This is a genomic window from Pseudomonas sp. HS6, from assembly GCF_023375815.1.
Lineage (GTDB): Bacteria > Pseudomonadota > Gammaproteobacteria > Pseudomonadales > Pseudomonadaceae > Aquipseudomonas.
This window is the reverse complement of the sequence record NZ_CP067412.1, coordinates 6,398,356-6,513,698: the sequence shown is the minus strand read 5'-3', so window position 1 is coordinate 6,513,698 and position 115,343 is coordinate 6,398,356. Positions and strand designations below refer to the sequence as shown.

The 115,343-nt window shown below is 59.5% G+C and carries 81 protein-coding genes, 1 tRNA gene and 3 pseudogenes (1 of these 85 running past the window's edge); 28 read left to right on the top strand and 57 right to left on the bottom strand.

What is annotated here, in order from left to right; genetic code table 11:
* The 17 genes and pseudogenes from fusA to JJN09_RS29330 form a co-directional block, all read right to left on the bottom strand.
* Positions 1–1,703, bottom strand: the 5' portion of a protein-coding gene (fusA, locus tag JJN09_RS29410; RefSeq protein ID WP_249484902.1) for an elongation factor G. 403 nt of this gene lie to the left of the window's left edge; 1,703 of the gene's 2,106 nt are visible here — the first part of the coding sequence; it begins with the start codon at positions 1,701–1,703; the stop codon falls past the left edge of the window.
* A 30-nt stretch (positions 1,704–1,733) separates the two neighbouring features.
* Positions 1,734–2,207: a 30S ribosomal protein S7 gene (gene rpsG, locus JJN09_RS29405; RefSeq protein ID WP_249484901.1), complete on the bottom strand. Its 474-nt coding sequence runs from the start codon at positions 2,205–2,207 to the stop codon at positions 1,734–1,736.
* Between the two features lie 108 nt (positions 2,208–2,315).
* A complete protein-coding gene (gene rpsL / locus JJN09_RS29400) occupies positions 2,316–2,687 on the bottom strand; it encodes a 30S ribosomal protein S12 (protein ID WP_003186084.1) in 372 nt (123 codons plus the stop codon).
* Between the two features lie 215 nt (positions 2,688–2,902).
* On the bottom strand, positions 2,903–7,102 hold the full coding sequence (rpoC, locus tag JJN09_RS29395) for a DNA-directed RNA polymerase subunit beta' (RefSeq protein ID WP_249484900.1): 4,200 nt from the start codon (positions 7,100–7,102) through the stop codon (positions 2,903–2,905).
* A 63-nt stretch (positions 7,103–7,165) separates the two neighbouring features.
* Positions 7,166–11,239, bottom strand: a complete 4,074-nt coding sequence (gene rpoB / locus JJN09_RS29390) for a DNA-directed RNA polymerase subunit beta (RefSeq protein ID WP_096823077.1) — start codon at positions 11,237–11,239, stop codon at positions 7,166–7,168.
* A 220-nt stretch (positions 11,240–11,459) separates the two neighbouring features.
* Complete coding sequence (rplL, locus tag JJN09_RS29385) at positions 11,460–11,825, bottom strand: 50S ribosomal protein L7/L12 (RefSeq protein WP_003228750.1); 366 nt, start codon at positions 11,823–11,825, stop codon at positions 11,460–11,462.
* Between the two features lie 74 nt (positions 11,826–11,899).
* Positions 11,900–12,400: a 50S ribosomal protein L10 gene (rplJ, locus tag JJN09_RS29380; RefSeq protein ID WP_249484899.1), complete on the bottom strand. Its 501-nt coding sequence runs from the start codon at positions 12,398–12,400 to the stop codon at positions 11,900–11,902.
* Positions 12,401–12,597: 197 nt separating this feature from the next.
* Complete coding sequence (rplA, locus tag JJN09_RS29375) at positions 12,598–13,293, bottom strand: 50S ribosomal protein L1 (RefSeq protein WP_003186095.1); 696 nt, start codon at positions 13,291–13,293, stop codon at positions 12,598–12,600.
* The gene (gene rplK, locus JJN09_RS29370; RefSeq protein ID WP_003228756.1) at positions 13,293–13,724 is read right to left on the bottom strand and encodes a 50S ribosomal protein L11; all 432 of its coding nucleotides are present in this window, start codon (positions 13,722–13,724) and stop codon (positions 13,293–13,295) included. The genes rplA and rplK overlap by 1 nt, the downstream gene beginning before the upstream one ends.
* Before the next feature lie 117 nt (positions 13,725–13,841).
* On the bottom strand, positions 13,842–14,375 hold the full coding sequence (gene nusG, locus JJN09_RS29365) for a transcription termination/antitermination protein NusG (RefSeq protein WP_007957598.1): 534 nt from the start codon (positions 14,373–14,375) through the stop codon (positions 13,842–13,844).
* Positions 14,376–14,384: 9 nt separating this feature from the next.
* On the bottom strand, positions 14,385–14,753 hold the full coding sequence (gene secE, locus JJN09_RS29360; RefSeq protein WP_007916493.1) for a preprotein translocase subunit SecE: 369 nt from the start codon (positions 14,751–14,753) through the stop codon (positions 14,385–14,387).
* A 45-nt stretch (positions 14,754–14,798) separates the two neighbouring features.
* Positions 14,799–14,874, bottom strand: a tRNA-Trp gene (locus tag JJN09_RS29355).
* A gap of 53 nt (positions 14,875–14,927) precedes the next feature.
* Positions 14,928–15,362 (bottom strand): annotated as a pseudogene (locus JJN09_RS29350) (EF-Tu/IF-2/RF-3 family GTPase); the annotation flags it as partial.
* A gap of 57 nt (positions 15,363–15,419) precedes the next feature.
* Positions 15,420–16,598: a PepSY domain-containing protein gene (locus JJN09_RS29345; protein WP_249484898.1), complete on the bottom strand. Its 1,179-nt coding sequence runs from the start codon at positions 16,596–16,598 to the stop codon at positions 15,420–15,422.
* Between the two features lie 76 nt (positions 16,599–16,674).
* The gene (locus tag JJN09_RS29340) at positions 16,675–19,176 is read right to left on the bottom strand and encodes a TonB-dependent siderophore receptor (RefSeq protein WP_249484897.1); all 2,502 of its coding nucleotides are present in this window, start codon (positions 19,174–19,176) and stop codon (positions 16,675–16,677) included.
* Between the two features lie 86 nt (positions 19,177–19,262).
* On the bottom strand, positions 19,263–20,276 hold the full coding sequence (locus JJN09_RS29335; RefSeq protein ID WP_249484896.1) for a FecR domain-containing protein: 1,014 nt from the start codon (positions 20,274–20,276) through the stop codon (positions 19,263–19,265).
* The gene (locus tag JJN09_RS29330; protein WP_249484895.1) at positions 20,276–20,776 is read right to left on the bottom strand and encodes a sigma-70 family RNA polymerase sigma factor; all 501 of its coding nucleotides are present in this window, start codon (positions 20,774–20,776) and stop codon (positions 20,276–20,278) included. The genes JJN09_RS29335 and JJN09_RS29330 overlap by 1 nt, the downstream gene beginning before the upstream one ends.
* A gap of 311 nt (positions 20,777–21,087) precedes the next feature.
* On the opposite strand from JJN09_RS29330, the gene JJN09_RS29325 reads away from it, so the two are divergent.
* Positions 21,088–22,968, top strand: coding sequence for a methyl-accepting chemotaxis protein (locus JJN09_RS29325; protein WP_249484894.1), 1,881 nt, complete (start codon positions 21,088–21,090; stop codon positions 22,966–22,968).
* Between the two features lie 59 nt (positions 22,969–23,027).
* Here the strand turns inward: JJN09_RS29325 and JJN09_RS29320 are convergent, their stop codons facing one another.
* The 5 genes from JJN09_RS29320 to JJN09_RS29300 form a co-directional block, all read right to left on the bottom strand.
* Entirely contained in the window at positions 23,028–23,495 is a 468-nt protein-coding gene (locus JJN09_RS29320; RefSeq protein ID WP_085748542.1) for an SRPBCC family protein, read from the bottom strand.
* 23 nt (positions 23,496–23,518) lie between these two features.
* Positions 23,519–26,908, bottom strand: coding sequence for an amino acid adenylation domain-containing protein (locus JJN09_RS29315; RefSeq protein WP_249484893.1), 3,390 nt, complete (start codon positions 26,906–26,908; stop codon positions 23,519–23,521).
* Positions 26,909–26,921: 13 nt separating this feature from the next.
* The gene (locus tag JJN09_RS29310; RefSeq protein ID WP_249484892.1) at positions 26,922–27,851 is read right to left on the bottom strand and encodes a diiron oxygenase; all 930 of its coding nucleotides are present in this window, start codon (positions 27,849–27,851) and stop codon (positions 26,922–26,924) included.
* Entirely contained in the window at positions 27,848–28,624 is a 777-nt protein-coding gene (locus JJN09_RS29305; protein ID WP_173861334.1) for a DUF3050 domain-containing protein, read from the bottom strand. Before JJN09_RS29305 ends, JJN09_RS29310 begins: the two co-directional genes overlap by 4 nt.
* 750 nt (positions 28,625–29,374) lie before the next feature.
* Positions 29,375–30,085, bottom strand: coding sequence for a GntR family transcriptional regulator (locus JJN09_RS29300; RefSeq protein WP_249484891.1), 711 nt, complete (start codon positions 30,083–30,085; stop codon positions 29,375–29,377).
* A gap of 196 nt (positions 30,086–30,281) precedes the next feature.
* On the opposite strand from JJN09_RS29300, the gene lapG reads away from it, so the two are divergent.
* Together lapG and lapD are read left to right on the top strand one after the other, a co-directional pair.
* Entirely contained in the window at positions 30,282–30,974 is a 693-nt protein-coding gene (gene lapG / locus JJN09_RS29295; protein ID WP_096823042.1) for a cysteine protease LapG, read from the top strand.
* Positions 30,975–30,988: 14 nt separating this feature from the next.
* Complete coding sequence (gene lapD, locus JJN09_RS29290; RefSeq protein ID WP_249484890.1) at positions 30,989–32,935, top strand: cyclic di-GMP receptor LapD; 1,947 nt, start codon at positions 30,989–30,991, stop codon at positions 32,933–32,935.
* A 272-nt stretch (positions 32,936–33,207) separates the two neighbouring features.
* Here lapD and JJN09_RS29285 read toward each other — a convergent pair whose 3' ends face one another.
* From JJN09_RS29285 to JJN09_RS29235, 12 genes and pseudogenes are all read right to left on the bottom strand, one after another.
* Entirely contained in the window at positions 33,208–33,546 is a 339-nt protein-coding gene (locus tag JJN09_RS29285; RefSeq protein ID WP_249484889.1) for a tryptophan synthase subunit beta, read from the bottom strand.
* 148 nt (positions 33,547–33,694) lie between these two features.
* The gene (locus tag JJN09_RS29280; protein WP_302852071.1) at positions 33,695–44,617 is read right to left on the bottom strand and encodes an immunoglobulin-like domain-containing protein; all 10,923 of its coding nucleotides are present in this window, start codon (positions 44,615–44,617) and stop codon (positions 33,695–33,697) included.
* A gap of 186 nt (positions 44,618–44,803) precedes the next feature.
* Positions 44,804–45,376, bottom strand: a pseudogene (locus JJN09_RS29700) (calcium-binding protein); the annotation flags it as partial.
* Between the two features lie 229 nt (positions 45,377–45,605).
* The gene (locus tag JJN09_RS29275; protein ID WP_249484888.1) at positions 45,606–49,208 is read right to left on the bottom strand and encodes a glycosyltransferase; all 3,603 of its coding nucleotides are present in this window, start codon (positions 49,206–49,208) and stop codon (positions 45,606–45,608) included.
* A 116-nt stretch (positions 49,209–49,324) separates the two neighbouring features.
* On the bottom strand, positions 49,325–50,893 hold the full coding sequence (locus JJN09_RS29270) for a flagellar hook-associated protein 3 (protein WP_249484887.1): 1,569 nt from the start codon (positions 50,891–50,893) through the stop codon (positions 49,325–49,327).
* A gap of 13 nt (positions 50,894–50,906) precedes the next feature.
* Positions 50,907–52,952 (bottom strand): flagellar hook-associated protein FlgK, encoded by a 2,046-nt coding sequence (gene flgK / locus JJN09_RS29265; protein WP_249484886.1) that lies wholly within the window; start codon positions 52,950–52,952, stop codon positions 50,907–50,909.
* 21 nt (positions 52,953–52,973) lie between these two features.
* Complete coding sequence (flgJ, locus tag JJN09_RS29260) at positions 52,974–54,266, bottom strand: flagellar assembly peptidoglycan hydrolase FlgJ (RefSeq protein WP_249484885.1); 1,293 nt, start codon at positions 54,264–54,266, stop codon at positions 52,974–52,976.
* 11 nt (positions 54,267–54,277) lie between these two features.
* Entirely contained in the window at positions 54,278–55,366 is a 1,089-nt protein-coding gene (locus JJN09_RS29255; RefSeq protein ID WP_249490872.1) for a flagellar basal body P-ring protein FlgI, read from the bottom strand.
* A 27-nt stretch (positions 55,367–55,393) separates the two neighbouring features.
* A complete protein-coding gene (gene flgH, locus JJN09_RS29250) occupies positions 55,394–56,089 on the bottom strand; it encodes a flagellar basal body L-ring protein FlgH (RefSeq protein ID WP_027613958.1) in 696 nt (231 codons plus the stop codon).
* A gap of 53 nt (positions 56,090–56,142) precedes the next feature.
* A complete protein-coding gene (gene flgG / locus JJN09_RS29245; RefSeq protein ID WP_096822210.1) occupies positions 56,143–56,928 on the bottom strand; it encodes a flagellar basal-body rod protein FlgG in 786 nt (261 codons plus the stop codon).
* 45 nt (positions 56,929–56,973) lie between these two features.
* Positions 56,974–57,714 carry a flagellar basal body rod protein FlgF gene (locus JJN09_RS29240; RefSeq protein ID WP_096822211.1) on the bottom strand — a complete coding sequence of 247 codons (741 nt, stop codon included), beginning with the start codon at positions 57,712–57,714 and terminating at the stop codon, positions 56,974–56,976.
* Between the two features lie 319 nt (positions 57,715–58,033).
* A complete protein-coding gene (locus JJN09_RS29235) occupies positions 58,034–59,593 on the bottom strand; it encodes a sigma-54-dependent transcriptional regulator (RefSeq protein ID WP_249484884.1) in 1,560 nt (519 codons plus the stop codon).
* Between the two features lie 223 nt (positions 59,594–59,816).
* On the opposite strand from JJN09_RS29235, the gene phhA reads away from it, so the two are divergent.
* The 6 genes from phhA to JJN09_RS29210 all read left to right on the top strand — a co-directional run bounded on the left by phhA (position 59,817) and on the right by JJN09_RS29210 (position 64,192).
* Entirely contained in the window at positions 59,817–60,653 is an 837-nt protein-coding gene (gene phhA, locus JJN09_RS29230) for a phenylalanine 4-monooxygenase (protein WP_302852070.1), read from the top strand.
* 117 nt (positions 60,654–60,770) lie between these two features.
* On the top strand, positions 60,771–61,127 hold the full coding sequence (locus JJN09_RS29225) for a 4a-hydroxytetrahydrobiopterin dehydratase (protein WP_003222798.1): 357 nt from the start codon (positions 60,771–60,773) through the stop codon (positions 61,125–61,127).
* Positions 61,127–62,320 (top strand): amino acid aminotransferase, encoded by a 1,194-nt coding sequence (locus JJN09_RS29220; protein ID WP_102620324.1) that lies wholly within the window; start codon positions 61,127–61,129, stop codon positions 62,318–62,320. The genes JJN09_RS29225 and JJN09_RS29220 overlap by 1 nt, the downstream gene beginning before the upstream one ends.
* A gap of 200 nt (positions 62,321–62,520) precedes the next feature.
* Positions 62,521–62,652 (top strand): hypothetical protein, encoded by a 132-nt coding sequence (locus JJN09_RS29695; RefSeq protein ID WP_255261961.1) that lies wholly within the window; start codon positions 62,521–62,523, stop codon positions 62,650–62,652.
* Between the two features lie 38 nt (positions 62,653–62,690).
* Entirely contained in the window at positions 62,691–62,909 is a 219-nt protein-coding gene (locus tag JJN09_RS29215) for a hypothetical protein (protein WP_096822214.1), read from the top strand.
* A gap of 95 nt (positions 62,910–63,004) precedes the next feature.
* On the top strand, positions 63,005–64,192 hold the full coding sequence (locus JJN09_RS29210) for an MFS transporter (RefSeq protein ID WP_249490871.1): 1,188 nt from the start codon (positions 63,005–63,007) through the stop codon (positions 64,190–64,192).
* Here the strand turns inward: JJN09_RS29210 and arfB are convergent.
* From arfB to JJN09_RS29165, 9 genes are all read right to left on the bottom strand, one after another.
* Positions 64,189–64,602, bottom strand: coding sequence for an alternative ribosome rescue aminoacyl-tRNA hydrolase ArfB (gene arfB / locus JJN09_RS29205; RefSeq protein ID WP_249484882.1), 414 nt, complete (start codon positions 64,600–64,602; stop codon positions 64,189–64,191). The two genes, JJN09_RS29210 and arfB, sit on opposite strands and share 4 nt — an antisense overlap.
* Before the next feature lie 90 nt (positions 64,603–64,692).
* Entirely contained in the window at positions 64,693–66,111 is a 1,419-nt protein-coding gene (locus JJN09_RS29200) for an amino acid permease (protein ID WP_096822220.1), read from the bottom strand.
* 434 nt (positions 66,112–66,545) lie between these two features.
* Positions 66,546–66,923: a hypothetical protein gene (locus JJN09_RS29195; RefSeq protein ID WP_249484881.1), complete on the bottom strand. Its 378-nt coding sequence runs from the start codon at positions 66,921–66,923 to the stop codon at positions 66,546–66,548.
* A gap of 16 nt (positions 66,924–66,939) precedes the next feature.
* Positions 66,940–68,157 (bottom strand): 23S rRNA pseudouridine(2605) synthase RluB, encoded by a 1,218-nt coding sequence (gene rluB / locus JJN09_RS29190; protein ID WP_249484880.1) that lies wholly within the window; start codon positions 68,155–68,157, stop codon positions 66,940–66,942.
* A 155-nt stretch (positions 68,158–68,312) separates the two neighbouring features.
* On the bottom strand, positions 68,313–68,504 hold the full coding sequence (locus tag JJN09_RS29185; RefSeq protein WP_249484879.1) for a DUF1289 domain-containing protein: 192 nt from the start codon (positions 68,502–68,504) through the stop codon (positions 68,313–68,315).
* A 145-nt stretch (positions 68,505–68,649) separates the two neighbouring features.
* Positions 68,650–69,681 carry an SMC-Scp complex subunit ScpB gene (gene scpB, locus JJN09_RS29180; protein ID WP_249484878.1) on the bottom strand — a complete coding sequence of 344 codons (1,032 nt, stop codon included), beginning with the start codon at positions 69,679–69,681 and terminating at the stop codon, positions 68,650–68,652.
* Between the two features lie 11 nt (positions 69,682–69,692).
* Positions 69,693–70,391, bottom strand: coding sequence for a ScpA family protein (locus JJN09_RS29175; protein ID WP_249490870.1), 699 nt, complete (start codon positions 70,389–70,391; stop codon positions 69,693–69,695).
* A gap of 120 nt (positions 70,392–70,511) precedes the next feature.
* A complete protein-coding gene (locus JJN09_RS29170) occupies positions 70,512–71,141 on the bottom strand; it encodes an L-threonylcarbamoyladenylate synthase (RefSeq protein WP_249484877.1) in 630 nt (209 codons plus the stop codon).
* A 13-nt stretch (positions 71,142–71,154) separates the two neighbouring features.
* Complete coding sequence (locus JJN09_RS29165; protein ID WP_096822224.1) at positions 71,155–72,018, bottom strand: PHP domain-containing protein; 864 nt, start codon at positions 72,016–72,018, stop codon at positions 71,155–71,157.
* A gap of 87 nt (positions 72,019–72,105) precedes the next feature.
* Here JJN09_RS29165 and JJN09_RS29160 point away from each other — a divergent pair, with 87 nt between their 5' ends.
* From JJN09_RS29160 to JJN09_RS29135, 6 genes are all read left to right on the top strand, one after another.
* The gene (locus JJN09_RS29160; protein ID WP_249484876.1) at positions 72,106–72,702 is read left to right on the top strand and encodes a septation protein A; all 597 of its coding nucleotides are present in this window, start codon (positions 72,106–72,108) and stop codon (positions 72,700–72,702) included.
* A gap of 1 nt (position 72,703) precedes the next feature.
* Positions 72,704–73,003 carry a YciI family protein gene (locus JJN09_RS29155; RefSeq protein ID WP_096822226.1) on the top strand — a complete coding sequence of 100 codons (300 nt, stop codon included), beginning with the start codon at positions 72,704–72,706 and terminating at the stop codon, positions 73,001–73,003.
* A 121-nt stretch (positions 73,004–73,124) separates the two neighbouring features.
* Positions 73,125–73,535 (top strand): translation initiation factor 2, encoded by a 411-nt coding sequence (locus tag JJN09_RS29150; protein WP_096822227.1) that lies wholly within the window; start codon positions 73,125–73,127, stop codon positions 73,533–73,535.
* Between the two features lie 7 nt (positions 73,536–73,542).
* Positions 73,543–74,220, top strand: a complete 678-nt coding sequence (locus tag JJN09_RS29145; protein ID WP_096822228.1) for a response regulator transcription factor — start codon at positions 73,543–73,545, stop codon at positions 74,218–74,220.
* A 142-nt stretch (positions 74,221–74,362) separates the two neighbouring features.
* The gene (locus tag JJN09_RS29140) at positions 74,363–74,812 is read left to right on the top strand and encodes an LTXXQ domain protein (protein ID WP_249484875.1); all 450 of its coding nucleotides are present in this window, start codon (positions 74,363–74,365) and stop codon (positions 74,810–74,812) included.
* Positions 74,813–74,980: 168 nt separating this feature from the next.
* Complete coding sequence (locus JJN09_RS29135; protein ID WP_249484874.1) at positions 74,981–76,321, top strand: HAMP domain-containing sensor histidine kinase; 1,341 nt, start codon at positions 74,981–74,983, stop codon at positions 76,319–76,321.
* Positions 76,322–76,621: 300 nt separating this feature from the next.
* On the opposite strand, the gene JJN09_RS29130 is transcribed toward JJN09_RS29135, so the two are convergent.
* The gene (locus tag JJN09_RS29130; RefSeq protein ID WP_249484873.1) at positions 76,622–77,188 is read right to left on the bottom strand and encodes a nitroreductase family protein; all 567 of its coding nucleotides are present in this window, start codon (positions 77,186–77,188) and stop codon (positions 76,622–76,624) included.
* Positions 77,189–77,309: 121 nt separating this feature from the next.
* On the opposite strand from JJN09_RS29130, the gene JJN09_RS29125 reads away from it, so the two are divergent.
* On the top strand, positions 77,310–78,764 hold the full coding sequence (locus JJN09_RS29125) for a TrkH family potassium uptake protein (RefSeq protein ID WP_249484872.1): 1,455 nt from the start codon (positions 77,310–77,312) through the stop codon (positions 78,762–78,764).
* Here JJN09_RS29125 and JJN09_RS29120 read toward each other — a convergent pair.
* Positions 78,721–79,782 carry an AraC family transcriptional regulator gene (locus JJN09_RS29120; RefSeq protein WP_249484871.1) on the bottom strand — a complete coding sequence of 354 codons (1,062 nt, stop codon included), beginning with the start codon at positions 79,780–79,782 and terminating at the stop codon, positions 78,721–78,723. The two genes, JJN09_RS29125 and JJN09_RS29120, sit on opposite strands and share 44 nt — an antisense overlap.
* 167 nt (positions 79,783–79,949) lie before the next feature.
* On the opposite strand from JJN09_RS29120, the gene JJN09_RS29115 reads away from it, so the two are divergent.
* Both JJN09_RS29115 and JJN09_RS29110 read left to right on the top strand, forming a co-directional pair.
* A complete protein-coding gene (locus tag JJN09_RS29115) occupies positions 79,950–80,261 on the top strand; it encodes a DUF962 domain-containing protein (protein WP_249484870.1) in 312 nt (103 codons plus the stop codon).
* A gap of 24 nt (positions 80,262–80,285) precedes the next feature.
* Positions 80,286–80,876, top strand: a complete 591-nt coding sequence (locus JJN09_RS29110; protein WP_249484869.1) for an HD domain-containing protein — start codon at positions 80,286–80,288, stop codon at positions 80,874–80,876.
* A 144-nt stretch (positions 80,877–81,020) separates the two neighbouring features.
* Here the strand turns inward: JJN09_RS29110 and JJN09_RS29105 are convergent, their stop codons facing one another.
* Positions 81,021–81,836, bottom strand: a complete 816-nt coding sequence (locus tag JJN09_RS29105) for a UDP-2,3-diacylglucosamine diphosphatase (RefSeq protein WP_007958385.1) — start codon at positions 81,834–81,836, stop codon at positions 81,021–81,023.
* Positions 81,837–81,968: 132 nt separating this feature from the next.
* Between JJN09_RS29105 and JJN09_RS29100 the strand changes: the two genes are divergently transcribed.
* Complete coding sequence (locus JJN09_RS29100; RefSeq protein ID WP_249484868.1) at positions 81,969–82,733, top strand: AraC family transcriptional regulator; 765 nt, start codon at positions 81,969–81,971, stop codon at positions 82,731–82,733.
* Between the two features lie 72 nt (positions 82,734–82,805).
* Positions 82,806–83,699, top strand: a complete 894-nt coding sequence (locus tag JJN09_RS29095; RefSeq protein ID WP_096822236.1) for a DMT family transporter — start codon at positions 82,806–82,808, stop codon at positions 83,697–83,699.
* Here JJN09_RS29095 and JJN09_RS29090 read toward each other — a convergent pair.
* Positions 83,693–83,980: a SelT/SelW/SelH family protein gene (locus JJN09_RS29090; protein ID WP_249484867.1), complete on the bottom strand. Its 288-nt coding sequence runs from the start codon at positions 83,978–83,980 to the stop codon at positions 83,693–83,695. The genes JJN09_RS29095 and JJN09_RS29090 overlap by 7 nt on opposite strands.
* Positions 83,981–84,051: 71 nt before the next feature.
* Here JJN09_RS29090 and JJN09_RS29085 point away from each other — a divergent pair, with 71 nt between their 5' ends.
* Positions 84,052–86,241: a patatin-like phospholipase family protein gene (locus tag JJN09_RS29085; protein WP_249484866.1), complete on the top strand. Its 2,190-nt coding sequence runs from the start codon at positions 84,052–84,054 to the stop codon at positions 86,239–86,241.
* Positions 86,242–86,247: 6 nt separating this feature from the next.
* On the opposite strand, the gene JJN09_RS29080 is transcribed toward JJN09_RS29085, so the two are convergent.
* The 3 genes from JJN09_RS29080 to recQ all read right to left on the bottom strand — a co-directional run bounded on the left by JJN09_RS29080 (position 86,248) and on the right by recQ (position 91,056).
* Positions 86,248–88,050 carry a FimV/HubP family polar landmark protein gene (locus JJN09_RS29080; protein ID WP_249484865.1) on the bottom strand — a complete coding sequence of 601 codons (1,803 nt, stop codon included), beginning with the start codon at positions 88,048–88,050 and terminating at the stop codon, positions 86,248–86,250.
* Between the two features lie 127 nt (positions 88,051–88,177).
* Positions 88,178–88,612: a MarR family transcriptional regulator gene (locus JJN09_RS29075; protein ID WP_134785710.1), complete on the bottom strand. Its 435-nt coding sequence runs from the start codon at positions 88,610–88,612 to the stop codon at positions 88,178–88,180.
* A 314-nt stretch (positions 88,613–88,926) separates the two neighbouring features.
* Complete coding sequence (recQ, locus tag JJN09_RS29070) at positions 88,927–91,056, bottom strand: DNA helicase RecQ (RefSeq protein WP_249484864.1); 2,130 nt, start codon at positions 91,054–91,056, stop codon at positions 88,927–88,929.
* A 277-nt stretch (positions 91,057–91,333) separates the two neighbouring features.
* On the opposite strand from recQ, the gene JJN09_RS29065 reads away from it, so the two are divergent.
* The 3 genes from JJN09_RS29065 to JJN09_RS29055 all read left to right on the top strand — a co-directional run bounded on the left by JJN09_RS29065 (position 91,334) and on the right by JJN09_RS29055 (position 96,973).
* Entirely contained in the window at positions 91,334–91,921 is a 588-nt protein-coding gene (locus tag JJN09_RS29065; protein ID WP_085710385.1) for a YecA family protein, read from the top strand.
* A 10-nt stretch (positions 91,922–91,931) separates the two neighbouring features.
* A complete protein-coding gene (locus JJN09_RS29060) occupies positions 91,932–92,327 on the top strand; it encodes a YbaN family protein (protein ID WP_096822241.1) in 396 nt (131 codons plus the stop codon).
* Positions 92,328–92,455: 128 nt separating this feature from the next.
* Positions 92,456–96,973 carry an Ig-like domain-containing protein gene (locus JJN09_RS29055; protein ID WP_249484863.1) on the top strand — a complete coding sequence of 1,506 codons (4,518 nt, stop codon included), beginning with the start codon at positions 92,456–92,458 and terminating at the stop codon, positions 96,971–96,973.
* A gap of 69 nt (positions 96,974–97,042) precedes the next feature.
* Here the strand turns inward: JJN09_RS29055 and JJN09_RS29050 are convergent, their stop codons facing one another.
* From JJN09_RS29050 to JJN09_RS29040, 3 genes are all read right to left on the bottom strand, one after another.
* Positions 97,043–99,271, bottom strand: a complete 2,229-nt coding sequence (locus JJN09_RS29050) for an autotransporter outer membrane beta-barrel domain-containing protein (RefSeq protein WP_249484862.1) — start codon at positions 99,269–99,271, stop codon at positions 97,043–97,045.
* Between the two features lie 244 nt (positions 99,272–99,515).
* Positions 99,516–101,444, bottom strand: a complete 1,929-nt coding sequence (locus JJN09_RS29045; RefSeq protein WP_249484861.1) for a hypothetical protein — start codon at positions 101,442–101,444, stop codon at positions 99,516–99,518.
* 166 nt (positions 101,445–101,610) lie between these two features.
* Positions 101,611–103,539, bottom strand: coding sequence for a hypothetical protein (locus JJN09_RS29040; RefSeq protein WP_249484860.1), 1,929 nt, complete (start codon positions 103,537–103,539; stop codon positions 101,611–101,613).
* 394 nt (positions 103,540–103,933) lie between these two features.
* Here JJN09_RS29040 and JJN09_RS29035 point away from each other — a divergent pair, with 394 nt between their 5' ends.
* Positions 103,934–107,653, top strand: coding sequence for an Ig-like domain-containing protein (locus tag JJN09_RS29035; RefSeq protein ID WP_249484859.1), 3,720 nt, complete (start codon positions 103,934–103,936; stop codon positions 107,651–107,653).
* A gap of 444 nt (positions 107,654–108,097) precedes the next feature.
* On the top strand, positions 108,098–108,469 hold the full coding sequence (locus tag JJN09_RS29030) for a DUF6124 family protein (protein WP_249484858.1): 372 nt from the start codon (positions 108,098–108,100) through the stop codon (positions 108,467–108,469).
* Between the two features lie 181 nt (positions 108,470–108,650).
* On the opposite strand, the pseudogene JJN09_RS29025 reads toward JJN09_RS29030, so the two are convergent.
* Positions 108,651–112,808, bottom strand: a pseudogene (locus JJN09_RS29025) (beta strand repeat-containing protein); the annotation flags it as partial.
* Positions 112,809–112,846: 38 nt separating this feature from the next.
* Here JJN09_RS29025 and JJN09_RS29020 point away from each other — a divergent pair.
* A complete protein-coding gene (locus JJN09_RS29020) occupies positions 112,847–113,374 on the top strand; it encodes an RHS repeat-associated core domain-containing protein (protein WP_368388971.1) in 528 nt (175 codons plus the stop codon).
* Positions 113,371–113,799, top strand: a complete 429-nt coding sequence (locus JJN09_RS29015) for a hypothetical protein (RefSeq protein WP_249484857.1) — start codon at positions 113,371–113,373, stop codon at positions 113,797–113,799. Before JJN09_RS29020 ends, JJN09_RS29015 begins: the two co-directional genes overlap by 4 nt.
* Before the next feature lie 171 nt (positions 113,800–113,970).
* On the opposite strand, the gene JJN09_RS29010 is transcribed toward JJN09_RS29015, so the two are convergent.
* The 3 genes from JJN09_RS29010 to JJN09_RS29000 all read right to left on the bottom strand — a co-directional run bounded on the left by JJN09_RS29010 (position 113,971) and on the right by JJN09_RS29000 (position 115,189).
* Complete coding sequence (locus JJN09_RS29010; RefSeq protein ID WP_167443766.1) at positions 113,971–114,138, bottom strand: hypothetical protein; 168 nt, start codon at positions 114,136–114,138, stop codon at positions 113,971–113,973.
* A gap of 123 nt (positions 114,139–114,261) precedes the next feature.
* The gene (locus JJN09_RS29005) at positions 114,262–114,684 is read right to left on the bottom strand and encodes a hypothetical protein (protein WP_249484856.1); all 423 of its coding nucleotides are present in this window, start codon (positions 114,682–114,684) and stop codon (positions 114,262–114,264) included.
* A gap of 136 nt (positions 114,685–114,820) precedes the next feature.
* Positions 114,821–115,189, bottom strand: coding sequence for a glycine zipper domain-containing protein (locus JJN09_RS29000; protein ID WP_115077119.1), 369 nt, complete (start codon positions 115,187–115,189; stop codon positions 114,821–114,823).
* Between the last annotated feature and the right edge of the window lie 154 nt (positions 115,190–115,343).

Sequence of the window (115,343 nt, the reverse complement as noted above, 5' to 3'; positions counted from 1 at the left end):
GGATAGCCGGCAACAACGCCGTTCTTCATCTGCTCTTCGATACCCTTCTGGATAGCCGGGATGTATTCCTTAGGAACCACACCACCTACTACTTCGTTCACGAATTGCAGACCTTCCTGACCTTCGTCAGCAGGAGCAAAACGGATCCAGCAGTGACCGAACTGACCACGACCACCGGATTGACGAACGAACTTGCCTTCGATTTCGCAGTTCTTCGTGATGCGCTCACGGTACGAAACTTGAGGCTTGCCGATGTTGGCTTCGACGTTGAACTCACGGCGCATCCGGTCAACCAGGATGTCCAGGTGCAGCTCGCCCATGCCGGAGATGATCGTCTGACCAGTCTCTTCATCAGTTTTAACGCGGAAAGAAGGGTCTTCCTGAGCAAGTTTGCCCAGAGCGATACCCATTTTTTCCTGGTCATCCTTGGTCTTAGGCTCTACGGCAACCGAGATAACCGGCTCCGGGAAGTCCATGCGAACCAGGATGATTGGCTTGTCAGCGTTGCAGAGGGTTTCACCAGTGGTGACGTCCTTCATGCCGATCAGGGCCGCGATGTCGCCAGCGCGCACTTCCTTGATCTCTTCACGGGCGTTTGCGTGCATTTGCACCATACGACCCACGCGCTCTTTCTTGCCTTTAACCGAGTTGATCACGCCGTCGCCGGAGTTCAACACGCCCGAGTAAACACGGACGAAGGTCAAGGTACCCACGAATGGGTCGGTAGCGATCTTGAACGCCAGCGCCGCGAACGGCTCGTCGTCGCTTGCATGACGCTCCATTTCCTCTTCCTCGTTATCAGGGTTGGAACCCTTGATAGCAGGAATGTCGGTCGGAGCAGGCAGGAAGTCGATAACGGCGTCGAGAACCAGGGGAACACCCTTGTTCTTGAAGGAAGAACCGCAAACAGCCAGAACGATTTCGCCGGCGATAGTACGCTGACGCAAAGCAGCTTTGATCTCTTCGATCGACAGCTCTTCGCCTTCCAGGTACTTGTTCATCAGCTCTTCGTTGGCTTCGGCAGCAGCTTCAACCATGTTGTTGCGCCACTCGTCAGCCAGCTCTTGGAGCTCGGCAGGAATGTCCTTGCGAACAGGGACCATACCCTTGTCAGAGTCGTTCCAGTAAACAGCCTGCATGTTGATCAGGTCGATCTGGCCCTGGAAGTTGTCTTCCGAACCGATAGCCAGCTGGATCGGCACCGGAGTGTGACCCAGACGCTGTTTGATCTGACCGATCACGCGCAGGAAGTTGGCACCAGCACGGTCCATCTTGTTTACGTAAACAAGACGTGGAACGCCGTATTTGTTGGCCTGACGCCATACGGTTTCCGACTGAGGCTCAACACCCGAAGTACCGCAGAACACAACGACAGCGCCGTCGAGTACGCGCAGGGAACGCTCTACTTCAATGGTGAAGTCTACGTGGCCCGGGGTATCGATTACGTTGAAGCGATGCTCGTGAGCGTACTGCTTCTCGGAACCTTTCCAGAAGGCGGTAATGGCAGCAGAAGTAATGGTAATACCACGCTCCTGCTCCTGAACCATCCAGTCTGTGGTCGCGGCGCCGTCATGCACCTCGCCCATTTTGTGACTTTTGCCAGTGTAAAAAAGGACGCGCTCGGTGGTGGTGGTTTTACCAGCATCCACGTGAGCGACGATACCGATGTTACGGTAGCGACTAATCGGAGTAGTACGAGCCATAAAGCCCTCGCAAAATTAGTGAAGCTAAAATTAGAAGCGGTAGTGCGAGAAAGCTTTGTTGGCTTCGGCCATACGGTGCACGTCTTCACGCTTCTTAACAGCAGCACCTTTACCTTCAGCAGCATCCAGCAGCTCGCCAGCCAAGCGCAGAGCCATAGACTTCTCGCCACGCTTACGGGCGAAGTCTACCAACCAGCGCATTGCCAGAGCGTTACGACGGGACGGACGAACTTCGACCGGAACCTGGTAAGTAGCACCACCAACGCGGCGCGACTTCACTTCGACCAGCGGAGCGATGGCGTCGAGTGCTTTTTCGAAGAGTTCCAGGGGATCGGCGCCAGCCTTACGGGTCGCAACGGTTTCCAGGGCACCATAAACGATACGCTCGGCAACGGCTTTCTTGCCGCTTTCCATAACGTGGTTCATGAATTTGGCGAGGATTTGGCTTCCGTATTTCGGATCGTCCAGAATCTCACGCTTTGCTGCTACGCGACGTCTTGGCATTGATAAGCCCTCAAACGGTCTTCAGGTTAGCTCGGGACAGATCCAGAGGATGCGCGCCCGACCTTACTCTTATCGACTCAATAAAATGAAAATCTTCAAAACGGCCGATTACTTCGGACGCTTGGTACCGTACTTCGAACGACCCTGGTTACGGCCTTTAACGCCGGAAGTATCCAAGGAGCCGCGAACGGTGTGGTAACGAACACCTGGCAAGTCTTTTACACGACCGCCGCGGATCAGTACCACGCTGTGCTCTTGCAGGTTGTGGCCTTCACCACCGATGTACGAGGAAACCTCGAAACCGTTGGTCAGACGCACACGGCATACTTTACGCAGTGCCGAGTTAGGTTTTTTCGGCGTAGTGGTGTACACACGGGTGCACACGCCACGACGTTGCGGGCAGTTCTGCAGCGCAGGCACGTCGGATTTCTCGACGATACGCTTACGCGGCTGACGTACCAGCTGGTTGATAGTTGCCATCTACTAGCTCCACTGTTGTCTTGCGACGCTATTGTCTTGCAAGAAAAGCAAAATGGCAGGAACGAATTCCCGCCAAATTTAGGGGATCAAGAGTCTAAAGAGGATCTTGTCCCCAGTCAAGGCAAGGCCCCGACCTCCCCGCTCGTCGAACCTCGACAAATTGTCTCGATTCGATGAGCGGTTCGATCAGGGCCTTAGCTCATTTTCCGCAGAACTCAGTTACCGCTCGAGTTCAGCGCTTCGGTCAGTGCAGCTTCCACTTCACTGGCGCTTACGCGCAACGGTTTGTCTGCATCACGGCGACGTTTACGCTCGCTGTGATAAGCCAGACCGGTACCAGCCGGGATCAGACGACCCACGACCACGTTTTCTTTCAGGCCGCGCAGGTAATCGCGCTTGCCGGTTACGGCCGCTTCGGTCAGTACGCGGGTGGTTTCCTGGAAGGAAGCCGCCGAGATGAACGATTCGGTCGACAACGACGCCTTGGTGATACCCAGCAGGACGCGAGTGTACTTGGAGACGAACTTGTCTTCGCCGCCCAGACGCTCGTTCTCTACCAGTACGTGAGTCAGTTCCATCTGGTCGCCCTTGATGAAACTCGAATCGCCGGATTCAGCGATTTCAACTTTACGCAGCATCTGACGCAGGATGGTCTCGATGTGCTTGTCGTTGATCTTCACGCCTTGCAGACGGTAAACGTCCTGGATCTCGTTAACGATGTACTTGGCCAGCGCGCTCACACCCAGCAGACGCAGGATGTCGTGCGGATCGCTCGGGCCGTCGGAGATAACTTCGCCGCGGTTTACCTGTTCGCCTTCGAACACGTTCAGGTGACGCCACTTCGGAATCAGCTCTTCATACGGATCGCTACCGTCGTTCGGAGTGATGACCAGACGACGCTTGCCCTTGGTCTCTTTACCGAACGCGATGGTGCCGCTGACTTCAGCCAAAATGGACGCTTCTTTCGGACGACGAGCTTCGAACAGGTCGGCAACACGCGGCAGACCACCGGTGATGTCACGGGTTTTCGAAGTTTCTTGCGGGATACGAGCGATAACATCACCGATCGCAATCTTCGCACCGTCCGCAACACCGACCAGGGCGTTGGCTGGCAGGAAGTACTGAGCGATAACGTCAGTGCCTGGCAGCAACAGATCCTTGCCGTTGTCATCGACCATCTTCACTGCAGGACGGATGTCCTTGCCGGCAGCCGGACGGTCTTTGGCATCGAGTACTTCAATGTTGGTCATACCGGTCAATTCGTCAGTCTGACGCTTGATCGTGATGCCCTCTTCCATGCCCACGTAGGTCACGGTACCTTTCATTTCGGTAACGATCGGGTGAGTGTGCGGATCCCACTTGGCCACGATTGCGCCAGCGTCGACCTTGTCACCTTCTTTAACCGAAATCACAGCACCGTACGGCAGCTTGTAACGCTCGCGCTCACGACCGAAGTCATCAGCGATTGCCAGCTCACCGGAACGGGACACAGCAACCAGGTTGCCATCCACACGCTCAACGTGTTTCAGGTTGTGCAGACGGACGGTACCGCCATTCTTCACCTGAACGCTGTCGGCTGCGGAAGTACGGCTTGCCGCACCACCGATGTGGAACGTACGCATCGTCAGCTGGGTACCCGGCTCACCGATGGACTGAGCAGCGATAACGCCGACCGCTTCACCGATGTTCACCTGGTGACCACGAGCCAGATCACGGCCGTAGCACTTGGCGCAAATGCCATAGCGGGTTTCGCAGCTGATCGGCGAACGCACGATCACTTCGTCGATGCTGTTCAGCTCGATGAACTCGACCCACTTCTCGTCTACCAGAGTGCCAGCAGGAACGATGACGTCCTCGGTACCCGGCTTGAATACGTCACGAGCGATAACACGACCCAATACGCGCTCACCCAACGGCTCTACAACGTCACCGCCTTCAATGTGCGGTGTCATCAGCAGACCGTGTTCGGTGCCGCAATCGATCTCGGTTACAACCAGATCCTGCGCCACGTCTACCAGACGACGAGTCAGGTAACCGGAGTTCGCAGTTTTCAACGCGGTATCCGCCAGACCTTTACGAGCACCGTGAGTAGAGATGAAGTACTGAAGTACGCTCAAACCTTCACGGAAGTTCGCAGTAATCGGCGTCTCAATGATGGAACCGTCCGGCTTGGCCATCAGACCACGCATACCGGCCAGCTGACGGATCTGTGCTGCGGAACCCCGCGCACCCGAGTCAGCCATCATGTACATCGAGTTGAACGACTCTTGATCGACTTCGACGCCGTGACGGTCGATGACTTTCTCTTTCGAGAGGTTGGCCATCATCGCCTTGGAGACTTCGTCGTTCGCTTTCGACCAAAGGTCGATCACTTTGTTGTACTTCTCGCCCTGGGTTACCAGGCCGGAGGCGTACTGGCTCTCGATCTCTTTCACTTCGTCGGTGGCTGCACCGATGATGCGGGCTTTTTCATCCGGGATAACGAAGTCGTTAACACCGATGGAAACGCCGGAGATGGTCGAGTAGGCAAAACCGGTGTACATCAACTGGTCAGCGAAGATCACGGTCTCTTTCAGACCAACCACGCGGTAGCACTGGTTGATCAGCTTGGAGATCGCCTTTTTCTTCATCGGCAAGTTGACGACGTCGAACGACAGACCTTTTGGCACAACCTGGAACAGCAGCGCACGGCCGACAGTAGTGTCGACGATACGGGTACCGCTCACGCTGTTGCCGTCACGATCGTTTACGGTTTCGTTGATACGAACCTTGATCTTGGCGTGCAGCGCGGCTTCGCCGGCACGGAACACACGGTCGACTTCCTGCAGATCCGCGAACACACGACCTTCGCCCTTGGCGTTGATCGCTTCACGAGTCATGTAGTACAGACCCAATACAACGTCCTGCGACGGAACGATGATTGGCTCACCGTTGGCTGGCGACAGAATGTTGTTGGTCGACATCATCAACGCACGCGCTTCGAGCTGGGCTTCCAGCGTCAGCGGTACGTGCACGGCCATTTGGTCGCCGTCGAAGTCGGCGTTGTACGCGGCGCAGACCAGAGGGTGCAGCTGGATAGCCTTACCTTCGATCAGTACCGGTTCAAACGCCTGGATACCCAGACGGTGAAGGGTCGGTGCACGGTTGAGAAGAACCGGGTGTTCGCGAATCACTTCAGCGAGAACGTCCCAAACTTCCGGCAGCTCGCGCTCGACCATTTTCTTGGCCGCTTTGATGGTGGTAGCGAGACCACGCATTTCCAGCTTGCCGAAAATGAACGGTTTGAACAGCTCGAGAGCCATCTTCTTCGGCAGACCGCACTGATGCAGACGCAGGGTCGGGCCTACGGTAATTACCGAACGACCGGAGTAGTCAACACGCTTACCGAGCAAGTTCTGACGGAAACGACCTTGCTTACCCTTGATCATGTCAGCCAGGGATTTCAGAGGACGCTTGTTCGAACCGGTAATAGCGCGGCCACGACGACCGTTGTCGAGCAGTGCGTCGACAGCTTCCTGCAACATACGCTTTTCGTTGCGCACGATGATGTCCGGAGCGGACAGATCCAGCAGGCGCTTCAAACGGTTGTTACGGTTGATCACTCGACGATACAGATCGTTGAGGTCGGAAGTCGCGAAACGACCGCCATCCAGAGGAACCAGTGGACGCAGATCTGGCGGCAGAACCGGCAGAACGGTCAGCACCATCCACTCTGGCAGGTTGCCGGAACCCTGGAAGGCTTCCATCAACTTCAGACGCTTGGACAGCTTCTTGATCTTGGTTTCGGAGTTGGTTTGCGGAATTTCTTCACGCAGACGGCCAATCTCGTGCTCCAGGTCGATAGCGTGCAGCAGTTCACGAACAGCTTCAGCACCCATGCGGGCGTCGAAGTCATCACCGAACTCTTCCAGCGCTTCGAAGTACTGCTCGTCGTTCAGCAGCTGACCTTTTTCAAGGGTAGTCATGCCCGGGTCGATAACGACATAGCTCTCGAAGTAGAGAACACGTTCGATATCACGCAGGGTCATGTCCATCAGCAGGCCGATACGGGACGGCAGCGATTTCAGGAACCAGATGTGGGCAACCGGCGAAGCCAGTTCGATGTGCGCCATGCGCTCACGACGAACCTTGGCCAGTGCAACTTCAACGCCGCACTTCTCGCAGATCACACCACGATGCTTCAAGCGCTTGTACTTACCGCACAGGCACTCGTAATCCTTTACCGGGCCAAAGATCTTGGCGCAGAACAGACCGTCACGCTCAGGTTTGAACGTACGGTAGTTGATGGTTTCCGGCTTTTTAACTTCACCGAACGACCACGAGCGGATCATCTCAGGCGAGGCCAATCCGATACGGATGGCGTCGAACTCTTCGACTTGACCCTGGTTTTTCAGCAAATTCAGTAGGTCTTTCAAGGCCTTTCCTCCTGGCGGAGCAGAGAGCGGGCAATCCTGCCCCGCTCTCGATCGCGTCACGTGTTATTCGGTTTCCAGATCGATATCGATGCCGAGGGAACGAATTTCCTTGATCAACACGTTGAAAGACTCGGGCATGCCCGGCTCCATACGGTGATCGCCGTCCACGATGTTTTTGTACATCTTGGTCCGGCCGTTCACATCGTCCGACTTCACTGTGAGCATTTCTTGCAGAGTGTAAGCAGCACCGTATGCTTCCAGTGCCCAGACCTCCATCTCCCCGAAACGCTGACCACCGAACTGTGCCTTACCACCCAGCGGCTGCTGGGTAACCAGGCTGTACGAACCGGTAGAACGCGCGTGCATCTTGTCGTCTACCAAGTGGTTCAGCTTCAGCATGTACATGTAGCCAACGGTAACTGGACGCTCGAACTTGTTGCCGGTACGGCCGTCGGTCAGCTGCATCTGGCCGCTTTCTGGCAGGTCCGCCAGTTTCAGCATGGCCTTGATTTCGCTTTCCTTGGCACCGTCGAACACTGGAGTGGCCATTGGAACACCGCCACGCAGGTTCTTCGCCAGATCCAGGATTTCCTGATCGGAGAAGCTGTCCAGATCTTCGTTACGACCGCCGATCTGGTTGTAGATCTCGTCCAGGAAGGTACGCAGTTCAGCGACTTTACGCTGCTCTTCGACCATCCGGTTGATCTTCTCGCCCAGGCCTTTGGCCGCGAGGCCCAGGTGGGTTTCAAGGATCTGACCAACGTTCATACGCGAAGGTACGCCCAGCGGGTTGAGGACCACGTCGACCGGGGTGCCATTGGCATCGTGCGGCATGTCTTCAACCGGCATGATCACGGAGACCACACCTTTGTTACCGTGACGACCGGCCATCTTGTCGCCCGGCTGGATGCGACGACGGATTGCCAGGTAAACCTTGACGATCTTCAGCACGCCTGGAGCCAGGTCATCGCCCTGCTGCAGTTTGCGCTTCTTGTCTTCGAACTTGTCGTCCAGCAGACGGCGACGATCAACGATGTAGGCCTGAGCCTTCTCGAGCTGCTCGTTCAGAGCATCTTCAGCCATGCGCAGTTTGAACCACTGACCATGCTCAAGACCGTCGAGTACTTCGTCGGTGATGTCCTGACCTTTCTTCAGGCCCGCGCCGCCTTCAGCCTTGTGGCCTACCAGAGCGGAACGCAGACGTTCGAAGGTCGCACCTTCAACGATGCGGAACTCTTCGTTCAGATCCTTGCGGATCTCGTCCAGCTGGGTCTTCTCGATCGACAGGGCACGAGCATCACGCTCAACGCCGTCACGAGTGAAGACCTGCACGTCGATGACAGTACCTTTTGTACCGGTAGGTACACGCAGGGAAGTGTCTTTAACGTCGCTGGCTTTTTCACCGAAGATCGCACGCAGCAGTTTTTCTTCCGGAGTCAGTTGGGTCTCGCCTTTCGGAGTGACCTTACCTACCAGAATGTCGCCGGCGCCAACTTCAGCACCTACGTAAACGATACCGGCTTCGTCCAGCTTGTTCAGTGCAGCCTCACCCACGTTCGGGATGTCCGCAGTGATTTCCTCTGGGCCAAGCTTGGTGTCACGAGCCACACAGGTCAGTTCCTGAATGTGGATCGTGGTGAAGCGGTCTTCCTGAACCACACGCTCGGACAGGCAGATGGAGTCTTCGAAGTTGAAGCCGTTCCATGCCATGAACGCGATGCGCATGTTCTGACCCAGTGCCAGTTCACCCATATCGGTGGACGGGCCGTCGGCCATGATGTCGCTACGCTGAACGCGATCACCCTTGCTCACCAGCGGACGCTGGTTGATGCAGGTGTTCTGGTTCGAACGGGTGTATTTGGTCAGATTGTAGATGTCGACACCAGCTTCACCGGTTTCAACTTCGTCATCGGCAACACGAACCACGATACGGCTGGCATCAACAGAGTCGATCACGCCGCCACGACGAGCCACGACGCAAACGCCGGAGTCGCGAGCCACGTTACGCTCCATGCCGGTACCTACCAGCGGCTTGTCAGCACGCAGGGTTGGTACAGCTTGACGCTGCATGTTCGAACCCATCAACGCACGGTTGGCGTCGTCGTGCTCGAGGAACGGAATCAGCGACGCTGCAACCGAAACTACCTGCTTCGGCGAAACGTCCATCAAGGTGACTTCTTCAGGCGCCTTGACGGTGAATTCGTTCAGGTGACGTACGGCTACCAGTTCGTCGATCAGGACTTTCTGGTCGTTCATGGTCGCCGAAGCCTGCGCGATCACGTGATCGGCTTCTTCAATAGCGGACAGGAACACGATCTCGTCGGTGACCACACCCTCTTTCACCACACGATACGGGCTCTCGAGGAAGCCATACTGGTTGGTGCGAGCGTAAGCAGCCAGGGAGTTGATCAGACCGATGTTCGGACCTTCCGGCGTTTCGATCGGGCAGACACGACCGTAGTGAGTCGGGTGTACGTCACGAACTTCGAAGCCCGCGCGCTCACGAGTCAGACCGCCAGGGCCGAGTGCAGAGACACGACGCTTGTGGGTGATCTCGGACAACGGGTTGTTCTGGTCCATGAACTGCGACAGCTGGCTGGAACCGAAGAACTCTTTCACCGCCGCAGCCACAGGCTTGGCGTTGATCAGGTCTTGCGGCATCAGGCCTTCGCTTTCAGCCATCGACAGACGCTCTTTGACCGCACGCTCAACACGCACCAGGCCAACGCGGAACTGGTTCTCGGCCATTTCGCCTACGCAGCGAACACGACGGTTACCCAGGTGGTCGATGTCGTCGACGATGCCTTTACCGTTACGGATGTCGACCAGAGTCTTCAGTACCGCGACGATGTCTTCCTTGCACAGCACGCCCGAACCTTCGATCTCGGTACGACCGATACGACGGTTGAACTTCATCCGGCCGACCGCAGACAGGTCATAACGCTCAGGGCTGAAGAACAGGTTGTTGAACAGGGTTTCGGCAGCGTCTTTGGTTGGCGGCTCGCCTGGACGCATCATGCGATAGATTTCGACCAGCGCTTCCAATTGGTTGCTGGTGGAGTCGATCTTCAGAGTGTCGGAGACGAACGGACCGCAGTCGATATCGTTGGTGTACAACGTTTCGATGCGAACGACACCAGCCTTGGCGATTTTCGCCAGAACTTCAGTCGACAGCTCGGTGTTGCACTCTGCCAGGATTTCGCCGGTAGCCGGATGCACGATGACCTTGGCGGTGGTGCGACCCAGAACGTAGTCCAGAGGCACGTCCAGCTCTTTGATCCCGGCTTTTTCCAGCTGATTAATGTGACGGGCAGTGATACGACGACCCTGCTCGACAATTACCTTGCCTTTGTCGTCCTGGATATCGAGGACTGCAACTTCACCACGCAGGCGCTGAGGCACCAGTTCCAGGCTCAGGGTCTCGCCCTTAACGTGGAATACGTTGGTGGTGTAGAACGCGTCCAGCACTTCTTCGGTGGTATAGCCGAGCGCGCGCAGCAGAACCGAGGCCGGCAGCTTGCGACGACGGTCGATACGTACGAATACGCAGTCCTTCGGGTCGAACTCGAAGTCCAGCCACGAACCGCGGTAAGGAATGATGCGCGCGGAGTACAGCAGTTTACCGGAGCTGTGCGTCTTGCCACGGTCGTGGTCGAAGAACACGCCCGGGGAGCGGTGCAACTGGGAAACGATTACACGCTCGGTACCGTTGATTACGAAGGTACCGTTCTCAGTCATCAGGGGGATTTCACCCATGTAGACTTCTTGCTCTTTGATGTCCTTGATCGCTTTGTTCGACGACTCTTTGTCGAAAATGATCAGGCGCACTTTTACCCGCAAAGGTACGGCGAAAGTTACACCGCGCAATACGCATTCTTTGACATCAAATGCCGGTTCGCCCAGGCGATAACCGACGTACTCCAGCGCAGCATTGCCGGAGTAGCTGATGATCGGGAAAACGGATTTGAAGGCCGCATGCAGGCCCACGTCGCGGAACTGATCTTTAGTCGCTCCCGCTTGCAAGAATTCACGATACGAATCCAGCTGGATGGCCAGGAGGTAAGGCACATCCATGACGTCCGGCAACTTGCTAAAGTCCTTGCGGATACGTTTTTTCTCAGTATATGAGTAAGCCATCAGCGTTCCCCAGCTTGGTCACCTGCTTGTTTGGCCCCTCCCGACGGGAGCAGCCAGAAAATCGTGCAAACCCCATGGTTTGCGCCACCGCATCGGGTGGTTACAGCTCGTTATCGGCACCGACCCAGTCGGCTGCCAATAACGGAAAAAGGCCGGTGGCAAGAGCCACCAGCCATCAGCCTTTCGCTTGACGCTCGGGCTGGAGGAGCAAAGTCGATACTTATTTCAGCTCGACTTTAGCGCCTGCTTCTTCCAGCTTCTTCTTGGCGTCTTCAGCAGCTTCTTTCGAAACGCCTTCAGCTACAACCTGAGGAGCGCCGTCTACTTTCTCTTTGGCTTCTTTCAGGCCCAGACCGGTCAGTTCACGAACTGCCTTGATCACGTTAACCTTCTTCTCGCCAGCTTCCAGCAGAACAACGTTGAACTCGGTTTGCTCTTCAACAACAGCGGCAGCAGCAGCTGGACCAGCCGAAGCAGCAGCAGCGGTAACACCGAAGGTTTCTTCCATCGCTTTGATCAGCTCAACGATTTCCACTACGGATTTCTGGCCGATTGCTTCGATGATTTGTTCGTTAGTCAGAGACATGACTCAATTCCTGAATTGGGGGACGGCCTACGCGACCATCGAAATAAACAAAAAACGCGAGAAGCTGACGAGCCTTAGGCTGCAGCAGCTTCTTTCTGGTCGCGAATTGCCGCCAGAGTACGAGCCAATTTGCTGGTAGCGCCTTGAATCACGCTCATCAGCTGAGAAATTGCTTCGTCACGGGTCGGCAGAGTTGCCAGAACGTCGATCTGATTAGCTGCGAGGAACTTGCCCTCGAACGCAGCTGCCTTGATCTCGAACTTGTCCTGACCCTTCGAAAACTCTTTGAAAATACGAGCAGCAGCGCCCGGATGTTCGTTCGAGAATGCGATCAGGGTCGGGCCGGTGAACGCGTCGTTGAGCACTTCGTACGAAGTACCAGCAACAGCGCGCTTGAGCAGGGTGTTACGTACAACACGTACGTAAACGCCAGCTTCACGAGCCTCTTTACGGAGTCCGGTCATTGCGCCTACTGTTACGCCACGGGCATCAACCACGACAGCGGACAGAGCGACTTTGGCAGCCTCGTTGACTTCAGCGACGATGGCCTTCTTGTCTTCGAGATTAATTGCCACGGGTTTAACTCCTGCTTGTTACCGTTTCATTCGATCGGAACCGAATGTCGTTTTGGTGTCTGATTCGGTAAGGAACCGGGAGCACCATCTGCGTAGGCTTGAGGTTTAAGACTTGCGTCGCCTACGGTCTTGGATAGCCCCCGCCAGGCAGGGACCCCAATCTTTCGATTGGCACGATAACTCGTGCCAATTTTGTCTTACGCGTCCAGCGAGCTCTGGTCGATAACCAGACCTGGGCCCATAGTGGTGCTCAGGGTAACGCGCTTGACGTAGATACCTTTCGAGGAAGCTGGCTTGATACGCTTCAGATCAGCGATCAGTGCTTCAACGTTTTCCTTCAGCTTGACGGCATCGAAGCCGATCTTGCCAACGGAAGTGTGGATGATGCCATTTTTGTCGGTGCGGTAACGAACCTGACCAGCCTTGGCGTTTTTAACCGCGGTGGCTACGTCTGGAGTTACGGTGCCGACTTTAGGGTTAGGCATCAGGCCACGTGGACCGAGGATCTGACCCAGTTGACCTACAACGCGCATTGCATCCGGGGATGCAATCACTACGTCATAGTTCAGGTCGCCGCCTTTCATTTCGGCAGCCAGGTCGTCCATACCTACACGGTCAGCGCCGGCAGCCAGAGCGGCCTCAGCAGCTGGACCCTGGGTGAACACAGCAACGCGAACGGTCTTGCCAGTGCCGTGTGGCAGCACAGTAGCGCTACGAACAACCTGGTCGGATTTACGCGGGTCTACGCCCAGGTTTACAGCAACGTCAAACGACTCGCTGAACTTGACAGTCGACAGCTCGGCCAGCAGTGCGGCGGCGTCTACAAAGTTGTAGGCCTTGCCTGCTTCGATTTTGCCGGCGATAGCCTTTTGACGCTTGGTCAGCTTAGCCATTACACACCCTCCACGTTAAGGCCCATGCTACGAGCAGAACCGGCGATAGTACGCACGGCTGCATCCATATCAGCTGCAGTCAGATCCGCGTTTTTGGTTTTCGCGATCTCTTCCAGCTGAGCACGGGTAACAGTGCCAACCTTAACGGTGTTCGGACGAGCGGAACCGCTGGTCAGACCGGCCGCTTTCTTCAGCAGAACCGAAGCAGGGGTGGATTTGGTTTCGAAAGTGAAGCTACGGTCGCTGTAGACAGTGATGATCACTGGAGTCGGCAGACCAGCTTCCAGACCCTGGGTACGGGCGTTGAAAGCTTTGCAGAATTCCATGATGTTCACGCCGTGCTGACCCAGAGCAGGACCAACAGGTGGACTTGGGTTAGCCTGAGCGGCCTTCACTTGCAGCTTGATGTAAGCGGTAATCTTCTTGGCCATGAGGCACTCCAATTACGGGTTCGATCGCCTCGAAAGGCTCCCCGGTTACTTGCGCGTTTATCCCAGTGACGACAAAACCCCACAGCCTACGGCTGCGGGGTTGGGATGCTTGTCCAGTTAGACCTTTTCGACCTGACTGAACTCCAACTCTACCGGAGTAGAGCGACCGAAAATGAGCACCGCCACTTGGATCCGGCTCTTTTCGTAGTTAACTTCTTCAACAACACCGTTAAAGTCAGCGAAAGGACCGTCATTGACACGAACGGTTTCACCTGGCTCGAACAACGTCTTCGGCTTCGGCTTGTCGCTACCGTCAGCAACGCGACGCAGGATCGCCTCTGCTTCTTTATCAGTGATTGGTGCAGGCTTATCAGCAGTACCGCCGATAAAACCCATCACCCGAGGAGTATCCTTGACCAAGTGCCAAGTACCCTCGTTCATATCCATCTGGACCAGCACATAGCCAGGGAAGAACTTACGTTCGCTTTTGCGCTTCTGGCCATTACGCATTTCAACCACTTCTTCAGTGGGAACCAGAATTTCGCCGAAGCCATCTTCCATGCCAGCCAGCTTTACACGCTCGATCAGCGAGCGCATTACATGCTTCTCGTAACCCGAGTAAGCATGCACAACGTACCAACGCTTAGCCACGGGACACCCTTAGCCGACAATCAAGGAAACAAGCCAGCCGAGCAGGGAATCAAGCCCCCACAACAGCAACGCCATAACCAGAACAACAGCCACAACAATCAACGTGGTCTGCGTGGTTTCTTGGCGAGTTGGCCATACGACTTTACGAATCTCGGTGCGAGCTTCCTTAACCAGTACAAAGAAAGACTTGCCCTTGGCAGTCTGCAGGCCTACAAAGGCAGCTACAGCAGCAATGACAAGCAATGCGAGTACGCGGTACAGGATCGGCGAAGCAGAGTAATACTGATTGCCTACAACGCCAACAACCACCAAAGCGACCACTACAAGCCACTTAAGCAGATCGAAGCGAGAGCCTTGAGCTTCAGCCTTAGGAGTCATCTATGAAGATCCTGTGAAAAGAAAGCCAGACACACCGAGTGAATCTGGCAGGTCAGGAGGGAATCGAACCCCCAACCTACGGTTTTGGAGACCGTCGCTCTGCCAATTGAGCTACTGACCTAAAACAAAATCAGGCCGACCATTATGCCGGCCCGAAAAATACATTACAACTACTTACTCGATGATTTTGGCTACGACACCAGCGCCGACGGTACGACCGCCCTCACGGATAGCGAAACGCAGACCATCTTCCATCGCGATGGTTTTGATCAGGGTAACAGTCATCTGAATGTTGTCACCTGGCATTACCATTTCAACGCCTTCTGGCAGCTCGCAGTTACCGGTCACGTCAGTAGTACGGAAGTAGAACTGTGGACGATAGCCTTTGAAGAACGGAGTATGACGGCCGCCTTCTTCCTTGCTCAGAACGTAAACTTCTGCGGTGAACTTGGTGTGCGGCTTAACGGTACCTGGCTTAACCAGAACCTGACCACGCTCAACGTCGTCACGCTTGGTGCCGCGCAGCAGAACGCCGCAGTTCTCGCCAGCACGACCTTCGTCGAGCAGTTTGCGGAACATTTCAACACCGGTGCAGGTGGTGACGGTAGTATGTCTGCTAATGCAGACAGGGGTTTTGTCGTTTCAGAGCCTGCAAAAGCCCGATTTTCAAACCGCTCTGCGGACCTTGCTGCTTCGACGAGCCTGCCATTTGCGCCACCAGATGTAGACGCCTGTCCCGGACAACCCCGCAATCAGAACACCCAATACCGCGATCATCACTTGCCCGGTAAAGCCTATGATCCTTCCACCGTGTATAGGCAACTGCAACCGATAAAACCGCTCTCCTAACGTCCCTTCTCCTGCGATCTCCTGCCCCAGTAACCGCCCGTCCGTACCGTGGAAGAACAACCAGGATTTACCATGGGCCTCGGTGTCATGCTGTCCAAACCCTGCACCGTAGAAGTTGTACTCAAAGCTGTAATACAACTCACCGATCGCAGCAGTCAGCCCTAGCCTTTTTCCCTCCTGCTGCGCTCTTTCGTATACCTGTTGATAACTCAATCGGGTGATCCCCAGCTCTTTGGCAGGCATCCGCCCTCGGGACTCATACACACTCGGCTCAATCGGAGAAAACAGCGATACCACTGGTTTGAAGGCCTGACTCGGCAGGTTCATGGCCACACTGCTGACGGCTATAGGCAGTAATAACAACCACAGCCACAGCCCCCCCGCACGATGCAGATCGAAGTTGAGCCGATAAGCATGCCCGCCTTTGATCTTCCACGCGGTCGACCACTTCTTCCAGAAGGGTTTACCCCGCGGCAAAGTCAGCCAGAGAGCGATGAAGCAATCAATCACCCAGGCGATGGCCACCAACCCCATCAACAGCAAACCCCAGTTACCGGGCAGTGTCAGGTTGTAGTGGAACTCGAGAATGAACGGAACGAAGTTCTCACGCTGAAAACAGCATTCGCCCCAATAGCGCTGGCCTTTTTGCTCACCACTGACCGGGTCGAGGTAGAACACCTGATTAGGCTCATCGAAAGGTTTGCCCGTTGCTGGATCATTACGTGGAACCGCCGCCAGCAAGGCTGTGTGGCCTGCCTCATTCGGATACTCCATGTACCAGACCTGCAACTTCGGATGTACAGATTGCACCGCATCGACCAGCTCACCAGGTGGTAGACGCTCCCCCTCGGCCGAAGCCGCGTAAAACTCCGGATTCAGCCACTCATCCAGTTCATGGTTGAACGCCAGAATGCTGCCCGTGATTCCCGCCAGCAGCAGAAACACAGCCGTGGCCAACCCGATATACCGGTGCAGTAAAACCAAAAAAGAACGCATGAAATTTTCCCCACGAATACGACAAAGCCAGTCCCTGAATCTCAGGGACTGGCTTTTTTATGCACAAGACAAAGGCTTAGAACTGGTAGCTGACCGTGGCGGCGACGTTGCGCTCCTCGCCCATGTAGCAGAAGTTCAGACTGGCGCAGGAGGCCACGTAGGATTCGTTGGTCAGGTTGTTGGCATTCAGGCGTACGTCGACACCCTTCAAGCCAACCTTGCCAAGGTCATAACCGATCGACGCGTCGAACAACGTGTAGGACGGCACCTTCATAGTGTTCTCTGCATCCGCCCAGCTATAGCCGACATAACGCACACCGCCGCCCACTCGCACGCCATCCAGTGCTGCGCTGTCGAACTTGTAGTCCGCCCACAACGACGCCATGTGTCGCGGCGCCTGAGTCGGAGAGTTGCCTTTGTTCTCGATCACGTTGGTCGGGGTGCTCAGGGTGCTGACCATCGATTTCGAGTACTCGATGTCAGTGAAGGTGTAGCTACCGAGCACTTTCAGGTTGTCGGTGAGCTGCATGTGCGCCTCCAGTTCCAGACCCTGAGAGCGGACAGCGCCTACAGCACGGTAGAAGTTTTCCTGCGGGAGTTTGGTTGCCAGGTTTTCCTGATCGATGCGGAACAGCGAGGCCGTGAACAGATTGTCGGTGCCGGGTGGCTGGTACTTCAGACCTGCTTCCCACTGCGTGCCATCCGTTGGAGCCAGCGGATTGCCGGCGCTGTCGGCATAGGAGTTGGGATTGAACGACTCCGAGTAGCTGATGTACGGCGCCAGGCCGTTGTCGAACAGGTACAGCGCGCCGACACGGCCCGTCAGTTTGGTGCGTTTGTCGCTGATCTCGGTGCCGAGCGGACGGCTCGCCTCGGCATTCCGGTTCTCCTCGGACGTCTCTACCCAGTCCTGACGCAAACCAAGGGAGAAGCGCCATTTGTCCATTTCAATCAGGTCTTGCAGGTAAACCCCGGTCTGCTCCAGGCGACGCAGGTAACTGGTCTCACCGTACGGCGTAATAGCGGAATTGCCGTACTCCGGATTGAACGCATTGATTGGCGCCAGACCACCGCTGGTCCAGTCGACCACCGTTTTGCGCCGCTGGTAATCCGCTCCCATCAGCACCGTGTGCTTGGTCGCGCCGGTGAAGAATTCGGCCTGGAGCATGTTGTCGACGATGAACGCGTGCAGTCGCTCGTCACCGCCGGTGTAGTAGCGATTGAGCTCGTTGCTGGTCGGCGACGTCCAGCCATAGGCGTACACCTGATCCATGTTCACTTTGGAGTCGAGGTAACGGAAATTCTGCCGCGCGGTGAAGACGTCGTTGAAGCGATGTTCGAATTGATAACCGAACGACTGTTGATCGCGGGAATAGCCATCAACACCTGGCTCGCCTTCAAAGAAGTGCGGTGAGATGCGGTTGCCGTTGCGCTGATGAATCGTGCCGTCGGCCGGTACGCCACCGTGATAGCCGCCATCCGGGTCATGCTGCAGATACGCCTGCAGGGTCAGCGAAGTGTCTTCGTTGAAATCGATGCTGACCGTCGGCGCGAGGGCGAAGCGTTTTTCCTTGTTGTGGTCGAATTGCGTGTCGGACTGATCCGTCAAACTGATCAGACGATAGGCGATTCGCTTGTCGTCATCGACCGGACCGCTGAAGTCAAAACCGACACCGCGCTGGCCCTGAGTGCCAACGGTGGCCTGAACCTGGTGGTAAGCCTCGTACAACGGTTTTTTGCTGGTCAACGCCACCAGCCCTCCCGGCGAGCTGCGGCCGTACAACACCGACGACGGGCCTTTGAGAATGTCCACACGCTCGAGGAAATAAGGATCGACCTGCATGGTGCTGTAGGTACCGCTGTCGCCCATGGACTTGAGGCCGTCGAGGTAGATGTTGTCCACCGAGCCATCGTTGAAGCCGCGCATCGCCACGTAATCGTAACGGTGCGTGGCGCCATAGGGGTTGGTCAGCACGCCCGGGGTGTAGCGCATGGCCTGGGAAACGGTTTGCGAGCCCTGATCGTCCATTTGCTCGCGGGTGACCACGGACACGCTTTGCGAAGTTTCCAGCAGCGCGGTGCTGGTTTTGGTGGCTATCTGGCTGTGCGTCGCGTTGTAGCCGTCCATGCTGCCCAGCGCGTTGCCGAGGGCGAAACCTTTGATGTCGGTAGTCGGCAGGGCCAGCGCTTCGGTTTCTGCGACGGAGCGCAAGACGTAGCTGCTGCCGTCCTGGCTGACCGCCTCCAGACCCGAGCCACCGAGCAGATGACTCAACGCCTGATCTACCGAATATTCGCCCTGCACGGCAGGTGATTGTCGGCCTTGAGTCTGTTGCGGGGTCATCGACAAGGTGATGCCGGCCTGGCGCGCGAACTGATTCAGCGCTTCGCCCAATGGCCCGGCGGCGATGTTGTAGCGGTGGCTGCTGACCTCACTGCCGCTCGCCGCAACACTCAGGTTCGGCAGCAGGCCGACGCCCAGTGCCGTGGAGAACAACGCAGCCCGAACGGCGTGACGCAGAAGGCCCGATTCGGCAGTGAAATTCAGAGGGTTCTTACAGGTAACGCGCGCAGTCATTGTAGGTTTCCGTTGCAAGTCGCGAAGGCTGAATTGAAGTGCTTACTGACTAAGCCGGCCTTGCCACGAAAACCCGCCAAAAAAATTCAGACTGCTCGTTCCAGCGTTACCCACCAGCGGGTGCGATAGCGCAATTGCACCGGCAGGGTTTGCGGCAAAATCGCGAGCAATTTGTCGGTGTCATCGAGGCGGAACACGCCGGACAAGCGCAGATCCGCCACCTGCGGGGAGCAATTCAGGAAGCCCTGACGATAGCGGCCAACCTCATTGAGGAAATCGCCCAGGCGCATGTTGCGCGTCACGATAAGCCCGTCGACCCAGGCGCCGGCATCCATGTCCAGCGGCGGAGCGGGACGCGCCTGTTGGTGGTCGATCAGATAACTCTGGCCGGCAAGCACCTCGGTGGAAGTGCCATCGCTCGCCCGTGGCGAATGAATTGCGACCCGGCCATTGGTGACGCTCAGACGTGTGCAATCGCCTTCCTGACGCAGGATGAACCGCGCGTTGAACGGCTCATAGGTGCCATGACGACTTTGCACTCGAAGCGGTCTGTCATTTGACGAACTTTCATCTGCAACACCGCAGGTCACGATGATCTCGCCCCGCGTCAGTTTGATCAGCCGCTGTTGCGCCGTGTAATCGAGGTCCACGGCGCTGGCTGTGTTCAGTTCGATCCGCGTGCCATCGGGTAACTGGAATCCGCGGCGCTCGCCGGTGGCGGTCGCGTAATCGGCGCTCCACTGCTGCCAGGCAGACGTGTCTCTGGCCAGCCACGCGGCGGAGCCCATCAACAACGCGCCGGACAGCAGCTTCAACGCCTGACGGCGACCCAGGCCCTGCGCACTGTTTTCCAGTGTGTTGAATGCCACTTGCGCACCCGGAACGGCGCGCAGATTTCGGGTCAGCTCACTTTGCAACGACTGCACCCGTTGCCAGGCCAGTTCGTGATCGTGGTGTTCGGCGCGCCACTGCTCGCATTGGTGGTTCAGGCGCGGATTGCCGTGGTTATTGCGCAGGCGCAGCAGCCAGTGGATCGCCTGTTTGACCACTTGTTGCGGTGGCTCGGCGCTACGGGCGAGTGACACGTTATCCACCGGCATCAGCTTTCGTACCGCAGCACGTAACAGTGATACAGCGCATCGGCGACGTAGCGTTCCACCGAGCGCAACGACAGGCCCATCTGTTCGGCAATCTGCTGGTGGGTCAAACCTTCGCACTGTGCCAGCAGAAACGCCTGACGTACTTTTGGCTTCAGTCCTTCAAGCATGCGGGCAATGCTTTCCAGCAGCTCGATCACCAGTGCGCGGGATTCGGCACTGGGTGTCTCGGCTTCGGGCAAGTGGGCGATGGTTTCCAGGTAGGCGCGTTCGATTTCCTCGCGTCGCCAATGGTCGATGACCAGGCCGCGAGCGATGGTGCGCAGAAACGCGCGAGGTGCCTTGAGTTCCAGACGCTCGGTGCGTTGCAGCAGGCGAACGAAAGTGTCCTGGGCCAGATCCGCCGCATCGGCCGCATTGCCCAGCCGCGCGCGCAACCAGCCGTTGAGCCAGCCGTGATGACGACTGTAAAGCGCCTGTACTGCAAACTCAGGTGATGACATGAACGCGACAGCCCGAACGTCACAAATGATAATTAGTCGCATTGTCATCAAGGGTTACAGAATTTGCAACCGGCGCAACGAAACAGACATCAAAAAATCACAGGTAAACGCTCTGGCACGCCGTTCGGCGGGAATCTGGCAGAAATGCCGTCCATTTCCTACAAAGCGCTAAGTTTTCTCCGAAACGTGCCGACAGACTGGTGAGACATGCGTGCACCAAAGTAGAGCGGCCATCAGAACGCTGCCTGCGCTGTACATGGAATGTTGCATCCGGAACGCATCCCCACTTTTGGCATAAGAAGTCCCATGAAATGAATCTCAAGTTCAGCCATAAAATCCTGTTGGCCGCCTCGGGCGTCGTGGTCCTGGCGTTCGCGCTGTTCACTTTGTACAACGACTATCTGCAGCGAAACACCATTCGCCAGAACCTACAGTCCTCCGTCCAGCAGGCCGGCGACCTGACCGCCAGCAGTGTGCAGAACTGGATGAGCGGGCGGATCCTGGTGCTGGAAAACCTCGCGCAGAACGTCGCTCATCAGGGCAAGAACGCCGATTTCCCGGGGCTGGTCGATCAACCGGCCTTCACCTCGAACTTCCAGTTCACCTACGTCGGCCAAGCCAACGGTGTGTTCACCCAGCGTCCGGACGCGAAGATGCCGGATGGCTACGACCCGCGTCAGCGCCCTTGGTACAAGCAGGCCGTGGCCGCTGACCAGACCATGCTGACCCCGCCATATATGGCCGCTGTCGGCGGTCTGGTAGTGACCATCGCCATGCCGGTGAAAAAGAACGGCGAGCTGCTCGGTGTAGTGGGCGGTGACCTGAGCCTGGAAACCCTGGTGAAGATCATCAACTCGGTGGACTTCGGTGGCCTGGGTCACGCGTTCCTGGTCAGCGGTGACGGTCAGGTGATCGTCAGCCCGGACAAAGACCAGGTGATGAAGAACCTCAAGGACATCTACCCGAACGCCGATGTGCGTATCCAGAAGGGCAACCAGAACGTGGTGCTCAACGGTCAGGAACGCATCCTGTCGTTCACCCCGGTCAGCGGTCTGCCGAATGCCGAGTGGTACATCGGTCTGTCGATCGATCGCGACAAGGCTTACGCCGCACTCAGCCAGTTCCGTACCTCGGCACTGATCGCAATGTTCGTCGCAGTGGGTGCGATTGCGGTGTTCCTGAGCCTGTTGATCACCGTGCTGATGCGTCCTCTGATCACCATGGGCCGCGCGATGCAGGACATCGCTCAGGGTGAAGGTGACCTGACTCGCCGTCTGGTAGTGGAAAGCAAAGACGAGTTCGGCGAGCTGGGCAGTTCGTTCAACCAGTTCGTCGAGCGGATTCACGCATCCATTTCCGAAGTGTCCTCCGCGACTCGACACGTACACGACCTATCGCAACGGGTCATGGCATCGTCCAACGCCTCGATCATCGGTTCCGACGAGCAAAGTGCGCGCACCAATAGCGTCGCTGCCGCGATCAACGAGTTGGGCGCCGCCACCCAGGAAATCGCCCGCAACGCCGCCGATGCTTCGCAACACGCCAGCGGCGCGAGCGAGCAGGCCGATGACGGTCGTCAGGTGGTCGAGCAGACGATTCAGGCGATGACCGAGCTGTCGCAGAAGATCAGCCTGTCGTGCACCCAGATCGAAACCCTGAATGCGAGCACCGACAACATCGGCCACATTCTCGACGTGATCAAAGGCATCTCCCAGCAGACGAACCTGCTGGCGCTCAACGCGGCCATCGAGGCGGCCCGTGCCGGTGAAGCCGGACGCGGTTTTGCGGTGGTGGCGGACGAGGTGCGCAACCTCGCTCACCGCACCCAGGAATCGGCGGAAGAGATCCACAAGATGATCACCTCGCTGCAGGTCGGCTCCCGCGAAGCGGTGACCACCATGAACGCCAGTCAGGCGTCCAGCGAAGAGAGCGTTGAAGTGGCGAACCAGGCCGGTCTGCGTCTGGTCAGCGTGACCCAGCGTATCGGCGAAATCGACGGCATGAACCAGTCGGTGGCAGCCGCTACCGAAGAGCAGACTGCGGTGGTGGAAACCCTCAACGTCGACGTCAACCAGATCAACCTGCTGAACCAGCAAAGCGTGGCCAACCTCAATGAAACGCTGAAGGATTGCGATGCGTTGTCGCAGCAGGCCAACCGTTTGAAACAACTGGTCGACAGCTTCAAGATCTGATCGCTTGCGGTCAAAAAACAGCCCGCTGCGGAGTGATCCGCAGCGGGCTTTTTCATGCCTTACACAAACAGCTTCAGCACATTGCCCATCGCATCATCGGCAAACCCCTGCACGAAATCCTTGAACCCCGGCAGCGCCTCGGGGCCGCCGCTGGCCGGCTCGGCGATGATCGTCCAGGTTGCCCGCGACTTGCCCGCGCCCAGCGATTCCACATTCATCGCCGCCCAAAGGTTGGCCACGCCCAGGGTGTTATAGATCGTGGTCCAGGTCATGCTCAGCGCCTGGTCGTCCCGGGAGTTGAGTTGCTCGACCACCACGTTGCCATCCTTGAAGAATTTCTTGCGCAGCGAAGACACGCCTTCACCGGTCATCTCGATGTGCGACAACGCCGGAATGAAACGGTCGAAACCGTCGAATTTGCCGACCACCGCCCACACTTGTTTGGCATCCACCGGCACTTCCACCGAAGACACGACGTGGCAGCCGTGAGGGTTTTTGATCAGGGTGTCGGGTTGAAGATTGCTCATGGTGTTGCTCCTTGGTTGATGAGTCAGATGAAGTTGATTTCTTTCAGGTAGTCGCAGCCGCGACGCAGTAGCGCCGGGGATTTTTCCGGATAGTGCGCGCCCATCTGCTGCACACCGGCCTGGGCGTTGGAGTGGCCGATCAGGGAGATGTCGCCGATGTCTTCCTCGAAGCCGTTGAGGTAGAAACCGAGCACGCCGAACAGCGCGTTGTCGGCATCGACCCGGCCCAGTTGCTGCTGCCAGTCGGCGACGCTAACCAGCGAAAATTCGCTGCCGGTTTCGCGAAACGACGCGACGTAGGCATCCCAGCTCAAGGGCTCCGGGTTATGCAGGTTGAACACCGCCCGTTCGGGCGAATAACGGCTGGCGTGGAAGGCGATGAAACGGGCGAGGAAATCCACCGGCATCAGGTCGAAATTCAGCGCGAAGGCCGGGACCTGGCCGAGCTGGATCGAGCCCTTGAGCATCAGCATCAAACGGTTCTTGTGCGGCTGGCAGACGCCGCTGAGGCTGTTGAAACTGATGTTGCCGGGCCGATACAGATTGACCCGTACTCGACGTTCCCGGGCCCGTTCGAGGATGCGTTCGCCAACCCATTTCGACAGGTTGTAGCCGTTGCGGATGTAGATCGGCGGCGTCGGTGCGGCGGGCAATTCCAGCACCCGGCCTGCGTCGTCGACGGTGCTGGAGGCCGACAGCGTCGAGACGAAATTGAACACCTTTTTGCTGCGCCCTTCGCACAGCCGCAGCAGTTCGAAAATCGGCTCGACGTTGTCCGCCGCCAGCGACTCGTAGTCGAGGACGTGATTGACGTTGGCGGCGTTGTGCACCAGCGCGCCGAACTCGCGATCCAGTCGCTCGAAATCGTCATCGGCCAGGCCCAGTTGCGGCTGGGTGATGTCCGCCGAATAGACTCGCACCCGACTCAGGTCCAGATGCTCCAGCCGGTTCTCTCGCAACGATTGGGCAAAGCGCTGCGCCGCCGTTTGCCCGCCGCCATCGCGCACCAGGCACGCCACCTCGCTGGCGCCCCAACCCAGCAACGCCTCGACGATGTGCACGCCGACAAAACTGTTGGCGCCGGTGACGATCACCTTGTGCACATCGCCCATGCGGCTGATCGGTAACGGCTCGATGTCCAGCGGTCGCTCGGCGTCGGCCATTGCCTGGGCGCTGAGCACCGCGCTGTCATCGGTGCCGCGAACCAGCGTGGCGAGCTTGATGATGGTTGGCAGTTCGATGAAGCGGTTGATCGAAATGCTGCGGCCGAACTCCTCCCGCAGTCGCAGGAGCATGCGCGACAGCAGAATCGAGTGACCGCCGAGATTGAAGAAGCTTTCGTCGGTGGAAATGTCGCTGGTCGGCAGCTCCAGCAACTCGCCCCAGATCTCCAGCAGCAGCGCTTCATCGGCGTTGGCCGGCAGGCATTTGGGGCCGCTGTCTTGCACGCTCACCGGCAATTCCAGCAAGGCCTTGCGGTCGACTTTGCCGTTGGCGGCGAACGGCATGTTCGGCAGTTCCGTCCACGCCACCGGTTGCATGTAGTCGGGCAGGAACTGTTGCGCGTGAGCTCTCAAAAACTCGCGCGCGGCGTCTGATTGCGGCTGGGCGAGGAACGCCAGAATCCGCCGCTGACTGTCGATCACCACGGCGATCTGCCGATACAACTGGCTCTCGCGCAGGCACCGCTCGATCTCTTCCGGCTCGACCCGGAAACCCCGGATCTTCACCTGATTATCGCGACGCCCGCACAGCTCGATGCCGTCTTCGCCCCACTTGGCCATGTCGCCGCTGCGGTAGGCGCGCAGACGCTGGCCGTCCGGCAACTCCAGGTTCAGATAGCGTTCGGCGGTCTGCTGCGGATTGTTCAGGTAACCCAGGCATACGCCCGGGCCGACGATGAACAGTTCGCCCACCGTTTGCTCCGCCACCGGTTGCAGGTCGTCATCGAGGATCAGCACCTGACTGTTGGCAATCGGCCCGCCGAGGCTGCGGTTGCTGTCGCCCGGCTGCAATTGCCGCGCAGTGATCAACACCGTGGCTTCGGTAGGGCCGTAAAGGTTGTGCAGCTTGCCATGGCGCGTCAGTTGCTCGATCACGAACGGCTCGCACACATCGCCGCCGGTCATGATTTGCCCGACGCTTTGAAGTTGCTCCAACGGCAGGATGCTCAACAGCGCCGGTGGCAGGAACGCGTGGGTCAGTTGCCGGCGGCGGATCAGCGCCACCAATTGCAGCGGATCGCGCCGCTGGTTGTCGTCGGGCACTACCAGTTCCGCGCCTTCGAGCAGGGTCGGGAAAATGTCGATCAGCGACGAGTCAAAACTCAGCGACGAGAACTGCAACACCCGACTCTCGGCGTGCAACTGCACGTAATCGGCGTACCACGCGGTGAAGTGCGCAAGGTTAGCCTGACTGAGCAGCACACCTTTCGGATGCCCGGTGGTGCCGGAGGTGTAGAGCGCCATGCACGGAGAGTCGAGCGACGGTCGCTGGCGCATCAGCGGTTGCGAAAGATCTGCGTCAGCAGCGTTCATGCGACTGACGTCCAGCCCCGGCATCGAATCGCTCAGTGGATGTTCGCCGTCATGCAGCAGCAACACCGCCCCTGCGTTTTCCAGAATGTATTGCTGGCGCTGAAGCGGATGGCTCGGTTCCAGCGGCAGGTACACCGCGCCACTGCCGAGAATTGCCAGGATCGAGGCAAACAGCGCGTCGCATTTCGGCAGGCAAATCCCCACCACCCAAGGTTGCGGTTGTGTCTCCAGCATCGCCAGTAACCTTTGCTGGATCGCCCGACTGTGATCATGCAACTGCCGATAGCTGATCGACTGCTCGGCGAGGTGCAGCGCCGGGCGTCCGGCATGCTTGATCAGGCTCTGTTGCAGCCGCTCTATCACCGGGATCTGTGCCTGTTGCAGCAACAGCGGATTAGCCGTGGCATTGAAGCGATGGACGTAGGCCAGATGATCGAGAAACAGCAGATTTTCCACCTGCTCGAAGTCCGGCGCACGGGCGGTCTCTGCATGCTGGAAATACTCCGCATCGCGAGAGAAACGGCTGACCAGCAGCGCCACTTCATCCACCACCTGCGCGAGTGTTCGCTGGCGCAAGGCTTGACCGTTGCCGGAGGGTTCATCGGCGATGGGCACGCGACTCAGCAGTGTCGAGTTGCAGAGGCACAGCAGATCGAGCACCGGCAGCCCGCCGACGCCCGTCGGGCTGATGCCCAGACGCAAGATCATGTGCGGTGTCGCGCCGTAACGCTGCGGCGCAAGACTGCCGTCGTCGATCACCAGATCCATCGACGGAGCAGCCTCTGTCAGCAATGAATGACCGTGTTGTTCGAGCTCCTGCGCCAGGTCGGTCAAGGCCTGGCTGCGGCCCATCAGCAAAATGTCGAGACGTCTCATGTCAGCCTCCTTGTCAAACCAGGTAGTCGCGCAGGGCGTGCTGTACGCACGGTGTGTCGAGCAGTGAGCTGTTGTGGAAAAACCGCACGATGTTGCCCACCAGCGGGTGGTGGCGATTGATCGGGAAGGCCAGCCCGGCCATCTCGTCCTTCAGCGCGTGGCGGGTTGCCTCGTTGACCGGCAAGGCATCGATCAGGCGCAGGTCGAAGGCTTTCTGGATGTCGTTGGTCAGGTAGTGGCCGATGAACACCGGCAGGATCTGCGCGATGCATTCGCGATCCGCGTCGCTCGCGGTGTGCCAGTAGATGCGCACCATCCGCGCCCAGAAACTCGAGTGCCGGCCCTCGTCGAGCAAGTGGTCGGCCATCAGGCCCTTGATCGACGGCTTGACTGTGTCGTCCCGGGCAAACGCCGCGACATCGCCAGTCACGGTGTTCTCGGCGATGGCCACGCAGATCAGCTCCACGGCGCTGCGCAGATGTTCCGGAGCCAATTCGACGGCGGCAGGAATCGCCCGGCTCAGTTCGATTTCATTCGGCAACTCGATGGGCTCGATGCCGGTCATGGCCACGGTCTGCTGCATGAAATCCATCGCCACGAGCGCGTGGTAATCCTCGTCCACGACGACGGTCATGGCGTCGTAGCGACAGGCGAACGGGAAGGCCACGGCGAAGCGGTTCTTGGCGATGCTGCGGGCGGTCTTGTCGACGATCTCAGTCTCGAAAATCACCACGTCGTTGATAAATTTGTACAGCGTCTGCACCAGCGCGAAATCCCGTTGTTCCGGGCATTCGCGCAGGAAGGTTTCACTGAGCACCAGCGGTTGGCGACTGAGCGGGTAGATCAGCCGTGCGTCGTCCTCCAGCACGCGGCGCGGTCGGGTGCGGATGGTGGCGCGGCTTTCCCAGGCGTCGGCGAAGGATTGGTAGTCGGCGGCGTTCATTCGGCCACCTCCGCCAACGGCTCACGCATGCTCAGGCGCAGACCGTCCCACAGGGCGATGCGGCTTTCCACGGCGGCGACGGCGCTGGCGTAGACCTCGGCTTCACGCTGCGGATCGCCATCGACCAGGCGTTCCAGCAATTGCTCGGCGGCCGGGCCGTGATCTTCGGAGTCGACTTCAATGTGTCGCTCCAGGTAGTAACGGAAGGTCGGCGCCTGTTCGACACCGATGCCCCAGGCATCGAGCATGCGCTGAAACATGGTCGGGATCACACTCTCGCGGCCATGCAGGAAAGCGGCGGCGACGCTGTGCCCTGGCGCATGCAGCGCAGTGTGCAAGGTGTCGCGGACGAACTGTGCGGCGGCCGGGTCGACGTCGACGCTTTGCAATGCGACGTCATAGCTCACGCCTTCCTGTTGCAGCGCGACGAAACGCTCCACCGCCGAGGTGCTCGCACCGACTTCGCGCATCGCATCCAGGTACAACTCGAAGTGACTGTAATGCCCGTGTGACAGCCGATCGTCCGACTCTTCGCCGAGCACGATTTCATTGATCAGCCGCGCGGCGTGTGGATCGCGCGGCGGCAGCCACGGCAGGCGGGTACAGGTCAGTTCCTGTTGCAGGCGTTTGGTCAGCGACATGAAGTCCCACACGGCAAATACGTGGGACTCCATGAAGCGTCGCAACACCGACAGCGAATCGATTTCGGAGAAAATCGGGTGAACGCTGAGTTCGGCTTTCTTTTGGGCGAGTTGTTCTTTAGTTGGCATGATGCGAGCCTCTGGCTTATAGGGGTATAGGGACTTCTCAATCAATGGCTAACAACGTTGGATATAGTTTCCAGGCGAGCGGTAGCCTCATTCGTTTCGATGAAAGTTAAAGTTTCATTGAAAGCCCACGTACAACGGCATACCGCTGAAGGCGGCTGCGAACTGGGCCATATTACTGGGTCTCGCCGGTCTGTCGGTTCAGTACAAAACCCGGCGTAGAAAAACTAATACATCGCAAAACAACTTAACAAGTATATTTTTAATTAATTTAAGTTTGCCGTTTTTCAAGTACGAGCGAGGCTTATAAAACTTTTAAGTTGAGTTTTATTGGGGCGTAGTTGCTCCTTTCGGCGTTTAAAGGCCAAAATTGAATAACAAGAGTGAATGCCTCACTCGAAGCAACTTTCTAATGAAGTAGTTGAAATGATCTGAGGGGATGAAGTTGGCCTGATACGGCGGCGTGTCTTCCTTTTCCCGTGACAAGGCTCCTTCCGTAGGTTCCTGGTGCGAGGACTGCTGCCGGGGCGGCGCGTCCCCGTTCTATTTGGGTTGGCGATTCAAGGGTGCGCGTAAATCGGCTCCGCGGCTATCGTCGAAAATGACTTCCTTGCGGTGCAAATTCCGGGCTGTCCAAAGCAGGGGGGAGGTTAGAGCGCAGGCGCCGAAGTGCCACGGCAATTGAGCGTGACCGGCGTGGGGATTTGTAAGCGGGTTATTCGCCGGGTGAGCAAGGGCTCACCCGGGCGGGAGTATTCAGCGTGCCGCTTGCCGGCCTTTGGCGGCAGAGCTGGCCAGATAACGAGTAATCACCTCGACGCCACGGTTGAGGTGCTGCTCCAGAAGCGTCACCGCGTGTTGGGTGTCACGTTCTTTAACGGCCTGCAGCAGCGCCCGGTGATCGTCCTGGGACAGCTTGCCCAGGCCCATGGCCTCGAGGTTGAAACGCAGGAAGCGTTCTTCTTCATTCAAACCGTCCTCGACCAGTCGCAGCAGTCGGCCGTTCGGTGATTTGCTGTAAAGCGCCATGTGGAACAGGCGGTTGAGCCGGCCGATTTCGGTGTAGTCGTGCTCGGTTTCCAGCTCTTCGATGTAGCCGGCGGCGCGATCGTGATCGGCCGGGGTCAGGAGCGGGATCGACTGGCGCAGTGCTTCGGACTCCAGCAGGATGCGCAGCTCATAGGTTTCGGTCGCGTCACCCTGGATCAGCGGCGCTACCACGGCACCCTTGTGGGCAGTCACACTCAGCAGGCCCTGAGCTTCCAGCTGACGCAGGGCTTCGCGCACCGGCATGCGGCTGACACCGAACAGATCCGCCAGGTCTTGCTGGCGTACGGCGGTACCGCACGGCAGGCGACCGTCGAGGATCGCCGAGCGCAGGGTTTCCTCGATGACCGAACGCGCCAAGTGCGCGGGAATAGGGCCTTCGACTTTGATGCTGTGGAGTGGCTTGGGCTTCTGGGTCACAACTGCACACCCTGTTGACTGCGGAATTTGGATCCAAAGGACACTAGTGATTGCTCTACAGGTTGTCAAACCGTGTAGAGGAACACTGTCACATCTGAAGTTTAGCGCGCCAGCGATGATCTCAGGGTGCCATTGTTTTTTGCTGGGCTAACCTTCACCATCAAACGCCTTTCTTCCCTGCCCTGGATGCCTTGCATTGGCGGTACGTTTCGCGATCCCTCGGATTGTGCGCTGGCTTGCCTGCGCGCTGCTGCTGGCCGGCGCCATGCTGGGCGGCCTGCATGCCGATTGGGATTTTTCCGCGATCAGTCGCAAGGCTACGGCGTTGTACGGCCCTCTGGGCGCCGGACAGCAACGGATCGATGCCTGGCAGAATCTGCTGGCCACGCAGAAGCAGGTCAGCGAAATGGAAAAGCTCAAAGTGGTGAACCTGTTTTTCAACAAACAGATGCGCTACGTCGAAGACATCGACCTGTGGGGTGAGGTCGATTATTGGGAAACCCCCATCGAAGCCTTGTGGAAAGGCGCCGGCGACTGCGAAGACTATGCGATCGCCAAGTATTTCAGCCTGCGCCACCTCGGTGTCGCCAGTGACAAATTGCGCATCACCTACGTCAAGGCCTTGCGCCAGAACCGCGCCCACATGGTCCTGACTTACTATTCCAGCCCCGACGCCATGCCACTGGTGCTCGACAGCCTGATCGACCCGATCAAGCCGGCGTCCGAGCGAACCGATTTGCTGCCGGTCTACTCTTTCAATGCCGAAGGTCTGTACCTGCCGGGAGCGAAGGGCAACAAGAAGGTTGGCGACACCAAACGTCTGTCACGCTGGCAGGATGTGTTGAAGAAAATGCAGGCCGAAGGATTCCCGGTCGAGACGACTAACTAGGAGCACGCGCTCAGATGTCCTTGTTCAAACAGCTGTTGATCGCTATCTGTCTGTTCCTGGTGGTCGCCTTCACCGGTAGCTTCATGGTCAGTCTGGAGAGCTCGCGCACCCAGTACGTCAACCAGTTGCGCTCCCACGCCCAGGATGCGGCCACGGCACTGGCGCTGTCGCTGACGCCGAATATTGACGACCCGGCGATGGTCGAGCTGCTGGTCAGTTCGATTTTCGACAGCGGTTATTACTCGAGCATCCGCGTGGTCGATCTGAAAACCGACCAGACCATCGTCGAGCGCAATGGCATTCCGGCGGTCACCAATGTACCGGACTGGTTCGTCAAACTGATCGGCCTGGAGCCGGCCGGTGGCGATGCACTGGTCAGCCGTGGCTGGGAGCAGGCAGCACGGGTCGAGGTGGTCAGCCACCCGATGTTCGCGTTGGCCAAACTCTGGCAGAGCGCCTTGGGCAGTCTTGGTTGGCTGCTGGTCTGCGGCGCGGTGAGTGCGGTATTGGGCGCGCTGTTGCTGCGCCGGCAATTGAAGCCGCTGGATTACATGGTCAAGCAATCCCATGCCATCGCCCGTCGCGAGTTCCTCAGCCTGCCGGACCTGCCGCGCACGCCGGAACTGCGTCGCGTAGTGCTGGCCATGAACCAGATGGTCGAGAAGCTCAAGGCGCTGTTCCAGGAACAGGCCGAACGTAGCGAAAAACTGCGCACCGAGTCCTATCAGGACAACCTCACCGGACTCGCCAACCGACGCTATTTCGAGATGCAACTGAACGCCCGGGTGAGCAACCCGGAGCAGGCCAGTTCCGGTTATCTGCTGCTGTTGCGGGTCAAGGATCTGGCTGGGCTGAACCAGCGCCTCGGCGGTCAGCGTACCGATGAGTTGTTGAAAGCGGTCGGCGAGCAGCTGTCACGCGAGTGCGCCAAATACCCGGAAACCCAGAACCTGGTGACGCGGATCCGTGGCGGTGAATTCGCCGTGCTGGCGCCGGGACTGACGCGCGAAGAAGCGCTGCAATTGGCGCAGAGCCTCGACAGTGCTCTGGGCAGCCTGCATGCGACAGGCGCCACCGACGTGGCCGCCGTGGCATCCATCGGCCTGGCGCCGTTCGCCCATGGCGATTCACCGCAGGCGGTGCTCAGCCTCGGCGATCAGGCACTGGCCCAGGCCGAAGGTCAGGGCGAGCAGAACTGGGCGTGCCTCGACCAGAGTCTGGTGGCGGACGTCGGTGACGATCACCATGCCTGGCATCGTTTGCTTGATCAGGCCCTGAATCAGCGGCGTTTTGAGCTGTTCTTCCAACCGGTGGTGGCGGCGCAGGACACGCAACTGGTGCTGCACTACAAAGTGTTGTCACGCTTGCTCGACGAGCAGGGCCAGACCATTCCCGCCGGACGCTTCTTGCCGTGGCTGGAGCGCTTTGGCTGGACCGCACGGCTGGACCGTTTGATGCTCGAGCGGGTGCTGGAACAAATGGCCGGCCATGAAGAGTCTCTGGCGCTGAACCTGTCTTCTGCGACCCTGGCCGACCCGCAGGCGCTGAACAAAGTGTTCGAGATTCTGCGGGCGCATTCCAACCTGGGCTCGCGCCTGACCCTGGAAATCGGCGAGGAGCAACTGCCGGAGCAAGCGGTGCTGGAACAGTTGACCCGGCGTCTGCGCGAACTCGGTTTCTCCCTGAGCCTGCAGCGCTTCGGCGGGCGCTTCAGCATGATCGGCAACCTGGCGCGGCTTGGGCTGGCGTACTTGAAGATCGATGGCAGCTACATTCGGTCGATCGATCAGGAGAGTGACAAGCGCCTGTTCATCGAGGCGATCCAGCGTGCGGCGCACAGCATCGATCTGCCGTTGATTGCCGAACGGGTCGAGACGGAAGGGGAGTTGTCGGTGATTCGCGAGATGGGGTTGTATGGGGTTCAGGGGCAGCTCTTCGGTGAGCCTGCACCTTGGCGGTGAGTCATTGAAATCGCTGCCCTCACCCTAACCCTCCCGAAACGTCGGACCGCCCGGAGGGAGAGGGGAGCGACCCAGGGATGCTCCACAGCCCCGCCGACGTGAAAGACCTCTGCCGAATCCGTAATCGAAGATTCACTGACGTCAGCGTATGAATCCATAATCGACTCGATTTTTCAGGTCGATGTATAGCGCCAGACACCTCGGTCGGCTCCCTCTCCCTCCGGGAGAGGGCTGGGGTGAGGGCAGGCTTTTGATCTGTACTTACAGGCAGATCAAATCAACCCAGTCTCTTCATCATCAATCAACTGACTCAACCCACCCAACGCTTCCCGAGCCTGTGTACGGTCCATCAACTTCGCCTGGGCCGCCGGCGGCAGGTCGGTGACGCGGATCACACCTTTGCTGGTCAGCACCTGAATCAGGTCGTCGAGTACCCGAATCATCTCGAAGTCGCTCTGCTTGAGCTGTTTGAGGCTGTTTTCCACGGCAGCGTTGGCAAACCAGGCCTGGATTTCATGGTGATCGGCCGGCAGCGTTTCCGTGGCCTCGGCCCAGGCGGCAGCTTCCACGCGAACCAACTGACCCTGCGCATCGCGTTGCACGTAAAACATTGAGCATCCCTCAGAAATGAACCCGCGTCATGCTGTCAGCAGCATAGCCAACTGCGCGCGAGTATGCGGTGCGCCGACGAAATCGTCACCGGGGTGATGGGCGCAAACGTGACGGCCGCCCCATTGGGGCGGCCGTTTTGTTCACGCATCAGCTGTTGTTGTGGTCGACCTTGATGGTCGGATCGCTGCCGGCAATCAGGTTGTGAATGTTGGCAGTGGACCAGTTGTTGCCTTCCAGTTTGATCGTCACGTCCGGTGTCGCTGCGGCTGCATCGGCGGAGTTGAACTTGCCCGCCGAGCTGACTTGCAGCGACGACACGCCGTCGACCGTGGAGATCTTCAGGAAGTTATCGATGGTGCTGCCGGTCTCGCCCTGCAACAGATCGCGCAGGTCGATGCGGTCACCTTCGCTGGCCTTGAAGTCCTTGATCACGTCGTTGCCGGTGTCGCCTGCTTTCCAGACGAAGGTGTCGGCACCGGAACCACCGATCAGGATGTCGTTGCCCTGGCCACCGATCAGCGTGTCGTTGCCGGTGCCGCCGAGCAGGATGTCATTGCCTTTGCCGCCATCGAGCAAGTCGTTGCCGCCCGAGCCGAAGAGGATGTCATTGCCCGCGCCACCCAGCAGCGTGTCGTTGCCGTCATGGGCACCGGACACATCGAACAACTGATAGTGCTCGGTGATGAACTGGTGCACGTTGCTGGTGGTGACTTTGCTGACATCGACGCCGGTCTGCTGCGCGACGAATGCCTGCATCGCCTGGTAACCCTCGCCGGCAATGCCGTTGAAGCTCACCAGATCGCCGAACAGGATGTCGTTGCCGTCGCCACCGCTGACCGTGTCATTGCCCGGCATCGTCGCTTCGGTGTGGCCGATGATCGAGTTGGCCAGATCCTTCGGATCGATGTTGGTCTGCGGGTTGTGATCGGTGTCGTACGGCTTCAGGTCGTTGAGGCTGACGCCGCTGTTGATACCGATGGCTTCGACGTTGGACAGGTTGCCCAGCAGCGCAAAGGCACTGTTGGCATTGTCGGTGGTGGCCGAGTTGGTGCTGTTGCCGGTACCTGCCAGGCTCGACAGCTCGTAGGTGCCGTCGCCCTGGGCGTGGATGGTGCCTACGTTGCTCCAGTTCCAGCTGCCGTTTTTAAGCGTCTGCAACACGACAGCGCCCGCCGTGCTGATGGTCAGGTAGTGAGTGCTGTCGATGTAGGTGCTGAAGCTGTCACCCAGCTTGTAGTTGCTGGTCTTCACCACGTCATCGAGCTTCACGTTGCCGTACAGCGTCGGGTTGGTCTGTTCGCCGCTCTGGTAGTAGGTCGGCTGGCCGTCGGTGATGAAGTACGTGAGGTTCTTCGCCCCGGTGTTGGCCACCGCGTCCGTGCTCTGGAAGAAGTTGGCCGTGGCTTTGAACACGTCTTCGTAGTTGGTGCCGCCGCCGGAGGTCATCGAGTCGAGCACGGCTTTGAGCTTGGTCAGCGCGTTCGGGTCGTTGAGGTTCACCGCCACTGACTTGTTGACCTGGGTATCGAAGTCCACCAGGAAGATGTTCACCGTACCCGAGTTGTTGCCCATGCTCTGCTTGAGGGTGTTGAACACCGACGTCAGCGAGTCCTTCGCGGCATTGATCGACGAGGTGCTCATGCTGCCGGAGCTGTCGACCATGAACGCGATGTTGTAGTTGGTGCCCGGCACCACGGTCAGGCCGCCGATGTCGGCGACGATGATGTCGTTGCCGTCGGTGCCGGTGACGGTGTCGTCGGCCGAGGTGGCAACAATCGAGTTGTAGACCGCCGGCACCACGCTGACCGGTATGGTCGCGGTGGTGCTGGCCGAGCCGCCCACGGCCTCGGTGGAGGTCGAGGTCACGGTCAGGTTGAACTGGCCGTTGTAGTAGGTCGGCGGGGTCACGGTCAGGGTGCCGAGATTCCAGCCGGTGACATTGGCGTCGCCGCTGGTGGCGGTCACGGTGAAGCTGTGGCCTGCGCCGTCGCTGAGGACCGAACCGACCGGTGCGCCGCTGATCTTGATGCTCAGGGTTTCCGAACCGTCGGTGTCGGTCAGCGCGGTGCTGATCGACGACAGTTTCACGGTGGTGCCTTCGGCGCCGGTGTTGAGTTTGTAGCCGTCGTAATAGCCTTCGCCGTTGGTACCGTGCAGGTCGGACACTGTCACGCCTGCGTTCACCAGGTCGGTCACGCCGGTGTAGATCGGCACGCCGGCGCTGCTCAGGTCGATCGGCGTGCTGCCGTTGACCGACAGGTTGACGTCGTAGCTGCCCGGACCGCTCTGGTTGTGGTGGTAGATGTCCAGGGTGTAGTAGCCGCTGGTGGTCGGAGTGAACGAACCGTTGAGGTTGCCGCCCGCGCCCCACGTCGTGGATGCCACGCTCTTGCCGCCGATGGTCACCAGCAGGCTGTCATCGCCAGTACCGGTGAAGGTGTAGGTCTTGCCGGCTTCCAGATAGATCAGGCCCGAAGTCTTCGATGCGGTGCCGGCGGTCACGCTGCCGTCGGACTGCACGTTGGTCACGGTGCCGCTGGAGTTCGGCGTGCCGGCGCCGTCGATCACGTTTTTCAGCGTGGTCGAGTTCGCGCCACTGCCGTCGGTGCCCAGGCCCGACAGGCCGGTCCAGACTTCTTTGATCAACCCGGTGGACTTCACGCTGTTGTCGGCAACCGACAGGGTCGGTGCATCCGCCACTGGTGTGATGTCGATCTTGATGGTGCCGGTGTTGCCCAGCAACTGGCCGTCGGTTGGCTGGAACTTGATTTGTGCGTAGTCAGCCTGGTTGTTGCCCAGACCGGTGCCGCCGTAACCGTTCACACCCGATTCGTTGGCATCCGGCAGGAAGCGCAGCTTGCCGGCGTCGATGTCAGCTTTGCTGAAAGTCTGGTTGTTGGCGACGTCTTTCCAGGTCGAACCGTCCAGATACTGCAGTTTGCCTTCGCCCGGCAGCTGGGTGATTTTCACGCCCAGGCTTGAGGCCGGACTGTCCACGTCGGTCACGCCGAAGGTCGACCAGCCGAGGATCAGCGGGGTGTCTTCGGTGCCGGTGACGTTGACCGGTGCGGCGACCGGCGCGTCGTTGACGGCCACTACGTTGACGGTGGTGGTGGCGACGTTGGAGTAGTTGCCGCCATCGGTGACGGTCACGGTGATGATCCGCGGCACGGTGCTCGGATCTTCACTGCTGTTGGTGAAACTGATGTTCTTGATCGCCTGCATGTAGTCGGCGAGCGTCGCATTACCGGACAGGGTCAGCGTGATGGTGCCATTGGTGCTGTTGGCATTGATGGTGATGCCGTTGACGCTGTTGCCCAGATTGAGCGCATCGCCGTCCTGACGGTTGGTCAGCACGATGGTGGCGCCAGTCAGCATGGTGCTGTCCGGGTCGGTGATCTTGATATCGGTGTCGGCAATCGACACACCCGCGCCCGGGGTGTTCTCGGTGAAGGTCACCTTGTAGTCGGCCCCGGTGGCGCCGCTGGAGTTGTTGGCGTCGAGGTCGATGACCGGTGGCGCATCGTTGTCGATGATCGAGGTGCTGACGCTGCCATTGGTGCTGCTGACGGCGAGGTTCTCGAAGTTGCCGCCGGTGGCCGAGTCGATCTTGACCACGAAGTTTTCGGTGCCTTCAGTGATCTTGTCGTCGATGGTCGCAACGTTGAAGGTCGCGGTGCTTGCACCGGCCGGGATCTTCACGGTGTACACGCCGGTGAAGTCCGAACCGTCGGCGGCGGTACCGCTGTAGACGATTTTCAGGGTCACATCGGTTTGCGCCGGGTGCGTCAGGCTGACGGTGTAGCTGGCGGTCTGGCCTTCGGTCACCGAGGTGCTGCCGGTGATGCTGACGGTGGTGGTGTCGATGGTATCGGTGACGCTGGTCACCGCTGGTGTGTTGCTGGTCACCAGGTTCTCGAAGTTGCCGCCGGTGGCGTTGGTGATCGAGGCCTGCACGTTGCCGGCGTCCTTGTAGACGTCATCGGCTGGCGCAGGAACGGTCACGGTGCCGGTGGTCTTGCCCGCTTCGATGGTGATCACAGAACCGTTGCTCAGGGTCACGGTCACTGGCGAGCCAGCGGCGTTGGTGAGGGTCGCGGTGTAGGTGATCGAACCACCCTCGGCCACGGTGCCGGTCGCGGAGAGCGACAGGTTGGTGGTGTCGATGGTGTCGGTGACCGTAGTCGAAACTGGCGTTTTGTCGGCCACGAGGTTTTCGTAGTTGCCGCCGGAAACGTTGGTGATCGAGTTGGTCAGCGGTGCATGGCCGGTCAACGCGTCGTTCGGCGCGGTGGTGGTCACGGTGCCGGTGGTCTTGCCGATGTCGATCGTGATCGACTGACCGTTGGACAGGGTCACGGTCACTGGCGAGCCGGTCACTGGTGCGCCGACAGTCGCAGTGTAGACAACGTTGCCACCTTCGGCCGCCGTTGTGGTCGCGGTCAATTTCACGGTGGTGGTGTCGATGGTATCGGTGACACTGGTCACCGCTGGCGTGGTGCTGGTCACCAGGTTCTCGAAGTTGCCGCCGGTGGCGTTGGTGATCGAGGCCTGCACGTTGCCGGCGTCCTTGTAGACGTCATCGGCTGGCGCGGCGACGGTCACAGTGCCAGTGGTTTTACCGGCATCGATGGTGATCACGGCGCCGTTGCTCAGGGTCACGGTCACTGGCGAGCCAGCGGCATTGGTCAGTGTTGCGGTGTAGATGATCGAGCCGCCTTCGGCCACGGTGCCGGTCGCGGTGAGCGACAGGTTGGTGGTGTCGATGGTGTCGGTGACGGTGGTCGAAACCGGTGTCTTGTCAGCCACGAGGTTCTCGTAGTTGCCGCCGGAAACATTGGTGATCGCGTTGGTCAGTGGTGCGTGGCCGGTCAACGCGTCATTAGGCGCGGTGGTGGTCACGGTGCCGGTGGTCTTGCCGACTTCGATGGTGATCGACTGGCCGTTGGACAGGGTCACGGTGACTGGCGAACCCGTTACAGGCGCGCCGACGGTGGCGGTGTAGACAACGTTGCCACCCTCGGCCGCAGTTGCGGTCGCGGTCAGCTTCACGGTCGTCGTGTCGATGGTGTCGGTGACACTGGTCACCGCTGGCGTGGTGCTGGTCACCAGGTTCTCGAAGTTGCCGCCCGTGGCATTGGTAATCGTGGCCTGCACGTTGCCGGCGTCTTTGTAGACGTCATCGGCTGGCGCAGGAACGGTCACGGTGCCAGTGGTTTTGCCGGCTTCGATGGTGATCACGGCGCCGTTCGACAGAGTCACGGTCACCGGAGTGCCCGCCGCGTTGGTCAGGGTCGCGGTGTAGGTGATCGAACCGCCCTCGGCGACCGAGTTGGTGGCGCTCAGGGACAGGTTGGTGGTGTCGACGGTGTCGGTGACCGTGGTCGAAACCGGGGTCTTGTCGGCCACCAGATTCTCGTAGTTGCCGCCGGTCACGCCGGTGATCGCGTTGGTCAGTGGCGCATGACCATTCAGCACGTCGTTCGGCGCGGTGGTGGTCACGGTGCCGGTGGTCTTGCCGACTTCGATGGTGATCGACTGGCCGTTGGACAGGGTCACGGTCACTGGCGAGCCGGTTACCGGAGCACCCACGGTGGCGGTGTAGGTGACGGTGCCACCCTCTGCTGCCGTCGTAGTCGCGGTCAGCTTCACGGTGGTGGTGTCGATGGTATCGGTGACACTGGTCACCGCTGGCGTGGTGTTGGTCACCAGGTTTTCGAAGTTGCCACCGGTAGCGGACTTGATCGTGGCCTGCACGTTGCCGGCGTCTTTGTAGACGTCATCGGCTGGCGCGGCGACGGTCACGGTGCCCGTGGTTTTGCCGGCGTCGATGGTGATCACGGCGCCATTGCTCAACGTCACGGTCACCGGAGTGCCGGCGGCGTTGGTCAGGGTTGCGGTGTAGGTGATCTGGCCACCTTCAGCCACGGTGCCGGTCGCAGTGAGCGACAGGTTGGTGGTGTCGATGGTGTCGGTGACCGTGGTCGAAACCGGGGTTTTGTCGGCGACCAGATTCTCGTAGTTGCCACCGGTCACGTTGGTGATCGCGTTGGTCAGCGGCGCGTGGCCGGTCAACACGTCGTTCGGTGCGGTGGTGGACACGGTGCCGGTGGTTTTACCCACTTCGATAGTGATCGACTGGCCGTTCGACAGCGTCACGGTGACCGGCGAGCCAGTCACCGGGGCGCCCACGGTCGCGGTGTAAGTGACAGTGCCGCCTTCAGCCACGCTGGTGGTGGCGGTCAGTTTCACGTTCGTGGTGTCGATGGTGTCAGTGACGTTGGTCACCGCTGGTGTGTTGCTGGTCACCAGGTTTTCAAAGTTGCCGCCAGTCGCGTTGCTGATCGTTGCCTGAACGGTGCCCGCATCCTTGTAAACGTCGTCAGCCGGGGCCGCGACGGTCACAGTGCCAGTGGTTTTACCGGCTTCGATGGTGATCACGGCGCCGTTGCTCAAGGTCACAGTCACCGGAGTGCCCGCAGCGTTGGTCAGCGTTGCGGTGTAAACGATCGAACCACCCTCGGCGACCGAATTGGTGGCGCTAAGCGTCAGGTTAGTGGTGTCGACAGTATCGGTCACGGTGGTGTTGACCGGCGTTTTGTCGGCCACCAGGTTTTCGTAGTTGCCCCCGGACACGTTGGTGATCGCGTTGGTCAGCGGCGCATGGCCGTTGAGCGCATCGTTCGGCGCGGTGGTGGTGACGGTGCCGGTGGTTTTGCCGACTTCGATGGTGATCGACTGGCCGTTCGACAGGGTCACGGTGACCGGCGAGCCAGTCACCGGGGCGCCCACGGTCGCGGTGTAAGTGACCGTGCCGCCTTCAGCCACGCTGGTGGTGGCGGTTAGTTTCACGTTCGTGGTGTCGATGGTGTCAGTGACGTTGGTCACCGCTGGTGTGTTGCTGGTCACCAGGTTTTCAAAGTTGCCGCCAGTCGCGTTGCTGATCGTTGCCTGAACGGTGCCGGCGTCCTTGTAGACGTCGTCGGCTGGCGCAGGAACGGTCACGGTGCCGGTGGTTTTACCGGCGTCGATGGTGATCACGGCGCCGTTGCTCAAGGTCACGGTCACCGGGGTGCCCGCAGCGTTGGTCAATGTGGCGGTGTAGATAATCGAACCGCCCTCGGCGACCGAATTGGTGGCGCTAAGCGTCAGGTTAGTGGTGTCGACAGTATCGGTCACGGTGGTGTTGACCGGCGTTTTGTCGGCCACCAGATTTTCGTAGTTGCCCCCGGACACGTTGGTGATCGCGTTGGTCAGCGGCGCATGGCCGTTGAGCGCATCGTTCGGCGCGGTGGTGGTGACGGTGCCGGTGGTTTTGCCGACTTCGATAGTGATCGACTGGCCGTTCGACAGGGTCACAGTCACTGGCGAGCCAGTCACCGGGGCGCCCACAGTGGCGGTGTAAGTGACCGTGCCGCCTTCAGCCACGCTAGTGGTGGCGGTTAGTTTGACGTTTGTGGTGTCGATGGTGTCCGTGACGTTGGTCACCGCTGGTGTGTTGCTGGTCACCAGGTTTTCGAAGTTGCCGCCGGTAGCGGTCTTGATCGTGGCCTGCACGTTGCCGGCGTCTTTGTAGACGTCATCGGCTGGCGCTGCAACGGTCACGTTGCCGGTGGTTTTACCGGCTTCGATGGTGATGACAGCGCCGTTCGACAAGGTCACGGTGACTGGTGAGCCGGCGGCGTTGGTCAGGGTTGCGGTGTAGATGATCGAACCGCCTTCGGCCACGGAGCCGGTTGCGCTCAGCGTCAGGTTGGTGGTGTCGACGGTGTCAGTCACTGTGGTGCTGACCGGCGTTTTGTCGGCAACGAGGTTTTCGTAGTTGCCGCCCGTCACGCCGGTGATCGCGTTGGTCAACGGCGCGTGGCCGGTCAGTGCATCGTTTGGCGCGGTGGTGGTCACGGTGCCGGTGGTTTTGCCCACCTCGATGGTGATCGACTGACCGTTGGACAGGGTCACAGTGACTGGTGAACCGGTTACTGGCGCCCCAACCGTCGCGGTGTAAGTGACGGTACCACCCTCGGCAGCGGTTTCGGAAGCGGTCAGCTTCACGGTCGTTGTGTCGATGGTGTCGGTAACCTGGGTCACAGCCGGAACGGTGCTTGGCACCAGGTTCTCGAAGTTGCCACCGGTGGCGGTCGAAATGGTCGCTTCGACTTTGCCCGCGTCCTTGTAGACGTCGTCAGCAGGCGCAGGAACGCTTACGGTGCCAGAGGTCTTGCCGGCTTCGATGGTGATCACCGCGCCGTTTGACAGGGTCACGGTGACCGGAGTACCGGCGGGGTTGGTCAAGGTCGCGGTGTAAACAATCGAGCCGCCCTCGGCCACGGAGCCCGTAGCGCTCAGGGTCAGATTAGTGGTGTCGACGGTGTCGGTCACGGTAGTGCTGACCGGGGTTTTGTCAGCTACGAGGTTTTCGTAATTGCCGCCGGTCACGCCAGTGATCGCGTTGGTCAGCGGCGCGTGGCCGGTCAGTGCATCGTTCGGTGCGGTGGTGGTGACGGTGCCGGTGGTTTTGCCGACTTCGATGGTGATCGACTGACCGTTTGACAGGGTCACGGTCACAGGCGAACCGGTGACCGGCGCGCCAACAGTCGCGGTGTAGGTGACGGTGCCACCTTCAGCAGCGGATTCGGTCGCGGTCAGTTTGACCGTGGTGGTGTCGATGGTATCGGTGACGCTGGTCACGGCTGGTGTGTTGCTGGTCACCAGGTTTTCGAAGTTGCCGCCGGTTGCGTTGCTGATGGTTGCCTGAACGGTGCCGGCGTCTTTGTAGACGTCATCGGCCGGCGCAGGAACGGTCACGGTGCCAGTGGTTTTACCGGCTTCGATGGTGATCACGGCGCCGTTCGACAGAGTCACGGTCACCGGAGTGCCCGCCGCGTTGGTCAGGGTCGCGGTGTAGGTGATCGAACCGCCCTCAGCGACCGAATTGGTGGCGCTCAGGGACAGGTTGGTGGTGTCGACGGTGTCAGTCACTGTGGTGCTGACCGGCGTTTTGTCGGCAACGAGGTTTTCGTAGTTGCCGCCCGTCACGCCGGTGATCGCGTTGGTCAGCGGCGCGTGGCCGGTCAGTGCATCGTTCGGCGCTGTGGTGGTCACGGTGCCGGTGGTTTTACCCACTTCGATAGTGATCGACTGACCGTTGGACAGGGTCACAGTGACTGGCGAACCGGTCACTGGGGCGCCCACGGTCGCGGTGTAAGTGACGGTGCCACCCTCGGCCGCGGTCTCGGAAGCGGTCAGCTTCACGGTCGTTGTGTCGATGGTGTCGGTAACCTGGGTCACAGCCGGAACGGTGCTTGGCACCAGGTTCTCGAAGTTGCCGCCAGTGGCCGTCGAAATGGTTGCCTCGACTTTGCCGGCGTCTTTGTAGACGTCGTCCGCCGGAGCCGCAACGGTCACGGTGCCAGTGGTTTTACCCGCTTCGATGGTGATCACTGCGCCGTTCGACAAGGTCACGGTAACTGGCGAGCCAGCCGCGTTGGTCAAGGTCGCGGTGTAGATGATCGAACCACCCTCGGCGACCGAATTGGTGGCGCTGAGGGTCAGGTTGGTGGTGTCGACGGTGTCGGTCACGGTGGTCGAAACCGGAGTCTTGTCGGCTACGAGGTTCTCGTAATTGCCACCTGTCACGCCGGTGATCGCGTTGGTCAACGGCGCGTGGCCGGTCAGCGCATCGTTTGGCGCGGTGGTGGTCACGGTGCCGGTGGTTTTGCCGACTTCGATGGTGATGGACTGACCGTTCGACAGGGTCACGGTCACTGGCGAGCCAGTCACAGGCGCGCCCACAGTCGCGGTGTAAGTGACGGTGCCACCTTCAGCCGCCGACTCGGTCGCGGTGAGTTTCACCGTGGTGGTGTCGATGGTATCGGTGACCTGAGTTACGGCCGGAACAGTGCTCGGCACCAGGTTCTCGAAGTTGCCACCGGTGGCGGTCGAAATGGTTGCCTCGACTTTGCCGGCATCCTTGTAGACGTCATCGGCTGGAGCCGGAACGCTAGTACCCGCACCGCCAAAGAACTGGTCGGCACCGTCGCCACCAAACAGGGTGTCGTTGCCGATGCCGCCGGTGATGATGTTGTCGCTGGCATTGCCGTAACCGATGAATGCGCCGGTGCCGGTGTAGGTCAGGCGCTCGACGTTGGCGTTCAGGCTGATTTGGCCATAGTTGGTGCGCACCTCGTCATTGCCGCCGCCTACCTGTTCGATGACCGTCGCGCTGCCGGTGTTGAGGATGTACACATCATCACCCGCGCCGCCTTCGAAGGTCGCCGAGATGGTATCGATGCTGAACGTATCGTTGAAGGCCGAACCAATCACTTTCTCGATGTTGAACAGGGTATCGCCTTCCGAGTCGCCACCGATGCCTGCACGGCCTGGCGCGTTGTAGCGGATGTCGACGTTGATCCCGGCAGCCGAGGTCGAGTAGTCCACGGTGTCCAGGTTGCCCACGCCGCCATCGAAGGCAATCGCCCGGCTGTCGGCGACGAAGGTATCGTTGTAGTTCGAACCCAGGATGCCTTCGATGCCGGTGAAGGTGTCACCGGTGGCGATACCGCTGTGCACGCCGGTTTTCAGGTTGACGGTGACGCCAACGGTGCTGTCGGTGTAGCCCGCAACGTCGAAACCGGCACCGCCGATAAACTGGTCAGCACCAGCGCCACCGAACAGGGTGTCGTTGCCGATGCCGCCGGTGATGACGTTGTCGCTGGCGTTGCCGTAACCGACGAATGCGCCGTTACCGGTATAGGTCAGGCGCTCGACGTTGGCATTCAGGCCCTGCACACCGTAGTTGGTGCGCACTTCGTCATTACCGCCGCCTACCTGTTCGATGACTGTGCCGCCAGCACCGTTGATGATGTAAACATCATCGCCCGCACCGCCCTCGAAAGTCGCGGTCAGGGTGTCAATGCTGAAGGTGTCGTTGAACGCAGAACCGATGACCTTTTCGATGTTGATCAGGGTATCGCCTTCCGAGTCACCACCGATGCCTGCCCGGCCTGGCGTGTTGTAGCGGATGTCGACGTTGATCCCGGCAGCCGAGGTCGAGTAGTCCACGGTGTCCATGTTCCCCACACCGCCATCGAAGGCAATCGCCCGGCTGTCGGCGACGAAGGTATCGTTGTAGTTCGAACCCAGGATGCCTTCGATGTCGGTGTAGGTGTCACCAGCGGCAATACCACTGTGCACACCTGTTTTCAGGTTGATGGTCACGCCGACAGTGCTATCGGTGTAGCCCGCGACGTCGAAACCGGCACCGCCGATAAACTGATCGGCGCCAGCGCCGCCGAACAGGGTGTCGTTGCCGATGCCGCCGGTGATGACGTTGTCGCTGGCGTTGCCGTAACCGACGAATGCGCCGGTACCGGTGTAAGTCAGGCGCTCGACGTTGGCACTCAGGCCCAGCACGCCATAGTTGGTGCGCACTTCGTCATTGCCGCCGCCCGCCTGTTCGATGACCGTCGCGTTGCCGGTGTTGAGGATGTACACATCATCGCCCGCGCCACCTTCGAAGGTCGCCCCGATGGTATCGATGCTGAACGTATCGTTGAAGGCGGTACCAATGACCTTCTCGATGTTGAACAGGGTATCGCCTTCCGAGTCGCCACCAATGCCCGGACGCCCCGGCACGGTGTAACGAATATCGATGTTGATGCCTGCGGCAGACGCCGAATAGTCCACAGTATCAATACCTGCGCCGCCGTCGATCTTGTCCGCACCAGCTCCACCCATGATCAGATCATTGCCGGCCAGGCCATTGATCTCATCATCCCCGCTTGTACCGATCAGCGTATCCGCGCCGTTTGTCCCATTTATAACTGCCATTACATCTTCCTTGCCTTGTTGTGAAATAGGTACTCGTCGCGGGCGATCAAACGACATCGCAGCGATCACTGCAGATCAACGATTGTGTTGATATCGACACAAACCCGTCACGGCTTAAGCGGCCGGCAAAAAAAATGTATCAAGATTGATGCAGTTACGAATTTCAAAGGCAAAAAAAAACAGGCGACTGCAAAGTCGCCTGTTTTTTATGAAGGCCTGCGCGAATCGATCAATCCGCCAGCCAGCCATACTCCCAGTAACGCAGGTTATCGCCACGCAGTACATAGTCACGCAGTACGACCTCACGCAACTCGTCACCCATTCGGTAGCTCGCATCCGGATCGGCCAGGTGCATGCGGATTGCCTGCAGCCATTCGTCCGTGGTGTTGGTCTTGATCCGGGTGCACGGCAGGTAGCCGCGATAGGCCTCGGTGTCGGTGCAAATCACCGGGTAACCGCAAGCACCGTATTCCAGAAGACGCAGGTTGCTCTTGCAGTCGTTGAAGATGTGGAATTCCAGCGGCGCCAGGGCCAGGTCCAGATTGAGGCTGGCCAGTTTCGCCGGGTACGCATCGAGGGGAATCACACCATGGAACTCGTGCATGTAAGGACGCAGATCATCCGGGCACATGCCGAAAAACACCCAATCGACTTCATTCGCCAGTTCGCGCACGACATCGGCGATCACCGCCAGATCACCATGGTGACTGGTGCCGCCGCCCCAGCCGACGCGCGGTTTTTTCGAGGTCCGGCGCTGGCTGCGCAGGTTGCTCCAGAATTCTTTCGCCAACATGTTCGGCACGACGCGGATGTCGTGATGCATGTCCGACAACGCGTTGGCCAACGGCTGAGTCGAGACCACAACACGGTCGCACATACCGATCGCACGGCGCACGACGCGCTCCATTTCATACTTGTCCGGCATGTTGCGGATATGCGCGTTGCGATGCGGAACATCGATGACGTAGTCATCCAGTTCGTAAATGCGCCGCGCATTGAAGTAGTTGCGTAGCACCGGCATTTCATTGACCGGTGCTTCGGTATAACGCCCTTGCAGAATGATCACATCCGGCGCCAGACGCTCGATTTCAACAATCGGCGGCAGGTTCACGCTGTAGCGAATATGCCCCTGCACCCGGCCTGCCGCTTCGAGCTCGATCAGCGGTTGAGTGACGCGATAGTGACCGATGGCGGATGCGTTGATCGGCAACCCGAGAATCTTCGGCAAGGTGCTATTTCTGAAAGGACTCCAACCCGTACGCAGGCCCGGCTCAAGCGTGAAGCTTGAGCCAGTGTGCTTGTGAAACGAAAGATTGGGGTTATAAGCAGGGTCACGGGCAATGTCCGGCAGCCAACGCTTGAAGAACGTTTCTTCCTGTTGGTCATGCGAGACCCCTTCTTCATCGTTGACCGCCTCAACCGGCTGCGCGCCCAGCGCCAACACCGCATAAGGCGTCCACACCACAAGATAACCCTGCCGGGCTACGCGCAGCGCCAGGTCCACTTCATGCAGCGTACGCGGCAGGCTCTGCTCATCCATGCCAGCAACCGCATCGAATACCGATTTGCGCACCACCAGGCAGTCGGCACCCACGGCACTCAGATCCTGAACAGCCTGCAAGCGGAACATGTACCCGGGGGACTGCATGGCCTGACCATAAAACGGCAGGCCGGCTGCCCCCTGCAAACCGAGCACCAGACCCGCATGCAAAACATAGCCATCGGGGTTGAAGAGCTTGGCGCCGACGATGCCGACTTCCGGGCGCTGGGCGTGATTGAGCAACTCGTCGAGCCAGTCACCCTGCGTAATGATCGTGTAAGGGTTGAGTAGCACCACATATTCGCCCCTTGCCTGGCCGACGGCAAAGTTGCGTAATGCGGCGAGGTTACCCTGCTGCGCGTACGTCAGCACCCGCACCCGCTCGCTGCCCAGTTGCGCCATACCGTCCAGCCAGACACGGGCCTCGGTGGTCTGGCTGCCATTGTCGACCAGCAACAGCTCGTAATCGCCGTACGCGGTTTTTTCCAGCAGGCTCTCGACACAGCGTTGCAACGCCGCAACGTGGTCGCGAGTCGAAATGATGATCGAGACCAACGGCCGATTCGCATGCCGATAATCGACTCGATTGAGCAGTTCGACGCTACCGCGACGGATGTCGTGGGAAATCCCCAGGCGATCAAGGTGCGTCGACAGCAATCGAGAGTTGTTTTGCGTCACGGCAGGCAGAGACAACCACTGGGTCAGGTCGAATCCCGACTCGATGGCAATCTCGGCCAGATGCCCGACCACCTGAGTGCCCTGATCTTCAACCATCCGCCACAGCATGTCGTGCGGCGCCAGCTCGTTGAACGTCGAATCGAAACCGCCGAGTGCCAGAAAGGTCTCGCGCTGGAACGCCAGAGCGCGGCCGACATAGGGAAAGGTGCGCATCAGGTCCAGGTTGAAGTCAGGCTTGAATGCCGGACCCACCGACTCACCTGCTCGCAAACCGCCCTCATCGCTGTACAGAATGCGCAAGGCACTGTTGAAGGCGATGCGCTCGGCCATCATCAGCAATGCAGGGACCACCAGACGATCACCGGCGCGCAGCAGATAGAACCAGTCGGCGCCTTCCAGCTGCGGCAATAGCTGATTGATCTGTTGCAGGTAATCGTCCTGCAACGGCAAATGGAACACTCGCCCAGCCAGTGCCGGTTCCGAGCAATCACTGGAAAGCACCAGTGTCAGCTCGGGCGGGTAGTCCTGCGCAGCGAGACTTTCCAGCGTGCGCTCCAGAAGCGCAGGACTGCCCTGCTCATCGATCACGACTGGCACGATTCGCGGAGTGGACGGCCAGCCGGTCAACGTGTCCGGCAGCAATCTGCGCTGGACGTCGCTGAGCGCACGGCACTCCAGCCATTGCGAATAGAGCTCGGAAAAACTCTGGCTTTTACTGCCGACCTGCCATATCTGTGCACTCTGTTTGGTGCCGAGCGTTCGGCTCAGCGGCAGCTCTTCCCAGACCCGCGGTGATTCGTCCGCCTTGTGCATCGGCACATGACGCACCCACCCCTTTGCAGGTGCCGACTCGCCACTGCGCGACTTGAGCATTTGCAGCAGCCATTGCTGCTCGACGCCCAGAGCATCCTTCATGGCTTGCTGGCCGCTCAGACGATCCGGATACAGGCGCTCGACACTCAAGACATGGTTGGAGACAACCGCATTGCCGCGACGCAGCAAACACACGAACAGTGCAAAGTCGAGGCTCGCCACAAAGCAGTGGCCCGGCTGGGTCAAGGCCGGCAGCAATTCGACCATATCGGCGCGACGGAACAAGGCGCTGCTGAAACCACCGAGGATGTTTGACGGAAATGTTTCGAAGAGCGCCAGCAGGTCAACACCCTTGAACAGACCACTGGTTGGCGACAGTGGCGTATTTTCCAGCCGCGAAGGCAACACCATGTCATCGGCGTCCCAGAACAGACGCTGGGCCAGCACCAGGTTGACCTCGTCACGCTGGGCCAGCACATCGGCCTGGTGCTCGATACAGCTGGTGAACAACTGATCGTCATCACACAAAAACTTGATGAATTCGCCCTGTGCCTGATCCAGGCAGGCTTGCAGATTGCCGACCATGCCCAAGGTATGCGGATTACGCACGTAACGTACGGCGCCCCCACTCTGCTCGATCATCTGCCCGACGATGGCCTCGATTTCATGACCACGGCTGTCATCGCACACGATGATTTCGAGATTGCCATAACCCTGACTGACGGCGCTGCGCAATGCCCGCTCGAAAAAGCGTGGATTGAAGGCGGGAATGACAAGGCTGACAAGGGGAAGTGAATTCACGGCGGACTCGCAAGCGGCGGGAACCCGCCCGGAACTGCGAGCCCTTCGAAACCGCAAAAGAAGACAATAGATACAAAACGATCAAGACAACCAGGCGCTTGCGCGCCCGGCCCACATCAGATCTTGTTGAACAGGCCCAACTGGCTGATCTTGCTGAACGCCAGTTGCGAAGCCTGCAGCATGGTCTGCTGCAAGGTCAGGCGCGTCATCACTTCCGCCGGATCCGAATCACGGATTGAACCCTGGGTCATGGTGTTGGCCTGGACCAGGCTCTGGTTCGTGGTGGTCTGGTCATCCAGCGACTGTCCGCGAGCACCGATCGAAGTCACCGCCGCGCCAATCTGGTTGGAGGCGCTGTCGATGTTGCCCAGTGCCGACTCCATGGCACCCTGGAATTTTTGCTTGGCCACCGGATCACCATCGATCTTCCCGTTCAGCGCCGTGACCATCTGGCCCAGGGTGTCGAGTACGTTCTGGGTCTGATGATTGCTGGACTGGATCGAGAACTGGTCACCGGCCGCAGGCGTGCCGCCGAGAGCGAAGGTTACACCGGCCGCCGTGGCGTTACCGCCAACCACCGTGCCCGACGACACCGGCTTGCTGTCGGCGTTTACAGGCGCTGCGTAGAGGTCGAACGCAGTAGCGCTGGTGAACTTCAGGACCGCGCCGCCGCCGGACGGGAAGGCGCCGTTGTAGGCGGCCTGGTTGGTCACGTTCGAACCGGTGATGACCGCGGTCGACGGGTTGCCCGGGCTGCGCGCCGTAGTGAACGAGTCAGGTGTAACCGACAGCTGGAAGCTGTGACCGGCAATCACCGCATCCGCGTTGTCGCCGGACTTGAGGTTGAGGTTCACCTTCAGATCAACGCCACGGAAGCTGACGGCCTGGTTGGCACCGTTGCTATTGCTGATCACACCGTTCTGGCTGGCTTCAGTCGTCACGTCGTTGCCCAGGGCATCGGTGATTTTCATCTGGGTGCTGCTAACGAAGCTGACCGTGTACGGCTGACCGCTCGCGAACTTGGCGTCATAGGTGGCACTGTTGCCGACCGTACCGCTGGACAGCACCACACGTCCGTCATCGACAGCCGGAGCGGTCATGGTGGTCTGGGTGCGGCTGGTGTTGATGGTCTGCTGGAATGCATCCCAACCGGTGGTGTTGGTGGCCACCGAAAGGCCGTCGCCAATGCCCAGATTGATCTGGGTCTGGTCACCATTGTAGGTGTAAGTACCGTCGGTATTTTGCGAGTAAGGCGCGGTATCGGTCTTGGAACCGGAAAACAGGTAGTTGCCGTTGGCGTCCTTGGAGTTCATCAGGCCCAGCACCTGCTGCTGGATCTGGCTCAACTCGTCGGCGTAGGCCTTGCGGTCTGCGTCAGTGGCGATACCGTTGTTGGCAGCCAGACCGATTTCCTTGGCACGCTGCAAGGCCGTGGTGATGGAGCTCAGTGTGGACTCCTGCACGGTCAGCGCACTCTTGGTGGTATCGATGTTGCCCTGATACTGCTCGAGCATCGAGGCCTGCTGACCCAACTTGAGCAGACGACCAGCACCGATCGGATCGTCGGCGGCGGTGTTGATGCGCTGCAGGCTGCTCGCCTCATTCGCGGTGGCAACAGCCTTGCTGTAGTTGCGCTGATATTGAGCAGCTTGTGTCGCGTAATACTGGGCGGTGGAAATGCGCATGAATTACGGCTCCTTAAAGACTGTTGATCAGCGTTGCGAAGGTTTCCTGCGCAGCCTTGATGATTTGCGAAGAGGCGGTGTAGTACTGCTGATACTTGACCAGGTTACCGGTTTCTTCGTCCAGGTTGACCTGGGACAGCGAATCGCGCGCGCCTTGCGCCTGATCCAGAATCACCGTAGTAGCTGCGCTGTCGGACTTGCTCTGAGCAGCCTTGGTACCGACATTGGTCACCAGCTTGTTATAGGCGTCAGTCAAGCTGATGCCCTTGCTCGCCGTGCCGGTATCCACGGTCTGTTTGGTCTGCAAGCCAACCAGCGCCTGCGCGTTGCGGTTGTCCGCAGAGGCCGCGCCGGTCAGGTTGATCGTGAAGGTTTCGCCTGGTTTCGGCGTTGCGCCCACGGTGGTCTGCACGGTGAAGGTTTTCTGCACGTTCGGCGTGACCGAGGTATCCATCACCGGAGCACCGGTGGAATCGACCATGCCGATCTTGAGGTTCAGGGTGTTGGCCTGCCCCGGCACGATGGTGCCGGTGCCGATGGTGAAGCCCTTGGCGTCGACCATGTTGTACGACTGGCTGCCACTGGTGACAGCACCCATGACCAGCTTGACCGGCGTCGAATACTTGAGCGCGTTCTGCAACTCGGCCTGGGAGGCCGGGTTGGTGATGTCGAGAGTGTCGACCAGCGTCGGTTGGGTGTAGGTGCCGGAGTTATTGGCACTGGCCACGCCGGTCAACGGTGCTGCCGCCGCGATTTTCTTCGGATCGGTGAGCACGGTCTGAATGTTCGTGGCCGCGTCACGGGTCGGGGTCACCTTGAAGGTGTCACCGGCGTTCATCGCGCCGCCGTTGAGGGCCAGGGTAAAGCCGTCGATCACTGGCGGTGGCGTGGTCGTGGTGCTGAACGAACCCAAGTCGGTGCCGTCGGAGCGCTTGACCGAATAGTTGGTGGCGCTGGTGAAGGTCACCTGGTAATCGCTGGTGGTCAGCTTGCCAGTGTCCTTGATGGTGACATTCAGGTTGCCCGAACCTGCACTGTTGCTTGCAGAAGCAATGCTGCGCTGGCTGATCAGTGCAGCACTGTTGATGTCGTTGAAAATGGCCGCGCCGAAGTCACCGTTCTTGTCGATGCCCTGGGCTTGCTGGCGATTCATCTGGTCGGCGATGACCAGCGCGACACGACCCAACTCGTTGAGCGATGGGTTGAGCACTTCATTGCGATACGTCAGCAGACCACCGATTTCGCCACCGCTCATCACCGAGGTGATGTCGATGGTGCTTGAACCCCGGTCCATCTGGATGCCCATACGAGTCGGGTCATCCTTGCTCGGCACGGTGCTCAGGGTGTTGGTGGTGTTGCCGACAACCAGCGGCTGGCCGGTTCCGAGATAGACGTCGAAGCTGGTGCCACGCTCGACGACTTGTGCCCCGGTCAATTCAGAGAGCTGGCGCACGGCTTCGTTACGACTGTCGAGCAGATCGTTCGGCTGGCCGCCGCTGGTGGAAACCTCGCCGATCTTCTGGTTCAGATTGGCAATCGAGGTGGCCAGCTTGTTCACCTGGGACGTCATGTCCGACAGGTTGCCGTTGATCGTGGTGTTCTGATCGTTCAGCTGTTTGGCCAGGGCGTTGAAACGGCTGGTCAGCGCCTGCGCACCGGTCAGCACCGACTGACGGGAGGTGTCGTCGGTCGCCGAGGTCGCCACACCCTGCATCGAGGTGAAGAATTTCTGCAGCACACCGGTCAGGCCCGTGTTGGTGTCGGACAGCGAGGCGTCCAGCGCGGTCGCCTGAGCACCGTACGCGGCCGCTTCGCTGTTGAGCGACGTGGCGGTGTGCAGCTGTGTTTCGAGGTAAGAGTTGTACACCCGGCGCACGTCGGCCAGGGTCGTGCCCGTGCCGATGAAGACGTTGCCGAACTGCTGCGAGGACTTGGTGCCCTGCACGGTTTGCTGGCGTGAATAACCGGCGGTGTCGACGTTGGCAATGTTGTTACCTGTCACAGCCAGAGAGGACGAACTCGCGGCCAACCCCGACATCCCGATATTGAGCAAACTCATGATTCAAACCTTACCTTGTGTTTATAAAGGCGTTGTTGAAACGCCGGCCGCAGCGTAGTTCTGATTTACGTTCATCTGCCTGGCAATCTGCGAAATCTTGCTTGCGTAGTTCGGGTCGGTTGCGTAACCGGCCTTTTGCAACTCGCGTACAAACTGTTCTGGGTTATCGGCCGACTTCAGCACATCTTGATAGCGATTATTGCTCTGCAGCAAAGTCACCAGATCGTGGAAGCTGTCCTTGTACGAGGCGTAGGAACGGAACTCGGCCGTCTCCTTGACCATCTGCCCGTTGCGGAACTCGCTGGTGATCGCCCGGGCCGAATCGCCCTGCCAGTTGCTGCTGGCCTTGATGCCGAACAGGTTGTGGCTGCTGGTGCCGTCCTGGGCGCGCATGACCGATTTGCCATAACCGGTTTCCAGTGCGGCCTGAGCCACCAGATAACGCGGATCGACGCCAATGCGCGCCGCCGCCTCTTTGGCCATCGGCAGCATGGTGTTGACGAATTCGTCGGCGTTGCTGAACGCCTTCTTTGCCGGCGCCAGCGGAATCTGTGCCATGGCGCGACCGTAAATCTGCATCTGTCCGCCAGAGGCTTTATCGGCCTCGGCACGGGCCAGCCAGTCGCCGTTGTACAGCGGGCCGGAACCGGTGGCAGCGGTAGTCGTGGCACGTTGTGGCAATTGAGTGGCGGCCGTCGGCGTGGCCGAAGGCACCAGGCCTGCAAGCAAGCGGTCAGCCAGTTTCGGCGGCAGCGCCAGACGACGCTGGTTGATCATTTCCATGTCATTGCGATGGGCCAGCTGGGTATTCGGCGCATGCACCGAACGCGAAGCCCACAACGGACGTTCGCCATTGAGGCGCGACAGCGGGCCGTTGGTGGCCACGGTGCCGGCGGCAATTGGCGTGGGCACTGCAGCAGCCTTGGCCAGAGCCTCTTGCTGCTTGGCGGCGGACGCGGCCGCAGCCTCGCCCGGCGCCATCGGCTTGTTCTTCGACATCTGCTTCATCAGCACGTCGGCCAGCCCGATACCACCGCCCTCACGGGACAGGGAAACCGCCAGTTGCTGGTCGTACATTTCCTGATACTGCTTGGCTGCCGGCGTGTTGAGCGGATTGTCCTGGCCCAGCGCTTCAGTGGCCGAACGCATCGACTTGAGCATTTCACCAAGGAACAGCGATTCGAATTCCTGCGCCACCTTGCGCATGTTCCCATCGCTGTTCTTGTCGCCGACCTTGAGCTGATTCAGACGATTGAGGTCGGAGTACGAACCCGAATCGCTGCTGCTGACGAGACCGCTTTTGCGCATATCCATGAGTGCCGTCCTCAGATCACGATCAGGTCGGCTTGCAATGCGCCAGCCTGTTTCAGTGCTTCGAGAATGGCCATCAGGTCACCCGGTGCTGCGCCGACCTGGTTCACCGCACGGACGATTTCGTCGAGGGTGGTGCCCGGGCCGAACTTGAACATCGGTTTGGCTTCCTGCTGAGCATTCACGCGCGAGCGCGGCACAACGGCCGTCTGACCATTGGACAGCGGGCCCGGCTGGCTGACGATCGGGTCTTCGGTAATGGTCACGGTCAGGCTGCCGTGGGTCACGGCGGCCGGCGAAACCTTCACGTTCTGGCCGATGACGATGGTGCCGGTACGCGAGTTGATGATGACTTTCGCCACCGCCTGACCCGGGTCGACTTCGAGGTTTTCCAGGATCGACAGGTAGTCGACACGCTGGCTCGGATCGAGCGGCGCGGTGACGCGGATCGAACCGCCGTCGATGGCCTGGGCGACGCCAGGGCCGAGCATGTCGTTGATCTTGTCGACGATGCGCTTGGCGGTGGTGAAGTCGGAACGGTTGAGGTTCAGCGTCAGGCTGTTGCCCTGGTTGAAACCGCTCGGCACCGAACGCTCCACCGACGCACCGCCCGGGATGCGACCGGCCGACGGAACGTTGACGGTGATCTTCGAACCGTCACGACCTTCGGCGTCGAAACCGCCGACCACCAGGTTGCCCTGAGCGATGGCGTAGACGTTGCCGTCGATACCCTTGAGCGGGGTCAGCAACAGGGTGCCGCCGCGCAGGCTCTTGGAGTTACCGATGGACGAAACGGTGATGTCGACCTGCTGACCCGGTTTGGCGAACGCCGGCAGATCGGCACTGATCGACACGGCCGCAACGTTTTTCAACTGCACGTTGCCCGATCCCGGCGGCACCTTGATACCGAACTGCGAGAGCATGTTATTGAAGGTCTGCAGGGTGAACGGGGTTTGCGTCGTCTGGTCGCCGGTGCCGTTAAGCCCAACCACCAGGCCATACCCGATCAACTGGTTGGAACGTACGCCAGAGATGCTGGCGATGTCCTTCAACCTTTCGGCTTGTGCATTGAAGGCCGCCGACAACAAAAACGCGGCCACCATGAGGCTTCTGAAATTCAACTTAGCCACCTAGAAAGGGAACAGCGGGCTGAGGAAGAAACGGTCGAACCAGCCTGGCTGACTCGCATCGGCGAACGAACCGGTGCCCGAGTAGGTGATGCGCGCATCGGCGACCCGGGTCGACGACACGGTGTTGTCGGTGGCGATGTCATCGGCGCGTACGAGGCCGGCGATCCGCACCAGTTCATCACCGGTGTTGAGGGTCATCCACTTCTCGCCGCGCACGGCGATGATGCCGTTGGGCAACACGTCGGCGACGGTCACGGTGATCGAGCCGGTCAGGGTGTTGCCCTGGGCCGCCTTGCTGTCACCCTTGGTCGCGCGGTCGCCGCTGTAGCCGACGTCCAGGCTCAGATCGTTACCGCCCAACGGGTTGTTGGTGGTGCCACTGCCGCCGAAAAGCGAAGTCAGGCCGATGCCGGTCTTGCTGTTCTTGGCCACTTGCGAGTTGGCGTTCTTGCTGGCCTGAGTCTTCTCGTTCAGGGTGATGGTGATAATGTCACCGACCCGGAACGCCTTGCGGTCGCTGTACAGGTTCTGCTCGAAACCGGCCTGATAGATCGAGCCGTTGTTGGCGGCCGACGGCAACGGCGTCCGCGGCAACACCGGGGCGTAGTAAGGGTCATTGGGCTTGGGCGTCGGAGCGACGCAGCCCGCGAGCGAGACCACCCCACCCAATGCCAGAACAGATACGAAGCGTTTCATGACCCTTACCTCACGGTGTTGCAGGCGGCCTCATGGCCGCCTCATAGACTTGATTACAGATTCTGCGTTACGAACGAGAGCATCTGGTCGGCGGTGGAGATCACCTTGGAGTTCATCTCGTAAGCGCGCTGAGTGGTGATCATGTTGACCATCTCTTCCACGGTGCTGACGTTGGAGGTTTCCAGAGTGTTCTGCAGGGTGGTGCCGAAACCGTTCAGGCCCGGAGTGCCGATTTGCGGCGCGCCGGAAGCGGCGGTTTCCAGGAACAGGTTGTTGCCCACGGCTTGCAGACCGGCCGGGTTGATGAAGTCGGCGGTTTGCAGGTTGCCGATCACTTGCGAGGCAGCATTGCCGGCCACGGTGATCGACACGGTGCCGTCACGGCCGACAGTGAAGGTCTGGGCATTGTTCGGAATGACAATGGCCGGTTCCAGAGCGAAGCCGCTGGCGTTGACGATCTGGCCATTGGAGTCGAGGTGGAAAGTACCGTCACGGGTGTAAGACGTGGTGCCGTCCGGTTGCAGGATCTGGAAGAAACCACGGCCGTCGAGGGCCATGTCCAGCGGCTGCTCGGTGGTTTGCAGGCTACCGGCGGTGAAGTTCTTCTGGGTGCCGACGATGCGCACACCGGTACCCACTTGCAGACCCGACGGCAGCTCGCTGTCCTGGGTCGACTGGGCGCCTGGCTGACGCTTGATCTGATACAGCAGGTCCTGAAACTCGGCGCGGTCACGTTTGAAACCCGTGGTCGACACGTTCGCCAGGTTGTTGGAAATGGTGGTCAGGTTGGTGTCCTGGGCGGACAGACCTGTTTTGGCAACCCATAGAGCCGGAAGCATTCGATTCTCCTCGTGCGCCTGTTTTACGGCGCGACGTTCTGATAATTAGCTGATCTGCAAGACCCGAGCCATGGCCTGGTCGTCGTCTTTGGCGGTATTCATCATCTTGACGTGCAACTCGAACTGCTTGGCCAGGGCCAGCACCGAGGTCATCTCTTCCACGGCATTGACGTTGCTCGACTCCAGGAAACCCGACACCAGTTTGACGTTGGCATCGGCCGGCGCAGGCTGGCCGTCCTTGGTGTAGATCGAACCGTCCAGGCCCTTGTTCATGTTCTTGATGTCCGGATTGACCAGCTTGATCCGGTCGACTTCGGCCATGACGCGCGGGCCTTCGCCCATCGCACGAATACTGATGGTGCCGTCTTCACCGACTTCCACCTGCTGCTGCGGCGGTACGGCAATCGGCCCGCCATTGCCCATGACCGGCATGCCGTTGCCGGCACGCAGCACGCCCAGGGCGTCGATATTGAGGCTGCCGGTGCGCACGTAGCTTTCGCCGCCGTTGGGGTTCTGCACGGCAATGAAACCGTTGCCGGTCACGGCGACATCGAGGTCGCGACCGGTCTCCACCAAGGAGCCTGCGGTGAAGTCGGTGGCGGGCCGTTCGCTCATGGCAAACGCACGCGCCGGAAAGCTGTCACCGAACACCGGCATCGAACGCGCCTGCTCCAGGTCGCGCTGAAAACCATTGGTGGAGATGTTCGCCAGGTTGTTGGCATGAGCCTTTTGCGCCAGTGCGTTCTGGCTGGCGCCGGTCATTGCCACATAAAGGTACTTGTCCACACTCTTTCCTCTGCATGCCGGACGTTTGCCGCCCACCGCTGTACTGCTGAGCCACAAGCAATTTGCAGACCAACTTTTTTCTGGCGGTCGAGGACCCGATAAACAAAGGACTTGAGGGGTTTGGCAGGGTTGGGGGAAATGTATCGAAGTCGAAAAACCGGCGGTGGAATGCCGCCATGTGGCAAGGCATTACCTCGTCGCTGTCTGTAGGGTCGCCTTCGCGAGCAAGCTCGCTCCCACAAGGTCAGCCGTCAAATGAAGCTTTACTGTGGGAGCGAGCCTGCTCGCGATGAGGCCATCAGAAGCGATGCAATACCGGCTAAGACTCGCTCTTGCCGACTTCGTACTCACGCAATTTGTTGGCAATCGTGGTGTGCGAGACGCCCAGCCGCTTGCCCAGTTGCCGGCTGCTCGGGTGCTCGGAATACAGGCTCTCAAGCACCGCTTTCTCGAAGCGCCCGACAATCTCGTCGAGCCCGCCCTCCAGCGAGAAATCGCCAAGCGGCTGACGCACGCCATAGTCTGGCAGACGAATATGCTCGGCCTTAACCGTCCCGCCATCACACAGCGAAACCGCCTGGAACAGCACGTTCTCCAGTTGTCGCACGTTGCCCGGCCAATGGTAATGACTGAGCCGATCCATCGCCGCCGGCGCCAGTTTCGGCAACGGACAACCGATCTGCCGACTGGCCTGATCGAGGAAGTGCTCCACCAGCGGTGTCAAACCGTCGAGGCATTCGCGCAGTGGCGGAATGTGCAACGAAAGCACGTTTAAGCGATGGTACAAGTCCTGGCGAAACTCGCCACGGGCGCACAACTCGGACAGGTCGACCTGGGTGGCACAGATCACGCGCACATCCAGGTAAACCTCTTCATCACTGCCCACACGACGGAAGCAACCGTCCTGCAGGAAGCGCAGCAATTTCACCTGCAAGCGCGGGCTCATTTCACCGACGCCATCGAGGAACAGCGTGCCCCCCGCCGTCAGCTCCAGCAGCCCGAGCTTGCCTTCGGCCCGTGCACCCTCAAAGGCACCGGGGCCGTAGCCGAACAACTCGGTCTCGGCCATCGACTCCGGCAGCCCCGCGCAGTTGAGCGCCATCAATGGTGACTGACCACGGGGGCTCGCCAGGTGACAGGCCCGAGCCAGCAACTCTTTACCGGTGCCGGTTTCGCCTTCAATCAGAAGAGGCGCATCGAGCGGCGCCATGCGCCGGGCTTCACGCACCACTGCCGCCATGACTTTTGAGCTTTGGAAGATGCTGTCGAAGCCACGCAATTCCTGCTTGCGCACGTTATAGATTCGCTCACCGACCCGATCCGCCCGGTGCAGCGTCAGCACGGCACCGGCCATGGCTTCGCTGTCATCGTGCTCCGATTGCAGCGGGGCGATGTCGGCGAGAAAGATGTCGCCCTTGACCTTGACCCGCATGCCGTTGATTCGCGACTTGTTGGCGCGCACCAGTTCCGGCAAGTCGAAATCTTCGGCGTAACGCGACAGCGGAATCCCCGGCACTTCGTCCACCCGCACCCCGAGCAACTGCGCCGCCGCTCGGTTGGCGGCAACAATCGAGCCGCCCATGTCGATCGACAGCACCGGAAACTCCAGCGCACCGAGCAACGCATTCAGCTCCATGTGCCGGCGCTCGCTAGGCATCAGCCCTACCCGCTTGACGCCGAACACCCCGGCGATGGCTTCGAATTTGGGCCGCAACGCCTGGAACTGCAGATTGATCAGGTTCGGGCAATGCAGATAGATCGCGTTGCCGTGCTCACCGCCGACCTCGCCGCGGGCGACGTTGATCCCGTACTCCACCAGCAGATTGAGGATGTCGCGCAGGATGCCGATGCGGTTCTGGCAGTGGACTTTGATACGCATATAAAGGCCCGAAACAGGTAAAGGGGCGGATTTTTCTCTGCCGCCCGCAAGATAGTCGTCAAGATTATGTGACAGACACCGGTCATTTCAAACCCGCCAATCACCGTAATCACGACTTATCGCACAAAGCGTAACGATAATTTTACGATTTAAAGAGACTTTTCCTACTCGACCGGTCATCAACCTGCTGCAACACGGCACGCTCTGGGGTATTTCTCAGTCCATAGCAGGACATAACAAGAACGAATTCCCCTCGCAGGAGAGCAGTATGAAGCAGACGCAATACGTGGCCCGCGAGCCCGATGCGCAAGGTTTTATCGACTACCCCGCCGAAGAACACGCGGTGTGGAACACGCTGATCACCCGCCAGTTGAAAGTGATCGAGGGTCGGGCGTGCCAGGAATACCTGGACGGTATCGAAAAACTCGGTCTGCCCCACGACCGCATCCCGCAACTGGGCGAGATCAACAAGGTGCTCGGCGAGACCACCGGTTGGCAGGTCGCCCGCGTCCCGGCGCTGATTCCGTTCCAGACCTTTTTCGAATTGCTCGCCAGCAAGCAGTTTCCGGTGGCCACGTTCATTCGCACCCGTGAAGAACTGGACTACCTGCAAGAGCCGGATATTTTCCACGAGATCTTTGGTCACTGCCCGCTGCTGACCAACCCGTGGTTCGCCGAATTCACCCACACCTACGGTAAGCTCGGCCTGCAAGCGACCAAGGAAGAACGCGTTTATCTGGCGCGTCTGTACTGGATGACCATCGAGTTCGGCCTGGTCGACACCCCGCAGGGCAAACGCATCTACGGCGGCGGCATTCTGTCCTCACCAAAAGAAACCGTTTACTCGCTGTCGGACGAACCTGAACATCAGGCCTTCGATCCGCTGGAAGCGATGCGCACGCCGTATCGCATCGACATCCTGCAACCGCTGTACTTTGTCCTGCCGAACCTCAAGCGTCTGTTCGACCTCGCCCACGAAGACATCATGGGCATGGTCAAGCAAGGCATGCTGCTGGGTCTGCATGCGCCAAAATTTCCGCCGAAACCAAAAGCCGCGTGAACCGTAGCTTTTACTGACAAGTGAGTCTGTCAGTCGTCGCGGCTTTGGTTTAGCGTGAAGACATTGACGACCGTAACAGCTCTTATAAAAAAGACATCCGATCTCAGGAATCAAACCATGTCCACTTTGAACCAAGCCCATTGCGAAGCGTGCCGTGCCGATGCCCCACAAGTCAGCGATGAAGAACTGCCGATCCTGATCAAGCAGATCCCTGACTGGAACATCGAAGTGCGTGACAGCATCATGCAGCTGGAAAAAGTCTTCCTGTTCAAGAATTTCAAGCACGCCCTGGCCTTCACCAACGCCGTCGGCGAGATCTCCGAGGCCGAAGGTCACCACCCGGGCCTGCTGACCGAGTGGGGCAAAGTCACCGTGACCTGGTGGAGCCACTCGATCAAAGGCCTGCACCGCAACGACTTCATCATGGCCGCGCGCACTGACGAAGTGGCCAAGACCGCAGAAGGACGCAAGTAATGCACTTCGACGCCATCGGCCGGGTGCCCGGCGACCCGATTCTCGGCCTGATGGAGGCCTACGCGCAGGATTCCAACCCGCGCAAGTTCGACCTCGGCGTGGGCGTCTACAAGGATGCCCAGGGCCTGACGCCGATTCCCGAAGCAGTGAAAATCGCCGAGGCGCGTCTGGTCGAGAGCCAGGACACCAAGACCTACATCGGCGGCCACGGCAATCCGTTGTTCGGCAAGGTCATCAATGAGCTGGTGCTTGGTGCCGATTCGGCGCTGATCGCCCAGCAGCGTGCCGGCGCCACCCAGACCCCGGGCGGCACGGGCGCCCTGCGTCTGGCGGCGGACTTTATCGCGCAGTGCCTGCCGGGCAAAGGCGTGTGGCTGAGCAACCCGACCTGGCCGATCCACGAAACGATTTTCGCGGCAGCCGGGGTCAAGATCAGTCATTACCCGTACGTCGGCAGCGACAACCGCCTCGACGTCGACGCCATGCTCGCTGTACTCAACGAAGTGCCGAAAGGTGATGTGGTGCTGCTGCACGCGTGCTGCCACAACCCGACCGGTTTCGACCTGAGCCACGATGACTGGCACCGGGTGCTGGACGTGGTGCGCAGCCGCAATCTGCTGCCGCTGATCGACTTCGCCTACCAGGGCTTCGGCGACGGCCTGGAGCAGGATGCATGGTCAACCCGGCTGTTCGCCGCCGAGTTGCCTGAGCTGCTGATCACCAGTTCCTGCTCGAAGAACTTCGGCTTGTACCGCGACCGCACCGGTGCGCTGATCGTCTGCGCGAAAACCGCTGACAAGCTCATCGACATCCGCAGCCAACTGGCCCACATCGCCCGCAACCTGTGGTCGACGCCACCGGATCACGGCGCGGCGGTGGTCGCCACGATCCTCGCCGACCCGGAGCTGAAACGCCGCTGGGCCGACGAAGTGGAAGCCATGCGCCTGCGCATCGCCCAGCTGCGCAGCGGTTTGGTCGAAGCACTGGAACCGCACGGCCTACGCGAGCGCTTTGCACACATTGGCGTGCAACGCGGGATGTTCTCCTACACCGGCCTGTCGCCGGAACAAGTGAAAAACCTGCGTGAGCATCACAGCGTGTACATGGTCAGCTCGGGCCGGGCCAACGTCGCCGGGATCGATGCGACACGCCTGGATCTGCTGGCTGAAGCGATCGCTAGCGTCTGCAAATAAACAAATGTCAGGGGCGGCGGACACACCGCCGCTCCCGCATTTGCCCTGCGGCACCCTGTCGCACTTGTCTAGACAATCCCGCCCGTCGCAACAAGCGGAATTAAAAATCTGTTTGTCATTTTTACTGCTGTATCCTTCGCTGGCTTTCTGAAAGCGCGGATCTACCAGATCTATCAACAGACTTAGCGAGGAGCGCAACCATGCACGAGATTCCCAATCTCCCCTTCCCAAGCCTGCACGTACCTGAGCAGACGACCACGCAACAAGCCGGTGCCCAACAGCCCGAGCCGAAAGAAGCCGCCGAAAGCCGTCCGGCCGACAGCAAAGAGTAAGTAAGACCCGCCGTACAGACCGTGTGGAAAGCGCTAACATGCGCTTTCCACACTGCCTGAAACCCGAGCCCGCCATGACTGACGAATCCTTCAACGAACAACAGGCTGAGATCCTCATCGGCGCCACCGAGAAGATGATCGAGATCTGGAGCCGCCTCTCGCCCGAGAAACAAGCCGCCCTGCTCGCCCGTTTCGGTAGCGAAGAAAACGCCCTCGCTGCACTGGTCACCACGCAACTGGTCGCCCCGGCCAAATAGTTTTACTTTTCCCCGCCGCAGATTCGTCCACGCCGGTATCATGAGCAGCCTATCTATTCTGCTCTTCCCGTGGATCGTTCCCCATGTCGCTCTCTATGCCAGAATCTCGGCGCCCCCTGGCGGTCACGCTGCAAGTCGTTTCCATCGTCCTGTTCACCTTCATCGGCTACCTGAATATCGGCATTCCGCTGGCGGTGCTGCCTGGCTATGTGCATAGCGACCTGGGCTTCGGCGCGGTCATCGCCGGCCTGGTGATCAGCGTGCAATACCTCGCCACCCTGCTCAGCCGTCCGTATGCCGGCAAGATCATCGATAACCAGGGCAGCAAACGTGCGGTGATGATTGGTCTGGCCGGCTGCGGCTTGAGCGGTGTGTTCATGCTGATTTCGGCGTGGACACCCAACCTGCCGATGCTCAGCCTGATCAGCCTGTTCGTCGGCCGTCTGGTGCTCGGCAGCGCGGAAAGTCTCGTCGGCTCAGGATCGATTGGTTGGGGCATTGGCCGCGTCGGCGCGGCCAATACGGCCAAAGTCATCTCATGGAACGGCATCGCCAGTTACGGCGCGCTGGCGATCGGCGCGCCGCTTGGCGTGTGGCTGGTCAGCCGTTTCGGCCTCTGGAGCATGGGCGTGAGCATTCTGTTGCTTGCAGCGCTGGGCCTGCTGCTGGCCTGGCCGAAAACCGCCGCGCCGATCGTCGCTGGCGAGCGCTTGCCGTTCATACACGTGCTGGGGCGCGTCTTTCCCCACGGCTGCGGACTGGCGCTGGGCTCGATCGGTTTCGGCACCATCGCCACCTTCATCACCCTGTATTACGCCACCCAGCATTGGGATAACGCGGTGCTGTGCCTGAGCCTGTTCGGTGCCAGCTTCATCGGCGCGCGACTGCTGTTCGGCAACCTGATCAACCGTCTCGGCGGCTTTCGCGTGGCGATTGCCTGCCTGTCGGTGGAAACACTGGGCCTGCTGTTGCTGTGGCTGGCGCCGGACGCGCACTGGGCATTGGCGGGCGCGGCGCTGAGTGGTTTCGGCTTCTCGCTGGTGTTCCCGGCGTTGGGCGTTGAAGCGGTGAACCTGGTACCAGCCTCCAGCCGTGGAGCGGCGGTCGGCGCCTATTCGTTGTTTATCGATTTGTCGCTGGGGATCACTGGCCCGCTGGCCGGGGCGATTGCGGCGGGCTTCGGTTTTGCTTCGATCTTTCTGTTCGCCGCGATCGCCGCGCTGAGCGGCCTGGCGTTGAGCGTCTATCTGTACCGCCACACCTCGAAGTACCGCGAAGACTAGAAATCCACCTTGCCGCGGCCCGCCTTGATGCTGCCACGCTTGGTCTTCGATTCCAGCCGACGCTTCTTCGAGCCCAGCGTCGGCTTGGTCGGCCGGCGTTTCTTCTCGATCTTGGTGGCGCTGAGGATCAGCTCGGTCAGACGCTCCAGTGCATCGGCGCGATTCTGCTCCTGCGTACGGTATTGCTGGGCCTTGATGATCAGCACACCGTCACTGGTGATGCGACTGTCGCGCAGCGCCAGCAGCCGCTCCTTGTAGAACTCGGGCAAGGACGAGGCCGGAATGTCGAAGCGCAGGTGCACGGCGCTGGAGACCTTGTTGACGTTCTGCCCACCGGCGCCCTGGGCGCGGATGTACGTCAGTTCGATCTCGGCATCCGGCAGATGCACGTTGTTGGAAATCACCAGCATGGAAAAGCGTCCGTATTCAGAGCATGCAGGATACCGCGAAAGAACAAAAAACCCGGCACTTGGCCGGGTTTGTTGTTTCTGCAGCGTCGCTTACTTGGAAGCGCCTGCCGCAGACAAAGCCTGCTGCGCACCACGCTTGTTCTTGATCACGTAGCAGACCCACATGAACACGACCCACACCGGAATCGCGTACACCGAGATCTGGATGCCCGGGATCAGCAGCATCACGCCCAGAATGAACGCCACGAACGCCAGGCAGATGTAGTTGCCGTACGGGTACCACAGCGCCTTGAACAGCGGCTTCTGGTTAGTCTTGTTCATGTGCTGGCGGAACTTAAAGTGCGAGAAGCTGATCATCGCCCAGTTGATCACCAGCGTTGCAACCACCAGCGACATCAGCAGTTCCAGCGCGTGTTGCGGGATCAGGTAGTTGAGCAGCACGGCCACCAGCGTGACCGCCGCCGAGGCCAGGATCGAACGCACCGGCACGCCGCGCTTGTCGATCTTCGCCAGACCTTTCGGCGCATCGCCCTGCTCAGCCATGCCCAACAACATGCGGCTGTTGCAGTAGGTGCCGCTGTTGTACACCGACAACGCAGCGGTCAACACCACGAAGTTGAGGATGTGCGCGGCAGTGCTGCTGCCTAGCATCGAGAACACCTGTACGAACGGGCTACCGCTGTAGGAATCGCCCGACGCGTTGAGGGTTTCCAGCAGGCTGTCCCATGGGGTCAGCGACAGAAGGATCACCAGTGCGCCGATGTAGAAAATCAGGATCCGGTAGATCACCTGGTTGATCGCTTTCGGGATCACGGTTTTCGGCTTGTCGGCTTCGGCTGCGGTGAAACCGAGCATTTCCAGACCGCCGAAGGAGAACATGATGATCGCCATGGCCATCACCAGACCGCTGACGCCGTTCGGGAAGAAGCCGCCGTGGGACCACAGGTTGCTGACCGACGCCTGCGGGCCGCCATGGCCGCTGACCAGCAGATAGCTGCCCAGGGCAATCATGCCGACAATCGCCACGACCTTGATGATCGCGAACCAGAACTCTGCTTCACCGAAGACTTTGACGTTGGCCAGGTTGATCGCGTTGATCAGCACGAAGAAGGCCGCCGCAGTGACCCAGCTCGGGATCTCCGGCGCCCAGTAGTGGATGTACTTGCCGACCGCAGTCAGCTCCGACATGCCCACCAGGATGTACAGAATCCAGCAGTTCCAGCCCGACAGGAAACCGGCGAAACCGCCCCAGTACTTGTGGGCAAAGTGGCTGAAGGAGCCGGCCACCGGCTCTTCGACGATCATCTCGCCGAGCTGGCGCATGATCATGAAAGCGATGAAGCCGCAAATGGCATAGCCGAGGATCATCGACGGGCCGGCGGATTTCAGCACCCCGGCCGAGCCGAGGAACAATCCGGTACCGATCGCGCCACCAAGGGCGATCAGTTGAATGTGGCGATTTTTCAGGCCGCGTTTCAGCTCGCCTGATTGCGAGTTTTGTCCACTCATGAAAAAGGTCTCACGCAAGGTTTGATGATGTTCAGTAGACGTTGCTGCAAGGTTGCGATTTCAACCAACCTTGATCAAACCCCAGCGCAGGCACCAGGAATTCAGCTTTTTTACAACGGTCATGCGTCACCTGTTTGTTTTTATCTGTGACGAAATCGAACCCGACACGCTCGTGACGCGACGGAGTGAACAAGGCGGATAGCCTTGAGGTATGCGCGATTACGCAGAGGGTCACAGTTAAAACGCGGCGCATTGTACACCGCTAACCCCCTGCTGCCAGACCCCGCTGGATCAGCGTGTCGGTTGCCGGGATTGCGTGTGTCCGCCCCGAGAGGCTCGGGCGGCTGCAAAAATTGAGTCAGGCCTTTGCAGGCCATCGGCGTGGACGATGGAAAATCCGTCCCACGTAGAGAAGTGAAAATGGATATCGGCGTTCATTGCGCCTCCTTCTTGTTATGCACCTGCACGACAGGCATGGGGCGCATCTCACCTCTCAAACGAGCCTGAAACAAGCACGCCAGAGCCCTGCGCCGGCCCATATCGGCAGGCCTTCGGCAGGTTTTCCTTACAGCCTTGCAAAGACGCACAATCCACGGGACTCCGGGGCTTTTTCCGTAAATATTTAATGACAGCGCGTAACGTAAAGTTTCCACAGCAGACGAATCGAGATGGGGTCTGCCGATGGCTGTTAGCTCGCTAACTATCTGAAAGCACTTCAGGTTTTTTGTTTTCAAATAAGAAAAAACCGCTAAAAAAAAGAAATAAAAAATCCCCAAAAAAAAACGCCAACTCGAAGGTTGGCGTTTTTTCATTCAGCGCTGAAAACGATCATTCAGGCTTCTTGCGACCGAAACCCGGACGCTGGCCGGAACCGGCCGGGGCGCCACGACGCTTGCCCGACGGTTTGTCATCGTCAGCCAGTTTGATGCCAGGACGCTTCGGCGCAGGCTTGGCCGGGCGCTTGGTGTCGACTGGACGATCCGCCACCGGCGTACCGCGACCGGCTGGAGCACCACGTTCGCTACGCTCGGTGCGGCCATTGGCCGGGCGCGGAGCGCGCTCGCCATCACGCTGCGCTGGCTTGCGACCTGGACGCTCGCCTTCGATCTGCGGCTCGCGGCCCGGACGCGCGCCAGCGGCGGCAGGTGCGCCGGTGGCCGGACGCAGGGTACGTACGCGCTCGGTACGGGCCATCGGGCGCGACGACTTGCGCTGCATGCGGTCAAGCTTGTCTTTGCTCTTGGCGTTCAGTTGCGGCATGGCCACCGGGGTCAGGCCGACTTCCGCACTCAGAATATCGACTTCGTACTGGCTCATTTCGCGCCAGCGGCCCATCGGCAGGTCGGAGTTGAGGAACACCGGACCGAAACGCACGCGCTTCAGACGGCTGACTACCAGACCCTGGGATTCCCACAGACGACGCACTTCACGGTTGCGACCTTCCATCACCACGCAGTGATACCAGTGGTTGAAGCCTTCGCCACCCGGTGCCTGTTTGATGTCGGTGAAACGCGCCGGACCGTCTTCCAGCACAACGCCGGCCTTCAGGCGCTCGATCATCTCGTCATCGACTTCACCACGAACACGCACCGCGTACTCACGGTCCATCTCGTAGGACGGGTGCATCAGGCGGTTGGCCAACTCACCGTCGGTGGTGAACATCAGCAGACCGGTAGTATTGATGTCGAGGCGACCGATGTTGATCCAGCGACCCTCTTTCGGACGCGGCAACTTGTCGAACACGGTCGGACGGCCTTCCGGGTCGTCACGGGTGCAGATCTCGCCATCGGGCTTGTTGTACATGATCACGCGGCGGACCGACTCGGCGGCCTCTTCACGCTTGATGACTTTGCCATCAATGGTGATTGCATCGTGCATGTCGACGCGCAGGCCGAGGGTGGCGTCTTTGCCATTGACCTTGATCCGGCCCTGGCTGATCCACGCTTCCACGTCACGGCGCGAGCCGACGCCGATACGGGCGAGGACTTTCTGCAGTTTTTCGCCTGCTGGGCCGATTTCCTGGTCGTCTTTCTGGTTGTCACTCATCTGGGCACCTCCCGGTGTGGTCTGTTCAGCGGCTCAGGATTGAGCCTGCCGAAGCGTTGAAATCTGGGTTTTCGGGCGAAGGGATCGCCGAAGGGTCGCGAATCATACGCGGATGTGTTGGTTCGCGCATCAGAGACTAGTCGATCAGGACAAGGTTATTTCTTTTTCCGCCGACCGGTGGCACCCAGTTTGATCAGGCGCAACGCGGCTTCGGCCAGCACCGTGCGCTTGTCGTCCTTGTCGAGCTTCTTCCAGGCCCTGATCTCGCGCTTGCTGCGACCACAGCCGAGGCAGATGTCGTCATTGAACTTGCAGAGAGTGATGCAAGGGTCTTTGGTCGCGCTCATCAAATACTCCAGAACAGCACATAAACCTGTGGGTGCGGGCTTGCCCGCGATGAGGCCGGTACATTCAACATCATCTTTGACTGCTCGGGCGCCTTCGCGGGCAAGCCCGCTCCCACAGGGTGCTTCGGTAACAGGAACATTGAGCTCAATCTTCGAATTCGCGGCGTTCGGCTTCGATGGCTTCGGCCAGTGCGCGGGCTTCGGCTTCTTCTTCGCTCAGCTCTTCCTCAGGTTCTGGTGCGGGTTGTTCGAGGCGGGCGACGGCGGCCAGCAGTTTTTCCCGGGCTTCAGCCACGCCGAGCACATCGTCTTCCTGCTCAGGTTCAGGCTCGGGCTCAAACTCAGGCTCAAATTCTGATTCAGGTTCAAAATCGTCCTCTGGCTCTGCCTCAGGCTCGACATCGACTGATGGTTCAATCAGGTCGGACTCAAACCCCGACGGCATCGGCTCGCCATCCGCAACATCACGCAGCAAATCGTCGAAGTCGGTCTTGATCCCCTCCTCCATGCTGTCCAGTTCCAGCAGCAGCGTGTGGAAACTGGTTTCCTCTTTCGGCTCTTCCGGTTCGGCACTGGCATCGGCCAGTTCCTGCAAGCCCGGCGGCACCGGGGCGTCGTCGAAGTCGAGCACCGGATCCGGCTCGATCTCGCGCAACTCGGCCAATGGTGGCAGCTCGTCGAGGCTCTTGAGGTTGAAGTGATCGAGAAACAGCTTGGTGGTGGCGAACATCGCCGGTTTGCCCGGCACGTCACGGTAGCCGACGATGCGGATCCACTCGCGTTCCATCAGCGTCTTGACGATGTTGGTGTTGACCGCCACGCCCCGCACATCCTCGATCTCGCCGCGAGTGATCGGCTGGCGATAGGCGATCAGCGCCATGGTTTCCAGCAGGGCTCGGGAATAACGCTGAGGGCGTTCTTCCCACAGACGGCCGACCCACGGTGCGAACTTCTCGCGGATTTGCAGGCGATAGCCGGAGGCAACCTCCACGAGCTCGAACGCCCGCCCCTCGCAGGACTTTCCGAGCAGGGTCAGGGCCTTCTTGAAGACCGGCGGCTCCGGCCGTTCAGCTTCCTCGAACAGCTCGTACAGGCGTTCAAGGGTCTGCGGCTTTCCCGAGGCCAACAGAAAGGCTTCAAGCAGGGGCGCCAGCTCGCGGGGTTCACTCAGGTTCATATCGGGACTCGTTATTCGGCTCGGGCTCGCACGTGGATCGCGGCGAACGGCTCATTCTGCACCAGCTCGACCAAGGATTCCTTGACCAGTTCAAGGATCGCCATGAAGGTCACCACTACACCGAGCCGGCCTTCTTCGGCGGTGAACAGCTCGACGAACGGCACAAACCCGCCGCCCTTGAGCCGTTCCAGCACATCGCTCATGCGTTCGCGGGTGGACAGTGCCTCGCGGCTGACCTGATGGCTTTCGAACATGTCGCCACGGCGCAGCACTTCAGCCATCGACATCAATATTTCTTCCAGCGCCACGTCCGGCAGCAGCTTGCGCGCCCGGGCTTCCGGGGCGTCGAGCTTGGGCACGATCACGTCGCGACCGACCCGGCTCAGGCCGTCGATGCCTTCGGCAGCCGCCTTGAAGCGTTCGTATTCCTGCAGGCGGCGGATCAGTTCGGCGCGCGGGTCGTCCTCTTCTTCTTCGACGGTTTCGGCCCGTGGCAACAGCATCCGCGACTTGATCTCGGCCAGCATCGCGGCCATCACCAGGTATTCGGCGGCCAGTTCCAGGCGCACCGACTGCATCAACTCGACATAGCCCATGTACTGGCGGGTGATTTCCGCCACCGGGATGTCGAGGATATTGATGTTCTGTTTGCGGATCAGGTACAGCAGCAGGTCGAGCGGGCCTTCGAAGGCTTCGAGGAAGACTTCCAGGGCGTCCGGCGGAATGTACAGGTCCAGCGGCATTTCCGTGACGGCCTGGCCATAGACCATGGCAAACGGCAGTTCCTGCTGGGCACCGGCCTGGGGATCAACGGTTTCCACTGCTGACATTCAGGCCTCGACCATGAACGGAGCCGGATCGCCGCAACCGACGCGGACCACTTCCGGATCATCGCCCGTCAGGTCGATAACGGTGGAGGCCTTGATGCCGCCGAAACCGCCGTCGATGATCAGGTCCACTTGATGCTCGAGCAACTGGCGCATTTCGTACGGATCGCTCAGCGGGTCTTCATCGCCAGGCATGATCAGGGTCACGCTCATCAGCGGCTCGCCCAGCTCGGCGAGCAGCGCCAAAGCAATCGGATGACTCGGCACGCGAAGGCCGATGGTGCGTTTCTTCGGATGCAGCAACAGCCGTGGCACTTCGCGGGTGGCGTTGAGAATGAAGGTGTAAGGCCCCGGCAAATGCGCTTTCAGAATCCGGAAGGTGCCGGTGTCGATCTTGGCGAACAAGCCTAACTGCGACAGGTCACTGCAAATCAGCGCGAAGTTGTGCTTATCGTCGAGCTGACGCAAGCGGCGAACGCGCTCCACAGCCGTCTTGTCGCCCATCTGGCAACCGATGGCGTAGGAAGAGTCCGTGGGATAAATCACCACCCCGCCCTTGCGGATGATCTCCACGGCCTGTTTGATCAGGCGCGCTTGCGGGTTTTCCGGATGGATCTGGAAAAATTGACTCACATTCTCTACCTGTTCAGACGGCGGCAATAACTGTGTCATGTTTGAACCGACACCACAGGGGTGGAAGGTCCTCCGGCACCGGCCGGTACTGGCCGATCTCGGACCAGCCACCAGGGCCATGGAAATCACTGCCGGCGCTGACCAGCAGACCGAATTCACGGGCAAGGATTGCGAGGCTGCCCACCTGTTCCGCAGGCTGATGACCGTTGACCACTTCGATCGCATGCCCGCCCGCTTGAATATAGTCGGCAATCAGCTTTCGGCGCTTGCTGCGCGTGAAATCGTAGTGCCAGGGATGCGCCAGACTGACCCACGCCCCGGCGGCGCGCAGCGTGCCGACGGTGTCTTCGAGGGTCGGCCAGTGTTGCTTGACGTCCCCCAGCTTGCCGGCGCCGAGCCATTTGCGGAATGCCTCGGCGCGATCCTTTACAAAACCTTCACGCACCATCCAGTCGGCGAAATGCGGACGGGCCGGCGCGTTGCCGCTGTCGCCCAGTTCCTGCTGGATCTGCCGCGCGCCGTCGAGCGCATTCGGCATGCCCTTGAGGGCGAGCTTGCGGCTTATTTCTTCAGACCGTAGCCAGCGGCCATCGTGCAGCTTGGCAATCGCCTCGACCAACGGTGCGGCATTGACGTCGAAACCGTAGCCCAGCACATGAATGGTCGCGCCGCCCCAGGTGCAGGACAGTTCGACGCCGTTGACCAGTTGCATCCCCAGTTCGGTGGCCGCGATACGCGCTTCAGCCAGGCCTTCAAGGGTATCGTGATCGGTCAGGGCCAGGACTCGCACGCCGTTCTCGAACGCACGCGCAACCAGTGCCGCAGGCGCCAGGGCGCCATCGGAGGCCGTGCTGTGGCAGTGCAAATCAACATTCACGGGGATGTGTAACCTCAAATCAGCTGGCGCTATCGCGCGCCCATATGTTTGTTATTATGCCGCCACATCCAGCTTCTGGCTCTCACTGTGAAACAATTCATCGATTTCATCCCGCTTCTGCTGTTCTTCATCGTCTACAAACTCGATCCACGCACCGTCGACGTCGCCGGTCATGAGTTGACGGTTGGCGGCATTTACAGCGCCACCGCCGTGCTGATCATCAGCTCCCTGGTGGTCTATGGCGCGCTCTTCATCAAGCAGCGCAAGCTGGAAAAGAGCCAGTGGCTGACCCTGATTGCCTGCCTCGTGTTCGGCAGCCTGACCCTGGCCTTCCACAGCGAGACCTTCCTGAAATGGAAAGCCCCGGTGGTCAACTGGATGTTCGCCCTGGCCTTCATCGGTAGCCACTTCATCGGTGACCGCCTGCTGATCAAACGCATCATGGGCCACGCGCTGACATTGCCGGACCCGGTCTGGACGCGCCTGAACATCGCCTGGATCGGCTTCTTCCTGTTCTGCGGCGCCGCCAACCTGTTCGTCGCGTTCACCTTCCAGGACTTCTGGGTGGACTTCAAGGTGTTCGGCAGCCTGGGCTTGACCGTGCTGTTCCTGGTCGCTCAGGGCATCTACCTGTCCCGTCACCTGCACGACGCCGATACCACAACACCAAAAACCGAGGACTGACATGCTCTACGCAATCATTGCCACCGACGTCGCCAACTCCCTGGACGCGCGCCTCGCCGCCCGCCCGGCCCACCTTGAACGCCTGCAAGTGCTCAAGGGCGAAGGCCGCATCGTCCTGGCCGGCCCGCACCCGGCCGTCGACAGCAATGATCCGGGCGCTGCGGGTTTCACCGGCAGCCTGATCGTCGCCGAATTCGACTCCCTGAGCGCTGCGCAAGCCTGGGCCGATGCCGATCCGTATATCGCCGCCGGCGTCTACGCCAATGTTGTCGTGAAGCCGTTCAAGCAAGTCCTGCCGTAACTTTCCCCCGCCCGTGTCCCCACGCGATGAACCTTGTCGGTTCATCGCGTTCTCAATCGCTCATTATTCTCGTTTGCCGGCCGACAACCTGCCCAATATCCATTTGGTAACAGGAGTCGCGATGCGCAAGGGTCCGTTGTGTCTGATGTTGGTCACGTTGTCGATCGTGGCGCCCGCCCATGGTGTAGAAACCACCGAAAGCGGCAACTCCACGCCGCTTTCGTTGAGCGCCGGCAGCCAGATCACCGAGTTGCAGCAGCGCCTGAAGGCCAGCGAGCAGCAGCGGGAAGAACTGAGCAAACAACTGCAAGATGCCGACAACACCCGCGAAAGCGCCCAGCTTGCCCGGTTGCGCCAAGAGAACCAGCGCCTGAAGCTGCAACTCAAGGAAGCCCAGGCCAGCCCGCTGCCGCGCCTGCTGACCGAACAGCAGCAATGGTTCGTCACCGGTGCCGGGGTAGCGCTATTGGCCCTGCTCTGCGGTATCTTTGCCAGTGGTGCAAGTCGAAAACGTCGACAATGGCTAAATTGAGTGAGTCATGAGCGAGCTGTTACTGATTGATGATGACGAGGAGCTGTGTGAGCTCCTGAGCAGTTGGCTGAGCCAGGAAGGCTTTCAGGTCCGTGCTTGCCACGACGGCCAGAGCGCCCGCAAGGCATTGGCCGAAACCGCACCCGCCGCCGTAGTGCTCGACGTGATGCTGCCTGATGGCAGCGGTCTGGAACTGCTCAAGCAACTGCGCAACGACCACCCCGACCTGCCGGTGCTGATGCTCTCTGCACGCGGCGAGCCGCTGGATCGCATCCTCGGCCTGGAACTGGGCGCCGACGATTATCTGGCCAAACCGTGCGACCCGCGTGAGCTCACCGCGCGCCTGCGCGCCGTTTTGCGCCGCAGTCACCCGGCCGCCGTCTCGACCCAACTTGAGTTGGGTGATTTGAGTTTCAGCCCGGTACGTGGCGTGGTCAGTATCGACGAAAAGGAATTCACCCTCACCGTTTCCGAAAGCCGCCTGCTCGAAGCCCTGCTCAAGCAGCCGGGCGAGCCGCTGGACAAACAGGAACTGGCGCAGATCGCCCTCGGCCGCAAGCTGACCCTGTACGACCGCAGCCTGGACATGCACGTCAGCAACCTGCGCAAGAAGATCGGCCCCCACGCCGACGGCCGCCCGCGCATCGTCGCCCTGCGCAGCCGTGGCTACTATTACAGCCTCTGAATCCCTCGCAAGCGGACGCTTTGTCAGTTTGATGACAAAGCGTCTTTACCCAAGCTTTACGCAGCGCTGACCGCCGCTGACCTTGATCTCCGTAATCTGAACTCATCCGGAACGTACCGGGAACGAGACAAGGAGATACACCATGCGCAAGACTCTTATCGCTCTGATGTTCGCTGCCGCTCTGCCAACCGTCGCCATGGCCGTGCCGCAGGATGGTGGCCCGATGGGTGGGCCGGACGGTGGCTGGCGCCACGGCGGTCAGATGCACGGCATGCACGGCAAAGGCCCGTACAGCCAGCTGGACCTGTCCCGCGAACAGCGCGAGCAGATCCGCAAGATCATGGGCGAGCAGATGCACGAGCGTAAGCAGACGGTCGAGAAATACCTGGAGAAACTCTCGCCAGCCGACCAGAAAGCCATGAAGGACGAGATGGCGGCCAACCACAAGAAAGCCGAATCCGATGTCCGCGCCGCGCTGAAACCGGATCAACAGAAGAAATTCGACGAAATCCAGAAGAAACAGGCCGAGCGTCGCGCCGAATGGGCTGAATTCAAGGCCTGGAAAGCGCAACAGCCGCAAAAGGCGCAATAATGTAATGACCCGACGGTTCACGCCGTCGGGTCTTTTTTTACCCAATCCAATGTGGGAGCGAGCTTGCTCGCGATAGCGGTGTATCAGACAAGACTGATCTGTCTGACACTGCGCTATCGCGAGCAAGCTCGCTCCCACAGGGATTTGCGATTGTTCTGAGGAATCATTGTGCGTTCATTGTTCTGGCGTATTCTCGCAAGCTTCTGGCTGGCCATCGCTCTGGTTGCAGGGCTTTCCATTCTGCTGGGGCACATGCTCAACCAGGACGCGTGGATCCTCAGCCGCCATCCGGGCCTCAACACCCTGGCCGCCGACTGGACGCAGACCTACGAAGCCCAGGGCGAAGACGCTGCCCAGGACATCCTCGAACAACGCAAACGCCAATACCACATCGACGTGCAAGTGCTGAACGAGAGCGGCGACCCGGTGGTGCGCGGCACCTTCCCCCGTCGCGCGGCCGCCTTCGAAGCACGGCAGAACAACGACGACCGACGCCTGCCATGGCGACGTCTGACCGATGAATTCACCAGCGAAAAAAGCGGCGACACCTACCTCTTCATCTACCGCATTCCGCACCCGGAACTCGACGCCTGGCACCGCGAAAGCCTGCTCTGGCCATTGAGCGCCCTGGGGATCGCATTGGTGGTGCTGACCCTGTTCAGCCTGCTGGTGACCTTCTCCATCACCCGCCCGCTCAGCCGTTTGCGCGGCGCGGTGCACGATCTGGGGCAGACCACCTACCAGCAGAACAGCCTGGCGAAACTCGCCAACCGCCGCGATGAGTTCGGCGTACTGGCCAACGACTTCAACCGCATGGGCGCACGCCTGCAAAGCCTGATTGGCAGTCAGCGCCAGTTGCTGCGCGACGTGTCCCACGAGTTGCGTTCACCGCTGGCACGGCTACGCATCGCGCTGGCATTGGCCGAACGGGCGAGCCCGGAAGAACGGGAAAAACTCTGGCCACGCCTGACCCGCGAGTGCGATCGGCTGGAAGCGCTGATCAGCGAAATTCTGGTGCTGGCACGGGTCGATGCCGACAACGCCAGCGCCGAAGCCGTGGACTTGAATGCCCTGCTGGGTACTCTGCAAAAGGACGCGCAACTCGGCTCGCCCGAGCAGACCGTGCGCCTGGAAGCCGAGCCGCAGCTCAAAATGACCGGATGGCCAACCATGATCGAGCGCGCCGTGGACAACCTGCTGCGCAATGCCCAGCGCTTCAACCCGGTGGGGCAGTCGATTGAAATGCAGGCTTCACGTCAGGGCGAGCGGATCGTGGTCAGCGTGCGCGACCATGGGCCGGGGGTGCAGGCGGAGCATTTGAGCCAGTTGGGTGAGCCGTTTTATCGGGCGCCGGGGCAGACTGCGGCTGGGCATGGCCTGGGATTGGCAATTGCCCGGCGGGCTGCGGAGCGACATGGCGGGACGCTGGTGCTGGCGAATCATCCGCAGGGTGGGTTTGTGGCGAGTCTTGAGTTGCCGTTGGAGCCTGGGATTGTGGTGCAGCCCTGACCCCCCCCTCTCCCCAGCCCTCTCCCCAGAGGGGCGAGGGAGCCGACCGAGGTGTCTTACGTCATACATCGACCTGAATGACCGAGTCGACTATGGTTTTGCAAAAGCACCTGAGCCGAGGCCAAAGCACCTGAACCAAGTCAATTCGGATTCCGCCAAAGCACTTGAGCCGAGTGAATTCTGGATTCAGCCAAGTTCTTTCAGGTCGGTGGACCTCTGAAGCATCCCCCGGTCAGTCCCCTCTCCCTCCGGGCGGTCCGACGTTTCGGGAGGGTTAGGGTGAGGGCGCTTTTAACGCTTTTAAGCCTTTGCGGGCCAGGCACTGACAAACTCCGCCAAATCAACCTTCTCCGCCACCCGCGGCTCCTTCTGCGGCGTCCCAAGGTACAGAAACGCAATCACCTCTTCATCATCCGTCAGCCCCAAACCCTCGGCGACATGTTTCGAGTACGCCAGATCACCCGTACGCCACACCGCGCCAATCCCCTGCGCGTAAGCCGCCAGCAGAATCCCGTGAGCCGCACAGCCTGCGGCCAGCAATTGCTCGGCCTTCGGGTATTTGACGTGATCCTGCAACTTGGCGATGACCACGACCACCAACGGCGCCCGCAGCGGACCGTTGCGCGCCTTGTCGATCATCGCTTCGGTGACTTCGCCTTCCTGCATTTGCGCAGCTTGCGCCAGCAACTCGCCCATCTGCTCACGCGCCGCGCCTTCGACGGTCAGGAAGCGATACGGCTGCAAATGGCCGTGATCCGGTGCACGGGTCGCGGCGGCGAACAGCACTTCGCGCTGTTCGGCGGTGGGGGCCGGATCGATCAGTCGTGGAACGGAAACACGGTTGAGCAAAGCGTCGAGAGCCTGCATCGGCCACCTCCTGAAAAAAATGTCCGGCTATTCTAGCTGCAAGTGATCCGGCCGCGTCGGTTTACATGCCTTGCCCCGCAGGTAGAATGGCGCCTTTCCCACATCAGCCCGAGCGGACTTCATGGCGTTGCCGACCTTACGGATCATTGGTTTCATCATCGGCATCTTCCTGATCACCCTGGCCATCGCCATGGTCGTGCCTATGGCCACCCTGGTGATTTTCGAGCGCACCGGCGATCTGCCGTCGTTCCTCTGGGCGAGCATGATCACCTTCGTCGCCGGCCTGGCGCTGGTGATTCCCGGACGCCCGGAACACATTCACCTGCGTCCCCGCGACATGTACCTGCTGACCGTCACCAGTTGGCTGGTGGTGTGCATTTTCGCCGCGCTGCCGTTTTTGCTGACCCAGCACATCAGTTACACAGACTCGTTCTTCGAAAGCATGTCCGGCATCACCGCCACCGGTTCGACCGTACTCAGCGGGCTGGACACCATGTCCCCGGGTATCCTGATGTGGCGTTCGCTGCTGCACTGGCTCGGCGGTATCGGCTTCATCGGCATGGCGGTGGCGATTCTACCGCTGCTGCGGATCGGCGGCATGCGCCTGTTCCAGACCGAATCCTCGGACCGCTCGGAAAAGGTCATGCCCCGCTCGCACATGGTGGCGCGGTTGATCGTGGCGGCGTACGTGGGCATCACCATTCTCGGCAGCCTGGCGTTCTGGTGGGCGGGCATGAGCCCGTTCGATGCGATCAACCACGCGATGTCGGCGATCTCCACCGGCGGTTTCTCGACCTCCGACCAATCCCTGGCCAAGTGGACCCAACCGGCGGTGCACTGGGTGGCGGTGGTGGTGATGATCCTCGGCAGCCTGCCGTTCACCCTGTACGTGGCGACGCTGCGCGGCAACCGCCGGGCGCTGATCAAGGATCAACAGGTACAGGGCTTGCTCGGCATGTTGTTGGTGACCTGGCTGGTGCTCGGCACCTGGTACTGGTGGACCACCAACCTGCATTGGCTGGACGCCCTTCGCCATGTGGCGCTGAACGTGACGTCGGTGGTCACCACCACCGGATTTGCGTTGGGCGACTACAGCCTGTGGGGCAATTTCTCGCTGATGCTGTTCTTCTATCTGGGCTTCGTCGGCGGCTGTTCCGGCTCGACGGCGGGCGGGATCAAGATCTTCCGTTTCCAGGTCGCCTACATTTTGCTCAAGGCCAACCTTAACCAGTTGATTCACCCGCGCGCGGTGATCAAGCAGAAGTACAACGGTCATCGCCTCGACGAAGAAATCGTCCGGTCGATCCTGACGTTCTCGTTCTTCTTCGCGATCACCATCTGCGTGATCGCCCTGTTGCTGTCGCTGCTGGGCGTGGACTGGATGACAGCGCTGACCGGCGCCGCCAGCACCGTGTCCGGCGTCGGCCCGGGGCTGGGCGAAACCATCGGCCCGGCCGGCAACTTCGCCAGCCTGCCGGATGCGGCCAAGTGGATTCTGTCGTTCGGCATGCTGCTCGGCCGACTGGAGATCATTACGGTGTTTGTGCTGTGTATTCCGGCGTTCTGGCGTCACTGATCGCGTTTGGCGCCTCCAGCAACCGCGCCCGGTAATCGCCGGGCGTGGTGTCGAACCAGCGGCGGAAGGCACGGAAGAAATTGCTCGGATCGGCAAACCCCAGCAGATAGGCAATCTCCAGCAAGGTCATGCTCGGCTGCGCCAGGTATTGCTCGGCGAGTTCTCGGCGGGTGTCATCGAGCAACTGCTGAAAACTGGTGCCCTCCTCCTGCAAACGGCGTTGCAAGGTGCGCTGCGACAAGTGCAGCGTCTGCGCCACCGTATCGCGCTTGGGCTCGCCCTGCGGCAGCAAGCGGCACAACACCTGACGCGCCTTGTGGGTCACACGACTTTCGGAAAACCGCGCCAGATATTCCCCGGCAAACCGGTCGTGCAGCAGCGCCATCGCTTCGTTGGCGGTGGGCAGCGGCGCTTCCATGTCGGCGCGTTCGAAGATCAGCGCGTCATACGGCGCGTTGAACACCAGCGGTGCATGGAAGGCTTGTTTGTAGGGTTGAAGATCAGCGGGTTCGTCGCCCTGCACCAGCACTTTGCGCGGGTGCAGCGTGCGCCCGGTCAGCCAGCCGCACAGCGCCAGCGCGCAGGCCAGCGAGGCTTCGGCACTCTGCCGGGTCGGCGGCAAATGATCGCCGTGCACCGTCAGAATCAGCGCATAACCTTCGTCGAGCAGGCGAAAACTCAAGTCGGCACTTTCGGCAATGATCCGCTGATAACGCACCAGTCGCTGAAAACCTTCGGCCAGGGTGTTACTGGACATCAGCGCGTAGCCTGCGACGTGGAACGAAGCCGGTCGCACCACCTTGCCCATGTTCAGACCTATGGCGGGATTGCCGGACAGTTCGACCGCCCGTTGCCAGAGTCGGGTCATGGAGTCCTGTGGGAAGCGTGCATCCGGATCCTCCAGCGCCGCGTAGTCGAGCCCCAGCTGTTTGAACAGAACCCGGCAATCCAGGCCGTCCATTTCCAGTGCTTTGACAATCCCCATCGCCCAGCTTGCAGATGTCGTTCGTTCGCTCATGGCGTTTTTTCTTGGATGACATGGTGAGCCGCATACTACGGCCAATTTCCCAAGGATAGTAAAGTGGCGCCGATTGTCACTGGCCGACGCCAATGATCACTCTAGACTCAAATAAGCTACCCGCCGAACAACTTGCAATCAGAACAATAACCACAGAGATCGCGGTCGTGGAAACCATCAAGCAATTCAACAGCTTCGCCGAGTTCTATCCGTATTACCTCAGCGAACACAGCAACAGCACCTGTCGTCGCCTGCACTTCATCGGGACGACGCTGGTGATCTTCATTCTCGCGATGACCATCGCCAAGGGCGCCTGGCTGCTGTTGCTGGCCCTGCCGCTGGCCGGTTATAGCTTCGCCTGGGTCGGCCACTTCTTTTTCGAGAAGAACCGGCCGGCGACTTTCCAGCATCCGCTCTACAGCCTGTTGGGGGATTTCATCATGTACCGCGACATGATCCTGGGCCGCGTGGCGTTCTAGAACCCCTGACCAAGAGGATTGCCGATGAATGCCAATGCCCGTTTCACCCATATGAAGGACGGCACGCAGGAAGACTGGGCGATCATCGCGGCGGATTTCAGCGCCTACGCCCGTCAATTGCCGGGCCGGATCATGGCGCACCTGAAATTGCTCGAAGGTGATTTCGGCGGGTTCCCGGTGGATCGCCTGACCCACTCGCTGCAAACCGCCACCCGCGCCCATCGCGACGGGCGCGACGAGGAATACGTGGTCTGCGCCCTGCTCCACGACATCGGCGACACCCTTGGCTCCTACAATCACCCGGACATCGCCGCCGCGATTCTCAAGCCGTTTGTCAGCGCCGAGAACCTGTGGATGGTGGAAAAGCACGGGATCTTCCAGGGGTACTACTTCTTCCATCACCTGGGCATGGATCGGCACCTGCGCGAGCAGTTCAGCGGTCATCCGCAGTATCAGGCGACCGCGGAGTTCTGCGCGAAATACGATGCGGCGGCGTTCGACCCGGACTACGACACCCTGCCGCTGAGCTTCTTCGGACCGATGATGGAACGACTGTTCGCCCGGCCGAAGAACTCCATCTACAAAGCGGCGATGGAAGAACACAGCCCCGCCTGAATGTGATGTCGGCTGTACCGACCTCATCGCGGGCAAGCCCGCTCCCACAGTGATCGAAGGTGTAAGTGGCCTTTGTGTACACCCCAAAAATCTGTGGGAGCGGGCTTGCCCGCGATGAGGCCAACAAACCGACACACATCTTTTCTAAGCCAGCTCGGCAACCTTGGCCGCTTTCAGTTCTGCTTCTCGCGCCTGCGCATCCGCCAGGCGATACAGTTCGATCGTGCCGTCCCAGTGCTCGATCAGTGCCGTGCACGACTCCACCCAGTCGCCGCAGTTGAGGTAATCCACCTCGCCGACCTTGCGGATCTCGGCGTGGTGAATGTGCCCGCAGACCACCCCGTGCAACTCGCGCTTCACACATTCGTGGGCGATGGCTTCTTCGAAGTCGCTGATGAAGCTCACCGCTGTCTTCACCTTGTGCTTGAGATAGGCCGACAGCGACCAATAGCCGTAACCGTATTTCGCCCGCCAGTGATTGAGCCAGCGGTTGAGGGTCAGGGTGAATTCGTAGGCCGAGTCGCCGAGAAAGGCCAGCCAACGGTGATAACGGGTGATCACGTCGAACTGGTCACCGTGGATCACCAACAGATGCCGGCCATCGGCCGTGACGTGCACTGCTTCGTCGACCAACTGGATGTTGCCCAGGATCAGCTTCGAATAACGGCGCAGGAATTCGTCATGATTGCCGGTGACGTAGATCACTTCAGTGCCGCGCTTGCTCATGGTCAGCAAGCGGCGGATCACGTTGGTGTGCGCCTGGGGCCAGTACATGCCGCCGCGCAGTTTCCAGCCGTCGATGATGTCGCCAACCAGATAAATCTTGTCGGCGTGATAGCCCTTGAGAAATTGCGACAGATGCTCGGCCTGGCAATCCCGCGTGCCCAGGTGCACGTCGGAGATCCACAAGGTGCGAACCCTTTGTTTACGGCTGGGTCTGGCGAGCTCGGCGCTGGTCATGGGCAACCCTCTGCGATGTTTTCGCCACTGTGCGCGCGCCCGGTTAATCGACCATGACAGGTGTGCGTCAGTCGTGTGACAAACGCGTCGCCCCTGCGCCGGTGTAGACTGGCGGCTCGCCCGGAGACCGCCATGCCACCGATCCTGACCCTGCGCCATTACACCCACGACCTGATCATCCACAGTCACGACCACGCGCAACTGGTGTTCGGCCTGTCGGGCGCGCTGGATTTCGAAGTCGAAGGGCACGGCAGTCAGGTATTGCAGCAGAGCTTCGTGGTGATTCCCTCTGGCGCGCATCACGCGTGCGGCAGCCCCAAGGGCAGCCGTTGTCTGGTACTGGATGTGCCGGACGAGCAATGGCTGATGCGCTCGCTGGGCGATCACGCTGAGGCCAGCCGTCGTCTGCTCGATCACTCCGCGCGCCTGTCGCTGGATGCCGGGCAAGGTCAACTGGTCAATTGGCTGGCGAACAGTCCGGTGGACGATCCGTTGATTGCGCAACAGGGCGCGGTGCTGTTACTGGCGAGCCTGAACCACGCGAAGCCAGCCGAGCTCTGCGCACGTCGCCTGCCCTATGCGGCACTCGATGCGCACATCGAGCAGTACGCGGCCTATCCGCTGCAAGTCGCAGATCTGGCGCGCATCGCCGGACTATCCAGCGCCCGATTGCATGCGCGGTTCGTCGCCGAATGCGGGCAGACACCCATGGATTACATTCGCAGTCGACGACTGCATAAGGCCGTCACGCTGTTGCGGGAAACCACGCTCCCCATCGGCGAGGTGGCCAGCCGCATCGGCTACGGGTCGCAAAGTGCTTTTTCGGCCGCCGTCCTGCGTGAGTTCGGCACCTCTCCTACACAATTGCGACGCGAGGCTGACGACAAAAGTCGATAGTCTGCCGACAGACTTTTCGGCCGCTACAGGCTTCAATGTGTGCCTGAAATGGTGTTTGAAAAAAGGACTGCAATGACTCCCCGTACCGCCCTCGGCGCCCTGCATATCGGCGCATTGATGTTCGGCCTGACCGGCGTCTTCGGCAAACTCGCCGCCGCAACGCCGGCAGTCATCGTCTTTGGACGGGCCGCCTTCGCCGTTCTTGCACTGGCATTCTTCGCCCGTTTCGCCAGCCAGCACGGCTGGCAGAAACTGCAAGCCGTGGACTGGCGACGACTGGCCTTAAGCGGCGTGCTGCTGGCCGGTCACTGGGTAAGTTTCTTCATTGCCGTGAAGGTGGCCGGTGTCGCTGTGGCCACCCTCGGTTTCGCCAGTTTCCCGGCCTTCACGGTGATCCTCGAAGGGCTGATCTTCCGCGAACGCATCCGCGCCAACGAAATCATTCTGGTGGCGCTGGTCAGTGTCGGTCTGGTGCTGGTGACCCCGGCGTTCGACCTGGCCAGCGGCGCTACCACCGGACTGCTCTGGGCTATCCTCTCCGGCCTGCTGTTTTCCCTGCTGTCGCTGACCAACCGTGCCAGTTCCGGGCGTATCCCGGCGGTGCAGGCGGCGTTGTGTCAGAACGTGGTGGTGGCGTTGTGTCTGCTACCGGTGGCAGCGCCGCAACTGAGCGAAGTGCGCGCCATCGACTGGTTGTGGATCGCCCTGCTCGGCGTGTTCTGCACCGGCGTCGCCCACAGCCTGTTCGTCGCCAGTCTCGCGGTGATCAAGGCGCGGACCGCGGCGGTGGTGTTCGCCATGGAGCCGGTTTACGGCATTACCGTTGCGTGGCTGCTGTTCGATGAAAACCCGACCCTGCGGATGCTGCTCGGCGGCGCGCTGATCATCGTCGCCATTGTGGTGTCGAGCCAGATGTCAGGCAGCGCCAGCAAAAAAACGGTGGAGGCCGAGGCGGCGTCTCACTGAGTGCGGTCGTTGTGACCGAGGTCGCGCTCAGGGTCGATCTGGTCACGTACACGCTGCTTGAGCACCTTGGCTTCGGGGAAACCACCGTCGGCCTTGCGCTCCCAGATCTGCACATCGTTGCAACTGATGTGAAAAATCCCGCCGGTGCCCGGCACCAGTGACACTTTGCCAAGGTCGTCGCCAAAAGTACTGAGCAACTCCTGCGCCAGCCACGCTGCGCGCAACAGCCACTGGCATTGCGTGCAATAGGTGATGACGATTTCCGGTTTTGTGGCGGTCATGATCGTTGAAACTCCTGAGCCAGAGGGCGCCGCTATAATAGCCGGCTTTAACGCTTGCCCCGAGACTCACAATGCGTCGTCTGCTGATCTGTCTATTGCTTGGTTTCCTTCCATTGTTCGTTCATGCCAGTGAAGCGCCGCGACCGAAAGTCGGCCTGGTGCTGTCTGGTGGTGCAGCCCGTGGTCTGGCGCACATCGGCGTACTCAAGGCGCTGGAAAAGCAAGGCATCAAGATCGACGCGATTGCCGGCACCAGCATGGGCGCGGTGGTCGGTGGCTTGTACGCCTCGGGCTACAAAATCGACGAACTGGAAAAACTCGCCCTGAGCATCGACTGGCAGCAGGCCCTGTCCGATGCCCCGCCCCGGGAAGACGTGCCGTTTCGGCGCAAGCAGGATGACCGCGACTTTCTGGTGAAGCAGAAACTGAGTTTTCGCGACGACGGCAGCCTCGGCCTGCCCCTGGGCGTAATTCAGGGACAGAACCTGTCGCTGCTACTGGAAAGTCTTTTGGCACATACCAGCGACACCCGTGATTTCGACAAGCTGCCGATCCCGTTCCGCGCCGTGGCCACCGACATCGCCAACGGCGAAAAAGTGGTGTTTCGCAAAGGCCACCTGCCCCAGGTGATTCGCGCCAGCATGTCGATCCCGGCGGTGTTCGCCCCGGTCGAACTCGATGGCCGGCTGCTGGTGGACGGTGGAATGACCGACAATATTCCCCTCGATGTGGCCCGGGAAATGGGCGTCGACGTGGCCATCGTGGTCGACATCGGCACCCCGCTGCGCAACCGCAAGCAACTGACCACCGTGGTCGACGTGTTGAACCAGTCGATCACCCTGATGACCCGGCGCAACTCCGAAGAGCAACTGGCGGCGCTGCACCCGAATGACGTACTGATCCAGCCGCCGCTGGCCAGTTTCGGCGCCACCGACTTCGGTCGCGCCGAGGAAATGATCGATGCCGGCTACCGAGCAGCCAAGGCCCTCGACGCTCGCCTCGCGCGATTGAAACCCGCAGTGTCTCAGGACGCCGAGCTCAACGCCGCCCGCGCACCGGGCCAACGCACGCCGATCATCACCGCGATCAGGGTCGAGAACGACTCGAAAGTCGGCGACGAGGTGATCCGTTACTACATCCGCCAGCCCATCGGCGAGCCGCTGGACCTCGGGCGCCTGCACTCGGACATGGGCACCTTGTACGGCCTGGATTACTTCGAACAGGTGCAGTACCGCGTGGTGCACAAGGGCCAGGAACACACGCTGGTGATCAGCGCCCGGGGCAAGCGCAGCGGCACCGATTACTTGCGGGTCGGCTTGAACCTGTCGGACGACATGCGCGGCGACAGCGCCTTCAACCTTGGCGCCAGTTACCGAATGAACGGCATCAACCGCCTCGGCGCCGAATGGCTGACCCGAGCGCAGATCGGCGACAAGCAGGAACTCTATACCGAGTTCTATCAGCCACTGGACGTCGGTTCGCGCTACTTCGTCGCACCGTATGCGGCGTTCGAAGCCCAGAACGTCGACTCGGTGCTCGACAACGACCCGATCGCCCAGTATCGCGTCGAACGCTACGGCTTCGGCCTCAATGTCGGCCGCCAGATCGGCAACAACGGCGAAATCCGCTTCGGTGTCGGCGAGGCCTGGGGCAAGGCTGACGTACGGATCGGCGACCAGAATCTGCCGAGCGAACACTTCAACGAAGGCTTCTATGCACTGAAATATTCGTTCGACTCACTGGATAACGTGTACTTCCCCCACGACGGCAAGGACGTCAGCCTGACCCTGATGCAATTCGAACCGAGCCTGGGTTCCGACACGCGCTATCGACAGTGGGAATTCAAACTGGACAAGGCCATGAGCAGCGGGCCGAACACGCTGATTCTGGGCGGTCGTTACGGCCGCACCCTGGACGATGCCAATGTGGTGACGTCGAGCTTCCTGCTGGGCGGCGCCCGGCAGCTGTCGGGTTTCCGCGAAGATGCCATCTCCGGGCAGAACGTCAGCCTGATGCGTGCGGTGTTTTACCGCCGCCTGACACCCCGCGCTTACCTGCCACTGGATTTCCCACTGTATGCCGGCGGCTCGCTGGAACGCGGCCGGGCCTGGAACAACGACAACGAATTCGACAGCGGCTACATCAATGCGGCCAGCGTGTTTATCGGTTTTGATACGCCGCTGGGGCCGCTGAATTTCAGCTATGGCCTGAACGATGCCAACGAACAGGCGGTTTATCTGAACCTGGGGCAGACCTTCTGACCCGGATCAGCGAATCCCGGCCAACAGGGTTCGGGCGGTTTGCCTGAGCGGCTCATCGCCCTCTTTCAGCAGCTCATTGAGCAAGGCGATCGCACTGTCGAGGTCGCCATCGTCGATGCAGGTCTGGGCCTGTTCGAGTTTTCCGGCGTTGGCCGCCTCGGTCGGGCCCGACTCGATTTCCGGTAATTGCAGGTCCAGCGGTTCCAGTTTCAACGACTGACCGGGATCGCCAAATTCGTTGAGGAAGTCATCGTCTATCGGCTGCATCTCCGGCTCGGCGATCCATTCCAGTTCCGTCGTAGCATCATCGTTGGCAGTTTGCGGCAACTCGAAATCCTGTGGCAGCACTTGCAGGCTGGAGCCGAGTGCTGATGGAGCCGACAAAGGTGTGTCCGTTGCCGGGCGACTGTCTTCCAGATCCCAACTGGAATCCATCGACAGTTGCTCCAGGTTCAGCTCGAAATCATCCTCGGCCAACGGTGTTGTGGGGGTGGCTTGTTCAACGGGCAGTGCGGCAATGGCCGGAGCCACCGCGGCCAGAGGTTCAGTTCTGGCCAGTTTCGGATATCGAGCGCGGACGTCGCGCAACCGCTGTTCTTCGACACCGAGCTGGCGCAAGTGGCTTTCCTGTTCGTCATAGGCCGGCAGATCGCCTTGTCGACCCAGCACCTCGAGCATTTGCACACCCAGATCGATGCGCTCCGGTTCCTTTTGCAAGGCGTCGCGCAGCAGACCGAGCGCTTCGCCGAGCCGTCCATAGGCCAGGTAAATGCCGACCGCCTCCAGCACATCGCCCGCGGCTTGTTCGTCACGGTGCTCGACGGCCTCCTGAACCGCATTCGGACGAACAACTTCGGATTCATTGAGCGCGGGCTCGCTTCGCTGGGGTGCTACCACCGCAGGCCCTGCAAGACTCGCTTCAGACTGGCGTCGGCGGCGTACATAAAACACCGCCCCCAACAGGCCCAACAACACCAGCAAACCGCCAAGCAGCGGCCAACTGAAGGAGTCTTCCTGCGACTCGACCGGTGCAGCGATCGGAGCCGGGACCGGTACCGGAGCTACTGGGACTACCGGAGCCGGCGGCGCCTGTTGCATTTCTGCGAGACGCGCCTGCAAATCACCCAGCTGTTTCTTGCCATCGGCGATCTGGACCTCCTGCGCTTGCAGCTTAACGTTCAGCTCATCGATGGTTTTCTGCAGTTGCTGGTTCTGCAACACGCTGGCGGCCAACTGCTCGGCTTGCGCGTCGTTGGTCGCAGCCGTTTGCGGCACTGGCGCTGCGGGCGGTGCAGCAGGCTTGTTTTGGGTGCTGGCAGCCGGTGCCTCAGGCGTTGGAAATTCCGATGATTGCGCGCGGACATCAGGCTCGTCGGTGGCCGGCACAATGTCCGGCGAACCTGGAGGGTCGATCAGCACCGTGTACTCGCGCAGCAAGTGGCCGTTCGGCTGATTGAGCTGCACAAGAAAATTCAGGAAGGGTTCGTTGACCGGTTTGGTCGAGGTCACCCGGATCATATTGCGATTGCCGCGCAGGATCGGGGTGAACTTGAGGTCGTTGAGGAAGAACACCCGCTCGACCCCGGCACGGCCGAATTCTTCCGCCGTGGCCAGACGGACCGAGAGCTCGCTTTCGCTGAGCCCGGCGACATCCACCAGTGCGATGTCGGCCTTGAGCGGCTGATTGAGGGCCGAGTGCACGGTGATGTCACCGAGCCCCAGCGCCAGTGACGCCGTGGACCAAGTGAGAACACCGGCCACCAGCAGTGAGTTGGCGCAACGCAGTACCACGTGCCGACTGTCGAGCATGAGCATCCCTTAAATAAGCAAAACCGACTTCTATGGGTTCGCACATCCGGTACGAACACGATATTGCCCAGTAGTTCTTATAGTCTGCCCAGCGCGATCTCTCAAAAAAACGGCACGGGGTTATGCCTCAAGATTTTTCCAGATTGGCCAGAATGTGCCCGTGAACCCGCATGCACACCTTCAAATCCGCCTCGTCGACGCCTTCGAACAACTCGTGACGCAGTTGCGTGGCGATGGTTTCGATCTGTTCGATCAGCGGCAGGGCCGGTGCGCACAGCACGATTTTTTTCGCCCGGCGGTCTTCCATCACGGACTGGCGTTGCACCAGGCCCTGGCCTTCCAGGCTGTCGAGCAAACGCGCAAGAGTCGGCCCTTCGACGCCGACGCTTTGCGCCAGCTCCCGTTGGGTCGGGGCGTCTTCGAAACGCGCCAGATGCAGCAGCACCAGCCAGCGCGCCTGGGACAAGCCCAGACCGGCCAGCCGGCGATCCAGTTCGGCACGCCAGCCACGGGACATCTGGGCCAGTTGCATGCCAAAGCGGTGTTGATCGGTTAACGGCATAAAACACTCATGGTTAGACTGAAGAAATAGAGAAAAACTAATTATTAGTCAGCTAAGCATGACATTTGGCTATAGGCAAGGGGGGACTTGTACTGAATCGTTACATCAGAAGATCCCTCACCCAACCCTCCCGAAACGTCGGAGCGCCCGGAGTGAGAGGGAACCGATTCGGGAATATTCAAGAAATACACCGACCTGAATGCTCTGATCTGAATCCACAATCGACCCGGTATTTCAGGTCGATGTATAGCGCTAGACAACTCGGTCGGCGCCCTCTCCTGGGGGAGAGGGCTGGGGTGAGGGGAAAGGCCGAATTACATCTCGAATTCAGATTGCAGCGCAGCCCTTACGCAATACAGCACGCCTTCCGGTACACGACCGGCAAACAGCTCGGCCACTTCGGCGACCGATGGCAACTCGCCCTCACCGTCGAGGAACGCATCCTGGACTTCGCCCATCAGGTCTTCCGGTAAGTCCAGCGCCTGCTCCAGCGACAATTGCTGTTTGCCGATGGCTTCGGCGAGCATGGTGTAGACGTTCTTTTCCGAGCACTGCAACTGCCCGGATATTTGCAGCGGCGTCATCCCGGCACGGGCCAGGGTGATCAGTTCGTGACGCACGTCGGCCACCACTTTCGGTGTCTCGGCCTCGCCACCGAGCACTTCGAGGAAGGCCTCGCCGTAGCGCTCCAGCTTGCGTGCGCCGACGCCGCTGACCTGGGCCATTTCCGCCAGCGAGGTCGGCTGGCTGCGGAGCATTTCCAGCAGGGTCGAATCGGGGAAGATGACATACGGTGGCACGCCGTGTTCTTCCGCCAGTTTTCGCCGCAGAGCGCGCAGGGCTTCCCACTGTTCGCGTTCTTCGCCGCGCACCAATTGACTGGCCGGGCTCTTGCTGCCGCTCTTGGCGGTGACTTGCGGCTTGAGGTCGCGGCGCAGCTCCAGGCTCACTTCACCCTTGAGCAGCGGCCGGCAAGTGTCGCTCAGACGCAACCCGCCGTAGCCTTCGTGATCGACATCCGCCAGACCGCGAGCAACCAACTGGCGGAACAGCGAGCGCCATTCGCTCTCCCCCAGCGCCTTGCCGACGCCATATACCGACAGATGCTGATGGCCGAAGCTGCGGACCTTTTCGTTGTCTTTGCCCAGCAGCACGTCCACCAGATGGCCGACGCCGTAACGCTGGCCGGTGCGATAGATCGCCGACAGCGCCTGACGTGCAGGCTCGGTGGCGTCCCAGGTCTGCACGCCGTCGGTGCAGTTGTCACAGTGCCCGCACGGCTCGGGCATGTCTTCGTCGAAATACGCCAGCAGCGCCTGACGGCGGCAGCGCGTTTCTTCGCAGAGCGAGAGCATCGCGTCGAGCTTGTGTTGCTCCAGACGCTTGTGGCGCTCGTCGCCTTCGGAGTTCTGCAGCATCTGCTTGAGCATCACCACGTCTTGCAGACCGTAGGCCATCCACGCGTCCGCCGGCAGACCGTCACGGCCACCACGTCCGGTTTCCTGGTAATACGCTTCAAGGGATTTCGGCAGGTCGAGGTGAGCGACAAAGCGCACGTTGGGCTTGTCGATGCCCATGCCGAACGCCACGGTGGCGACCATGATCAGGCCTTCCTCGTTCAGAAAGCGCTTCTGATTGAAAGCACGCAATTCGTTGGGCAAACCGGCGTGGTACGGCAGCGCCGGGAAGCCCTGCTCGCTGAGGAACGCCGCGACTTCTTCAACCTTCTTGCGCGACAGGCAATAGACGATGCCGGCGTCACTGCGCCGCTCGGCGAGGAACGCCAGCAACTGCTTGCGTGGCTGCTCCTTGGGCACGATGCGATAGAAGATGTTCGGCCGGTCGAAGCTCGACAGGAAACGCTCGGCGTTCTGCAAATGCAGGCGAGTGACGATTTCTTCGCGGGTACGCTTGTCGGCGGTGGCGGTCAGGGCAATGCGCGGTACGTCGGGGAACATTTCCGCCAACTGGCCCAGTTGAAGGTATTCCGGACGGAAGTCGTGGCCCCATTGCGATACGCAATGCGCTTCGTCGATGGCGAACAGAGCGATGTTCAAGCCTTGCAGAAATGACAGCATCCGCGGCTGTACCAGACGCTCCGGCGCCAGATAGAGCATTTTCACTTCGCCGCGCTTGATCCGGTTGGCGAGGTCTCGCTGCTGCTCGGCGCTCAACGTGGAGTTCAACGCGGCAGCGGCCACGCCCAGCTCTTCGAGGGTGGCGACCTGATCGTCCATCAGCGCGATCAGCGGCGACACCACCACCGCCAGGCCGTCGCGCAGCAGCGCCGGCACCTGAAAGCACAGGGATTTGCCGCCGCCGGTCGGCATCAGCACAAGGGCATCGCCGCCACTGGCCACGCGCTCAATGATTGCACCCTGACGGCCACGGAAACTGTCGTAGCCGAAGATGTCCTTGAGGACGCGTTGAGCCTGTTCGAGCATAAAAACTCCAAAAATCCACCGAAACATCCCTGCAGAGGCTGGTTCAAGACAGCCGAGGCTGCTTTAAACAAAACGTAAGGGCGCATTGCATGACGCCGTACAGATTCAGCCGCGACACCGGCAGGGATCGCAAAGCGCGGCAGTATACCCGAGCACTCCCCGGCAAAGGGTGCCGCCGATAAGAAGCTTGTGGGCGCAAATGTGCCTTGCGGCTGGCTTGAGGGCTCAAGAAGGCCTAGAATTCCCGCATTGTTTATTCCCCCAAGGTAGCCCTTTAATGTCCTTCGCCGAGCAACTAACCCGCCTGCAAGTCTTCCTCGACGCCGACGAACTGCATGAAGAGGCGCTGGACTACGTGGCCGCTCACGGTTACCTGACCGCGCTGTCGATCTGCGCCGACGTGGTGCCGGATCGTGAGTGGATCGACGCCCTGTTCGCCGAAGAGCCGCATTACAGCAGCGAAGCCCAGCGCGAAGAGATCGAAGCCACGCTGATCGGCCTGAAAGCCCATATCGCCCGCCAACTGGCCTCCGATGAAGAATTCGAGCTGCCATGCGAACTGGATCTGGGCGACGAGCCGGACGATTCCGAACTGCGCGGCTGGTGCATCGGCTTCATGGAAGGCGTGTTCCTGCGCGAAGCAGCCTGGTTCGAAACCGCCGAAGAAGAAGTCAGCGAAATGTTGCTGCCGATCATGGTCGGTTCGGGTCTGTTCGACGAACAGCCCGAGTTTGAAGACATCGCCAAAGACGCCAACCTGATGGACGACATGATCGTGCAGATTCCGGAAGCCCTGACCGCTCTGTACCTGCTGTGCCAGGCGCCTGACGAAAAACCGGCGATCCTCAAGCCACGTCACCACTAAGATCCGGCCTATGGACAACCCCATAGGCAACCGCCCCCTGATGTTGCGCTACATCCTGCTGGCCATCGGCTGGCTGAGCGTGGCATTGGGGGTGATCGGGATTTTCCTGCCTGTTCTGCCCACTACTCCCTTCCTTCTGCTCGCAGCCGCCTGCTTCGCCCGCAGCTCCCCGCGTTTCTATCAATGGCTGGTCGAGCATCCGCGGCTCGGGCCATGGATCCGCGACTACCTCGATGGCAACGGCATTCCGCTCAAGGGCAAGGTCTACGCGATCGGGCTGATGTGGGCGAGCATTCTGTTCTCGTGTTACCTGGTGCCGCTGGTGTGGGCACGGGGGTTCATGTTGACCAGCGCGGTGTTGGTGTCCATCTATATCCTGCGGCAGAAAACCCTGCACAAACGCTGAGCGCTCAGCAACCGCTGGTCGTAAAACCCTGCTCACCTGTCAGATCTGACAGTACCCCTCCCTCCCCTCCTCAGGTTCAATAAAAAACCGTCTGCGATCCCATTGCGTGCTCGTTCAGGAGTTTCGTCATGCCCACCCACAGCCCGCTCCTATTTCCCGATCTCGACAAACCCGGCACGCTGGCGCTTCGGCCCATGCAGATCAGCGGTGCAGTCACGCCAATCGAGGACGCCGATGGCGGGATCAATATTGTGGTGGTATCGGAAAGTGACAGCGGCGTGTTGTGCGTAATTGTGGCGTACCTCGACATGCTGGAAGGGGATAAAAATGTTGTTTATTGGGACGACGTTCCGGTGTTCAACCGAATGGTTGAACCGGGGGAAAAAGACAGGCATCTGTTTTTTTACCTGCCCAAAGCGCTGTTCACTCCCGGCCTGCATGAATGCTTTTATGAGTTGACCCGCTTCGGCGCAACTGCGCCGGACGATCCCTCTGTGTTGTCACTGTTTCGGATCAAACTCACCAGCCCCGGGGGCCGAGACAAGGAACCTCATCTACCGGACGGGCACTCCGAACTGCACATCGCGCAACTGCCGCAGGACATCATCGATCAGGGAGTGATCGACGCCGACTGGGCGAAAAAAGGCGTTCCGCTGACCGTCCGTGCCTACCCGGAAATCACACTGCGAGACACGATTCTGATGCGCTGGGGCAGCCATACCCTGGCGCCGCACTTCGTCACACAAGCTCAGGCGGAGGGCAAGGATCCCATCGTGATCGTCGCAAAACAGGAAGACATTCTGGCCGGTGGCGACAGCGCGGCACTGGAAATCAAGTACGACCCTCACGACGAAGTCTGGAACTGGTCTTCCCGGCACTCCAAACGCACGGGGATCGCCGTCGACGCCGGCGCCTGGCGCCTGCCAGCCCCGATTATCAAGGAATCGGTCAATGGCATCATCACGATCATCGACTTGAACCAGAAGGACGTCACGGTCCAGGTTCATATACAGGGCTCGGATTTCGCGCTGAACGACTCGGTGAAAATGACCTGGATCGGCACTCCCTTCAGTGGCAAGCCGTTGATTCACACGGAATCCAAAACGGTGGCGAACATCCCGAGTGTCATGGACTTCCCAGTGCCTTACGCGCAAGTCCGCGCCATCGCCATGGGCCGGGCCGATGCCTCCTACGTGCTGACGAAAGCAGACGGAAGTCCGCCGTTATCCTCCAAACGCGAATTCGCCGACGTGGTGGGCGACGTTTCGATGCCGGAAGCTCCGACGATTGACGAGTTGGTGGGCGACATACTCGAGTCGGACCGACCTTACGCCACGGTGCGAATCAGGTACGCAACCATTGCCAATGGCGATCTGGTCGCCATGCACTGGATGGGCAAAAAGTCCAACGGCCAGCCCTATGTCCATGAAGACAGTCACACCGTCAGTGACAATGAGGCAAAAGAAGGCGGTTTCACTGTTTACGTCGACAAAGAGCACATCATCGTGCTCGCCAAGGGCAGCCTCGATCTTTGGTACACCGTGTCCAATGACAAGCCGGAGCTCTACGGCGTCAGTGATTCGGAGCATTTGTTGGTCAAGGTGCAAGCCGTCACAGCGACATTGCCAAGACCCGAGGTGGAGGAAGCCAACAAAAATCCGGATGTACTCGATCCTTCCAAAGTCTTCGACGTCGTCCACATACGGATCGAGAATCCGCCGACGCAAAAAGACGACATCGTGACCTGGTACTGGCAGGCGACCCATCCATTGGGCAGCATCAGCGACTGGGTGCCCATCACTTCGCTGAGCGCCGGTAAACCGCTGCGTTTCCGAGTGCCTGCGGAGTACGTCACGAGCAGTATCGGGCAGTACGTCAAGGTGAGATACACGCTGTGGCGCCCCTCCACTCAGCGCTACGAACATTCTGCAACGCTCGATCTTCTGATAGGTGAACTGGTCGGCGAGCTGCCCTCACCCAAAGTGGTTCAAGCCCCCGACGATGTATTGAACCCCAGGGATGGCCTCAACGGCGTCGATGTGCGCGTCAGTTATAAAAGCATGAAGCCGGACCTGGATACCATCAGACTCAGATGGATCGGCACTCCGGGTGACGGCACGTCACTTGATCTCGAGTTGCCGGGGCATGCAAGCGGAGCCGTGACGTTTCGTGTAGGCAGCCCTGTGATCGGCGCCAACATCGCCCGACGGGTAAGCGTCGGCTATGACGTTTCACGCTATGGCTTCACCACTCCCTCAGAGTCGCTGGACTTATATGTTTCCAACTTCCCGGACCCTGAAAACGACTGGCCCCGGCCTCAAGTTCCCTTGGCAGTGGCTGATGTTCTCGATCTGATGACGTTCAGCGGGGATGCGAGAGCTCTTGTACTCAAATGGTCGTTCATTGCACTCCAGCAACGCCTCTGGCTGAGGCTGGAAGGCAAGACAGCGGCGGGCGGCGACTACGTCATCCGAATGCTCGATGGCGACGAGATCACTCTTGGGCAAGTCGCCAGCGGACTGAATGAAGTCCTGCCCAGATCCGAGTTGATGAAACTGGGACACTCCACACAGGCAACAGTGGTTTGCAAAGTCGCCTTCGACGGCAGTACGAAGGAAGATGAGGCCATCGGCTTCCCACTATATAGCTTGACGGTCAGAACCCGTTACGACTGGGTGACGCCTGTCATCACTGGTGTGACAGATGCCCGAGGCGATGTCCCCGAAGGCGGAAAGACCCGTTACAAGGAAGTCACCGTCGAAGGCACTGCAACTCGCGATGAAACGGTTGAGCTTTTTGATGCAGTTTCGACATCCCTGGGCACCGCGTCCGTGGATGCAAAAGGCGAATGGACCCGTACCATCAGCGGTTTGATCGAGAAAACCTACAGCATTACCGCCAAGGCGTTGTACGACGCCGATCCAGTGACCAGCAATCCCAGAACCTTCGAGGTCAAGTTCGCTGAAACCCCGGAGATCAACAAAGTTATTGACTCCAGAGGCCTGGTCGCACACAACTCCATCACCTACGACAACAGTGTCGCGATCGAAGGCAGCGCTACACCCAACGAGCGGATTCAGCTTCAACAAAGCGGGACTCCAGTCATCGACCTCCCTGTCGACACAAACGGAATCTGGCGACATACACTTTCCGGATTGACGGTAAAAAGTTACGTACTCAATGCCAAGGCGCTTTATGACATTCAGCCAGAGCTGAGCCCGCCCTATCCTTTCCGCGTCGAGCAAGCTGTTACACCGACCATTTCTCGCGTGGTCGATGTCAAAGGCGACATCGAAGCGGGTGGGACGACCTACTACAAGAGCGTCACCCTGCACGGCAAAGCCAGTCCCAATGAAAAGATCACGCTTAGAGATGGAAACACCCCGATAGAAACGATAGATGTCAAACCAAGCGGCGACTGGGAATATTCCTACGGCAATCTGACGTTAAAAACTTACAGTCTGACGGCCAAAGCCGAGTACGGCAGCGAACCTGTATCTGCACCACCGAGGGTGTTCACCGTTGCCGCTTTCATTTCCCCGAGCATCACCTCGGTGACCGACAGCAGAGGGACGGTAAATCAGAACGGAACCACCTATGATTCAACGGTTGCTCTGCTGGGACAGGCGACGCCCAAAGAACAGATTCAGGTTTACAACAAAGGCACAGCTATCGGCCCGCCTGTCACTGTCGGTGCCGATCGGCAATGGCGCTCGACTGTCACAGGGTTGGGAGTGACGTCACACAGCCTGTCGGCAAAGGCGCTCTATCCCGTTAATCCGGTAGAAAGTCAGCCGTTCAACTTCAATGTTGCCGCCCACACCCCAGTGACGATCACGTCTGTGCACGATGGCATCAGCGAGCTGCAGAACGGTGCGGAAACCAAAAGCACCTCCGTCACACTGCGAGGTAATGTCACCCCCGACCACGAGGTACAAATCTACGACAACAACACGCCCAAACACTCGGTGCGTGCCATAGGCGCTACCTGGAACACAACACTGGGCGTCGGGCTGGGCCCTCACTCGATCACGGCGAAGGCCGTGAGCACCGGGCAATTCTCGGGGGCGCGCACGTTCAGGGTCATCTCGCCGATTCCTCCACTGAACTTCAACACCAGCCCGGTGACATTGAGCGGCAAGATCTACCTGATTCCAGGCAATCCCGAAATCCTCCCGGCTTTCGGTGCGGGAACTTCAGTGCATCACCAAGCATCCGGGGGGCAGCCCGGTTATATCTATACCTCCAGCAACACGAGCGTGGCTTTCGTTGATCGCTCATCTGGACTGGTCACGGTCAGAGGTCGCGGTTCTGCAACCATTACCGTCACAGATGCAGCCAACCAGTCAAAGAGCTACACCGTGAGCGTGACTGGCGTCATCCATTGTATCGGCGTCGGACAGGGAACCTGGACAACCATGAGAAACAATGCTGCCAACAACGGCGCTCGATTACCCTCCCTGGGCGAACTCAGGGAGATCCATAACCTTTATGGAAGCCGTTGGCCCATGGGGAATTATTATTACTGGTCAACAGATCTGGCGGCCTCGTTTCCCATAATCCGTTATTACATGAAAAACCTCGTCACCGGAACGGAAGCTCATGTTCAACATTACGGTACCGCAAACGGGGTGGGCATAAGATAAAACGGCTACGATTGCAGAACGCAAAAAGCGCCTCATTGTTCATGAGGCACTTTTAAAAGACTCAGCGACTTACCAGCTATACCGCAGCCCCACATTCCCCCCCCAAGGCTGTTCGATATGCTTGCCATTGGCGTAATCCAGATCGACATGCACCTGCCATTTATCCGACAACGCCACCGCCACACCCGTACCGAACTCCGCCCGTGAACCCGACAGGTCGTTGTTGAACACGTTGTTGTTGACCTTCACCTCATTGTTGTTCGCAAACTCATGAGCAATGGCCGCGCGCACATAAGGTTGTGCAACAGCACCGTTGCCAATGTCGAAATTGCGCCCGAACGTGGCGCCAGCCTTGCCCAGCAATGAGCGGGTGCGATCACCATCGGCCTGCATGTCGTTGTCCAGGCTGAAGCGTTTGCCCTGGATCTGCGCGGCCGAAAACTGGGCGAAAGGCTCGATGAAATAATCGTTGCTCAACTTGATGTGACGACCGACCTCCGCCGATGCACTGACACCCCAGTTATCGTAATCACCCTTGGCACGCGTGCCGTCGCTCAAACTGACCTTGGCCTCGTTCTGGAACCGGTTGAATTTCAGCACACCGTCAACGTAGTAACCGGTGTCGCGGTCCATCCACGTCACGTAGGGCCCGAAGTAGTAACTCTTGACCGTGCCCGAGGTGCCATGTTCAAGACTCAGATCCGATTGACTGTACCCCCCCATCACGCCCACCAGCACATCGCTGTCATTCACCCGGGCATCGGCTCCGAGGGAAAGCCCTTGCTGGTTCTGCTTGTACGCCACACCAGAACTTTCGGACACGTTGTACTGGTTGCCATAGGTGCGTGCCCAGGCGCCCGGTTGGCCACCGTTGAACCGCAACTCGCCCATGCGGCTGCGCAATGAACTGGCTTCGCCGTACAACAGGGTGATCGGAGAGTTGAACAGGGCCAGCACCGCACTGGCGCCGGGACTGATTACCTGGGTGGTCGGATCGAGGAACCACTCAGTGCCGCCCGTTCCTCCCGGTCGCTGGGCCAGGTCATAGGACCAGGTACCCAGATCCACTCGCCCGCCCGTCAGCGCAAATTGCGCATCGCCAGCAGCCGTGTGCACCAGGGTCAGTTGCTGTGGATTCACCGCATCCAGGCCGGACGCCGCCACCAGCAAACCGAAGTTCCCGGTCGCCACTCCGGTGACATTGAGGAAGTCATGCTGCCCCGTAGCGAAGTTGCCCTTCATGGCGAACGTACTGGAACCATCCGGCGAGCCGGCGAGCGTACCGACGTTCAACTGGTAGAAGGTATTCGGCACATCCTGCGCACCAAAGCGAACCGTCCCACCATTCATCGCGAGCGTTCCTACGGTGTCGTTGCCCGTCAGGGTCCAGATCGAACCACTGTTGACGGTCACGCCGTTGACCTTGTCGAGACGGCCGGTGAACTGCGAACTGTTCTGCAGGGTGACGTTGGCCGTGGAGCCGTTTTCGACCAGCACATCGCCAGTCATCCGGCCTTGATCGAAGGTCAGGTTGCCGGTGCTGTTGCCGGCGATGTTGATGTTGCCCTGCAACTCGCTGTTGGCGACGGTCATGGCGGCGGTGGAAGCGCCCTGGACGTCGAGCAGATTGTTGTTCCCGGCAAGCAGCCGGGCGCCGTTCGACAGGTTGATGGTGGCATTGGTCCCGCGATCAACCAGAACCGCAGAACCGTTGACGCCTTGAACAGTGGAGTTATCCAGAGTGAGCGCACGAGCGCCGATATTGGCCGTATCGTTGACCATGCGCACGCCTGTGGTCTGTCCGGTGATCTGTGTCCCGGCGGAGGCATTCACCTGCCCTCCCAGAATGTTCACGCCGATGCCGCTCGTACCCGCGCCAGTCACTTGCGTATTGACCAACGACAAAGTGCTCAACCCGGTGACCTGTGCGCCAAAGACGTCACCGCGAATTTGACTGTTGGAAACATCCACAGTGGAGCCGCCAGCGGCAATCGAAGAACGGTTGACGGCCAGACCGATGTCGTCGCTGGTCACGTTGGCCTGGTTGATGGTGCCTCGGCTGCTGGTGACCATAATGCCTTCGACGCCGGGATTGCTGACGACCGTGGCGCCATTGATGGTCAGCGTCGATCCGGATTGGACGGTAATTGACTGGGTGGTGGCGCCATTGACATTCAATACTGCGTTGTTACGCACCAGATAATCGATCGGCGTTGTCGTCGAATCGATATCCAGCGTCGCGTTATCGACAATGGTGGCTGCCAATATGCCGCCGCTGGAAATGGCTGGCATGACCATCAGAACGCTCAACACGTTTTTTACAGAAAGACGTTCAAGCCGCCCGCCAAATATTCTCATGACTTACCCACCTCTGATATGCCTGTGCAAGAGTGCGAAATGCATTTGCGCAAAGAAATAGAGCGCGGAAACTAATCGGATTCCTCACAAAAAAATGTAGGGCAAGTCCGATAAACAAGGAAGAAAAATCCCTGACACTGATTTTATAAAAAAACGGGAGGCAACAACCTCCCGTTTTTTTCTTTCAAATACTACAAGGTGTCGTATCACCATTCCTCATGAGCACCCTGACCAAGTGTCGCACTGACGGTGTAGGCCGCCCATCAATCACGGCGTTATAACTCACCGCCCCCCATGCATTTCCTGTATTAAGAAACTGCTGATACGGAAAGCGTATGGTAAAACCATTTTGCACATCCGAAGAACCCGGCTGATATGTAACTTCATCCTTATTATTCGGTATCACAGTATTACCAGCGGAATCACTGTAGCCCTGATAAGTAAAAGTCAAATTCTGACCTTCCAGTTGCGGCTCTCCGCCCGGAATAAAAACCTCGATGCATTTTATAAGCACTGGATGGCTTTGCAATGAACGGCAATTCAAATAACCAAAATCCGGATCGAGATGTTGGAAGGTTGCCTGAGGCACACTCCCCGGTCTGATGAACACATCTACATCCCGTGGCATTGAGCGCTCTTCGTTATCGTTCACATCAGGATTGGTGACCTTATAAGTCACTGGAACTTCAGTGCCGTTCCCACCAGCATCTACAACTGACCAATCAATTGTCCAATCCAGGCCAGTCTCCGTACCATCCAACTGAAGAACACCGCCTTCAGCGTCTGTTACTTCAACCCCGTTCCAGATCAGAGTGGCAATATCCTTATCCTTGATACCCGGGTAAGCGGCCGCTGTTACGTCAACATCCTGATCCTTGTCCTGCTCCGTCAAAACGTTTACCGCATTGCCGCCCGCACCTTGAACATCGACTGGAAGAAAATCGGGATTTGGATCATCTGGACCTTCGCCGTCCCCTGGCCGACGCAGATCGACTAGTACAGCGTCGTTTTTGGGGGGAGTACTGGCAGGATGCCGAATCGTTCCACGTTTTATCCGATAGCTGACCTCGATGGTTTTTTCTCCGAGATCACCGTTATGCCAGTACGAATAAGGAACCTCTACATAAGTAGGGAAGCCAGCGATTTTTTGTGCTGGCACTACAACGCCATCGACGGTGACCTCAAGTTCATCACCGTCCACAAAATTGTCGTACTCAGCTTCGATCCCTACTCCTGGGCGCATCCGAGCGTCGGCGAGGTCAATCTTCTTCGGTGCCGTGTCGTTATCAAACAGCGGAATACTTGGATCCTCCAAATTCGCTGGAGGGTCCGTTAATGTTACGCTCACTTCTTTGAAAGGCGAATTTTGGCTCCTATTTCCTTTTCGATCTGTTCGATAGTAAAAAATCGCTCTCACACCTTCTTCAGTTCCGACCATTGCGGTCGTCAGTCTAAAGGTAACGGGAGCAAGAGGATCGACAACAGGAAAATCTCCTACATGTACCGGTGTCGGAAATGTCGAGCCAAAAAAACATTCATACTTGTCCCCTATTTTTCTGTCGGCGACCGTTGGCATGGTAATCAGGACAAAACCGTTGGCATCCAGATAAGGCTTGGTAATCCCGTTGGCCTCCACCTCCGGAGGAAGAATAACAAGACCGCTGACATCAGGTGGCGTAGTGTCGATATAGATGGGCAGATCCGGAATAGGTTTCGAGTTCCCTCCATGATTGAGCACATAGCTCAACGTGTGAGGCCCGGAAACATTCGTAAAACCTGCCGGCAACTCCATGGGAATTTCAAGAAGTGCAGGATCGAGAGGGGTTTTATATGTAAACCGGGGACCTCGCTGAGTGCCATCCCAAGTCAGATTTATAAACCCGTCAACAGAAGGATCATCGTCAGCCCCGTCGAACCTGAGGACATTCACTTTCAATGCAAACCCTTGATACTGTTTGGGCAATTGATTCGGATCATCGTCACTTTCATCAGGCAGCAGCGGATTGTCATCATCCAGCACAGGCGGCTCAAAGTCCGCTTTCGGTGCATTTCGGAGAATACTCAAATAACGCTCACGACTTTGTACCGGGGTCAACTTAATGACATTGCTCATCTTGTTCATCCTTTCAATGACTTGATTAAATGACAAAGGGAATTACAGCCCCGTGTCAGAACACCTGGAACCAACCGCAAATCAAAAAACACTGCATTGGCACGACTGTGCGCATCAGCAGTTATTACACGCACCAACTTCCTGAAACACCTGTCCTTCGGCGAAATCACTGATCACAAAGATCCTTATCCGGCCCACAGACTTCCCCGCTGGGCATGGTTCTATTGATGACCACGAAATCCGGCCTCGACTCTCCCCGCCCGCCATTACTCTTTCTCAAAAAGTAACGACAAAGCGCCGATCCGTTATTGACCATGGGCGCAATCAACTTTTCATAGTCGGTCACCAGCACGTCAAATCCATTGCGTGCCTGATCAAAACTCAGCGTCGTTTCGAAAGAGTCCACGACGCCCGGAATAGGGGAAGTTCCATTAGGGCCCAGACACCCTTGCCAACGCAGCTCGACAATGTCGTCCTTGTCGAATTCGGCATTCCCTTTGACATGGACCTTTACATGCACCCACAACCGCGGGTTGGCGCAGCAATTGAGTACCCCTTCCCGCCCGCCATCGGGGAAGGTCGGCTCGGGCAGATTCCTGATGATGATGATTGCCACGTTCACCAGGGTCGTCGGGGCCAACTGCTGATTCACACCGTTATCGGTGACGTAGCGCACGGGTAGTACGGGGTTTTCCTTGTCCAGGTCGATAAACGCCCAGGGGATGCTGAAGAAAATGATCTTCCCTGCCGTGTCCCCGGGCTGAACTTCATACTCCGCGACGGGTGTGCCGATGGCTCCCCAATACAGAAAGACTTTTTCCCCCGGTACGGGATTGTCATGAAGCGCCAGTTGACCTTCGGCGGGCAATTCGTAGTCATCGGGCAGCAGCTTGTTCAGCTCTTTGGAAACGGCGCCGTAAATCTCGACCTTAGCCAGCCTGGTGTTCAACAGTGCAGGTGCGTCGGGATGGTCTTGACCCGCGACTGTAAAGTTGTAGGGCACGGTTGTTTCAGGTGACGGCGGCGTCGGTATCCCGCCCCGGCTGACGCGGTAGTCGACATGCGCGTCCATGGGCCCGAGCCCGTCAGCCGTCAGCGTTGGCCAGGGCACGGTCGCGGTGAGTGGAAATGCCGCAGGATCGACATCGAGCGGTGCAAGATCATGACCGTTCCACCGGATCAGAAGTTTGTCGGAAGCATCCGGATTGTCATAAGGGTCGATTTCAACCGTAACAGCCTTCTGGTTCGTGGCCCCTTCGCGGGCATGCTCGCGGTCGATCAATCCCCGGATCGACAAAGGCACACGAGGCGGCTTGAGGTTGCCGGGCCCGGGTCTCAGATCGACAAGCACCGGCAACAGCGTGGAGCGCGGCCCGATGTTGCCGGCCCAGTCACGCAGCCTGTAATAAAAATAACGTGGGCCGTGCCCTCTGGCCCGAATGTCTGCTTCATAGATCGTAATAAACAGCAGTCTCTGATCAATGTCCTGCTGGCTGAACGCTTGCTCGCGAATTTCCTGCTCTAAGTCCGGCGGGTTGTCGTTGTCGGTCAGGAAATAGATCGCACGGTCCCGTGCCCTGGCATCCACATAAAACGGGACTTGAAACCTGACCTCGCCAAAACGCGTGAGATAGTCGTCGGTAATGACGTTACCGGGAACGTTCAGCAATATCAGGGCTCTGGGGCTCTGCCCATCATCCGGGGGCAGCCGATCGACCGTCACTCGAGTATCAAAGGAATATTGCTTGTTCCCACCGTAATTCAACTCGTAGGACAAGGCGTAAATGCCATGCGCCAGCTTGTCCCGCGGGACTTTCAAGACCTTCTCACCCGGCGTATCGAATGTCTCTTTGTACACCGGAGTGAACGGGCCGCCCTCCAGCACCCAACTGATGGTAATGATGTAAGGGATAGGATCAGCGAAGGGGGGCGGTATCCAGTCGGGGACAATCACCTGCAGATCATCGCTTAAAGCACTGCGCGGCAGCAGCCCATCGGGGCTTTCATCGCCGTTCTCATCCTTCAGAATGATCGGAACCCTGGGTTTTTCCAGTTCGGGATCTACAGAGTCGATCTGGTTTTGAGTCACCGGCATTACAGACGCCCTCTCACGAAATGGCCACGCCTCCTGAACATCTGCACGTTATCTGCAGGTTCAGGATTCGTTGCTCTGACGTGATTTAACGGCGTTGCACATTCGCTGGCTACTGTCAGAAATTACAGGTTTTGCTACCGCTCGTCGGAGATTGGGGTCGCAGTCAATTCGGCAGAGCGGCATAAACCGGAAAAGGGGACGCATTTATTTACCAGACCCAACCATAAAAACCCGCAACCCCGATCACTCGGGACGGCGGGTTTTGTCGTTTCAGAGTTCGGCTCAAACCGTTCGTCTTAAACCAACGCTTACCTGTAATTTCTGACAGTAGCCAACTCCGCCACAGCGCCGTTCAATGCCTCCATCGTCCTGCCATTCGATTGGAGTTCGCGCCATGGCTATCAATAGCAAAAGCCCCGCTGGCTCATCACCGCTGGTACTCAAGGAGCTCGACGTTCCCGGGCGCACCAGCCCCGTGTCGCAAGCGCCGGATGTCTGGGGGCTCAACATCGCGGCCGTGCAGGACAACTTTCCCAGACAGGGCTTGCTGTGCCGGGCCGGGCCGTGGGGGGTCATGAGCCGGGGCGACAAGTTGGTGATTTCCCTGGGCGGGCAACCGGTATTCAACAAAACCGTCGACGACAATGATGTCAACACCACGCTGTCGATGTTTGTGCCCGCCGCCCGCTTCACTGACGGCGCGTCCACACTGGCCTACGCCGTCACCCGACAGGGCGGAACGGCCGAACCGTCCGAAGTGATGCAGGTACGGGTCAAGCTCACCCGTCCCGGTGGCCATGACAGCGACGAAGGCCCCGGTCACTCGAAGCTGAAAATGACCATCCCCAGGGAAATTCTCGAGGGCGGCATCGACAAGGACAACATCGCGGCCGGTGTGCCGATCCGGATCGGCCCCTCTGACGACGGGCCGCAACCCTACCCCAACGCAGCGGCCGGCGACGAGATTCAGGTGACCTGGGGCGGTGTGTTCGTGCTCTATGGACCGCTGACTCAGGATGAGGCCGACGGCAAAGTGCCGGTTATTGTTAAGGTCACCGAGCAGGACATTCGCTGTGCCGAGGACTCCGGGGAGGCCGGTCTCGCCGTGGCCTACGAGGTCTACGACATTGTCGAAAACCGCGCCGAAGACTGGAGTTACGAACAGCGCGTGGTGGTTGCGGTCGACGCCGACAGACTGGGCGCACCGATCTGCAAGGAAACGCTGAACAACGTGCTGGACGCCGACAAACTGGGGGATGCCGATGGCACGGCGCAGATCCTTGCCGTGGACGGCAGCAAGTTCAAGGTCGGTGACATCCCCATCGTCCGGCTCAAGGGCACACCGGTTGAAGGGGCACCGATCAACATTGAGGTCACCGGCACGCCGCTGGTCAGCGTGCCGAGCATCCCCGAAATCAAGATATCCAATGCCGCGTTGCGGCAACTGGCCAAGACCCAGATCGGCTTGTCCTTTCGCCTGAAAAAAGCAGACGGCTCTGCTGACCTGCTGTCCAAGACCCAGTTCATCAACGTCATCGGCGAGATCCAACGGTTGCAGGCCCCGGTCGCCCTCGACGCAGCACAGGGCGCCCTCAATCCGGAGCTGGTACAGGCCCGCATCGAGATTCCATTCGACAAATCCTTTGCTGCCGGCCAGGCGATCAAGCTGTTCTGGCTCGGCACTCGGCCTGACCTGAGCACCTACTTGCCCGACCTGCCACTGCGCCCGATTACGCAAGGCGATATCACGACCGGTGCGCCCTTGCTGATCAACGTCCCCGGCCTTCATCTGAAACAGATCGAAGGGGGCAAACTGGAACTGTATTACCAGTTGCTGATCGAGGACGCGGTGCTGGGGACGATGAACCGTGTCAACGCCACCCACGCCATCCGCGAGTCGATCCACGCCGAGAGCCTGAACGTCGGTGAGCCGAGGAAAGAGCTGCCGGAGCCGAAAGTGGATGGCGTGGTGGACGGCGTATTACCGGCAGATATGGCCGGCACCACGCTGACCGTGGAATACCTGAACACGGTCAAGGATGACGAGGTGACCTACTTCTGGAATGGCTCGAAAACCGGGCCGGACAGCGACTCGGTCAAATTGTCCTCGTTTACCGCTGGCCAACCGGTGCCGTTCACCATCAAGGCTGAGTTGATCAAGGGTAATGAAGGCGGGACGGTCGAGGCGTCCTATTCCATCAAATGGGCGGATGGGCGGCCCACCAGCTATTCCGATGTGAAGCCGTTCAGTGTGGGGGTGGCGCTGGACCTTACCGCCCCGAAAGTCAAGGAAGCGCCGAACGATACCAGTCTGATCCCCAATGCCGCGAAGGATGCCCTGACCGCTATCGTGGACTACGTGGGCATGCTGCTCGGTGACAAAATCATTGTCACCTTCACCGGTGCGGCAGGTACGCCGGCGGGAGGCTCACACACCGCGCCAGAAAAAACCGTCACCGTGCTCGGGGCGCAGGAAATTCCGCTGGCCAACAGTGTGGTGGCTTTCAACCTGAACAAAGCGGTGACGGTCAGCTACACGGTGAAACGCGGCAGCGGTGCACCGCTGCCGTCGGATACCCGTCCCCTGGCGGTGCAGTCGCTGGTGCTGGATCTGTCGAACGTGCCGAAGATTCTTCAGGCGGCCAATAACGGTGATGGGCAGGAGCTGGATCTGGATGCTATCAAGTCATCGGCAACCTTACGCGCCCTTGGCTGGCCGTTGATTGCCCTAAGGCAATATGTATGGCTGAAGTTCAGGGGGACACTCAGCGATGACAGCCCTTACGAAAAAGCGCTCTGGGCCCAACCAGGACCCGTAACCAATAGCGGCTGGGTGACCAACGGATATTACGACTCTGGTCTCTCTACTACTTTTTTGAACGAATTCAAAAATCTAAAACATGATTCATCGTTTTCCATTGAATTCAAGGCTGCGTTGGGAAGCAGCACGATCGAAGCCGACGCGGTGTCTTTCCCGGTGCGGACCTACATGGTCAAGGCTATCGCGGATGTAAAACCGGTGATCACCCGAGCAGAAGACTCCAAAGGCGTCGAAATCCTGCCTGGTGAATTCACCGTCGACACCAACGTAACGCTGATCGGCACGTCGGCCCCAGGCCAGAAAGTCCAGATATTCGATGGCCCCACACCCGATGGCCAGCCAACGGCCGAACTCGTTACCGGCATATGGAGGCACACACTCACCGGCCGCACGCTTGCACCTCACACGTTCACGGCACAAGCGCTATACGGTTCAGGGCAGACATCAGACCCGCGCACGTTGACCGTAGTTGAGGCTATTGCGCTGAGCCTTACCTCGTTGAGAGATAACAACGGCGAAATAGGAGAAAACGGCGAGACCACAAGCACTATCATTACATTACAGGGGCGCTTCACCTCTGGGCACCAAGTACAAATCTATGACAATGACGCAGGTAAACACACGGTCACCGCAGTCGGCCAAGTCTGGGACGCTACCTTGTCCGTTGATTTGGGCAGTCACTCGATCAATGCCAGAGCTGTCAGCACCGGTGAGTTTTCTAATCGACGCAGCTTCAGAGTTATCTCGCCCATTCCGCCACTGAGATTCAATACAAACCCAGTGACCCTAAACGGCACAACCTATCTGGTTCCTTCACATCCGCATGTTCTTCCAGTTTTTGATTCTGGAACATCGGTGCATCATCCAGCCACGGAAGGAGTACCGGGTTATACCTATTCCTCCAGTAATCCAGCAGTCGTCGTTGTTGACCAATCAGGGCTAGTGACGGTTAGAGGCCGTGGAACCGCGACCATCACCGCCAGGGATGCCGTCAATCAGTCCAAGAGCTATACCGTATCTGTAACAGGTGCTATTCATAAGTGCTTGCACGTTGGGGTTGGAAATTGGGGAGTGATGAAGGCAAAAGCCGAATCCATGGGGACGAGGTTGCCAACAATAGTAGAGCTACGTGGGATCTATGCTGCCTACGGTAATCGTTGGCCGATAATCAGTGTTCACCGTTTTTGGTCAAGTACTACAGTTGGCAACAAGTATCAGGCACTAGTTTTGGCTACGGGCGTCGAGGAGACCGTTCCAGACAATTACGGTGGGGACACCGTAGGACTTCAATGACTACGTTTGTGAGAAAAAAAACGAACAAAATGGGGACGCATTTATTTACCAACCCCAATCATGCAAGCTCGTCCTCTCTTTAATCGAGAGGGCGGACTTTTCCGTTTTACCTTCAGCCCTCGGGCTTGTTGAAGAGTGTTGAAGGTTGTGTCCGCAAAGCCACGCAACCTTGCGCCTTTGCCTACGCATCCGCCAGAATCCGCCGGCTTGTGCGCCTTGGGGGCGGGTTCTATTGTTTGGCGGTCGCTGAAAAACAGCGATCGGGTTTAGCAGCCCGGTTAACTTCAAGGCACGTTGGTGTCGCCAATGTTTTGTTATGGCGGCTGACGTGGGGCACTTCGGTGCGCCGGGATCCTTGAGCCTGGTCTGCTAACCCGCGTTCAGCCGCCACCTAATTCGTTTAGCAGCGATGGATGACGGCTCCATTTCTCAAGGAGCTTCACAATGATCAAACCTACGCCAAACCCGCCGGAAGCCGATTCAACCTCGCCCTACGAAACCCTCGACTCCAAGAAATTCCACGAAGCCGCCGAACGCGCCCTCGATCACTACCTCAATCCCCTCCTCCCCCGAAAACCGCTGCTCAAACCTAACGCTCGCTACCTCATCGCCCCCGACATCGACAGCGAAGAACTGCTAGCCGACGCCTGCGAAACCCTGACCTCGGCCAAAACCATGGCCAGCGATTTTGCCGGGATGATCGATACGCCGCAGCGGCATGTGCTGCTGGGTATCGGGCAACTGATCATGCTGGCGGAACTGGCGGTAAATCGGGTGCTGGATAATCTGGAACTGAAGGCTGACGCAAACCTGTAGGCAAGTGAGCGATTGTGGCGAGGGAGCTTGCTCCCGCTCGAGTGCGAAGCGCTCGCAAAGCTTTTGGGGGCTGCTTCGCAACCCAGCGGGAGCAAGCTCCCTCGCCACAGATTTCGCTAGGCATAAAAAACCCGCCGTCCCGTATAACCGGGACGGCGGGTTTTGTCGTTTCAGCTCCGGCTTACACCGTATCCACCTTCAACGAATGATCATTCAGCATCCCGTTGATGATCGTCGCCGTGTCGTGCCCGCTGGCAATCAATCCACCCGCCCCCGGCGTTACACCGTAGTGGCTGGCCAGGTTGACGCCCGCCAGATCGATGGTCTGGTTCGGCGTGGCGCCAGCCATGGCGCTGACGTCGATGCTGGTGACCACCGACGCGCCGCTGCCGGTGACGGTGAAGTGCAGGTAGTCATCCAGTGACGCCGCCGTGCCGTTTTCACCTTGCAGCAGTTGCGACAGGTCGAGCTTGTCGGTGCCGGGGGTGAAGTCGGTGACGGTGTCGTGGCCGCTGTTGCCCTTGAGCCACTGGAAAGTATCGGCGCCCGGCCCGCCGGTCAGGGTGTTGTTGCCCATCCCGCCGATCAGCAGGTCATCGCCCCCGCCGCCGTTGAGGATGTCGTTGCCCAGGCCGCCGTTGATCACGTTGTTATTGTTGTCGCCGGTGAGGGTGTCGTTGAAGTTCGAGCCAACTAGGTTTTCGACATTGCTGATGGTGTCGATGCCGGCGCCAATGGTGTTCTGCGCACCGAGCAGGCTCAGGTTGACCGTCACCCCGGCCGTCGCGTGGGCGTAGCTGACCGTATCGATACCGGTGCCGCCATCGAGGATGTCGTTGCCCGGGCCGCTGTAGAGCAAGTCGTTGCCGGCGCCGCCATGCAGCTCGTTGTTGCCGGAGCCCGCGGTGAGCACGTCATTGCCGTCGCCACCGTTGAGGATGTTGTCGCCGCTGCCCGCCACCAGCACGTCATCGCCGGAAGTCCCGGTGAGGGTGTGGCCGTCCTGATAGCTGATGGTCACGTTGGCGGTGTCGCTGCCACCGTGGTTGTCGTTGGCGGTGTAGGTGCCGTGGAAGTCCGGGGTGACGTCGTGGGCCCCGGCGTAGTTGACCGTCATGGTCAGTTGATAGTTTTCCGCGGCGTTGGTGTTGCTGCCGCTGGTGTTGGTGATGTTGGTCACGTGGATCTGGTATGTGCCATCGGCGCTGGCGGTGATGGTGCCGCCATCGGCGATGCTGACGAACGCCCCGCCGTTCACCGAGTACTCCATGGTGATGTGGCCGGCCGCCAGGTTGTGGTCGAGGTTGAGGGTCTCGCCTTGTTTCAGTTTGACGGTGATGAGGTCTTCATCGTTGGCATTGGCGTTGGTCACCGCGCCGAGGTAGCCGCTGACCACCAGCACTGCCGTCATCATCGCCGTGTTGGCCGCAAAGGAGTTGCGTACATCAGCCAGATTCTGGTTGGCGGCGGTGTTGCTGGTGCCGGTGAAGCTGATCGCACCGCTGCCGGTGAAGTCCGCACCCTTGGCCACCCAACCGGTGTTGAAAGTGGTTGGCGAGGCGTTGAGGGTGTCGTTGTCCGGATCGGTGTCGTTGGCCAGCAGCAACTCGCCCGGCACCACGACATTGCTCGACAGCACGTTGGTGATGATGTGGTCGTCCACCGCCACGGGCGGCGAGTTGGGGATCACTTTCACCGTCAGCGTGGAGCTGGCGAGGTCGCCGTCGTTGTCACTGAGGGTGAAGCCGATGTTCTCGGTGATCACCGTCGTGGTGGTTTTTTGCGAGGTGTAGCTGTAGTCGCCGGTGTCCAGATTCACCACCAGCGTGCCGCTGTTGTTGGTGGCGATGCTCAGGGTGTTGTTCACCGTGTTGAAGGTGCCGTGGCTGGTGCCGCCGCTTGGCGTCAGCGAGCCCTGGCCGCTATTGGCTTTCGGGTCATAGGTGTAGGTGATGCCGTCGACCACGATGGATTTGATGAAACCGCCATCGGCGCCGAACGTGCCGCTGTCCCCCAGCAACGAGCCAGTGACCGGCGCGCCCTCCACGGTGCCGGACAGCACCGAGTTCAGTTGATTGAGGTCGGTGACCACCACCGCATTGGTGTTGGTGTGGCTGATGCCGTCGTAGGCGATCGGATCGAGGTTGGCATTGCTCACACCACTGCCGAGACCGATTGCGTAGTTCTTGATGTTGTTGGCATCAAGGAAGGCTTTGAGTGCGGTCTCGTCGGCGGTGCCGATTTCCTGGCCGGTGGTGGGTTTGCCGTCGGAGAAGAAGTAGCCGACGTTCTGCGCTCCGGTGAGTTTGCCCGAGGTGTTGAACGCGGTTTGCAAGGCTGCCACGGCCGCATCGTAGTTGGTGCCGCCACCGGCGTTAAGACCGGCGAGCAAGGTCTTGGCCGTCGCCACGTCGACCCACACCGAAGTGCGGTCGGTGGCGTTGCTGCTGAAGGTGACGAGCTGTACTTTCACATCGCCCAGATCGTCGTACTTGTCGAGCAAGGCACTGATCGCCTGCTTGGCCAGGTCCAGCCGCGACAGGCCCGGCACGCCGGAGGCATCGGCCATACTGCCGGAGATGTCGAGCACGATCAGCACGTTGGAGTCGATCTCCACCGCCGCCACCGAACGGTCCGACGCCACCGCCTTGGGCACGTCGTCGACGATGTTGACCACGATGGTGCTGGTGGTGCTGTTGCCCAGCGCATCGGTGGCCTTGTAGGTGAAACTTTCGCTCAGGGTGTTCGGCCCGTCATTGGCGTTCGGCGTGGTTTTCGGTGCCGAGGTCAGGGTGTAGGTGTACGTGCCGTCGGGGTTGAGCAGGATCTGTCCATAGGTGCCGGTGGCGCTGCCAACCAGGGTGTAAGTGATCGCGCCGCTGCCGCCGGTGACCGCGCCGACCAGCGTGCCGGTGGCGGTTTCGCCGGTATTGGTCGGATCGCTGCCGGTGACCGTGCCGGGGGCCAGGTCTTGCCCGTCCTTGGTCAGGTCGAGAGCTTTTTCGTAGACAGTCACGTCCTGATCGACCGAGGCCACGAGTTTGCTGTCAGCGACGTTGACGGTGATGGTGGTGGTGCTTTCGTCGCCGTCACTGTCGCGGATGGTGTAGGTGAAAGTGTCGGTGGCGCCCGGCGGGCTCACCGAGTTCGGGTTGCTGTGATAAACGGCGTTGCCCGCCGCATCCAGGGTCAGGTAGCCGTAGGTGCCGTTGATGTTGCTGTTGAGGCCGCCGATGGCCGAGGTCGCCGTGTTGCTGCCTGCCCGCACGCCGACCACCGCACCGCCCGCTGCCGGGCCATCGGCACCGGTGACGTCGTTGCCCAGCACGCTGATATTGACGGTGCCGCCCTCCACCACCGAACCGGTGTCAGCCTTGGCAGTCGGCAGGTCATCGACGATGTTGACGTTGATCTGCCCCGACGCGGTGCTGCCATCGCCATCGGTGGCCACCACGTTGAAGTTTTCGGTGATGCTGTTGGCGCCGTTGCCGGTCGGGTGGGTTTCGTGATCCACCAGGGTGTAGCTGTAACTCACGACGCCGGTCGCGGCGTTGAAGCCGGTGACCGTCAACGTGCTGCCCAGCGGCGTGACGACCGACTGCGGGAAGCCTGCGGCCACGCCGTTGGTAACGACAGCGATGCCGCCGACGGTGAGGGTTTGCAGACCGTCGAGTGCGGTGACGGTGAAGGTGCCGCTCTGGGTCAACGCCGTCGCATCCGGCGCAGTGCCGTTGCTGAGGTTTTTCTCGAAGACGGTGAGTTCACCGCCGTTCACATCGAGGCCGTTGAGAATCACCGGATCGTCGTTGTTGTGGATCTGCAGCACAAGGTTCGCGGTGCTTGCGTCGCCGTCCGAGTCGGTGATGGTGTAGGTGAAGGTTTCGGTGCCGTTGCCATTGCCGTGCAGGGCTTTGAAGTCGGCGTCGTTGGTGTTCAGCGTGTAGGTGTACGTTCCGTTGGCGTTGAGTACCAGCGTGCCGTAAGTACCAGTAAAAGTACCGGCGGTGATCGGGCCAGCGTTCGGGCCGGTTGGGACGCGGTCAGCGCCTTGCACGTCGTTGGTCAGCACGTTGCCGGTCAGGGTCAGGTTGGTTTCCGAAGCTGTGCCAGCGTTGCTGTCGTTTACGCCTTTTGGCAGGTCGTCGACGATGTTGACGTCGAGGTTGGCATTGGCGGTGGTGCCGTTGTCATCCACCACCGTGACGGCGAACTGCTCGCTCAGGGTGTTGGCGCCGTTGGCGGTTGGGTGGGCGTCGTTGTGATCCAGGGTGTAGCTGTAACTGACGACGCCGGTGGTGGAATTGAATCCGGTGATCGTCAGCGTGCTGCCTAGCGGAGTCGCTGCATTACAACCGGCACCGGTATTACGACCCGGAGGTGGGACGGTATCTGACGCCGGATCCGGTGAAGCTGGCGGGTGGGTTGAATCAGTACCGGTATGTGCCGAATCCGACGGGGTGGGTGGATCCGTTGGGGTTGAGCTCCAATTGTCCGCCGCCGAATAAGCCGGGTTGTGAGGTTCCAGATGGAAGTAATGGGGTTAAGGTTGATGAGGGGGAGCCGAACCTACCGGCCATTGCTCACAATATAGATCCAAAAATTTTGAAGCGAGTACATACAATAGAGGGAAAAACCTCAACCAAGAAAGTCGACGACTATAAAAATAGAATGCGCGAGGGATACAATCCAGCATATCCCATTGACGTTATAGAACATGACGGCAGCCTATATATTCTGGACGGGCACCATCGTGCAGCGGCTGCACGGCAAACTGCGACCAATGTGACAATTAGACTCATAACTGATCTCAACACATACAACGGTTCTCTAAAAAGCATTGAGGACGTATTAGACTCAGCAAATAATGTAGGCCTAGATAGATTGGAGCACCGGAGAAGAAGATGAGTGATCGAAATGAAACTCTGGAAATCCTGATAAATGACTTCATCTCCACGGTGGAGTCTGGCACCTTAGTATTTGAGCGTGAATTTGGCACTCGAGATATTCGAAGGCTTTGGCATACAAAGGCAATAAAGCGATGCGGAAAAGTCACTGGAGGCGTTAAGTACGAATTACATGGGATCGGATGTTTCATCCACTTACCGAAAGAAAGCGTAGATTTTGACTATGGCCCTAACGGTGAAGTCAACGGATTTGATACTTGGCGCCTATACAACTTCGCTTGCGATAGACCATCCAAGCATAAAAAATACTGCGACGAAGAAACTGTTGAAAAAGAACTCAAAGAATATGTAAGACTCAAAAAAATTAAAAAAATGTCAGCAATAAGTAATCTTTATGTACTGACTGACTCGAGAGATACAGATTAGGCGCCACCACAAAAAAGGGCCTGTTGACTCAGGCCCTTAAAAACAATTAAAACTCTCCTCCCCCCACTGCGCATTCAAGATGCTATCTAAACGGACAGCACGCGAAAACTGCTGCAGAAAATACTGAAGTATCATTAGGTGTGCACCAAGCTCAATGAAGGAAGTGCCCCATCACTCATCATCATCAAAATCCTCATACTCAAGCTCCTCCCCCTCACCCTCCCAAAGCGGAACCGTTGCATCATCCATCAACGACCCCGGATCTTCATTCCCCGGATCATTGATAAACGGCAATCCGCTCGGTCCTTTTTCTTCCTTGCCTTCGGTTTCGGGAGTCATGGTGCACCTCGTCAATCGCATTCGTATACGACGTTCGAAAAGTATGGTCGCTAATCGTTCCTCCGCATGACACGCAGGCACAAAAAACCCGGCATCAAGCCGGGTTTAGATAGAACCGATCATTCAATGATGACGATTCTTGTGTTTATGCTTGTGGCCGCCCCCAGAGTGCGATTTACCGCCATCGCCACCCAGGCTGTTGCCAACTGCGCCACCCGCCGCGCCGCCGAGCCCGGCACCGACAGCCGAGCCGGTAGAACCGCCGACGCTGTTACCAAGCACTGAACCACCAGCCGCGCCAAGACCGCCACCAATGGCGGCTTCCGTGCGGTTGCGTTTGTTCGCCCCGACCGCACTGCCAGCCGCACCACCTACGCCGGCACCCACCGCCGCCCCCGTGCTGCCGCCGAGCTGGCCGCCGACCACATTCCCCAGCACACCGCCCAGCCCACCACCGACCGCCGCGGAACCATCGCCGGCAGCCATGGCGCCTTGAGCCACGAGCAGTCCCATAACCAACGCAGTTGCAGTTAATGTCGAGCGCATACAGACCTCACAGGTCCCGGATCGGGACGGCATGCCCGGAGAGGGGCTATATGGAATTTGAGGCTCATTCAGGGAAAACGTTCAGCAACGAAAAGGCCCGGCATAAAGCCGGGCCTTTTCAGACATGCATTCGCAATCAGTGACGCTTGTGACCCTTGGACAGATTGCTGCCCACCGCGCCACCGGCTGCGCCACCCAGGCCGGCACCGATGGTTGCGCCAGTCTTGCCGCCCAGGCTGTTACCGATCACCGAACCACCTGCCGCGCCGACACCGCCGCCAATGGCCGCTTTGGTGCGAGCACCTTTCTTCGCTGCCAACGCACCGCCAGCCGCGCCGGCCAGGCCGGCGCCGATGGCCGCGCCGCTGCTGCCGCCCATTTTCTGGCCAACCACGTTACCGAGCGCGCCACCCAGACCGCCACCCAGTGCGGCGGTACCGTCGCCAGCCATTGCACCTTGAGCAACCAGAAGCCCCAGAACCAGAGCAGGCAGAGTTAAACGCATGACCAAAACCTCAACAGAAGGAAGAAAAAAGGGCGCAGATTGAATGCTGTTGCCATGGCAAAGTCCAGCGTCGCAACGCACTTGGCGCCGATTGGACAGCGATTTTGGAAAAGGTTTTATGGCAGGCAAAAAAAAGCCCGCTGGGGAGACGGGC

What these genes read in the sequence shown, in the direction of transcription:
- JJN09_RS29095 (WP_096822236.1), top strand. Translation starts at nt 82,806, where the DNA reads ATGACTCCCCGTACCGCCCTCGGCGCCCTGCATATCGGCGCATTGATG.
- JJN09_RS29050 (WP_249484862.1), bottom strand. Translation starts at nt 99,271, where the DNA reads ATGGTCATGCCAGCCATTTCCAGCGGCGGCATATTGGCAGCCACCATT.
- flgG (WP_096822210.1), bottom strand. Translation starts at nt 56,928, where the DNA reads ATGCTTCCGGCTCTATGGGTTGCCAAAACAGGTCTGTCCGCCCAGGAC.
- JJN09_RS29220 (WP_102620324.1), top strand. Translation starts at nt 61,127, where the DNA reads ATGCACTTCGACGCCATCGGCCGGGTGCCCGGCGACCCGATTCTCGGC.
- JJN09_RS29105 (WP_007958385.1), bottom strand. Translation starts at nt 81,836, where the DNA reads ATGACCAGCGCCGAGCTCGCCAGACCCAGCCGTAAACAAAGGGTTCGC.
- JJN09_RS29015 (WP_249484857.1), top strand. Translation starts at nt 113,371, where the DNA reads ATGAGTGATCGAAATGAAACTCTGGAAATCCTGATAAATGACTTCATC.
- JJN09_RS29085 (WP_249484866.1), top strand. Translation starts at nt 84,052, where the DNA reads ATGCGTCGTCTGCTGATCTGTCTATTGCTTGGTTTCCTTCCATTGTTC.
- JJN09_RS29140 (WP_249484875.1), top strand. Translation starts at nt 74,363, where the DNA reads ATGCGCAAGACTCTTATCGCTCTGATGTTCGCTGCCGCTCTGCCAACC.
- JJN09_RS29120 (WP_249484871.1), bottom strand. Translation starts at nt 79,782, where the DNA reads ATGAGCGAACGAACGACATCTGCAAGCTGGGCGATGGGGATTGTCAAA.
- rplA (WP_003186095.1), bottom strand. Translation starts at nt 13,293, where the DNA reads ATGGCTAAGCTGACCAAGCGTCAAAAGGCTATCGCCGGCAAAATCGAA.
- JJN09_RS29155 (WP_096822226.1), top strand. Translation starts at nt 72,704, where the DNA reads ATGCTCTACGCAATCATTGCCACCGACGTCGCCAACTCCCTGGACGCG.
- JJN09_RS29215 (WP_096822214.1), top strand. Translation starts at nt 62,691, where the DNA reads ATGCGCTTTCCACACTGCCTGAAACCCGAGCCCGCCATGACTGACGAA.
- JJN09_RS29100 (WP_249484868.1), top strand. Translation starts at nt 81,969, where the DNA reads ATGCCACCGATCCTGACCCTGCGCCATTACACCCACGACCTGATCATC.
- JJN09_RS29330 (WP_249484895.1), bottom strand. Translation starts at nt 20,776, where the DNA reads ATGTCATCACCTGAGTTTGCAGTACAGGCGCTTTACAGTCGTCATCAC.
- rpsG (WP_249484901.1), bottom strand. Translation starts at nt 2,207, where the DNA reads ATGCCAAGACGTCGCGTAGCAGCAAAGCGTGAGATTCTGGACGATCCG.
- rpoB (WP_096823077.1), bottom strand. Translation starts at nt 11,239, where the DNA reads ATGGCTTACTCATATACTGAGAAAAAACGTATCCGCAAGGACTTTAGC.
- JJN09_RS29035 (WP_249484859.1), top strand. Translation starts at nt 103,934, where the DNA reads ATGGCTATCAATAGCAAAAGCCCCGCTGGCTCATCACCGCTGGTACTC.
- flgH (WP_027613958.1), bottom strand. Translation starts at nt 56,089, where the DNA reads ATGAAACGCTTCGTATCTGTTCTGGCATTGGGTGGGGTGGTCTCGCTC.
- JJN09_RS29090 (WP_249484867.1), bottom strand. Translation starts at nt 83,980, where the DNA reads ATGACCGCCACAAAACCGGAAATCGTCATCACCTATTGCACGCAATGC.
- lapD (WP_249484890.1), top strand. Translation starts at nt 30,989, where the DNA reads ATGTCCTTGTTCAAACAGCTGTTGATCGCTATCTGTCTGTTCCTGGTG.
- JJN09_RS29185 (WP_249484879.1), bottom strand. Translation starts at nt 68,504, where the DNA reads ATGAGCGCGACCAAAGACCCTTGCATCACTCTCTGCAAGTTCAATGAC.
- secE (WP_007916493.1), bottom strand. Translation starts at nt 14,753, where the DNA reads ATGACTCCTAAGGCTGAAGCTCAAGGCTCTCGCTTCGATCTGCTTAAG.
- arfB (WP_249484882.1), bottom strand. Translation starts at nt 64,602, where the DNA reads ATGCTGGTGATTTCCAACAACGTGCATCTGCCGGATGCCGAGATCGAA.
- JJN09_RS29055 (WP_249484863.1), top strand. Translation starts at nt 92,456, where the DNA reads ATGCCCACCCACAGCCCGCTCCTATTTCCCGATCTCGACAAACCCGGC.
- JJN09_RS29315 (WP_249484893.1), bottom strand. Translation starts at nt 26,908, where the DNA reads ATGAGACGTCTCGACATTTTGCTGATGGGCCGCAGCCAGGCCTTGACC.
- JJN09_RS29695 (WP_255261961.1), top strand. Translation starts at nt 62,521, where the DNA reads ATGCACGAGATTCCCAATCTCCCCTTCCCAAGCCTGCACGTACCTGAG.
- JJN09_RS29005 (WP_249484856.1), bottom strand. Translation starts at nt 114,684, where the DNA reads ATGCGCTCGACATTAACTGCAACTGCGTTGGTTATGGGACTGCTCGTG.
- JJN09_RS29345 (WP_249484898.1), bottom strand. Translation starts at nt 16,598, where the DNA reads ATGCGTTCTTTTTTGGTTTTACTGCACCGGTATATCGGGTTGGCCACG.
- JJN09_RS29130 (WP_249484873.1), bottom strand. Translation starts at nt 77,188, where the DNA reads ATGCAGGCTCTCGACGCTTTGCTCAACCGTGTTTCCGTTCCACGACTG.
- JJN09_RS29270 (WP_249484887.1), bottom strand. Translation starts at nt 50,893, where the DNA reads ATGCGCATTTCCACCGCCCAGTATTACGCGACACAAGCTGCTCAATAT.
- JJN09_RS29125 (WP_249484872.1), top strand. Translation starts at nt 77,310, where the DNA reads ATGGCGTTGCCGACCTTACGGATCATTGGTTTCATCATCGGCATCTTC.
- JJN09_RS29310 (WP_249484892.1), bottom strand. Translation starts at nt 27,851, where the DNA reads ATGAACGCCGCCGACTACCAATCCTTCGCCGACGCCTGGGAAAGCCGC.
- JJN09_RS29010 (WP_167443766.1), bottom strand. Translation starts at nt 114,138, where the DNA reads ATGACTCCCGAAACCGAAGGCAAGGAAGAAAAAGGACCGAGCGGATTG.
- JJN09_RS29325 (WP_249484894.1), top strand. Translation starts at nt 21,088, where the DNA reads ATGAATCTCAAGTTCAGCCATAAAATCCTGTTGGCCGCCTCGGGCGTC.
- JJN09_RS29150 (WP_096822227.1), top strand. Translation starts at nt 73,125, where the DNA reads ATGCGCAAGGGTCCGTTGTGTCTGATGTTGGTCACGTTGTCGATCGTG.
- rplL (WP_003228750.1), bottom strand. Translation starts at nt 11,825, where the DNA reads ATGTCTCTGACTAACGAACAAATCATCGAAGCAATCGGCCAGAAATCC.
- JJN09_RS29225 (WP_003222798.1), top strand. Translation starts at nt 60,771, where the DNA reads ATGTCCACTTTGAACCAAGCCCATTGCGAAGCGTGCCGTGCCGATGCC.
- JJN09_RS29030 (WP_249484858.1), top strand. Translation starts at nt 108,098, where the DNA reads ATGATCAAACCTACGCCAAACCCGCCGGAAGCCGATTCAACCTCGCCC.
- flgJ (WP_249484885.1), bottom strand. Translation starts at nt 54,266, where the DNA reads ATGGATATGCGCAAAAGCGGTCTCGTCAGCAGCAGCGATTCGGGTTCG.
- rplK (WP_003228756.1), bottom strand. Translation starts at nt 13,724, where the DNA reads ATGGCCAAGAAGATTACCGCTTACATCAAGCTGCAAGTGAAGGCCGCT.
- recQ (WP_249484864.1), bottom strand. Translation starts at nt 91,056, where the DNA reads ATGCTCGAACAGGCTCAACGCGTCCTCAAGGACATCTTCGGCTACGAC.
- JJN09_RS29110 (WP_249484869.1), top strand. Translation starts at nt 80,286, where the DNA reads ATGAATGCCAATGCCCGTTTCACCCATATGAAGGACGGCACGCAGGAA.
- JJN09_RS29340 (WP_249484897.1), bottom strand. Translation starts at nt 19,176, where the DNA reads ATGACTGCGCGCGTTACCTGTAAGAACCCTCTGAATTTCACTGCCGAA.
- JJN09_RS29065 (WP_085710385.1), top strand. Translation starts at nt 91,334, where the DNA reads ATGTCCTTCGCCGAGCAACTAACCCGCCTGCAAGTCTTCCTCGACGCC.
- rpsL (WP_003186084.1), bottom strand. Translation starts at nt 2,687, where the DNA reads ATGGCAACTATCAACCAGCTGGTACGTCAGCCGCGTAAGCGTATCGTC.
- rluB (WP_249484880.1), bottom strand. Translation starts at nt 68,157, where the DNA reads ATGAGTGACAACCAGAAAGACGACCAGGAAATCGGCCCAGCAGGCGAA.
- JJN09_RS29000 (WP_115077119.1), bottom strand. Translation starts at nt 115,189, where the DNA reads ATGCGTTTAACTCTGCCTGCTCTGGTTCTGGGGCTTCTGGTTGCTCAA.
- JJN09_RS29045 (WP_249484861.1), bottom strand. Translation starts at nt 101,444, where the DNA reads ATGAGCAATGTCATTAAGTTGACCCCGGTACAAAGTCGTGAGCGTTAT.
- JJN09_RS29335 (WP_249484896.1), bottom strand. Translation starts at nt 20,276, where the DNA reads ATGCCGGTGGATAACGTGTCACTCGCCCGTAGCGCCGAGCCACCGCAA.
- JJN09_RS29080 (WP_249484865.1), bottom strand. Translation starts at nt 88,050, where the DNA reads ATGCTCGACAGTCGGCACGTGGTACTGCGTTGCGCCAACTCACTGCTG.
- JJN09_RS29320 (WP_085748542.1), bottom strand. Translation starts at nt 23,495, where the DNA reads ATGAGCAATCTTCAACCCGACACCCTGATCAAAAACCCTCACGGCTGC.
- JJN09_RS29210 (WP_249490871.1), top strand. Translation starts at nt 63,005, where the DNA reads ATGCCAGAATCTCGGCGCCCCCTGGCGGTCACGCTGCAAGTCGTTTCC.
- JJN09_RS29060 (WP_096822241.1), top strand. Translation starts at nt 91,932, where the DNA reads ATGGACAACCCCATAGGCAACCGCCCCCTGATGTTGCGCTACATCCTG.
- scpB (WP_249484878.1), bottom strand. Translation starts at nt 69,681, where the DNA reads ATGAACCTGAGTGAACCCCGCGAGCTGGCGCCCCTGCTTGAAGCCTTT.
- JJN09_RS29280 (WP_302852071.1), bottom strand. Translation starts at nt 44,617, where the DNA reads ATGGACACCGTGGACTACTCGACCTCGGCTGCCGGGATCAACGTCGAC.
- JJN09_RS29075 (WP_134785710.1), bottom strand. Translation starts at nt 88,612, where the DNA reads ATGCCGTTAACCGATCAACACCGCTTTGGCATGCAACTGGCCCAGATG.
- JJN09_RS29255 (WP_249490872.1), bottom strand. Translation starts at nt 55,366, where the DNA reads ATGGTGGCCGCGTTTTTGTTGTCGGCGGCCTTCAATGCACAAGCCGAA.
- JJN09_RS29285 (WP_249484889.1), bottom strand. Translation starts at nt 33,546, where the DNA reads ATGTTTTACGTGCAACGCGATGCGCAGGGTCAGTTGGTTCGCGTGGAA.
- JJN09_RS29200 (WP_096822220.1), bottom strand. Translation starts at nt 66,111, where the DNA reads ATGAGTGGACAAAACTCGCAATCAGGCGAGCTGAAACGCGGCCTGAAA.
- JJN09_RS29040 (WP_249484860.1), bottom strand. Translation starts at nt 103,539, where the DNA reads ATGCCGGTGACTCAAAACCAGATCGACTCTGTAGATCCCGAACTGGAA.
- JJN09_RS29235 (WP_249484884.1), bottom strand. Translation starts at nt 59,593, where the DNA reads ATGCGTATCAAAGTCCACTGCCAGAACCGCATCGGCATCCTGCGCGAC.
- flgK (WP_249484886.1), bottom strand. Translation starts at nt 52,952, where the DNA reads ATGAGTTTGCTCAATATCGGGATGTCGGGGTTGGCCGCGAGTTCGTCC.
- JJN09_RS29195 (WP_249484881.1), bottom strand. Translation starts at nt 66,923, where the DNA reads ATGAAAAAACGCCAACCTTCGAGTTGGCGTTTTTTTTTGGGGATTTTT.
- JJN09_RS29145 (WP_096822228.1), top strand. Translation starts at nt 73,543, where the DNA reads ATGAGCGAGCTGTTACTGATTGATGATGACGAGGAGCTGTGTGAGCTC.